The organism is Nocardia tengchongensis (assembly GCF_054781395.1).
In genome coordinates this window covers 627,733-743,075 of sequence record NZ_BAAGUM010000006.1, presented here as the reverse complement: position 1 = coordinate 743,075, position 115,343 = coordinate 627,733, and the positions used below count along the sequence as shown (strand labels likewise).

Sequence of the window (115,343 nt, the reverse complement as noted above, 5' to 3'; positions counted from 1 at the left end):
GTGCACCGCGAACCAACCCGGGTTCTTCGACCCGATGTTGTGCAGCGGGGTGTACTCGTCGCCGGTCTTGCGGTCGATGATGACCGAGTGCCGCTGCGAGAAGGTGCCGCGGCGCGAGTCCTGACCGGTGAGGCGGACCGCCTTGCCCTCGTCGATCAGCGTGCCGAAGGCCAGCAACTCGGCCATGGCCCAGTCGACCTTGCCCTCGTAGGCCATCTCGCGGCGCTTCTCCATCACCGGCTTGACGCGCGGGTGGACGGTGAAGCCCTCGGGCGGGTTCACGAACGCGTCGCCGATGCGCTGCAGCACCGTCTTGTCCACGGCGGTAACGAGGTTCGGCGGCAGCTGCTGCTCTTCCTCGATCGACTCCGACGCCTCCGGCGGGAACTTCTCCAGCTCGCGCACCTCGTTGAAGATCCGCTCCAGCTGACCCTGGTAGTCCCGCAGGGCGTCTTCGGCTTCCTTCATGGAGATGTCGCCACGGCCGATCAGCGACTCGGTGTACGCCTTGCGGACCGAACGCTTGGTGTCGATCACGTCGTACATGCCCGGCTGGGTCATCGACGGGTCGTCGCCCTCGTTGTGGCCGCGGCGGCGGTAGCAGATCAGGTCGATCACGACGTCGCGCTGGAACTTCTGCCGGTAGTCGACGGCCAGCTTGGCCACCCACACACAGGCTTCCGGGTCATCGCCGTTCACGTGGAAGATCGGGGCGCCGATGAACTTCGCGATGTCGGTGGAGTATTCGGTGGAACGCGAGTACTCCGGCGCGGTGGTGAAGCCGATCTGGTTGTTCACCACGATGTGCACGGTGCCACCGGTGCGGTAGCCACGCAGACCCGACAGGTTCAGCGTCTCGGCCACGACACCCTGACCGGCGAAGGCCGCGTCACCGTGCAGCATCAGCGGCACGACCGAGAACGACCGCGCCTCCTCGCCGGTGGCGATGATGTCGGCCTTGGTGAGCAGGTCCTGCTTGGCGCGAACCAGACCCTCCAGCACCGGGTCGACGGCCTCGAGGTGCGAGGGGTTGGCGGTCAGCGAGACCTCGATCTCGTTGTCGCCGAACATCTGCAGGTAGGTGCCGCGCGCACCCAGGTGGTACTTCACGTCGCCGGAGCCGTGGGTGGCGGCCGGGTTCATGTTGCCCTCGAACTCGGTGAAGATCTTCGAGTAGGGCTTGCCCACGATGTTGGCCAGCACGTTCAGGCGGCCACGGTGCGGCATACCGATGACGACCTCGTCGAGGGCGTACTCGGCGCACTGGTCGATGACGGCGTCCATCATCGGGATGACCGACTCGGCGCCTTCCAGCGAGAAGCGCTTCTGGCCCACGTACTTGGTCTGCAGGAAGGTCTCGAACGCCTCGGCCGCATTGAGCCGGGACATGATGTACTTCTGCTCCGCGACCGTCGGCTTCGCGTGCTTCTGTTCGACGCGCTCCTGAATCCACTTGAGCTGCTCGGGATCCAGAATGTGGGTGTACTCCACACCCACGTGGCGGGCGTAGGCGTCGCGCAGGATGGACAGCACGTCGCGCAGCTTCATGCGCTCCTGGCCGTGGAAGCCCGCGACGTTGAACTCGCGGTCCAGGTCCCACAGGGTCAGGCCGTGCTGGGTGACGTCCAGGTCGGGGTGCGAGCGGAACTTGTCCTTCACCAGCCGCAGCGGGTCGGTGTCGGCCATCAGGTGGCCGCGGCTGCGGTAGGCGTTGATCATTTCCTGGACGCGGGTCGACTTGTCGATGCCGCGTTCCTGAATGTCCTTGCGCCAGCGCACCGGCTCGTAGGGGACACCCATGCCGTGGAAGATCTCGTCGTAGAACTCGTCGGAGATCAGCAGGTTGTGCACGGTCCGCAGGAAGTCGCCGGACTCGGCGCCCTGGATGATGCGATGGTCGTAGGTCGAGGTCAGGGTCATCAGCTTGCCGATGCCCATCTCGGCCAGCTGCTGGTCGCCCATGCCCTGGAACTCGGCCGGGTACTCCATGGCGCCCGCGCCGATGATCGCGCCCTGGCCCAGCATCAGGCGCGGCACCGAGTGGTTGGTGCCGATGGTGCCCGGGTTGGTCAGCGAGATGGTGACACCGGCGAAGTCGTCGTTGGTCAGCTTGCCGATGCGCGCCCGGCGGACGACGTCCTCGTACGCGGTGTGGAACTGCGCGAAGGTCATCTCCTCGGTGTTCTTGATGGCCGCGACCGCGAGCGCACGGCTGCCGTCCTTGCCCGGAAGGTCGATGGCCAGACCGAGATTGGTGTGCGCCGGAGTGACCGCGTTCGGCTTCCCGTCGATCTCGGCGTAGTGCCGGTTCATGTTCGGGAAGGCCTTGATGCCCTGCACGATCGCGTAACCCAGCAGGTGGGTGAAGGAAATCTTGCCACCGCGGGTACGGGCCAGGTGGTTGTTGATGACCAGGCGGTTGTCGATCATCAGCTTCGCCGGGATGGCGCGCACCGAGGTAGCGGTGGGGATGGCCAGCGACGCCGACATGTTCTTCACGACCGCCGCGGCGGGTCCGCGCAGCACCTTGGTCTCGTCCTCGGCGGACGGCTTGGGGCCGCCGGAGGTCGGGGCCGCGTTCGACGTCGGGGCCGGGGTGGTCTGCGGGGTGCGCACCTGCGCCGGGGCCGGAGCCGGGGCGGGCGCGGCCGGAGCCGCGATGGGGGCGGCGGCAGGCGCGGCGGCGGGGGCCGGAGCGACGGCGGCGGCCGCCTGGCTGTTGTTACCAATCTCGGCAGTGTTCTCCGGCGTGTAGTCCGCCAGGAACTCGTGCCAGCTCTCATCGACCGACGAGGGGTCTTGCTTGTACTTCTGGTACATCTCGTCGACAAGCCACTGGTTCTGTCCGAACTGGTCTGTTGAGCTGCTCACAGCAGGTGTTCGCCTCATTTCGTTCTTCGCGCTGCGACGTTTGTGACGTGCCCGGCACGGGTAATCGGCGGATGCGCGCCGATGCGCCCCCACTGAGGATATGCCCACCCCTGTTCGTCGTCGGCCATGGCTACCACCGAGCGGACGCATTCTCTCGTGACGACTCGTCTTCGCTCGAGAATATTCCTTCGGTCGCCCGCGCCGCAGCCCACAGACGGGAGTACGGGCCGCGGGCCGCCAGCAGTTCGTCGTGCGCGCCGATTTCGCTGATCCGGCCGTGCTCCACGACCGCGATCCGATCGGCCTGCGCGGCGGTCGCCAACCGGTGCGCCACGATGATCGAGGTTCGTCCCCGCGTCACCGATTCGCTCGCGACCAGCACCGATGCCTCGGCGGCCGGATCCAGTACGGCGGTGGCCTCATCCAGCAGCAGCAGGTCGGGCCGGACCAGTTCGGCGCGGGCCAGCGCGATCAGCTGCCGCTGCCCCGCCGAGAGACCGCGCCCACGCTCGCCGACCGGTTGTGCCATGCCCAGCGGCAGGGCCGCGATGGTGTCGAGCGCGCCCACCGCAGCGGCGGCCGCCTCGATTTCAACGCGACTCGCAAAAGGTTTGCCAAATGCAATGTTGCTGGCAATGTCGCCGGTGAAGAGGTGAGCTTCCTGAGGGACCACACCGAGCCGGGAACGGAACTCGGTGAGCCGATAGTCGCGAATATCCACCCCGTCCACGCGAATTCCGCCGCCCATGTCCGGATCGCGGGCCTTGTCATGTGTTTTCGCTATGGAGATCGCTGTCGCGGGAGCGGGAAGTTCGTGATTCCGATCACCTGACACAGGTTCTCGTGGCATGTCGTAGAGGCGGGCCAGCAACTTCACGATAGTCGACTTGCCCGCGCCGGTCTCGCCGACCAGCGCCAGGCTGCCGCCCGCGGGGATGGTCAGGCTGACGCCGTCCAGTGCCGGCCGTATCGCGCCCGGGTACCGGAAGTGGACGTCGTCGAAGACGACCTCGCCGCGCAGCCGCCCGTCGATGACCGCCGGGTCCGCCGGATCCGGGGCGATCGAGGACGGCGTGCGCAGCAGTTCCCCGATCCGCCGCAACCCGACTCGCGCCTGCTGATAGCCGTCGAACAGCTGCGACAACTGCATGATCGGCCCGAACAGCAGCTGCAGGTACAGCACGAACGCCACCAGAGTGCCCGCCGTGGTGGTGCCGTGCGCCACCGCCCACGCGCCCATGAAGACGACCGCGGCCAGCGCCAGATCCGCCCACATGCCGACGAAGGCGAAGAAGGTGGCGATGGCCCGCTGCGCCCGCATCCGACTGACCCGGTAGTCGTCGGAGTATCCGGCGAACCGGTGCGCGGAGATCGCCTCGTGTCGATTGGCCTGCACCACCCGCAGTCCCGCGACGTTCTCGGCGAAGTCGGCGTTGACGGTCGCCGAATGCTCGCGCGCGGCGCTGTAGGCGGCGTCGGAGACCTTGCGGAACTTCCAGCTGGCCAGCAGCAGCGCCGGCACGGTCACGAACACCACCAACGCCAGGCCCGGGTCGATGACCGTGAGCGCCACCGCGATTCCACCCACCGTCAGCAGCGCGACCAGCGCGTCCGGCAGGCCCGTCTGCATGAACGTGGACAGCGCGTCGATGTCGGTGGTCATCCGGGTCATGATGCGGCCGGACAGCTCCCGCTCGTAGAAGTCCAGTCCGAGCCGTTGCAGATGCGCGTAACTGCGCACCCGCAGCCCGAACAGCACTCGTTCCCCGGCCCGATTGCTCCACAGCAGCGCGATGGCGGCGACCAGCCAGCCGAACACGACCAGCGCCACCCCGATCACGGTGGCCCGCACCAGCGCCCCGCCGTCGTGCTTCCCGACGCCGCTGTCCACGGCATATCGCACCACCGATGGGAACCCCACGCCGACAAGCGCATTCAACGCCAGCAACAGCATGGTGCCGACGACCAGCCACTTCACCAGCCGGAGCGCGTGGCTCAGCCGGAACCCCGGGTCGGGCTCCCGCAACGCCTCCGCGTCGAGCCCGGGCTCCTCCAGCGCGGGCGGCAGTTTGCCCAGCACCCGCCGCACTTCCTCGGGCGTATCCCGATCCGGCTCGGCCATATCGATCCGGCCCGCGGGCCGACGATCGGAAACGGCACTACTCGCGGCCGACTCGGCCGTCCGCATGCCGGGTGTGGAGTTCGCGCCCCGATCGTGGGTGAGCGCAGCGGTTTCCGAGCCGCTGCGCGGTGCGCCGGACGTGGCGGCCGGGCTCGGCGCGTCGGCGAGCTGATCGACGGCCGCGGAATCCGGTGCGGGGAGCCGGATCACGCGGTCGGCGTGCGAGAGGGTCGATTCGCGGTGCGCCAGGATCAGGGTGGTGCGGCCGGAACCGGTCGGGAGGGACGCGAAGATGGCGGCCTCGGTGACGGCGTCCACCGCGGAGGTGGCGTCGTCGAGGATCAGGATGTGGGGGTCGGCGAGCAGGGCGCGGGCCAGGGCGATGCGCTGGCGCTGGCCGCCGGACAGGGTGAGGCCGCGTTCGCCGACCACGGTGTCGTAGCCGTCGGCGAGAGCGTTGATGAAGTCGTCGGCCGCAGCCTGTTTCGCGGCGGCGTGGATCTCCGCCTCGGTGGCCTCGGGCCGGCCGAGCGCGATATTGGCGGCGATGGTGTCCGACAGCAGGAACGCCTCGTCGAACACCACCCCGACCGCCGCGCGCAGATCGACCGCGCGCAGATCCGCGACATCGGCGCGGGAATCGGCGCCGTACAGGCTGATCCGGCCCGCATCGGGGGAGTAGAAGCGGGGCAGCAGCAGGCTCAGCGTGGACTTGCCCGACCCGGCGGGCCCGATGATCGCCACCGTCTCCCCGGGCGCGACGGTCAGGTCGAAGTCGCGCAGCACCGGCCGCCCGGGCTCGAAACCGAAAGTGAGACCGGCGATGTCGATGCCCAGCGGTCCCTCCGGCACGGCCACCGGATGCTCGGGGTCGATCTGTTCGGGCGCGCTGTCGATGACCTGGTGCACGCGTTCGGCCGCGGCGCGCGTCAGCTGCGCCATCACCACCACATACGACACGATCCGGGTGGAGTTGGTCATGGTGGCCACGTAGGCGACGAAGGCCAGGAACGTGCCGAGCCCGATGCTGCCGTGGAAGGCGAGCAGCCCGCCCGCCGCGATCACCGCGACCAGTCCGGCCTGCGGAATCGACGCCAGGGTGGGGCTGAAGCGGGCGTCGATGCGGGCCGCGCGCATGCGCTCGGCGTACAGCTCGCGCCCGTGGCCCTCCAGCAGGTCGACCATGCGGGCCTCCTGCCCGAAGCCCTTCACCACCCGCACTCCGGTGACGGTCTCCTCGACGTGCTGGGCGAGATCGGCGGCGCGCTGCTGCGCGGACCAGGTGGCGGCGTACAGCCGCGGCCGCACCCGATAGACCACCAGCGCCAGCACCGGCACCACCAGCAGTGCGGTCAGCGCCAAAGGCGGTGAGAGCCACAGCATCACGCCCGCGGCGAGCACGAATTGCAGTGCCGCCACCGAGGACCAGGGGGCCATCGACAGCAGCCCCTGGACCAGGGAGAGGTCGCTGATCGAGCGCGAGATGACCTGCCCGGTGCGCAGCTTGTCCTGCCCGGGCCCGTCCAGCCGCTGCAGTGCGCCCAGCAGGTCCACGCGCAGCTCGTGCTGCACGTCCAGGGCCAGCCGCCCGGCCAGCATGCGCCGCCCGAAGGAGGCCAGGAACCGGCCACCGGCGAGCGCGCCCAGCGCGACCGCCATGCCCGCGATGATGCCGGTATCGCCCGCGGTCGCGCCGTCGAGCGCGCGCTTGGCCAGCAGCGGCCCGGTCACCTCGACGACCGCGCCCAGCACGATGGCCACCGCCAATCCGCCCAGCATCCACGGATGCCCGACGCATCGGTCCCACAGTCGCCGCAACCATCCGGGGCCCGTCCCGTCGCCGGCCCCGGTCACCTTCGCTTCGTGCACATCACTCGAACTCATCGCGGAGAACAACGGTTTCCCCACCCCCTGTTTGTTCCCGTCCCGCACTTCACCCGGACCGGTGTGGCCGGGCCCCTCTTCCAGTGTGGATGGGACGCGGCCTTGTGTCCCCCGTCCCGGCGTGATCCGCTGAACTTCGCACCCCCGTGTCCGGTCTCGACGAAACGGAGCTCCCGCCATGCCGATTCAGCGCCTCAACCACGCCGTCCTGTTCGTCTCCGACCTGGAGCGTTCGGTCGCCTTCTACACCGAGGTGCTGGGCTTCCGCCGCCTGCCCGGCGGGTTCCCGGGCGGGGCGTTCCTGCAGGCCGAGGGTTCGGCCAACGACCACGATCTGGGACTGTTCCAGTCCCCGGACCCGTCGGTCCCGCACCGCACCGGCCGGGTCGGCCTCTATCACCTGGCCTGGGAGGTGGACACGCTGACCGAGTTGCAGCGGGTCCGCGACGCCCTGGTCGCGGCGGGCGCGCTCACCGGAGCCTCGGATCACGCCTCGACCAAGGCCCTCTACGCCGCCGACCCCGACGGCATCGAATTCGAGGTCTGCTGGCTGGTTCCGGACTCCGCGGTGGAGGCGGAGTTGTCCGCGATGACCGCGCCGAGCCTGCCGCTGGATCTGCCGGGTCTGATCGCGAAGTACGGTGCGGACACCCCGGGCGGCCCGCGCACCGATCACGAGGTGTGGCGTCGCCTGTTCGCCGATCGGGGCTGAACCCTCGGCCCCGAGACCGTACGGCTCAGATGTCGCGGCGGGTGAGGAACCACCAGCCCGCCGCGCCCGCCGCCGCGCTCCACAGCACCAGCAGCGCCATGGCCGCCGGGGTGGGCGCGATGAGGGTGCTCTTGGCGTAGCGTCCGCCACTGATCGCCCCGACCGTCGAGGACACCGGCAGCACAGCGGCCAGTCCGCCGAATCCGATGGCGCGCGCGGTGATCCAGATCAGTGGTTCCAGTACCGCCCAGCCCAGCACGGCCGCCAGCGCCTGCGTCGGCGAGCGCAGCACCAGACCGACCGCGGTCCCGATCACCGCCCAGCACACCGCCGCCAGCGCCACCCCGATCAGCACGCCGTAGAACCCGCCGTCCATCGGGACCCGGGAGCCGCCCGCCAGCCGCATGGCGGCCCCGCCGAGCACCTCCATCGCCAGCACGGTGCCGAGCGAGAACGCCCCTGCCACCGCGAGTTTCGTGCTCAGCAGCAGCGTCCGATCCGGCGTGAACTGCGATCCGACCGCCAGCGTCCCGTAACCGAACTCCGAGCCCGCCCCGACCGCCCCGAACGCGGCCGCCGCGGCGACGGTCAGCACCAGTACCCAGGTGGTCAGCAGCGCCGTCCACCCGGACCCCGAGCTGAACCCTTGCTCGTGCTCGCCGCCCGGCCGGAACGCGGCGCCCAGCGCCACGAACGCCAGCACCCCCGCCGCCACGACCCCGCCGCCGATCACCCGGTTCAACCGCACCGAAGTCACCTTCCGCACTTCGGAATTCGCGGCCCGAGCCACCGCCGGCGGCACAGTGAACTTCATCGAGCGTCCTTTCGTGAACCGTCGCAGACGCGTACACCGTTGCCGCGCACCGACTTCACCGCGGCGGTCCGTAACCGGCCGCGGCGGGCGGGGCGGGGTAGGCCGGGGCGGTGGGGCCGGTGTGGGTGAGGGCGGCCAGCACCTGGTCGGGGTGGATGTGTTCGGGGGTGACCTCGGTGAGCTGGACGCGGGCGGCGGAGGCGGCCGATTCCAGTTGTGTCAGTGAGGCTTCCGCGATGGCGAGCCGGCCGTCGGGGCGCATGACCGCGTCGGTGAAGCCCTGCGCGGCCAGGGTGGTGGCCAGCGCGATCGGGCTGGAGGCCTTGACCAGCAGGCGGTCCGGGTGGCTGCGGCGCAGCCGGGCCGGGCTGCCCTGGTAGGCGACGCGGCCCCGGTCCATCACGATGAGCTCGTCGGCGATGGGCAGCACGGTGCTCAGGGTGCGCGAGGTGAGCAACACGGTGCCGCCACGGCGGGCGTGGCCGCGCAGATGGTCGTTGAGCCAAGCGGTTTCGCCGATGTCGAGCCCGGTGGCCGGGTCGTCGAGCACCAGCAGCGGAGGCTCGCCGAGCAGGGCGACGGCCAGCGCCAGCCGGGTCCGCATGCCTTCGGTGAGGCCGCCGATCCGTTCGCCCGCGACGTCGGTGAGCCGGACCAGCCCGAGCAGTTCCTCGGCGCGGGCATCGGAGACGCCCGCGGCCGCGGCGTAGACGCGCAGCTGGTCGAAGACCCGGCGGGCCGGGTGCAGCCCGCGCGGGGTGAGCATCGCGCCCACCGCCCGCTGCCGGGCACGGACCCCGGACCCGGGCCCGCCCACGCTCGCGGTGCCGGAGGTGGGGGTGAGCAGTCCGAGCAGCATGCGCAGCACCGTGGTCTTGCCCGCGCCGTGCGGTCCCACCAGTGCGGCCACGCTGCCCGCGGGCACCACGAAGCTGACGTCGTCGACGGCGGTGAGGCTGTCGAAGGTCTTGGTCAGTCCGCCGGCGGCGAAGGCGAGGGGCCGGGCGCTCACGGCCGCTTGTCCCAGGCCGGCGCGTCCAACGCGGTCAGCGGGTCGGCGTCGACGATCATCGGCTGCGGCCAGGTCAGCGGCGGCGCACCGAAGGCCTTGCGGGCGTTGTCGACGGTGCGGCGGCCCAGCGCCCGGTTGCCGAATCCGCCGATGGCGGCGCCGATTCCGGCCGGAATCACCTTGCCGACCATGAGCGCGCCCCGTTTGGCGATGAACTGCACCATGAACCGTTTGAGCAGGGAGTCGTTCATGGAGCTCAGGCCGGGGATCTTGCCGGCCATCAGCCCGCCCCAGTTCTTGGCCGACGCGCCGACGCTCTTCTGCACGATCTCCATGCCGCTCTCGCCGAGCACCACCGCCAGCACCAGCGCGCGCCGGCGTTCCTTGTCCTCGGGCGCGATCCCGTGCACGGCCGCCACCGCCAGTGTGAACACCGCCGACGCCTCCAGGAAGAACGCGGTCTCCGCGCTCATCGCGGCCACGGAGGCGACGGTTCCGACGCCCGGCACCGCCGCGGTCGCGCCGACCGCCGTGCCGGAGGCGGTCACCGTGTTCAGATACAGCGTCTCGAATCGAGAGATGATCTGACCGGGCGTCTCGTCGGGGTGCGAGGCCCGCATCTTGGCGACATATTTCGCCACGGCCGGGGCTTGGACCTGGGACCCGTTGTCGAGCAGCGAAACGACCGCCTTTTCGAACCCGCCTTTGAACATCGGCAACCCTTTCACTTCCGTGCGGTCCTCTCCGACCGAAACTCTATGGCACCCCGACAACGATTCGCGAGATAGACCGGTTCCGGACGGGAGCAGCACGCGCAGCATCGCCTACCGCGCCGGATCGGCCTAGGGTGGACCGGGTGGCAGGCGTGTCCGAAGGCGCGTCGGGTGCGCCCGACCCGCGACTGAGCGCATATGTCCTCGACTACGAGGGCTACCTGCTGCACGGCTTCACCCCGGGCACCCATATCGGCATGCCGGGGTCGGCGCTGACGATCATCATCACCATCGACGAGCCCATCCACGTACCGGTCTCCAGCCATCCCGACCAGCCGGGCGGGCACTGGGACATGCTGGCCAGCGGGCTCACCGTGCGTCCGGCGGTGATCGCGCACAACGGGTTCCAGCACGGCGTGCAGCTGAATCTGACGCCGCTGGGCTGCCGGGCGTTGCTGGGGATGCCCGCCGCGGCGCTCGGCTCCTGGATCGTGGACCTGACCGACCTGCTCGGGCCGCGCGCGGTGGAGCTGCGGGAACGGCTGTCGCAGCCGATCTCGTGGCCGGAACGCTTCGCCGTCATCGACGAGATCCTGCTGCGGCAGGTGACCCCGGTGCGCTGGGAGGACGAGCTGACCCACGCCTGGACGCTGCTGTCGGGCCCGGACCCGGCGGTGCGGGTGGCTGCGGTGGCCGACGAGATCGGCTGGAGCCGAAGGCATCTCGGCAATCGTTTCGGTGCGGAGTTCGGCATCACCCCCAAGGACGCGGTGCGGGTGTCCCGCTTCGAGCGCTCGCACCGGATGCTGCGCGACCCGATCGCGCCCGCGCTGGCGGAGGTGGCCACCACGGCCGGGTACTACGACCAGGCGCACATGGCCCGCGAGTGGCGGGAGCTGGCGGGCATGCCGCCGTCGGTGTGGCGCGAGCAGGAGGAGTTCCCATTCGTCCAAGACCAACTGGTCGCCGAAGTCGGAGGCTGATGGCATGAGTGAAACGACAAATCCGGTGCGGACCTCCATCGTCGTCTGGCCGACCCTGGTCTACCGGGACGCCGCGGCCGCAGTCACCTTCCTGGAGGCGGCCTTCGGCTTCGAGACCACCGCCCGCTACGCCTCCGGCGACACCGTCGATCACGCCGAACTCGCCTGGCCGGGTGGCGGCGCGATCATGCTCGGCGGCGTCCGCGAGGGCATGGCGCTGGAGTGTCAGCCACCCGGCGTCGGCTCGGTGTACATCGTCGTCGACGATCCGGACGCGTTGCACGAGCGGGCGCGGGCCGCAGGCGCGACCGTCACCCGCGACCTGCGCAACGAAACCGACTACGAATCACGGGGTTTCACCTGCCGCGACCCCGAAGGCGTCTACTGGAGCTTCGGCACCTATCGGGGCGCGGCGGGGGAGTAGCCGGTCAGACCGCTCCGTGACCGGCGGGCACCCGCTCGGTCGCGGGCGGTGGGGGCGGCGGGGTGCCGTTCCCGAAGGGCTTGCCGCCCAGGGCTTCCCGGCCGTGCGGGGTCAGCCAGTCGCCGAGTTCGGGGCCCTTGGGGACGACCCGCGTGGGATTGATGTCGGTGTGCACGATGTAGTAGTGCTGCTTGATCTGCACGAAGTCGACGGTGTCGCCGAAGCCCGGGGTCTGGAACAGGTCACGGGCGTACGCCCACAGCACCGGCATCTCGGTGAGCTTCTGCCGATTGGTTTTGAAGTGGCCGTGATACACCGGATCGAACCGGGCCAGCGTGGTGAACAGCCGCACGTCGGCCTCGGTGATGGTGTCGCCCATCAGGTAGCGCTGGGTGGCGAGCCGCTCGGTGAGCCAGTCCAGCGCGGTGAACAGGCGGTCGTAGGCGGCGTCGTAGGCCTCCTGGCCGCCCGCGAAGCCGCACCGGTACACGCCGTTGTTGACCTCGGTGTAGATGCGGCGCATGACCGGATCCATCTCCGCGCGAAGGTCTTCCGGGTACAGGTCGGGCGCGCCGGGCCGGTGGTACGCGGTCCATTCGGTGGAGAAGTCGAGGGTCATCTGCGCGTAGTCGTTGGTGACCACCGCGCCGCTGCGCTCGTCCACGACGGCGGGCACGGTGATGCCGCGCGGGTAGTCGGGGAATCGCTTGAAGTAGGCGTCCTGCAGGAAGTGGATGCCGAGCACCGGATCCACCTCGCCCGGATCCAGGTCGAAGGTCCAGCTGCGCTTGTCGTGGGTCGGCCCGCAGAGGCCCAGGGACAGCACCGATTCCAGCCCGAGCAGCCGTCGCACGATCAGGGTGCGATTGGCCCACGGACATGCGCGCGCCGCGACCAAGCGGTACCGACCCGGCTCGACCGGATACCCGTCCCGCCCGTCCGCGGTGATCCGCGTTTCGATGTAGTTCGTGTCCCGCTTGAATTCGCCGGCTTCGACATAGGTCCCCGGCTCGGATTTCGAGGTGGTCACTGTGCCCATTTTGCCCTCCGCTTCGCTCCGGGCGGGTTCGCGGCCCCGAGGTCTCGATTCTTCCCTCCTCCGCTCCTCCGCTTCGCTCCCCCGCTCCGTCAGTCCAGAATCGAGACGGCCGCGAACTGTCGGTCCTGCTCTCCGCGCCGTCGTACCGATGTTGGGCGCACCCCTTTTGCGAAAGTAAGCGGACGCATACATTCAGCCCCATGACTGACTCGAAGCCCACCCGCCTGGAGCGCATCGTCACCGACGGCGGCGCGGACGCGGCGATCCTCACCATCGACAATCCGCCGCTGAACCTCTTCGACAAGGCGCTGATGGACACCCTCGCGACGGATCTCGAGGAGCTGTCGGCGAATCCGCCCCGCGCGCTGCTGATCCGCGCCGACGGCAAGCTGGTGTCGGGCGGCGTCGACGTGCATGTCTTCGACGGGCTGTCGGAGGAGGAGGGCGCGCAGCTGTGGCAGACCCTGTTCGCGCGGATCATCCATCCGCTCGAGGCGCTGCCCTGCCCGGTCATCTTCGCCGCGCACTCGCTGACCCTGACCGCGGCCTTCGAGATGTCGCTGGCCTGCGACATCATCCTGGCCGCGCCGAAGGCCAAGTTCGGTCTGGTGGAGACCGTGGTCGGCCTGACCCCGTCGATGGGCGGCCCGCAGCGGCTGGCCGAGCGCGCCGGTTCCGGCCGGGCCCGCGAGTTCGTGATGACCGGTGACACCTACAGCGCCGCCACCATGGCCGAGTGGGGTGTGGTCAATGCCGTGCACGAGGACGTGGACGCCGCCGCCCGCGCGCTGCTGGCCCGCCTCGCCGAGGGTCCGACCCGCGCGCACGCGGCCACCAAGGCGATCATCGAGGCCTGGCGTTCCGGTGGTGTGGCGCACGCGGATTCGGTGACCCCGGAGGTGTCCGGGCAACTTTTCGGCACCGCGGACCTGAAGGGCGCGGTGCGCAGCTTCCTGGAGGTCGGGCCCGGCAAGGCCACGTACACGGGCAAGTAGGACTCGCCGATTGCACGCGTCCGGGCGTGTCGACTGACGCCCGGGCGTGTCAAGCCATCTACCTGCATTGGTGCCGAATTGGGGGCGACACGAGACCATCCGGTGGGGAATCCCGAACCCGGTCCGCGAGGGGCATCGCAAATCCGATGTTTCCGCAGGGTCGGTTGAGGGAACGCGGGATTGACGGGGTGCGGATCTGTTTCTTTGGTGTCAAAGCCTGACATCCGTTTGCCGACAATCCGCCCACTGATGTGATCTGCATCATATAGTCACTCATGCCTGGCAGGGCTTCGAGGCACTCGGAGGGACGATGTCGCAGTTACTCGTGGAATACCCGCACACCCGAAACGGCTGGTGCGACAACCCGCTTGCGCGCGCCGCCGACGGCATCCTGCGCTACGGGAACCTGACGCCCGCACTGACCGAGCTACTCGACATCCAAGTGCACAATTTCGCCGGCCGCGAGGCCGTGGTCGAGATCGGCGGCCCCCGGCTCACCTACCGCGAGCTCTGGTACTCGGCCTCCCGCATCGCCGGCGGCCTGCAGGAGCACGGGATCGGCTACGGCGACCGGGTCGCGGTCCGCATGCCGGTCGGGGTGCGCTGGGTCCAGGCGTTCCTGGGCGCGCTGCTCTCCGGCGCGGTGCCGGTCCTGGTCCACGACGGCCTCCCGGATGCGCTCGCCGACCGCGTGATTCGCGACGCCTGCGCCGACTTCGTGCTGGACGGCGGCGGCCGCGCGGCCGGCTTCGGCGAGGCGCTGCCCGACGGCGCCGCCTTCATCGACGACGGCGCGTCCCTGGGCGAGCTCGCGCTGCTCTCCTACACCAGCCCGGGGCCGGACACCGCCCCGCGCGGGGTGGAACTGACCAACGAGAACCTGCTCTCCGCGATCTGGTCCGTGGTCGGCGCGCTGGACCTGCCCACCGACGGCCTGCGCAACCTGGTGCTGCTGCCGCTCGCGCACGCCAGCGGCTGCGTGGATCAACTGCTGCCGACCTTCGCGGTCGGCGGCACCGTGGTGCTCACCCCGGATCGCTCCTTGGTGCCGCAGGCCCTGGTCGCCGAACGCATCGACATGGTCGCCGCGACCCCGAGCATCTTCGCCGGACTGCTGCCCGGGCTGGCCGGACTGCGGGTGGAGCAGGTACGTCAGGTGTGCAGCGCCGGGCACCGCGCCGAATTGGCCGCCGCCACCGCCTGCGGATCCGCCGACACCCTGCGTGAGGTCTTCCCGGCCGCGCGGCAGTGGTCGGTGTGGGGTGCGACCGAGACCTCCGGCATCGGCCTGGCCCGCGACGACACCGCCCTGGGCGACGACCACGCCGCCGCCCTCGGATTCGCTTTCGGCGGAACCGAAGTAGCGCTCTGGGGCCCGCGCGCGGACGCCGGGCTCGGCGAACTGCTGTGCCGCGGGCCGAATGTGAGCCCGCGCTACTGGAACGATCCGCAGACCACCGAGTCGCGGTTCACCGGTCCCTGGTTCCACACCGGAAACCAGGTCAGCATCGACGACGACGGCCTGGTGCGCCGGGTGAGCTGACCGGCCGGCTCAGCCCAGCAGGCGGGCGTGCAGGGCGTCGCGGACCTCGACGGTGATGCCGATCTCGGTGAGGTAGCCGTCGAGGCCGCCGTAGAGGGCGTGCATCGAGGTGGTGGCGGAGTCCAGGTATTCGGTGCGCACGCCCAGCAGGTCGTCGGAGACCTCATCGTTGGACTCGGCGCTCATGAAGGAGCGCAGGGTGGGCACCGCGGCATTGCTGAGCAGGTAGTCGGCGTGCACGTCGTCCTCGGTGACCCCGACCGCACGCAGCAGCGTGGCCACGGCCCAGCCGGTGCGGTCCTTGCCGGCGGCGCAGTGCACCAGCGCGGTGCCGGTCAGTACCGAGTCGGCCAGCGCCTTGATGGCGACATGCGCCTCGGGCAGGGCCGGGAACTGCCGGTACACCTCGAGCATGTGGGCCTGGGCGGTGGCCTGGTCGCGGGCCTCGTGCGGCGGCGTCTGGCCCATGCGGGAGTCGAAGGGGGTGACCTGCAGGCGCACGCCGGCGGGGACCACGTCGTGGCCGATGTACTCGATCTCGGCGTGTCCGCGCAGGTCGTGGATGTCGGTGACGCCCAGCGCGCCCAGGGTGGCGAGTCCGGCGTCGTCGATGCGGCTGAGCTGCGCGGACCGCAGCAGCACGCCTTCGCGGACGGTGGAGCCGCCGACGGTCCGGGCCCCGCCCAGATCGCGGAAGTTGAAGGTGCCGGAGATCAGGAACTGGTCGCGCTGCGCAGAGGTCACCCGCTCAGGCTATCGGTGAGTGGGATTCGACCGGGGGGATCTGTCGGTGAGCGGGACTCGTCCGCGGCGCTCGGGGGCGGCGAAAATGCGGGAGCAGTGTGGGGTCGCGCACACGCGCTATGTAGTGTCGCGCACCACGCCATAAAATACCGTTCGGTCCTAATAACGGCTTTACCTGGCGATCGTTCAATTTGATCATTCCCAATCGATCGCGGACCCGTTTCAATCAGGTAACAAAACAATCTTGCGGTACGGAATCGGCTATCAAAGCTGGTCGCAAGGCAAGTAAACGACGTAACATCGGTACCCGTTGAACGGGTACGCCGGGGTACTGTCCGGTGATCGAAGCTGATCTGCAGCCCGTTGAGCGAACCGCGCAAGCGAGGTGCGCGAGTCTTTTCGCCAAAGGGAGTCGTCGTTGAGCGCAAGTAAAGAAATCACCCAGGTCGGACTTCGTCCGGCCATGACCGAGGCCATCGAGACCGCGGCCGGGTCGCTCGATTTCAGCGGTAATCGCGCCCTTCGTGTCCTGTTGCACGCGGGCGTCAGCACGCTGTGGCCGATGTTGAAGTCCTCGCCGGACCGGCAGTTGCGGGCCTACGAGTCCACGCTGGCGGTGCTGCGCCGGCGCTGGGAGAACCAGTCGAGCTGTGTGCCGGACCCGGTCGCCACGGCCATGTTCCGGGAGCTGGACGCCGACGTCACCGATTTCCTGGACCTGTGCGCCCGCCGCTCGGGCACCCAGTGGCTGGAACCGGTCGACGCCATCGCCGCCTACCTGCTGGCCGTCATCCAGGGCATGGTGCTGCGCTGGCTGGCCGACTGCGATGACGAGATCTCGCTGGTGGTGCTCGACGACCTGGTGTCGTACCTGTCGACCAAGGCCGTCGACCTCTGAACCCGGCCCCCCGAACTTAGTGCTGGACGATTGACCAGGTTCGTGGTCGAATGATCTGGTGACCGATACGTCGCCGATCAGCGGGCTGCATGCGGCCACCGCCGACCTGGAACCCCCGCTGGCCGCGGTCGACCTCACCGCCCTCCGCGCCAATGCCGCCGACCTGGTGCGCCGCGCCCGCGGCGTGCCGATCCGGGTGGCCAGCAAATCCGTACGCTGCCGCGCCGTGCTCGAAGAAGTGCTGGGCGACAAGCTCACCGCCGCCGGCGGCTTCGCCGGCATCATGGGTTACTCACTGCGCGAAGCGATCTGGCTGGTCCGCGAGGGCGCGCGCGACGTCCTGCTCGGCTATCCCACCGCCGACCGGCACGCGCTGGCCGAACTCGCCGCCGATCCGCTGCTGCTCGACTCCATCACCCTCATGGTCGACGACACCGACCAACTCGACTTCATCCGCGCCGCGGTCGGCAGCGAAAAGATCGCTCCCCGTGTGTGTCTGGACGTCGACGCCTCCCTGCGCATCGGCCCGCTGCACCTGGGTGTGCGCCGCTCGCCGATCCGCACACCCGACCAGGCCTCCCGGCTGGCCGCCGAAACCCGTTCCCGCGGTTTCCGGCTCGTCGGCGTGATGACCTACGAGGCCCAGATCGCGGGCCTGCCCGACACCAATCCCGCTGTGCGCCTGGTCAAGTGGGCCTCGGCCGCGGAGATCGGCAAACGGCGCCGCCAGGTGCTGGACGCGGTCCGGGCCACGGCCGGGGAACTGGAACTGGTCAACAGCGGCGGCACCGGATCCATCGAGGTCAGCATCACCGACCCGGACGTCACCGAGGTGACCGCCGGTTCGGGCCTGTACCTGCCGACCCTGTTCGACGGCTACCGCAATCTCGCGCCGCGCCCGTCCATGTACTTCGCCGCGCCGGTGCTGCGCCGGCCCGCGCCCGGCATCGCCACCGTGTACTCCGGCGGCTACATCGCCTCCGGCCCCGCGGGTGCGTCCCGGGTGCCGAAACCGGTGTGGCCCTTGGGTTTGAAGCTGATCGGCACCGAGGGCGCGGGCGAGGTGCAGACCCCGCTGACCGGCGCCGACGGCCTGCGGATCGGGGATCGCGTCTGGTTCCGGCACGCCAAGGCGGGCGAGCTGTGCGAGCGTTTCAACGAGGTCCACCTCGTCGACGCCGACGGCGGCCGCACCACCGTGCCGACATACCGCGGCGAGGGCCACAACTTCGGCTGATCGGGTGCGGCGCTGATCGGGCCGCGCTCGGTCCAGGCTGCCGGGTAGCCCGGCGGCGTGCGGTCAGACCCGGTCGAGCTGGAGCACCGCGGCCAGATCCGACAGCTCGGCCGAGGTGGCCGGCAGGAATTCGGTCAGCAGCGGCGAGCGCACGATGATCGCCGACCACATGGCCCGCGAGATCGCGCTGGTCAGCCAGTGCCGCGACAGCAGCGACCCGATGCCGTGCGGCGCGTCCTCGGGTGCGGAGGTGGTCATCGAGACCAGTACCACCGCGGCCTCCCGCCCCTGGAAGTGATCGGGCGTGCCGACCAGCACGTCCTCGATCTTGGCCCGGGACAACAGGGTTCGGATGCGCGCCACCTGCGCGTGGTACGGGGCCACCACCAGAATGTCGTGCGGGTGCAGGCGGCGGGTGACGGCGCCGGTGTGCCAGGGCAATCCGAGCAGCGTGCGCACCTGCCGCACGATCTCGCGGGCCTCCTCGGCGGATTCGGTGCCGTTGCCGTGGTGCTCCACCGCGACGGTGCGCACGCCGGGCGGGATCCCGTCGAGTTCGCGTGCGAGCGTGACGGTTTCGTTGGAGCGCAGTCGGTTGTCGTAGCGCAGCCGCGACACCGGCCCGCTGACCCGCGGATGCATGCGCCAGGTCCGGTCCAGGAAATAGCCGTAGGCGGCGGGCAGGGTGCGGTGCGGCCCGAGCAGGCGGCCCAGCACGGATTCGGCGATGGGTTCGGGATGGGTGCCGTGCCCGGCGGGCGGCGCGGGGTCGCCGACCAGCAGCAGGTTGCGCGCGCACACCGCTGCCGCGACCGCCTCGGCCAGCGGGAACCGTCCGGCGTCCACGATGACCAGCAGGTCCAGGCTGCCGCGCGCGATGCGTTCGGGATCTGTGAAGTCGCCCGAGAGACCGCCCACCACACAGCCGTTGACGGCATTGTCCAGGAACCGCGGATAGCGCGACGCCTCGATGGGCAGCCATTCCGGCGCGACCGCGCGGCTGTCGGCCTTGGCCACCAGTTCCGGGAGCACGCCCACCTCGACGACAGCGTCGAGCAGATGCTCGACCGCCCGGTGCGAGCGCGCCACCACTCCGACCCGCCACCGGTAGCGGGTCACCAGTCGTTCCACGGCGCGCGCGGCGGTGGCGGTCTTGCCGGTACCGGGCGGGCCCTGCACGGCCGCATAGGAATCGGCGAGGTCGAGCACGGCCGCGGTGACGGCGGCGGCGTGATCGCCGAACACCTCGGGCAGCGCCGCGCCGGTGCGCAGCCGGGGCGGGCGGCGGGACAGGATGTCGAAGACGGCGGTCTCGGGCACCTGCGGCAGCGTCACCAGAAGCTGATGTGCGGTGTCCTCCAAGGCTTCCGCGAGGCGCGCGTCGTGGCCGGGCGGGCAGGGCGCGATGGCGGCCGGCAGTTCGTCGTAGGGCGCGCAGCCTTCCGGCAGGATCTCGACCACCCGCACCACGTCCTCGAACGTGCTGTCCAGCGCGCAGCCGAGCACGGTGGCGTGGGCCGTGGCGCGCAGCCCGGGGGTGACGGCCATCCCGGGCGCCGGACGGTCGTAGAGGGTGAGCACGGGCGTGCCGGGCGGCGGCGCGTTGCCGGTGCCGAGGCGTCCGGTGAGGGTCAGGTAGCGGCGCATGGGCCGTTGCCCGGTGCGGTGCCAGTCGGTGTCCACCGAACCGGAGTCGGCGACGAGAACGCCCGCGGTGTCGGCCCATTCGTCGACCGGATGGTCGAGGCGGTCGTCGTGCGCCCACCGCAGCGGCCGCCGTTCCCGCCGGTGGTAGCCGAGCGCGGCCGCGGTGAGTCCCGCCGCCTCCTGCGCCGCGCCGCGTTCCTCGCCCGCGCTCTCGGCGAATTCCCGCAGCGCGGCCTCGATGTCGTCGGGCCCGGTCTCGGTGTAGTCGTATGTCCATCGCCGGCTCGGCGGGACCGCGTGTTCGGCGGCGAGTTCCAGCAGCCAATCCCGCAGCCGCAGGACGGCTTCGGCGCCGTGCCCGCTCTCCTCCTGATTGGGCGGCAGCTGGTGCAGGTCGTAGGAGCGTTCGCCCACCACCAGCGCGGCCCGCACCACCGGGTACAGGTCGACCAGTGCGGGCAGCAGTTCCGCCACCACGTCCTCGCCCTCGGAGTCGCGCTCGCCGACGGCATTGAGCACCTCGCGCAGATCCCCGCGATAGTGGTGGATCCGCAGGTGCGGGTACTCCCGCTGCCGCTCCATCAGGAACTCCAGCAGTTCGTCGGCGTCGTCGCGTCGCTGGTTGAGCACGCCCCGGCCGTCGCGCTCCGGGGCCCGGATCACGAAGCTGCGCTCCGGTTTCGGCGTCGCGGGCGCGGGCACGAACCCCAGCTCGATGGTGCTGACCCCGGGCATCGGCCCCCGCTCGGCGGTGACCACCGCGCCCCGGCCGCTCGGCTCGGTCAACTGTCCGGTGGCTTCGGGCGTGGGGCCCGATGCGACGCAGTCGTACGACTCCGAGCCGGGGGTCACCGGATGCTCCGGTGCGCCCTCGAACTGCTGCACCGCACGGGATTCCGAGCCGGCCGCGAGTTCGGTGGCCGTCGTGAGATTCGTGGCGCCGAGGTTCCTCGGGCCGAAACTCGGTGACAGCGGCCGGATCTCGTCGCCGGAGCCGTCCCCGGTCGCGGTCGTCGGACGGGCGGGGGATTCGGGTCGTTCGAATGTTCCGGGGAAACCGATGTGCACCACCAGATCGCCGGTAGCGCAGGCGATTCCGGACCTCGGGCGGGGCGGCCCGGCGGTGTCGTGCGGCTGCGGTGTGGTGACGCTGACGAACAGGTCGCCGGGGGCGGGGGCGGCGAGGGCGGCGAGGGCGGCCGGGTCGATGAGGCCGTGCACCGGGCGGCCGGTGCGTTCGCGCAGGATCTGGACCTCGGCCTGGCGGCGCAGCGTGGTGAGGGTGGCGGCCGGGATGCCGGCGACGGCGGCGTCGGCCACGGCGAGCCGGTCCAGGGTGGTGATGCCGGCGTCGCGCAGATGCGCGCGGGTGGCCGGGCGCATGCCCGCCACCAGGAGCAGGTCCCGGCGGGCTTCCAGTTCGGCCGTGCAGGCGGGGCAGTGGCCGCAGGCCAGGAAGCGCCGATCCCCCCACTGCACGGGGAGTAGCTCCCCGAGTTTGGTTTCCACGATGAGGTTCAGTCGCGCCCGCCGCGCCTGGTAGACGACCGCCATGTCGGCGAGCGGGTGGGTGACCGCCACCCCGTCCTCCCACACCACCGCGTGCGTCGCGGCCCGGAAACCGTTGCGCCGCAGCGCCTCCGCGGAGGCGGCCAGCCCGAGCAGCGTCGGCACCCCGCCCCGCCGCCCGGCGACTCCGGTCACGATGTAGTCGTGGCCCTCGGGTGCGTGATCGCGCACCAGGAACTCGCAGCGCGCCACGAAGTCGCCGTCGAACAGCACGGCCCCCGCGACCGCCTCGGCCGCGCCGCGCAAGGCCGACGCGGTCTTTTCGTGCGCCTCGCGCAGTTCGGCCAGCGCCTGTTCCTGGGTGTCCTCTCCGGTGGCCGCCGGGGTGTCGCGGCGTAGCGCGCACGGATGCTCGTCGGGGAGGCCCGCGAGCGGGTCGGCGTCGGTCGGCGTGAGGGTGGCCACGCCGAGGGCGGCCGCGGCGGCCCGGGATAGGCGGATGCGGTTCACGGCGTCGCCGTGGCGGTCGCGCAGATCGGCGAGGCGATGTTCGACGGCCGGGTCGAGGGTGCGCGGCAGCGCGGCGCGCGACGGGAACTCGGCCGGGGTCACCAGACCCAGTTCGGCATCGAGCGCGCGCAGCAGCGCGAACTCACAACGCGCCGCCGCCACCAGGTCTCCGGTGCTGCACACGACACGATCACCGAACAACATCAATCGCGGCCCTCCTGTGCCTCTCCTCCGCCGACACCCGCCCCCGGCCGGGGAGTAGTCACGTGCCGAGTCGGGCCATAGCGTAATGACTGCGGCGGGCGCGTTGTGCCGCCAGGTGGGGCCCGCGCGCCGGTCGGCGCGCGCCGCGAGTCGCCCACGTCAGCGCGCGTTTGCGGGCGATGTTGGGGGACAACGCGACTCGTGCGCGGCAGATCCGCCGGGGTCGGCTGAGCGCCCGGTCGGACGCCAGAAATCGCCGCGCCACCCCGGCGTGTCGGCCGGCGGGCCAGGTCGGGCGGGTCGTCCGGCGGGACCGTCGGGGCCGACCGGTTCGGACTCTTCGGTAATTACTCACCAGTTGCCTGTTCGGAGCACCCCCGTAACCGGTCCCGTTCTGTCACAATCTGCCGATGCTTTACCTCGCGGGCGCTCGCGGCCGCCTTCACTACCGACGATGGCAACTCGACCATGCGCAGGCCGTCCTGGCTCTGCTGCCCGGGATCGGCCAGCACAGCGCGCACTACCATCGGTTTGCCCGGGCGCTGGCCGCCCACGGAATCGAACTCTGGGCCCTGGACACCTCCGGGCACGGTCTCAGCGAAGGAGACCCGGAGCGTCCCGGCAACATTCACGAACTGGCCGCCGACGCGCGCATGTTCCTGGATCAGGTGCACGAACGCTCCGACTCCACGCCGTTCCTGATGGGGCACTCGCTCGGCGCGGCCACCGCGCTGGCGGTGCTGCGGGACGCGGAACCGGGGGATTTCTCCGGTCTCGTCCTGTCGGGGACGCCCAAGGCCGTGCTGGAGGGCAGGTCACCCAAGTCCGCCCGCGGCGCCGCGGGCCCCGGTCGCGGCCGGGCCCAACCCGTTTCGCGCGCGAGTGCCGCCGTGGCCCGTTCGCGCGCGGCGGCGGCGACCGAGAGCGAATCGGACTGGCCGGGCCCCCGGCTGCCCGAGGGCCTGCCGGTGCTGATCATGCACGGCGCCGACGATCGGCGCGCGCCGATCGAACCGGTCCGGGCCTGGTCCGATCAGGTCGGTGCGCGGTTCCTCACCTACCCCGACACCGGCCACGATCTGCTGCACGAGCCCGCGCACGCGGCGGTCACCGCCGAGGTGGTCGATTTCGTGCAGGTTCGCTCGCTGGTCTGAGGGTCGGTCACCCGTCCGGGTCGCGGACAGTGGTGGGCCGCAGTAGCGCCACCACTTCCGCGTCGGTGAGTTGGTGGAAGTCGCGGTAGGCGCCGCCCACCCCGCCCAGGTTGCGCGGCACCAGCGGGCACACCACCTCGTCGGCGACGGCCTGGATCCGGTGCAGCGCTTCGATCGAGGACACCGGCACCGCCACCACCACCCGCCGGGGCGCGTGCAATCGCGCGATCGCGCACCCGGCGGCCACGGTCGCGCCGGTGGCCATACCGTCGTCGACGATCACCACGGTCCGGTCCTCGATGGCGATCGGCTGTCCCGCCCGCAGCACCTGCCGCCGGCGTTCCAGCTCGGCCCGCTCGAGCACCTCGATGTCGGCGATCTGCTCGGGCGTCACCCCGGTGTGCCGCATGATGTCGTGATTGAGGACTCGGACGTCGTCCTCCCCGATGGCCCCCATGGCCAGCTCCGGCTGCCACGGCACGCCCAGCTTGCGCACCAGCAGCACATCGAGGTCCCCGCCGATCTCGGCCCGCACCGCCGCCGCGACCGGCACCCCGCCCCGGGGCAGTCCCAGCACCAGCGGATCCGCCGCGCGCAAGTGCCCGAGCACCCCACCCAGCGCCCGCCCGGCAGCCCACCGATCCGGATAGATCATCGATTTCAGTCTAGTTCCGTGAGCCGGCGCTCACGGGCGGCTCATTCGCCGCGGATGGTGTATCGGCGCAGCGCCAGGCTGGGATTGGTGGCCCGGACCTCGTGGAGCTGGTCCAGGTCGACGCGGGCGGTGGCGATGCCCGGCTGGTCGCCGAGCTCGGCCAGCACCGCGCCGGTGGGGGAGATGATCATCGAGGTGCCCGAGCCGCGGGGCGCGGCCTGATCGGCGGCGGCCACGTACATGGTGTTCTCGATGGCCCGGGCGCGCAGCAGCGTGGTCCACTGATCCACCTTGCCGGGGCCGGGAATCCACTGGGCGGGCAGCAGCAGGGCGTGCGCGCCGGCGGCGGCCAGGCGGCGAATCCCCTCGGGGAATCGCAGATCGAAACAGGTCTGCAGGCCGAAAACGACGCCGTCGACGGAGAAGGTCTGGGACTGGTCGAGCGGGCCGGGAATCAAAAGGTCGGATTCGCGTGAACCGAAAGCGTCGTAGAGATGAACTTTTCGGTACACCGCGGCGAATTCCGCGTCGGGAGAGGCCGCCACGAGGGTGTTGTAGATGTGCCCGGCGGGCTGGTCCGGACCCCCTGATTCGACCACCCCGGCGACCACGTGCACGCCGAATTCGGCTGCCAGGCCACGCAATCCGGTGACGAACGGTCCGGTGAGCGGTTCCGCGGCGGCCAGGACCCGCTCGTCCAGACGCTTGGTGGCGAACATCGAGTACTCGGGTGCGACCACCACCTTCGCTCCGAGTTCGCTGGCAGCTTTGACCTCGGCACGCAAGGCGGTGAGATTGGCCACGGTGTCGGTGTAGGGATCGAACTGCACGACGGCCACGTCCACCGACCGCGCGGCCGCGGTCTCCGCGGGCTGCCCGGCCGCCGGGGCGGGTTCGTGCAATGCCGTCGCCACGGCTCCCGAGCTGGACGCATCTGCCGTGGCCAGGGTCCCGGCGACATAGTTCCGGACGGGAGCGGCTTCGGTATTTTCGAGTCCGGAGGCCGAACTCGAGGGGGTCGGAAGGGCGGGCGCGGGCGGGTTGTCCGGTTGCACGACCCCCAGGGTATTCACCCGATGGTCAACCCCGCAGCTAGCAGGCAGTAAAATCCATGGCAATGAGCACCTCACCGGCCGACAGCGTTCCCACTGACGACGAGAGGGACGTTTCCGGCCCGTCCTTCGCCGATCTCGGCCTCGATGACCGCATTCTGCGGGCCATCACCGATGTCGGCTACGAATCGCCGTCGCCCATCCAGGCGGCGACGATTCCGCCGCTGTTGGCGGGGCACGACGTGGTGGGTCTCGCCCAGACCGGTACCGGTAAGACGGCGGCCTTCGCCATCCCGGTGCTGCAGGGCATGCACGGGGCGGGCAAGGCGCCGAAGGCGTTGGTGCTGGCCCCCACTCGTGAGCTGGCGATCCAGGTAGCGGAGGCGTTCGGCCGGTACGCCACCCATATGCCCGGAACGCATGTGCTCCCGATCTACGGCGGTCAGAACTACGCGGTGCAGCTGTCGGGGCTGCGACGCGGCGCCCAGGTGGTGGTCGGCACCCCGGGTCGCGTCATCGATCACCTCGAGCGCGGCACGCTCGACCTGTCGGAGCTGCAGTACCTGGTGCTCGACGAGGCCGACGAGATGCTCAAGATGGGCTTCCAGGAGGACGTCGAGCGCATCCTGCGCGACACGCCCGAGGAGAAGCAGGTCGCGTTGTTCTCGGCGACCATGCCGACGGTGATCCGCAAGATCTCCAAGCAGTACCTGAAGGATCCGGTCGAGATCACGGTCAAGACCAAGACCTCCACCAACACCAACATCACCCAGCGCTGGGTGCAGGTGTCGCATCAGCGCAAGCTGGACGCGCTGACCCGCATCCTCGAGGTGGAGCCTTTCGAGGCCATCATCATGTTCGTGCGCACCAAGCAGGCCACCGAGGAGCTGGCCGAGAAGTTGCGCGCGCGTGGGTATTCCGCGGCTGCCATCAACGGTGACATCGCGCAGGCGCAGCGTGAGCGCACCATCGGCCAGCTCAAGTCGGGCGTGCTCGACATCCTGGTCGCCACCGACGTCGCCGCCCGCGGCCTGGACGTGGAACGCATCTCGCACGTCGTCAACTACGACATCCCGCACGACACCGAGTCCTACGTGCACCGCATCGGCCGCACCGGCCGCGCGGGCCGCACCGGTACCGCCCTGCTGTTCGTGGCTCCGCGCGAGCGTCGCCTGCTCGATGCCATCGAGCGCGCCACCCGCCAGCAGGTCACCGAGATGCAGCTGCCCAGCGTCGAGGACGTGAACGCCCAGCGCGTCAGCAAGTTCCACGACGCCATCACCGATAGCCTGTCCTCGGACAAGCTGCCGCTGTTCCGCAAGCTCATCGAGGACTACGAGCGCGAGCACAACATTCCGCTGGTGGACATCGCGGCGGCGCTGGCGGTCGGCGGCCACGACGGCGACAACTTCTTCATGGAGCCCGACCCGGAGCCCGCGCCGCGCGAGCGTCGCGAACGCGCACCGCGGTCCTTCGATGACCACGACCGCGGCCCGCGGGAGCGCCGCGAGCCCAGCGGCCCGTCGCGGCACCGCCAGACCGGTGCGGAACTGGTCACCTACCGCATCTCGGTGGGCAAGCGGCACAAGGTCGCGCCCGGCGCGATCGTCGGCGCCATCGCCAACGAGGGCGGCCTGCGCCGCAGCGACTTCGGGCACATCAGCATCCGCCCGGACCACTCGCTGGTGGAACTGCCCGCCGACCTGTCCAACGAGACGCTGAACGCCTTGAGCCGCACCAGGATCAGCGGTCAGCTCATCGAATTGCAGCTGGACGCCGGCGCGCCCGGCTCCCGCTCGATGAGCCGCGCCCCGCGCCGCGAGGGCAAGCGCCCGGATCAGCACCGGCGCAAGCCGCGCTTCTGACCGAGGCCTGAACGACCGACGCCCGCATCCGGAATGGATGCGGGCGTTGTGTTTTCGCGGGGGTGACGCCGAGCGTCAGTTGCCGGGGGTCTGCGCCGGGGCGGTGGTGGCGGGAGCGCCGGAGCCGGAGTTGTCGGCGTTCGGAGCCTGCGCGGGAGTGGTCGGGGCGGCGGGAGTCGCCTGGGTGCTCGAGGGGGTCGCGCCGGACGCGTCCGGGGTCGCCGGGGTGGCCTGGGGAGCGGGGGCGTCGGGGACCGTGGACAGGCCGACGGTCGGGAGGACGACGCAGCGGGCCGACGGGTAGTCGATGGTGCCCCAGAGCGAGGCGATGACGGTGCCCGCGCCGGCGTCGACGGTCTTGGACAGCGTCGGCAGGTTGTATTCGGTGTGATCGTCGAGGGCGGTGATGCCGCTGCGGCCGTTGTTCACGTTCAGCCAGGCGACGGTCAGGCCGGAGCTGAGCGGGAAGCCGTTCTGCTGGGCCATGACTTGGAAGCTGATATTGCCTGCGGGCAGCGAGACCGAGGCGTTGGGTGCGGCGAAGCCGGTGACGGCGGTGGCCGAGGTGAGGCTGAACGGCATGTTGAAGCCGCAGCCGAGGGTGGGGGCCAGGTAGGAGAACGGCGTGAACTGGACGTTCTCGAGCTTGGCGGCGGCGACCAGCTGGGCGGCCTTGGCGATGTCGGCGACGGCGGTCTTGGCCGCGGTCCGGTCGAAATCGGTCGCGGTGTTGTCCGCGACGGCCTGGGTGAGCTGCTCGATCCCGGTCTCGGCCGGCGACTTGGGCTGATCGGCGGTGGCCGTGGAAGCGCCCAAGGTCGCGGCGGTGGTCAGCGCGGCGATCGCCGCGGTGCGCCGGAAAAGCGTGCTGCCGTTCACTCTGGCTGCTCCTGCATGGTCGTGATTCTCGCCGAGCTGGGACAGCCCGACGGCGCGAAAATCGCGGTATCGGATTCTCCGGCAACGTACCAGCTGGACGTGCGGGCCGCGCCGCCGAGCCGTCGAGTGGGTGTGATCCGGGTGACAAACCGATCATTACCGGGGGGTAGGTTTGATGGCGACATCACAGCGACGCTCGGGAGAAGCAATGAAGCTGGCCCTTTCACCCGATGAGGTGACATTCCGGGACGAACTGCGCGAGTTCTACCGGACCAAGATCCCGGCGGAGATCCGTGACCGCGTGAAATACGGTCTCGAGCTCTCTCGCGATGACATCGTCACCACCCACCGCATCCTCAACGAGAACCACCTCGCCGTGCCCAAATGGCCGGTGCAGTGGGGTGGCCGCGACTTCACGCCCATGCAGCTGCACATCTGGGAAGACGAGATGCAGCTCGCCTCGGTGCCGGAGCCGCTCACCTTCAACGCCCAGATGATCGGCCCGGTGATCGCCCAGTTCGGTTCCGAGGAGCTCAAGGCGCGCTTCCTGCCGCCCACCGCCAACCTCGACATCTGGTGGTGCCAGGGCTTCTCCGAGCCCGACGCCGGCTCCGACCTGGCCTCGCTGCGCACCACCGCGGTCCGCGACGGCGACTCCTACATCGTCAACGGCCAGAAGATCTGGACCACCCTGGCCCAGTACGCCGACTGGATCTTCTGCCTGGTGCGCACCGATCCGAGCGCCAAGAAGCAGGCCGGCATCTCGATGCTGCTCTTCGACGTGAAGACCCCCGGCGTCACCATCCGCCCGATCAAGCTCATCGACGGCCACCACGAGGTCAACGAGGTCTTCTTCGAGAACGTCCGGGTCCCGGCCGACCAGCTGGTCGGCGAGGAGAACATGGGCTGGACCTACGCCAAGTTCCTGCTCGGCAACGAGCGCACCGGCATCACCGGCGTCGGCCGCACCAAGGTCAAGCTGGGTGTCGCGAAAGAGCATGCGGCGCAGATCCGTTCGGGCCGGGGCACGCTGCTGGAGGACCCGGTGTTCGCGGCGCGGGTGGCCGAGATCGAGAACGAGCTGCTGGCGCTGGAGCTCACCCTGATGCGGGTGATCTCCAATTCCACCGACGGCAAGCCGAATCCGGCCTCCTCGGTGCTGAAGCTGCGCGGTTCCGAGCTGCAGCAGGCCGCCACCGAACTGCTGCTGGACATCGCGGGCCCGGACGCGCTGCCGGTGAACACCGGCGACATCGCCTCGCCCGGCTGGGCGCAGCGCAGCGGCCCGGCGTACCTCAACTACCGCAAGACCACCATCTACGGAGGCTCCAGCGAGGTGCAGCGCACCATCATCGCCTCCACCATCCTCGGATTGTGAGCTGCCGCCATGGATTTCGAACTCACCGATGAACAGGTCATGCTGCGCGATACGGTCCGGGACCTGCTGGGCCGCGCCTACGACCCGGAAACGCGACTGAAGGTCATCGACACCGACCTCGGCTGGAACCGCGACGTCTGGCGGCAGCTCGCCGAATTGGGCGTCCTCGGACTGGCTTTCGACGAGGAGGACGGCGGCGTCGGCGCGGGACCGGTCGAGACCATGGTCGTGATGGAGGAGATCGGCCGCCGCAACGCGCCCGAACCCTATCTCGACGCCGTGCTGGTGCCCGGCGGGCTGGTCGCCCGCGTCGGCACCGCCGAGCAGCGGCAGCGCGTGCTCCCGGCGCTGGCCGGCGGGGAGACGCTGCTGGCCTTCGCGCACGACGAGCCCGGCACCCGGTGGCCCGCAACCGAATTGGCCACCACCGCGGTCCTCGACGGTGACACCTACCGGATCACCGGCGTCAAGAACCCCGTCCCGCACGGCGACTGCGCCGATCAGCTGGTGGTCAGCGCCGCCCTGCCCGGCGGCGGTGTCGGACTGTTCCTGATCGCCGCCGATGCCGACGGGCTCACCCGCACCCCGTTCCGCACCTTCGACGGGCGGCGCGGCGCGCAGCTCGACTTCGCCTCCGCCGCAGCCGAACTCCTCGGCGACGGCGGCGACGCCCGGGCCGCGGTGACCGCGGTCGAGGTGGCCGCGCAGGCGAGCCTGTGCGCGGAGTCGCTGGGCGCGATGGAGGAGGCCATGCGACTCACCACCGACTACCTGAAGACGCGCAAGCAGTTCGGGGTGACGCTGTCGAAGTTCCAGACCCTCACCCAGCGGGCCGCGAACATGTACGTGTCGCTGGAACTGGCCCGCTCCATGAGCCTGTACGCGACCGCGGCGGTCGCCGACGGCTCCGCCGATCAGGTCGCGGCCTCGCGGGCGCGCCTGCAGGTCGGACGCTCGGCCCGGCACATCGGGCAGGAGTCGATCCAGATGCACGGCGGTATCGGCATCACCACCGAATACCCGGTGAGCCACTACGTGGCCCGCCTGACCGCCATCGCCCGCACCCTGGGCAGCGACCTGGAGCACCTGCGGGTCCTCACCGACCGGGTCGGCGAGTACAACCTCGTGGAGTTCTGAGACGCCCTCGGCGGATTCCGATCCGTACGCTGACGCGCCCCGCTCGCACTTCGAGCGGGGCGCGTTTCGCGTCCGCCACGGGATGCAACGACCACGACGGGCCGGACTGTCGTCTTGTCGGCCGCGTTCGGATCGAGGGGCCGCGGGCAGCGCCGAGAGGCGTGCGGGCGTGCTCTTGGATGACGGGATCGTCGCGCCGCGACGTTCCCGGGCAGGGGCGCAACGGATCTCGTCTCGCACGTGTTCGGTCACGTTCGGGGCGGCCGGGCGCGGGGGTGCGAAGCTGGAATTTCGGTGTCGGGGAAGGGATTGGCGGGCGTAGGGTCGGGGCATGGGAGGAGACTCGGTACGGCTGGACGGGAACACCCTGGTGTTGCCCGGTGAGGTGGGGGTGCGGTTCATCCGCACGCTGCGGCTGCCCGAGCAGGGGACCCATCCGCTGCCGCCCGGGCTGGGCGAGTTCCCGGTGCGCCGGGTTGCGGACTACGCGGACTCGGTGCCGCCGGAGTGGGCGGCGCGCGGGGGCGTCATGCTGCCCATGTACCTGCGCGAGGCCATGTGGCTGTCGTTCTCGTCGAAGGAGCCCGCGGCGCTGCAGATCGGGGTGGGCAAGGTGTGCGCGGTCTCGGGCAAGCCGTGGAGTGACCGGCTCGCCCGCGATCCACAGAACTACGTGGTGCTGCCCCGGCAGCCCTGGCTCGACGGCATCAACTCCGGCAAGGGCACCATCCGGCAATTCGTCGCGGTGCCACTGGGATTGGGCGCGACCGTGGAGGGGCAGGTCACCGGGGAGGAGACCTGGGGCGGCATTCAACTCCAGAACTTCGCGCTCAACGATCTCGAACTGGCCCGTTGGCGCAAGGCGGAGGAGGAGCGCCGCGAGCAGGCGGCCCGGGCCCGCTACGGGAGTTCGGACAATGTCTGGCTCGCCGGCGCGTCCGGCGCCCTGCCGCCTCCGGCCGCTCCCGCCTTCGGTGCGGCGCCGCCCGCGCCGGGCGGTCATCCCTCCGCTTCCCTGCCCCGCAAGCGGCAGGCCGGCGCCCTGGGCTTGGGCGTCGGCGGCACCATGCGGCAGGAGATCTACAAAGACGAACGCCCCTTGGCGGAGTGGTCCGCCGAGCGCGCCGGCCGCGTTTTCGTCCACCTGGTCACCCCGCCCGACTGGCGGCGCATCACCGGCGAAGCCGCGCCCCCGTCCCCGGTGGATCGCGCGGCCTACACCGCCGCAAACCTACCCTGGTTCGACTATTTCGATTCGGACGCAACCGATCTCGCCGCCGCCGACCCGCTCGCGAACGTGGTCCCGGTCGGCGACTGGCTGGGCGACGACCACGAACCCTGGGAGCCTCCCACCCCCGGTCAGGTGCATCACCTCGGTGACAAGCAGGGCAAGCCGGTCGAGGACGGTGACTGGTAGCGGCCCTCGGCCGACCGCCGCACGGTCATGTCGCCCGCCGGCGCGCGGAGTGGAACACGAATTCGTGCCCGCCGCGCAGCATCACGGCATCGGCGTGATCGCAGCCGCGCGGCCGGCCGGGGCGGAGGAGCGGCGCACGTCGCCCTCCGGTGGGCAAGGTCGGCAACGCAATTCGGGTCGGAGCATCTCGCGGGGCCCGATTCGGACGCCGTGACTCTCCGGGTACTCGGGAGTCAGTTGTCGGACGTGTCCGCGGCAGCGTGATCGGTGGGCGCGACGGTGGTCGGGTCCAGGCGGGTGGTGACCGGGGCGTCGGTGGTTGTGCGCGGGGATTCCGTTGTGGGCCGGGTGGTTTCGGTGGTGGCCGGGCGAGTGGTGGTGGTGGTTGGGCGGGCCGAGGAGGGACGCGAGCCGCTCGGGTCGGCGGCCGGGTCCTCCGAGGTGGCGGTGACGGTCGAGATGGGGGCGCGCCGCGACGGCTGGTCGGCGGCCACCCGCCAGGTGGGCGAGGGCGGGATGACGATCGCGGGGGTGGCGCTGACGCCGGCCTTGGTCGAACTCGCCGGGGCCGCTTGCAGATCGGCGTTCAGCGGCGGGGGAGCGACGTAGGTGTCGCTGTGGCCGAGGCCGCACGCGCCGAGCAGGATGAGCCCGGCCGACACCACGCCCACCGCGCCCGCGGCACCCACCACGGGCTTGGGCAGGTGACGCAGCGGGGTGACCGCGCGATCGTCCGCGCCGGCGTTGCTGCCGTCCATGGGTGTCGCTCCTGATTCGTATCGAGTGGGCTCACCCTAACGGAGCCGATGGGCATCGGCCAGGCGGGTGGTCGGTTCTAAAAGGCGGCCGCGCACGGCCATTCGGAAAGCCTCGAAAATATCTCAAACAGCGGTGATTCATATTTCGAATTAGTAAAGTCAGCGCGTTTCGCTCACGTGTCGTATGGACTTTCCGTTGCCGCGTCGTAATGTGTGTCCAAAGTTACACACGAGACGCTCGAAATTAGCCGAGGGGCGCGCCGAAGATTCGCGAACCCGGTGGGCGTCACCGAGGAGTGGATGATGGGTGCATTCTCGACATCTCCGCTGCGCGCGTCGGCGCGCGCCGGAGAGCCTGCGGCCCCTCCGACGATGCGGATACCGGCGCTGCCGGCCCGCATCGCCGCCTGGCTGTTCTTCCTCGGCGGTCTGACCGGCGCCATTCTCGGTATTGCCGGACTACGGGTCGAGATCACCGTCGCGGGCCTGATCCTGGCCTGTACCGCGGGTTTGATTCTGCTCAAGATCCGCGCCGACGCACACGGTAGCTAATTTCCCGCGAATCATTTCCGGCTGGCAATTGTCCATTCAAATGCCGTGGTTTCAGACTTTGCACCTTCGATCGTCCGCGAGCGATTGGGTTCGCCGAGTTCTTTCAGCAAATCATCGGACATCTGCACCAGATCCGACAATACGGACGGCGTGAACCATTCCGGCCGGGTCGCGAACAACAGGTCCTCACTCGAGGTGTTCCCCGACGCCCCCGGCGCGAACGGGCAGCCGCCCAGCCCGCCCAGGGAGCCGTCCACCACATCCGCCCCGGCGGCCAGCGCCGCCAGCGAATTCGCCACCCCCATGCCCCAGGTGTCGTGTCCGTGGAAGACGATGCGGTGCTCCTGATTACCCCAGCGCGCGGTCGCGGCCACCGCGGCCACCAGCGCGCCGACCTGACCCGGATGCGCCTGCCCGAGGGTATCGGCGATCACGATGTCCGACGATCCCGCCGTCCGGGCGTCAGCCGCGATGGCCAGCACCCGCGCGGGATCCATCGGCCCGTCGAACGGGCAGGTGAAAGCCGTTGCCAGGCAGAGCTGGATGCGCCCGCCCGCCTCCGCCGCGAGCCGCACCGCCTCCGGCATGGCCGCCACGCTGTCCTCGGTGGTGCGGCCGATATTGGCCTTGTTGTGCGCGTCCGACACCGAGAAGCAGTATTGGAAATTGCGCACCCCGGCCTCGGCGGCCTTGGCCACGTGCCGCGGCGTGGCCACCCACACCCAGCAGCGTTCCAGCTCCTCGGGGGTCAGCTGCGCGACCAGCTCGAGGGTATTGGCCATGGGCGGCACCAGATCCGGGCGGGCCATGGAGCCGATCTCCAGTTCCGGCACCCCCGCGGCCAGCAGCTGCCGGGCGATCTGGACCTTGCGTTCGGTGGGCAGCACCTTGCCGGTGAGCTGCAATCCGTCGCGCAGCGTGACGTCCCGCAGGGTCATGAGTTCGCCTCCAGCGCATCGATGTCGGCCGCGGACATGCCGAGCAGTCCGGACAGCACCTCCCGGGTGTGCTCGCCCAGGTCCGGTCCGACATTGCGGATGGGCAGCGACTGCCCGCCGATGACGGGGACGATGCCGGGGAACCCGACCTCCTTGGGCTCCGCTTCGCCCACGTCCACCCGGAAGGGCTGGATCATGTTGCGCGCCTTGTACTGCTCATCGGTGACGATGTCGGCAGCGGTGTAGATGGGCCCGCACGGAATCGCGGCCGCCTCCAGCACTTTCAGGGCCTCGTCGCGGGTGCGCAGGCGCGTCCATTCGGCGATCGAGGCGTCGAGCCGATCGCGATGCCGCCAGCGTCCCGCGTTGTCCTGCAGCTCCGGGTCGGCGGCGAGGTCGGGCCGATCGATCACCTGCATGTAGCGCTGGAAGATGGCGTCGCCGTTGCCGCCGATGATGATGCTGTAGCCGTCGCTGGTCGGGTAGGCGTTGCTGGGCGCGATGCCCTCCATCCGCCCGCCGACCCGTTCGCGGTTGATGCCGTAGGCGAGGTAGTCGGGCACCAGCGACTCCATCACCGACAGAATCGATTCGTTCAACGCGACGTCGATGATGCGCTGCTCCAACGGCACCGGCCGCACCCGTTCGCGCTGGAACAAGGCCATCACGGTGCCGAAGGCGGCGTAGATCCCCGCGATGGAATCGCCGATGGACACGCCGACCCGCACCGGCGGCCGATCCGGATCGCCCACGAGTTCCCGCAATCCGCCGACCGCTTCGGCCACCGCCGCGAAGCCGGGCCGCTGCGAGAGCGGACCGGTCTGCCCGTACGCGGAGATCCGCGTGATCACCAGATCCGGGTTGGCGGCGTTCAACACCTCGGGCCCGAGCCCCCACTTCTCGAGCATCCCGGGCCGGAAGTTCTCCAGCAGCACATCGCACTTGCCGATCAGCTCCAGCACGATCCGCCGCCCGGCCTCGGTGCGCAGATCCAGCGTGATCGACTTCTTGTTCCGATTGACGGTCCGGTAGAGCATCGAGGTGTCCCCGCCGTACAACCGCCAATTCCGCAGCTCGTCCCCGGTTTCCGGCCGCTCGACCTTGATCACCTCGGCCCCGAAGTCCCCGAGTATCCGCCCGGCCGTCGGCGCGGCCACGTAGTTACCCAACTCCAGAACCCGAACCCCGTCCAGCGGCCGAATCTCCATGCCAACAGTCTGCACGATGGGTTCGGCACGAAACCGGCGAAGCCGCTGTGAACGACACCGGCTGATACGAACGACAAAGGCCGGTGCGACGTCGAGAGAGATTGGTGTCGTCGCACCGGCCGGGCCGTCGGTCGCGGGGTGTACGAGTGGCACGCGATCGACGGCATCGAGTTGTGTCGGTCCGCGAGACGGGTGGTGGGTGAGTGGCGGCACCCACCGCTGCCCGAATCGCGGTGCTCCGCGCCGGGATTCAGGCGGCGCGGGGCGTGACCTCCTCGACGATCGAGTAGTGCTCGGCGTTGCCCGTGATGATGGTGCTGGGGTTGCCGTGGATGTCGACGGGGACGTCGCCGGCCAGGGTGATGCGGGTCAGGCGGCGGGGCTGGCCGTCGTAGTCGTCGATGGCGTAGTGCTGGGTGGCGCGGTTGTCCCAGATCGCGACATCGCCGAGCTGCCAGTTCCAGCGGGTGGTGTTTTCCAGACGGGTGACGCGGTTCTGCAGGAGCTGGAACAGGGCCTGGGATTCGGCGGCGGAGAAGCCGACGAAGTTCTTCACGAAGTGGCCGAGCAGCAGGGCGCGTTCACCGGTGACCGGGTGCACGCGCACCACGGGGTGCTCGGTCTCGTAGTAGCTGGACTCGAATTCCTCGCGGTAGGCCTTGATGTTCGCGGTCACTTCCGCGTTCTCGCCGCGCGCCACCTCGGTCCGGTCGGCGGCGTAGTCGTAGGCGTTGGTGTGGCGGGCGCGCAGGTTCTCCACCAGCGCCCGCAGCGGTGCGGGCAGTGATTCGTAGGCGGCCACGGTGGAGGCCCAGGTGGTGGAGCCGCCGTAGGGCGGCAGGTGCACCGCGCGCAGGATGGACGCCTTCGGAACCCGGTCCACGAAGGTGACATCGGTGTGCCAGCTGTTGGCGCGGCCGTACTCCGAGTCGATGGGCAGCGTCTTGACGCCCTTGGAGGTGACGGTCGGGTGCGGGGTGGTGGGTGTGCCCAGCAGCTGCGCGAACTCGTACTGGCCGTCCTCGGTGAGGTGTTCCTGGCCGCGGAAGAAGATCACCTTGTGCTTGTGCAGCGCGTCCTGGATCGCCTGCACGGTCACCGAGTCCAGGTCGCCGCCGAGGCGGACGCCGTCGATGCGCGCGCCGATCTTGCTGCCCAGCTGCACGACAGTAGGGGTGGAAGTTGCGTAATCGACGGACATGCAATGCCTTTCGCCCGATGTGTCCCGGCCCGGATTCGAGCCATGACCAGGACACCATCGGGGCGGCCGCCGAAACAGGTTCAGGATCAGCCGGATCGAAAGGTCTCAGCCGAGGTGTTCGCGCAGATACTTCAGATCGTCGGCGACCCCGTCGGCGGGGGTTTCCAGAATCACCGGTGCGTCGGCGGTGCGGCACACCTCCGCCAGCAGCTGCGGGTCGATGGTGCCGTCGGCGAAATTGGCGTGCCGGTCGGCCCCGGAGTCGAAGGCGTCGCGCGAGGAGTTCAGGTGCACCAGGTCGATGCGCCCGGTGATCGCCTTGATCCGCTCTACGATGCCGACCAGTTCCTCACCGCCCGCCCAGGCGTGGCAGGTGTCCAGGCAGAATCCGGCCCCGAACTCGCCGACCGCGTCCCACAGCCGCCCGATATCGTCGAAATACCGTGCCATGGCGTGGTTCCCGCCGGCGGTGTTCTCGATCAGGATGGGCACCGCGAAGCCGCCCTTGTCCTCCTGGCGCTGGAACAATTTGCGCCAGTTGACGAATCCCTCCGTCATCTCCTCGTCGGAGCGGACGTGCCCGCCGTGTACGACCAGCCCGAACGCCCCCAGCTCGGCGGCCGCCTTGGCCTGCTGCGCCACCGCGTTGCGCGAGGGCATGCGCAGCCGGTTGTTCAGGCTGGCCACATTGATCTGATAGGACGAGTGCACCACGACGTCGATGTCGCTGGCCTTGATCTGCTCGGTCAGCGGGTGGGGTTTGGGCTTGTCCCAGCTCTGTGGATCGACCACGAACATCTGGATGACCTCGGCCCCCAGCGTCTCACCGAAGCCGATCGGGTCGCTGTCCATTCGGACGTGAGCTCCAATGCGCATACGCCCAGCGTATCCCCGACCTCCGACACCCCAGGGCGGGTCGGTGGCCGCCATAAGCAAACGTTGAGTGTTGCGTTAGCGGGCCGTGCGTAGATAGTCCGGTAGGAATTCCGATGCCGGACGATCACTGGAGGTGAATACCGTTGCAGGCGAACGCTGCAGGTTCGCGCGGCGCGCCCGGCCCGGCGCGGGGCGCGGGTCGCATCGGCTACAGTTTCGGTGTTTTCCGGATCGGCCCGTACACGATCACGCCGATCGTCTGTGGTACCTCGCGCGCTGGTGGGTCCCGGCTCGCGGAGTGGGAAGTGGGAGATCGTCATGCTGTCCAACGGTGACGTTTTTGCTGAATATGTCATCGAGCGGCAGCTCGGCCGGGGCGGCATGGGGTCGGTGTATCTGGCCAAGCACCCGCGGCTGCCCCGTTTGACGGCGCTGAAGCTGCTGAATCGGGAGATGGTCTTCGACAAGGAGGTCCGGGCCCGCTTCGAACGCGAGGCCGACCTGGTCGCCCAGTTGGACCACCACAACATCGTCACCGTCTACGACCGCGGGCTCGAGGACGGCCAGCTGTGGATCTCCATGCAGTACATCGACGGCATCGACGCCGCCAGCGTGAATCCGCAGACCCTGCCGCCCGAGCGGGCCGTGCAGATCGTCGCCGAGATGGCCGACGCGCTCGACTACGCGCACCGCAACGAGGTGCTGCACCGGGACGTGAAGCCGGCCAATATTCTGCTGGCCCGCTCCACCGGCGGTAAGGGCGAGCGGGTGTATCTGACCGACTTCGGCATCGCGCGGCTGCGCGACGACAGCGGTCACCTCACCCAGACCGGAACGTTCACCGCCACCCTGGCCTACGCCTCGCCGGAACAGCTGACCGGCTCGGCGCTGGACGGCCGTTCGGACCAGTATTCGCTGGCGTGCACGCTGTTCTGGCTGTTCACCGGCTCGGGCCCGTTCTCGGCCACCAACCCTGCCGCGGTGATCCAGGGGCATCTGCAGAATCCGCCGCCGCCGTTGAGCAGCGCGCGCCAGGGCCTGCCGCCGAGCCTGGACCTGGTGATCGGCAAGGCGATGGCCAAGCGGCCGGAGGACCGGTTCGCCAGTTGCAGCGACTTCGCGGCCGCCGCCCGCAGTGCCCTCGCCAACCCGAGCGCGCCCGCGCTGCCGCTGGTGCAGCGGACCGCGCCGCCGATGCCGGTCATGCCCTACACCGGGGGACCGGCTCCGGTCGCTCCGATGACCGGTGGCGGCATGCAGACCGGCATGCCGATGTACACCGGTGGGGCGATGCCGACCGGCGGGCCGATGCACACGGGTGCGCCCATGCACACCGGCGGTCAGATGCAGACCGGTATGCCGGTCACCGGCGCGCCCATGCCGACCGCCCGCCCGCAGACCACGCCGCCGACCCCGGCCGTGCCGTATCCGGCTCCGACACAGGTCAATCCGGTGCCGCCCAAGCCGGTGACCGGCAATTACACCGGGCGCGGGACCAATCAGTACCCGCAGCCGCCGTCCTATCCGTATCCGGCGCAGGGGCAGCAACAGCCGCGTCCGCCGGTCGGCGCGCATCGGCCGGCGCCGCCGAAGAAGTCCAATACCGGGCTGATCATCGGCATCGCGGTGGCGGCGGTGGTGTTGCTCGTCGTGGTGATCGCGGTGATCGCGGCGGCGGGGAGCAAGTCGAGCGGTAACAAGATGGGGTCGCCGAGCGTCGTGCCCACCGTGCCGGACGGCGCGCCCGCGAGCAACAAGACCATCGACTGGTCGGTCGCGGCGAAGGAGTTCCCGAAGTTGTTGCCCGCCACCAAGACCGGCGGCAAGGGCCTCAACGGCGCGACCTGCTGGGTCGCCGACTCCCCGGTGTCCGCCGACGCGACCGACGGCACCCCGGAGTTCGGGGACTGGAAGGTGCAGTGGCGCTGCTACGGCGGCGCCGACAACAACGACCCCTTCTACCGCATCTTCGCTTACTCCTCGTCGGCCACGGTGCAGTCCGTGCTGAGCGGTCTGAGCCCCGACACCACCTCGCACGACGTCAACGGCGGCAAGACATACACCAACTACCAGCTCACCGGTGACAGCCATCCACGCCTGGTCACCGCCTTCACCGACGCCGGCCGCACCCAGTACCTGATGTACACCGACGGCATCACCGGCGACATGGACGCGGTCCTGAAATGGTGGAAGAGCGCCCCCATCGCCTGAGCTGACCTCGACAATTCGAAACCCTTGCCGCCGCCCGCTAGGGTCGCGCACGCCAGGTTCGCGGCCCGTCTCGTTCTGGACCGAGTGGAGCGGGGGAGCGAAGCGGAGGCAGACAATACGGAAAGGGTCTTTGTGCTGCGTAGCGGGGAGTTGTTCGCCGGGTACGAGATCGAACGGGAACTCGGCCGCGGCGGCATGGGGTCGGTGTATCTGGCCCGGCACCCGCGCCTGCCCCGGCTGATCGCGCTCAAGCTGCTGGGCCGGGACCTCTTCGGCGACGCCGAGGTCCGCGGGCGGTTCGAGCGTGAGGGTGATCTGATCGCGCGGCTCGACCACCCGAACATCGTGCCCATCTACGACCGGGGCATCGACGACGCGCAGCCGTGGATCGCCATGCGGTATGTCGACGGTCCCGACGCCTCGCGGCTGGAACCGGCGAGTCTGCCACCGCGTGAGGCGCTCCGGATCATCACCGAGACCGCGCGGGCACTGGATTTCGCGCATCGCCGCGGGGTGCTGCACCGGGATGTGAAGCCCGCCAACATCCTCCTCGAACGGGTGGACGGTGAGGAACGGGTCTTCCTGGCGGACTTCGGTATCGCCCGCCTGCGCGATGACGCCTCCAAGCTCACCCAGACCGGCTCGTTCACCGCGACGCTGACCTACGCCTCGCCCGAACAGCTCTCGGGGCAGCCGCTGGATTCGCGTTCGGACCAGTATTCGCTGGCCTGCACCCTGTTCCGGCTGCTGACCGGGAATGTGCCGTTCGACGCCGAGCATCCGGTCGGCATCATTCACGGTCACCTCAATCAGGCGCCGCCGCCGGTCAGCGCGCTGCGGGCCGGGCTGCCCACGGCATTGGACGCGGTGCTGGCCCGGGCGCTCGCGAAACACCCGGAGGGCCGGTTCGATTCGTGCGGCGATTTCGCCGCCGCCGCGCAGCAGGCGCTGGAGAATCCGGCGGGCGCCACCCAGATCGTGACGCCGTATGCCGGTGGATCGCCTTCGGGTCCACGGCAATCCGGTCCCGCCGCGACGGCCGTCCTGAACGCCGCCGGCGGCGTCGACCCGAATTCCGTTCCCGGAGCCCGGCTGTCGCCGACCATGCAGTACACCGCGCAGGCGCCGGTGCCTCCGCCGCGGCAGCCGGTGCCGCCGCCCCCGCCCCGGCCGCGCAAGAAGCGTTCCCGGCTGCGAGGTTGCCTGCTGGGCGCTGCCGCGGTCGTGGTGTTGCCGCTGGTGGGGATCGCGGGCTGCCTGGCCGTGCTGGATCGGACGTCCACCTCGAACGGCCCCGCGACCACCACCGCGGCGCCCGCTCCCAGCACCGAGCCAGAGCCCGCCCCGACCGAGGCGACCGAGCCCGCCGGTGTCCCCGAGCACGCGGGCGCGGCCGCCCAGCAGCTCAGCGAGCGGTTCCCGCAGATGCTGCCGCAGGCCGACACGAACTCCGACACCAGCTCCGGCGTCGGCTACCAGGGCGCGGCCTGCACCACCTATGCGCGGTCCACGCCGCCGCCCGACACCGGATCCGGCGATCCCGACCTGGGGGAGTGGGAGGTGGCGTGGAACTGCGCGGGCGGTGTCGGCCACCCGGCCTACCGGTTCGTCATGTACCGCTCGGCCGCCGACGCCGAGGCGGCGATCGCCGCGCTCCCGGGCTACAGCCGCTCCGACGTCAAGGTCCACGGAAACGTGTACACGAACTATCGGATCAACGACAGCGCGCTGCTGCGCCCCCGGTTGGTGACCGAATTCCACGCCCAGGACGGCCGGAAGCCGGCGGGCAAGAAGCAGGACGGCAAGCGCGCCGACGCCGAGCAGCCGGCCTTCCTGATGTACAGCACCGGCTTCCTGGCCACCGACGACCAGTTGCTCGAGTGGTGGCGGTCCGCGCCAGTCAACTGAGACCCGGCCTGACCCGGGTGTTTGTGTGGAATGTGTGAGGACCACGTCATCAGGGACATCCCGGATGGCATCCGTCCGCGAATCTCTACACACTGGACAGCATGACTTCGAACGTCTCGGAATCCGTCACTCTCGACACAGGCACCGACACGGTCGCGGCTCGTGCGACCGATCTTGTGAAGATCTACGGCTCCGGCGATACACAGGTCCGCGCGCTCGCCGGGGTTTCGGCCGAGTTCGCGAGGGGGGAATTCACCGCGATCATGGGGCCCTCGGGCTCCGGCAAGTCGACGCTCATGCACTGCCTGGCCGGTCTCGACGCCGCCACCGCGGGCACGGTCCACATCGGTGACACCGATCTGACCCGGCTGTCGGACAAGCAGATGACCAACCTGCGCCGCGATCGCATCGGCTTCGTATTCCAGGCGTTCAACCTGGTCCCCACCCTGACCGCGCTGGAGAACATCACGCTGCCGCTGGACATCGCGGGCCGCAAGGCCGACGAGGAATGGCTCTCGACCGTGGTCAAGCGCCTCGGCCTGGGCGACCGCCTCACCCACCGGCCCGCCGAACTGTCCGGCGGCCAGCAGCAGCGAGTGGCGTGCGCCCGCGCGCTGGCCGGCAAGCCCGACATCATCTTCGGTGACGAGCCCACCGGCAACCTGGACTCGCACTCCTCCGGTGAGGTGCTCAGCATCCTGCGCGCCGCGGTCGACGAGTTCGGGCAGACGGTGGTGATCGTGACCCACGATCCGCGCGCCGCCTCGCATGCCGACCGGGTGGTGTTCCTCGCCGACGGCCGGATCGTCGACGAATTGCGGGAGCCCACCGCGGATTCCATTCTCGACAAGATGAAGTCGCTGGAGACGGTGCTCGGGGAGGACGAGCACTGATGGCCGCCTCTCCGATGCGCAAGGTCGCCTTGCGCAATCTCGCCGCGCACAAGGTGCGGCTGGTGTTGACGGTGCTGTCGGTGGTGCTCGGAACCGCTTTCATCTCCGGGTCTTTCATCTTCACCGACACCCTGCAGAGCACCTTCGACGGCATCTTCGCCGGCCAGGCCAAGGGCGTGGACGTGCGGGTGCAGCCCAAGGGGCAGCAGTCGCTCGGCGTGCCCGACGACGTGGTGACCAAGATTTCCCATATGGACGGCGTGAAGACCGTCGCGCCCAGCGTCAACGGTCCGGTGGTGTTGCTGAAGGACGGGCACGCCGTACAGACCGGTGGCGCACCGACTTTCGGGCAGTCGTATCTGCCGCCGGAGAAGTCGGTGGCCGAGCCGGAGAAGTACGTCGACGGCACGCCGCCCGCCAAGCCCGGTGAGATCGCCATCAACAATGGCGGCGCGGATCGGGCCGGTTTGAAGGTCGGCGACCACACCCAGGTGCTGGTGCCGTCCAAGGGCAATATCGACGTGACCGTGTCGGGCATCTACCAGATCAGCGGCTCGAATACCGGTGGTTTCGTGCAGATCCTGTTCGAGGACACGCAGGCGCGGCAGCTGTTCACCGACGGGTTGCACGTGGCGTGGGTGGACATCGCCGCGCAGCCCGGGGTGCAGGCCGATGATCTGCGTGATCGGATCAAGGACGCCCTGCCCGAATACAAGGTGCAGGACGCCGACCAGGTGCGCGCGGATTTCAAGGCGCAGTTGGGCAACGCGCTCAAGTTCATCAACTACTTCCTGCTGGCGTTCGGGTCGATCGCGCTGCTGGTGGGCACATTCATCATCTACAACACCTTCTCCATGCTGGTGGCGCAGCGGCTGCGGGAGCTGGCGCTGCTGCGGGCGGTCGGCGCGAGCCGGCGGCAGATCTCGCGGTCGGTGGTGGGGGAGTCGCTGATCGTCGGATTGATCGGCAGCGCACTGGGTCTCGCCGCGGGCGTCGGGCTGGCGTTCGGATTGTCCGGGCTGCTCAACGCTTTCAAGCTGGGCCTGCCCACCGGGACCATGTCGCTCGAGCCGCGCACCGTGGTGGTGGCGATCGGCGTCGGCACCGTGGTGACCGTGCTCAGCGCGTACGCGCCCGCGCGGCGGGCGGCCAAGGTGCCGCCGGTGGAGGCCATGCGCTCGGAGTCCAATTCGGCCGGTGAGTCGCTGCGGCTGCGGACCATCGTGGGTGCGCTGCTCGCGGTGGCCGGTGTGGTGCTGGTGGTGCTGGGCGCGCGCGGTACCGGCGGGAGCGCGGCCTCGGTGGTCGGGATCGGCGCCGCCGCTTTGATTCTTTCGGTGTTGTTCGCGTCGCCGGCGTTGTCGCGGCCGGTGGTGTCGGGGCTCGGGGTGCTGACCCGGCCGTTCGGTCCGGTCGGACGGATGGCGCGCAACAACGCGATTCGCAATCCGCGCCGGACCGCGGCGACCGCGTTCGCGTTGACGCTGGGCTTGATGCTGGTGTCGGCCATAGGCATGCTCGGTTCCTCGGCCAAGGCCAGCATCAGTGAACTGGTCGACCACGGCGTGAAGGCCGACTACATGCTGGCCGGCCCGCCCGGCGGCCTGATCGGGGTGCCGCTGGCCGCCACCGACACCGTCAAGCAGGTGCCGCAGGTCAAGGATGTGGTGTCTTTCCACGGCGTCGCGCTGAAGGTCGACGGCAAGCAGGTGATCGGCACCGCGCCCGAGGGTCCGATGACCAAGGTGCTCGACTACACCATGCGGGAGGGCACCGACCAGCTCGGCGACGACGACATCATGGTGTCGGAAACCTTTGCCGCCGACCATGGTTGGAAGCTCGGCGACAGCGTCGACATCACCAGCCTGGACTACCGCAAGTTCCCGGTCACCGTGGCGGGCATCTACAAGGACACCCAGCTGCTGCAGAACCTGGTCACCTCCATGTCCCTGTACGGGAGGACGGTGCCGGTCAGCTACCAGAGCAGTTTCCTGGTCCTGGTCGCCGCCCAGCCCGGCGCCGACCTGCCCGCCATGCGCACCAACCTGGAGAAGGCCACCGAGCAGTACGTCATCGTCCAGGTCCAGGACCGTGAGGATTTCAAGGGCGCGCAGGGCAAGCAGATCGACACCCTGCTCGCCATCCTCTACGGCCTGCTCGCGCTGGCGGTGGTGATCGCCATCCTCGGCATCGTCAATACCCTGGCCTTGTCGGTGGTGGAACGCCGCCGCGAGATCGGCATGCTGCGGGCGGTCGGCATGCAACGCCCGCAAGTTCGCCGCAGCATCTACCTGGAGTCCATGCTGATCGCCATCTTCGGTGCGGTGGTCGGCGTCATCCTCGGCATCGGTCTTGGCATCGGATTCCTCAGCACCCTGAAGGATCTCGGCATCGCGACCATCGCCGTCCCCTGGACCCAGATCGTCCTGATGCTGCTGGCGTCCGGCTTCGTCGGCGTGCTGGCCGCACTCTGGCCCGCCATCCGGGCAGCCCGCACACCCCCGCTGGCCGCCATCGCCGACCTGTAACCGATCGTCGAACATCCAGGGCCCCTCGGGAATCCATCCCGAGGGGCCCTGTTCATCTCGTATCGAGACGTGTGTCACTGGTCGGGGGCGCCTTCTTGACCTCAACTAATGTTGAGGGTCGAAGCTGATCTTCATGAGTACACGTGATGTGGAAGCGCCCGTTATCGCGGACGACAGTGTTGATCACGCCGCGGACCGGGCGGCGATCGAAGCGGTGATCGCGACCGTGGAAACCGCCATGAATACCAACGACGCTGAATTGCTGGTCAAGGATGTCGCCCGGAACGCGGTGGTGGGGAACGCGGTCGGGGCGCTGATGCGGGGGCGGGATGCGGTGCTCGAGGCGACCAGGATTGGGTTGGCCGGGTTCTTGAAGGACGAGTATGTGCGGTACGAGGTGACCGACATCGCGTTCCTGCGGCCGGATGTCGCCATTGCCCACAAGGCCGCGCGGGCGGTCACCGCTGCCGGGGAACCGATCGATGCGGAGGCGGCGATGGTCGCGTTGTATGTGCTCACCAAGGAGGACGGGCGGTGGTGGATCGCGGCTCGGCAGAACACGCCGGTCCCGCGCGGGTGATCGGGCCCCTGAAAGCGGGGGCCACCGGAATCGGGCGCGGTTCATTAGCGTGGCGGTACCGCGCAGTGAAGCCCGGGGTAGGGAGGAGGGCCGGCACGGAAAACGTGCCGGCCCTTTGCTTTCGGGTCAGGTGATCGGGAGGCCGAACGCGGCGGCGGCGACGCCGATGGCGGCGGCGCTCAGGAGGGTGCCGACAACGCCTCGGCGGGCGGCGATGAGCCAGAGTGCGGCGGCGGCGAGTACGGCGAATTGCCAGGTGTGCTGGAGCGCGAGGGTCAAGGGGATCGCGGAGCCGAGGATGGCGCCGATGACGGCCGGGCCCGCGCCGGACAGGAAGGCCAGGACTCGGGGGTTGGTGCGGAGGCGATCGAAATATCGGCCGCCGCAGAGGATGAACAGGAAGGACGGGGCGAAGGCGACGAGCGCGGCGAGCAGTCCACCGGGGAGACCCGCGGCGGCGTACCCGACGGCCGCGACCGTCTGCACCACGGGGCCGGGCGTGATCTGGCCCAGGGCAACGGCATTGAGGAATTGGGCGTCGGTCATCCAGTGGTAGTGGGTGACGGCGTCGGACTGCATCAGGGGGATGATGACGAAACCGCCGCCGTAGGACAGGGCTCCGACCTTGAACGCCACCCAGCTCACAGCGGCCAGGCCGCCGAGCGCGGGCAGGGTGATCGCGAGGGGGAGCGGGGCGCACACCGAGGTCGATCGGCCCGGGATGCCGGTTCGCACAACGACTTCCAGTACACCCGTCGCGACCAGTACGAGCACCAGCCACGGCCCGGTCAGTGCCGCCGCGAGCCCGCCCGCCAGCAGATAGCCGATCCAGCGCAGCCGCGCCGCGCGGGCCGTCCCGGCTCGCTGCCAGCTGGCCGGCGCCAGCCCGACCCCCGCGTGCACGGCGACCGCCGCGACCGCCGCACCCGCACCGGCCGCCGCACCCAGCGCCCACCGCGGCACGCCACCGGACAGGAAGAATGCCGCCAACCCCAGAATGACGACGAGGCCGGGCACGATGAAACACACCCCGCCCACCAACGCGCCCGCCGTCCCCCGCAGCCGCCACGCCGAATAGATCGCCAGCTGCGTCGACGCGGGCCCGGGCAGCAGGTTGGTGGCGGCGATCGCGTCCTCGAACTCGTTCGGCGCGAGCCACTTCCGTTCCTCGACACACAGCCGCCGCAACAGCGCGATATGCGTCGGCGGCCCGCCGAATCCGATACACCCGATCCGGCCCCACTCGCGTGCGATGGTGGTGAGCCGAACCCCGGCCTGCCCAGCGCTGCCACTCACGCCCGCAACCCTCATTCCATCGACCTGACCAGCTGCGAACCCGCGCTGCAGCCAGACGATAACAGCGAATGCCGTCGCGAGATCAGTGCGCCGGATCGGGGTGGTCGGCGCAGAGGGCGTGGTCGATGAGGGTGGCCGCGGCGGATTCCTGGGACCGGATGTGGTCGGGGGTATCACCGAGCGCCTCGGACATGGAGACCACGGCGCTGCGGGCGCCGTCGACGGTGACGCCGTTGAGGGTGATGTAGCCCGCGTCGCCGCCCTCGTGGGACCAATAGGTTCCGCCGCAGCTCAACGGGCGCTCGGCCAGGCCGAGCCCGTATCGGCCACCGGGCCACAGGGTTCGGAGTTCGTCGCTCACGGCGACGGTTCGCCGCATCTCCGCGAGCTGGCCGGGCGGCAGCAGGCGGCCGCCGAGCAGGGCACGGAAGAAGACGTTCTCGTCCTGCGTGGTGGTGACCCACGAGAGGTTCTCGGGTTCCAGGGGGATCTGCTCGGTGACGTCCACCTCGGAGCCGGGGCCGAAGAACTGGTAGGCCCGCGCGTGCGGCTCGGGGAGCCCGGGCGAAGGGCCGAGCCAGTGGGTCCCGTGCAGGCCGAGCGGGGTGAGGATGCGGGATTCGATCTGCTGGTGGGCGACTCGGCCGGTGGCCCGCTCGATGATCATCGAGAGCAGGATGTAGCCGGTGTTGGAGTACTGCCAGCCCGCACCGGGCGCGAAGTCGGGGGCGTGGGACATCGCCCGCGCGATGAGCTGATCGGGTGGATAAATGTCGAAGCGCTGCCGGTAGTACTCGTCCGGCGTGGTGTACCCCGGCAGGTCGTCGTGGATTCCGCTGGTGTGCTGCAGCAGGTTGCGCAGGGTGATCAGGCTGCCGTCGTTGCCGTTGCCCCGCACCACATCCGGTAGCCACCGCTCGACCGTGTCGTCCAGGGTGAGTGTGCCCTCGGCCACGAGTTGCAGCACCACGGTGGCGACCAGCGTCTTGGCGGTGCTGGCCATGCGGAAATAGCCGTCGGGCGACACCGGGCGGCCGGTGGTGCGGTCCGCGGTGCCGCTGGTGGCGATCAGTTGCTCGCCCTCTGGTGTGATCACCCGGGCTTGCACACCGCTGATCCCGAGGGCGTGGATGGCCTCGGTATCGCTGCGCAACCGGTCGATGGCGGACTCGGTGGGCAGGCCGTCGGCGCACGCCACCGCGGCGACGAGCAGCACGATGGCACCGAGGGCGAGCGCCAGGCGGCCGCGCAGAGTCGAGGGCATGATCGAACGCTAGATTCGATCGCGCCGCTACGTAATCGGGCACATCCCTGGAATCCGGGTGGGGGAGATCCCCCAGTGCTCAGGCGGCCTTGACGATGATCGCGATCACGATGATGACGATCACCAGCACCGTGACGATCGCGGCGATCAGCCAGGCCGTCGTGTTCGAATTGCGTTGGGGCGGAGCATAAGTCGGCGGCGGGGTGGGGCGCGGCTGGTAGGCCTGCGGTGCGTAGAACGACTGCGGCGGCGTCGACTGGTTCGTGAAGTGCTGCGGCGCCGGCTGATTGGGGTAGCCGGGGCTGGACACCTGCTGGTTGGGGTAACCGGGGCTCGACACCTGCTGATTCGGGTACGACGGGCCGGAGGTCGGCGGGGCTGGGTACGCCGGGTTCTGGTTGGTGTAGGCCGGGCCCGGGCCCACCAGCGGGCGCGGTGTGGACGGGGTGGGCGTCGGCGGGCGCTGGATCACCGGCTGCGGGTGGGCCGGGGTCGGCGGGCGCGGGGCGACGACGGGCTGCGGGTGCGCGGGGGTCGGCGGGCGCGGCGGGGCGGGAGTGGCCGGGGCCGCGAGGGCTCGTTCGGCGGCCGTGGCGAATTCGACGCAGGAGCGGTAGCGGTCGGCGGGACGCTTGGCCAGCGCCTTGGCCAGCACGGCGTCGATGGCGCGGGGCAGGGCCTGACGCAGCGGGCTGGCCGGCGGCGGGGGCTGCTGCAGGTGGCCGCGGATGACGGCGGCGGGGCTGGTGCCCTCGAACGGGACCGCGCCGGTGAGCAGCTGGAACAGCGTGCAGGCCAGCGAGTACTGGTCGGAACGGCCGTCGAGGGACGCGCCGGTCAGCTGCTCGGGCGAGGCGTAGGCGAGAGTGGCTGTGACGGTGCCGGTTTGGGTGAGGTGGCCGGTGTCGTCGCGGAGCCGGGCGATGCCGAAGTCGGTGAGGTAGACGCGTTCACTCGAACCGGTCTTGGAGGAGGAGCGGGCCAGCAGGATATTGGCCGGCTTCACGTCCCGGTGCAGGACATTGAGGCCGTGCGCGTAGTCGAGGGCCTTGGCGGTCTCGGTGATGATCTGGACCGCGCGCAGCGGGGGCAGGGTGCCGGGGCTGATCGAGGAGGCGTTCACGCCGTCGATGAACTGCATCGAGATCCACAGCTGTTCGCCCTCGTCACCGCGGTCGTAGACGGTGACGATATTCGGGTGGTCGAGCCGGGCGACGAGATCGGCTTCGCGGATGAAGCGGGCGCGAATCTCGTCGTCGGAGAACATTTCCTGATTGAGCAGCTTCAGCGCCGTCATCCGGGGCAGCCGCGGATGCTTGGCCAGATACACCGAGCCCATGCCGCCACGGCCGAGCTCGCGTTCGATGACGTAACCGGCGAACACATCACCAGAGCGCAAACCAAGCACCCGCTTCCGTAATATCTGCCCTCCGCTTCGCTGCGGGCGGGTTCGCGGCCCTGGAGGTCTCGTTCTTCCCTCCCTCCGCTCCTCCGCTTCGCTCCCCCGCTCCACTCAGTCCAGAACGAGACGGGCCGCGAACCATCGGGCACATCCAATCTCAAGCGCACCCATTATGGCTGCCCGCGGAGGGCGGTGTGTGCCCACGCCCCAATATCGCCGCGGTCCAGCGCCACCGCGAGCAGGTCCGGGAACTTGTCCGGGGTGCACGCGAAAGCGGGCACACCCAGGGCGGTCAGCGCGGCCGCGTTGTCGCGGTCGTAGGCCGGCGCGCCCTCGTCGGACAGCGCCAGCAGCACCACCACCTGCACCCCCGACTCCTTCATGGCGCGAATGCGCCGCAGCATCTCCGCCCGCACCCCGCCCTCGTACAGGTCGGAGATCAGCACGAACAGCGAATCCGCCGGCCGGGTGATGAGCGACTGCGAATACGCGATGGCCCGGTTGATGTCGGTGCCGCCGCCCAGTTGCGTCCCGAACAGCACCTCCACCGGATCCGACAGCTTCTCGGTGAGATCCACGACGGCGGTATCGAAGACCACCAGCGAGGTGCGCAGCGACCGCATGGACGCCAGCACCGCCCCGAACACCGACGCGTAGACCACGCTCGACGCCATCGACCCCGACTGGTCGATGGCCAGCACCACATCGCGTTTCACCGCCTGCGCCTTGCGTCCGTACCCGACCAGCCGCTCGGGCACCACGGTCCGGTGCTCGGGCAGATAGTTCGCCAGATTCTTGCGAATCGTCCGGTCCCAGTCGATGTCCCGCAGTTTCGGCCGCGACACCCGCGCCGCCCGGTTCAACGCCCCGCCCACCGCGGCCACGGTCTGCGCCGCGATCCGCCGCTCGATCTCCTTGACCACCTTCTCCACCACCATGCGCGCGGTGGCCTTGGTGGTCTCGGGCATCACCCGGTTCAGGCTCAGCAGCGTGCCCACCAGATGCACATCCGGCTCGACCGCCTCCAAAAGCTCGGGCTCCAGCAGCAATTCGGTGAGATTGAGCCGCTCCACCGCGTCGCGCTGCATCACTTCCACCACCGTCGAGGGAAAGTAGCGGCGAATATCGCCCAGCCACCGCGACACCTGCGGCGCGGAACCGCCGAGGCCGCCGGAGCGCCGCCCCTGCCCGCCCGGCCCGCCGGAATCGTAGAGCGCCCCCAGCGCCCGATCCATCGCCTGATCGTCGGCGTTGCCCAGCCCGCCGCCCCCGAGCCCGGCCTCCCCGGCGCTACCCAGCACCAGCCGCCACCGCCGCCCCTGCGCTTCGTCGATCTCGTTCATGACAATCCCCTCGAATGATTCCAGTCGTATCCCGGAGTGAGCAGCGCGAATCCGCTCATTGCGCGCGGCTCGAGCTCGTCCCCCACCTGGATGGACGCCGGGTTCGCGCCGCCGATGCCCGTGCCGGCGGTCGACACAATTGCGGATGGGCGCGCGCGGATTTCGGCGGCCGCCCCCGGAGCGTGTGCGCCGAAGTCCGGGCGGGGCCGACCGCCACCGAGGCGCGGATGCGCGGTCACCGTGCGACGCCCAGGATCTCGGCGGCCGCCGCCATGGCGAGCGCACCTCGTGTGGTGTCGTAGCCCGCGCCGCCGGTGGTCGAAACCGTTGGCGCGCCGTGCCGTACGGCCTGGCCGATGGCCTGGCGTTCGCCGGATTCGAACGCGCCGAAGGTGCGGCGGAGCAGCGGCAGGGTGGGCAGGAACTGGTCTTCGTCGAGGCCGCGCAGCCAGTTGTCGATGAGCGACAGCAGGTTTCGGTCGTGGACCAGCAGCAGGCCGCGGCCGCCGAGGAAGCCGTCGATCCAGGCCGCCTTGTCGGGGGCGGTGCGGCCCACCGACAGGGCCGCGGATAGTCGGCGGCCCGATTCCTCGCCGCCGATCCGCTCCGCGTCGCAGAGCAGCCGCACGGCGCGGCCGACGATGCCGCCGTTGACGTCGTCGCGATCGGCGAGCGTCTCGAGGGTGTGCAGCCAAGTCCCCGTGGCCCATTCGTCGTCGCGCGCCGACAGCGCCAGGTGCACGGCGTCGATGTGGGCGCGCAGCGCGGCGGCCGCGTCGGCGTCGAGTCCGGTGACGGCGCCCGGCAGGCCGGCGCAACTGCGGAGCAGCAGGCTGTCCGCCACCCGGGTCAGCGCCGCGCTGTCGGTGCCGCGCACGTCACCGTAGCGGGCGATGCGCAGCAGACCGGGGAGCGCCGACATCAGATGGGTGACGTCGTGATCCAGTGCCGCAACCGATTCCAGGCGCCGGATCAGCCGGTCGGTGGCGCCGCCGAGCTCGGCGAGCAGCGCCTCCTCCAGCGCGGACGCCACCTTCCCGACGGTCGCGTCCGGATCCTGTGCGATATCGAGGATCTTCGCCTCGGCCGCCGATTGCAGCGTGGTGCCCCAGCGCGACGCCTCGACGATCGCGATCGCCAATTCCGGACGCCACCGCAGCGTCCACGTCTCCCGGAAGGTGCCCGTATTGCGGACCTGGCTGTCGGTCAGCCGCCCCCACCCGATGCCCAGCAGCCGGAGCCGGTGCAGCAGACGCGATCTCGCCAGCCCGCCGTCGGTGCGCAGATCCAGGTCCACGGTGCGTTCGAGGGCCTGCTGCTTGAGCCGCAGCGTCTTGATCTGGGCCCGCAGATCCGCTTCCAGCGGCACCGTCGGCGTGCCGTCCGGCACCGTCCCCAGCGCCTCGCCCACCACCAGTTCGGTGCTGACCAGCCGCAACAGGGTCTCGTCGCCGTCGCACAGCACCGACCGGGTGGCCTCGGTAACCTCCGACAGCCCGGCCAGCGGCCGCTCCCGCAGGGTCGCGAGAGTTTCGGCCAGCCGGACCGATTCGATGATGTGCGCGCTGGACACCGGCAGATCGTGGGCGCGCAGCGTGCCCGCGACCCGGGTCAGCCAGCGCGCGATCGGCTGCTCGGTCTCGGTGAACAGGTGGTGGTACCAGCCCGGCGAGGTGATGCCCGCGCCGTAGCCGGACGAGCTCGCCAGCCGCGAATGCGTCCACGGCACCCAGGTCAGCGTCGCCTTGCCCTTCGGCAGGCCCTTGAGCAGCCGGGCGTCGGCCACGGCCGGGCCCAGCTTGCCCTCGAGGGCGGGCGCGTGCCACGCGCCGCACACCACGGCCAGCCGTCGGGCCCCGTCCTTCAAGGCCTTTCGCATGACCTGCCGCATGTGCGCCTCACGCCGCAGCGTGTGCGCGTCCACCGTGATGCGCGCGGTGGCGGCGGAGAAGAGCTCGTCCTCCGCTGTCCCGGACCCCTCGACCGGGACAGCGGAATCGGATTCCTCCGGGACTGCCGCGAGCGCCGCGGCCGCGTCGTCGTCGAGGTGTTCGGCGTGCTCGCGCAGGGCGCCCATGGCCTCGTTGACGGCGGCGAAAATGTCGGCGTCCGAAGCGGATTCGACGATCGCGTCCCACCAGCGTTCGGCGTCGTCGTAGCCGGCGGCGTCGGCCAGGATGCCCAGCGGGTCGGTCCGATCGCCCGGCTCCTCCTCCACGGCCAGGCAGATCGAGGCGGGCAGATCGCAGAAGCCCACTGTCACACCGTGTTCGGCGGCGTACCGCAGCGCCACCCATTCCGGGGAGAACGTCGCGAACGGCCAGAACGCGGCCTTGGCGGGGCTGTCGGGCTGATAGGCGAGCAGCGCCACCGGCGGTGACATGCCCTCGGCCGCAATGTAACCGACCAGCGGATCGGCGTCCGACGGGCCTTCGATGAGGATGGCGTCGGGCCGGAACCGCTCCAGCGCCAGCGCCAGCGACCGCGCCGATCCGGGCCCGTGATGGCGGATGCCGAACACCCGCGTCTCCGCCGGTCCGGCGGCCGCGCCGGTCGCCGCGGCCTCGGTGGGCACTGTGTTCACGTTCGACGTGGTGGATTCGGTCGTCACAGTGGTTCCGGTCGACATGACAGTCTCCGTGGTCATGGTGGTGGCGGCCGTCATTCGTGCACCTCGCGGCAGGCGCGGTAGAAGTCGGCCCAGTCCGGGCGCTGCCGCACCACGGCCTCCAGGTACTCGGTCCACACCACCTGGTCGGCGACCGGATCCTTGACGACCGCGCCCAGTACCGCGCCCGCGATGTCGGCGGGCCGCAGCACGCCGTCGCCGAAGTGCGCCGCCAGCGCGATGCCGTTGGTGATCACCGAGATCGCCTCGGCCGTCGACAGTGTGCCGGTCGGCGACTTGAGCTTGGTGCGACCGTCCTCGGTGACGCCCGAACGCAGTTCCCGGAACACCCGCACCACGCGCCGGATCTCCTCGGCGGCCGCGGGCACGGCGGGCAATTCCAGTGCGACACCGAGCTGTTCGACCCGGCGGGTGACGATCGAGACCTCCTCGTCCTCCCCGGCCGGCAGCGGCAGCACCACGGTGTTGAAGCGGCGGCGCAGCGCCGAGGACAGCTCGTTCACGCCGCGGTCGCGGTCGTTGGCGGTGGCGATCACGTTGAAGCCCTTGGCCGCCTGCACCTCCGTCCCGAGTTCCGGCACCGGCAGCGTCTTCTCCGACAGCACCGTGATCAGCGCGTCCTGCACGTCGGAGGGAATGCGGGTGAGTTCCTCGAGCCGCGCGATGGACCCGGCGCGCATGGCCGTCATGATCGGCGAGGGCACCAGCGCCGCCTCGCTCGGACCCTCGGCCAGCAGCCGGGCGTAGTTCCAGCCGTAGCGGATGGCCTCCTCCGCGGTGCCGGAGGTGCCCTGCACCAGCAGCGTCGAATGTCCGGCGATGGCCGCTGAAAGATGTTCCGACACCCAGGTTTTGGCGGTGCCGGGCACGCCGATCAGCAGCAGTGCGCGATCGGTGGCCAGGGTGGCGACCGCGACCTCCATCAGGCGGCGCGGGCCCACGTACTTGGGGGTGATCACGGTGCCGTCGGACAGGGTGCCGCCGAGCAGGTAGGTGACCACCGCCCACGGCGACAGCTGCCAGGAGGGCGGGCGCGGGCGGTCGTCGGCCGCGGCCAGGGCTTTCAGCTCGTCGGCGAAGGCCTGTTCGGCGTGCGGGCGCAGCAGGGCGTCCTGAGTCATGGTCACTGCAACTCCTCGAGCATCGTCTTGCGTTCAATGAGGTCATGGGCGAGCTGGTCGAAAGCCTGCTCCCAGTAGGGATCCGCGCATCGGCGGGCGAGCCCCGACACGATGGCGACCACGCCCGTCGGGAAATGCGCGGACGCCGCACGGAACAGCGTCCGGTAGGAGCCGGGCACCAGGCTGGGCGCACCCGGCCGGTCGGCGCACAGCTGGGCGCGTTCGGTGAGCAGCCGCAGCACGTGCTCGGCCATCGGGCCGGGCCAGGGCTGCGGCATGGCGCGCAGCATGGATTCGATCTCGGCCAGCCAGCTGGAATCGAGGCCGCGCAGGTAACTCACCTGATCGGCTTCCGGCTGCAGGGCGAACAGGGCGCGCTGCTTGTCGGAATCGGCATTGCGGATATTGGGGCCGGAGATCGCGGCGAACAGCGCCCGCGCCCACTCCGGATCACCCTGCGCCAGTGCGGCGTCGGTCCAGCCCGCGAACATGGGGCCGCACACCGCTTCGGACATGGACACCCGCACCGCGGCCTCGGCGGACCCGAGCAGCCGCTCCCAGTGCCGCAGCGGTGTGCCCGCGACCACTCGTTGCAGCCATTCGGCGGCCATGTCGGGCGCCCCGCCGGCGTGGTAGGCGGTGTAGCCGAAGGAATCCCCGACACCGTCGCGGCGGGCGGCGTCGTCGAGCACGCCGGGACCGGTGGTGACCAGGGACGGCGTCACCGGCCCCGTGCCGAAGCTCAGCCAGGCCGCGGCCCGCTGCGACATCCGCTGTGCGAAGGCCGAATCCGGCAGCCGCCCCAGCAGATCCGCGGCCAGCCGCCGCACCTCGGCGCGCCGATCGTCGAGCGCGGTCTCGAGCAGCGGCTCGTCGGCGAGCGACAGCCCGTCGGCGAGCACCGCCAGCAGATCGGCCTTGCCCGGTCCGGACTCGGTCCGCCACGAACCGGCCAGCGCCGCGCTCGCGGCCGCCGGGTCCCGCTGCCGCAGCTGGGCCAGCCAGCTGCGCCGCTCGGTGGCCCGGCCATGCGACCACACGCTGTCATCCTCCGCGGCCGCCCGCACCAGGGACTTCCATCCCGGGTGCTGCGCGGCCAGCCAGCGCCCCCGCGCCCCGGCCAGCCGCAACAGCGGTTCCCGATGCGGCGCGAGCGCTTTGGCGCGATCGAGCAGCACGCTGACCAATCCGTCCGGCGCCCGGAAGTCGCGCGGCCCGGCCAGCGCGAACCACTCCTCGAGGAACGGCGAATTGTCGGCCAGCATGTCGATCAACCGCGCACCCGCCGCGGCGGGCAGCAGCGGCCGCTCGTCATCGGCCGCGGCGCCCCCGTGCTCGGCCGACCCGGCGGTGATGCCGCCGCGTGCGAAACAGTCCTGCAGTGCAATGGATTCCAGCAGTACGGCGGCAGGATCACCGGTCAGCGTGGTCGCCGCGGAGGCGACCGGCGCGGCCAGCCCGGACCGGTCGGCCTGTCGCCGCGCCGTCCCGACCAGCGCCGCCGACACCAGCTCGGCACTCCCGGCGTCCTCGAATCCACCCCGCACCGGATTCGGGGTCCCCTGCGCCACACCGACATCCACCATTACCGCGTCGGCGAGCGCCGCGACCGGAACCAGCCCGTCCACGGTCCACTCCCCGAGCACGGTGACCGGATGCCCGCCCGACAGCCCGAGCAGCCGCCACGGCTCGCCCTCGGTCGTCGAGACCGGCAGTGCGTCGCCACCGGGTTCCACTACATCCCAACCCTTTTCGTTCCGAACCGGAACGACGTCGGCGAGCAACACCGGCCACGATCGCAGAAACGGATCGGCCCCCAACGCCCGCGCCTGGTCCTCCAGCGCGGCGGCGATACCACCCGGCCGCATGCCGTGGGCCGTGTTGTCCACCCGGTCCGGCGTAGCCGGGCCCATCGGGATCGTGGTGAAGGGCTCCGGGATGTCGGTGTGGCGGTCGCCCCAGATGGCACGCAGCGGTGCGGCGGCCGGGTAGAAGTGCAGGTTGGCGTCGACCTGGAAGCCGGGCGCGGGGGTGTCGTTGGGGAAGGCGGGGCTGCCGTAGTGGTGGTCGAGGATCAGGGCCCAGCGGCCGGAGGCGCGGCCGCGTAGCCAGACCCGGCGGGTATACAGGCCGTCCTCGGTGGTGGTGCGCACGCCGAGCACCAGCCACACGTCGCGAACCGGGGTCTCGGTGCGCACGGAATCGGCCGGGGTCTGGTACCCGATGTGAGTGCGGACGCTGGCGCGCAGGCCGGGGGACAGGTCGTCGAGGCGGGTGTGCGCGGTCGTCAGCAGGTGCAGGCGGGCGTATTCGCGCAACAGTAGCCGGGGCCAGTCGGAATGGGTTGTGGCGAGCGGCAATTGGCGCAGCGTAGCGGCGACGCCGGGCGCCTGCGCGTCGACCATGCGGGCGGCCACGGTTTCGAAGGCGCGCAGCGAACGGTCGGACTGGGCCAGACCGGTGCGGACCTGGTCGGTGAGCCAGGTGTCCAGGTCGGCCAGGCCGGCGGTGACGCGGGCGCGGCGCTGGTCCGCGGTGGCTCCCGAGCTCGCGGCGGGCTTGGCCTCGGGCGCGGATTTCTTGGCGGCGCGGGTGGCGCGGCCGTTCAGCCAGTCGGCCGCGAAATCGGCCACGTTCTCGGCGGCGGGCACCTCGCCCGCACTCCACGACAGCAGCAGCGACAGGGCGTGCTTACACGGGAACTTGCGGCTCGGGCAGGTGCACTTGTAGGCGGGTCCGCCCAGGTCGACGATGGTTTGGTACGGCCGGCTGCCGCTGCCCTTGCACAGTCCCCACAGTGCGGTGTCCTGTGTTCCCACGCCGCTCCACTTGCCGCGCAATTTGCGGGCGGCGGTCAGCGACGCGGCGTCCGGTGCGAGCGAGCCGATGTGGTCGGCGGTCCAAGCGGTGGTCATCCATCCCCCTTCCTCGGTTGAGCACAGTTGTATCCGAGGGCACCGACAGCATCCGGCCGTGCGGGCGGGCCGTGTCGACGGCGGAAGTCGTTCCGCCAACACCGATTAGGACGATGCGGACGATGCACACCGGGGGTTGTCGGTCGGTCACGATAGGGTCGGGGACATGCCCCGCGTAGCGATCGAATACTGCACCCAGTGCCGCTGGCTGCTCCGCGCGAGCTGGATGGCTCAAGAATTGCTGAGCACCTTCGCCACCGATCTGTCCGAGGTCGCTCTCATCCCCGGCGAGGGCGGCGTCTTCCGCATCACCGTCGACGGCGAACAGATCTGGGAACGCAAGGCCGACGGCGGTTTTCCCGATATCGCCCTGCTCAAACAACGGGTCCGGGACCGGGTGGCCCCGGATCGCTCACTGGGCCACTCCGACAAGCCGGCAGGCGGACAGCCCGCCGAACCGGCGAGCTAGCAGCAGCCGCCGCCACCGCAGCACCCGCCGCCGGCCGGCGGGGCGGGCATGGAAACGGGGGCGGATCCGCCACGGGACACGGTCCCGAAGGTGGTCAGCAGTTTGACGGTGTCGTCATGGCCTTCGGGGCAGGTCGCGGGGTCCGAGGCCGCGGCCATCGGACGGGTCAGCTCGAAGGTGTCGCCGCAGCTGCGGCATCGATACGCGTAGCTCGGCACCCGGTCAGCGTAACCGACACCGCCCCGGCCACGCGGCGCGCTGGCGGCGATCGCCCGGAGCGCCGCGAACCACCAGTACCCTCGATTTACGGAGTACGAGGAGGTGTCGTATGAGCACTCGGATCTTCGACGCGCGGTCCGAACGCGATGACGTGCCGGTGGCGCGCACTGCGAACGGCGAGGTGTCCGGTTCTTTCGTCGGTGGGGCCGCGGTCTGGCGCGGCGTTCCCTACGCGGACAGCACCGCGGGCCCCCACCGTTTCCGATTGCCCCAACCCGTGCAGCCCTGGACCGGTGTCCGCGAATGTGTGCGCTTCGGCGACGTCGCACCCCAGACCCCCGGATTCGTGCCCGTCGACGCCAACCTGCGGCTCGGCGAGAACTGCCTGTGGCTCAATGTCTGGGCCCCCGCCGCCGCGGCCGCCACCGATGAACCCCGCCCGGTCATGGTGTGGCTGCACGGCGGCGCGTACTGCCTGGGCACCGCCGCCCAGGCCATCTACGACGGCCGCCGGCTGGCCGAGGCCGGCCAGGTGATCGTGGTCGGCGTCAACTACCGGGTGGGTGCGCTGGGGTTCCTGGACCTGTCCTCGCTGGGGGAGGAGTTCATCCCGAACCTGGGCCTGCACGATCAGATCGCCGCCTTGGCCTGGGTGCGCGACAATATCGCGGCCTTCGGCGGCGATACGGGCAATGTCACCGTCTTCGGTGAATCCTCCGGCGCGGGGTGCGTGACCGCACTGCTCACCTCTCCGCTGTCGGCCGGCCTGTTCCATCGCGCCATCGCGCAATCACCCCCGGCCACAGCGGTTTTCGGGCCCGAGCGGGCCGCCGTGGTGGCCAAGCGGTACCTGGAACTGCTGGAGCTGCCGCCGGACCGGGCGACCGAGCTGCTCACCATGCCCCTCGAACGCATCGTGACCGCGGCGGGCACCCTGTTCGACGAGGTGCCGACGCGGGAACCGGGGCGGCTGGCCGCGGCGCCGGTGGTGGACGGCAACCTGCTGCCCGCCTATCCGAGCGAACGCTTCCGGCAGGGCCGTTCGCACCGGGTGCCGCTGCTCATCGGCACCAACAAGGACGAGGCGTCGCTGTTCCGGCTGCTGCGCTCGCCGATCATGCCGGTGACGCCGGACGCGGTGAACGTGATGCTGCGCTCCGTCGCGGCCGAACATCCGGGGCTGTCACACGAACGGGTGGCCGAGTTCGCCGCCGCCTACGCCGCCGACACCCCGCGCGGAGCGCTGCTGATGTCGACCGACGCCGCCTTCCGGATGCCCGCGCAATGGGTGGCCGACGCCCACTCCACGCATTCGCCGACCTGGATGTACCGCTTCGACCACGCCACCCCGATGCTCAAGGCGGCCCGTGTCGGCGCGGGGCACGCGACCGAATTGCCTTATGTCTTCGGCAATTTCGGGTCCTTCGACTACGACCCCACGTTCTGGCTGGGTGGACGCAAAGCGGCGCAGGAGGTTTCGGGCCGGCTGATGCGGCGCTGGCTGGCCTTCGCCGAGTACGGCGTGCCCGCAGCCATCGACGGGTCCAAGCATTGGCCGCCCTACAGCGCCGCCACCCGCACCACGCTGGTCATCGACAGCGTGGACCGGGTGGTCGACGATCCCGACCGCGACCGCAACACCGTGTGGGGTGACGACGTGGTCGGCTTCTATTGAGCCGCAACCGATCACGTCGTCGCCGTGGATCACACGGTGGCGGTGGCCGTGGCCGTGGCGGTGGCGCGGCGGCCCAGGCGCACGGGCATGCGGGAGTAGCCGTGCAGGGTGTAGAGCGGCCGTCGCTCGGGCGCGCCGGCCAGCGTCAGATCCGGGAACGCGTCGAACAGTGACCGCAGCGCGTACACGCCCTCCATCCGGGCCAGGCTCGCGCCCAGGCAGGTGTGGATGCCGCTGGAGAAGGTCAGGTGCTCACGGGCATCGGCGCGGGTGATGTCGAAGCGATTGGGGTCGGTGAACTTGTTCGGATCCCGGTTCGCGCCCGCCAGCGACATCACGATCACCGTGCCCGCCGCCAGCGTCCGGTCGCCGATCTCGGCGTCGCACAGGGCGATTCGCGCGGTCATGGTGACCGGCGGGTCGAAGCGCAGGATCTCGTCGATCGCCTGCGGCCACAGGTCCGGATCGGCGCGCAGCATGGCCAATTGCTCGGGATGCGACAGCAATTGGACGACGCCGTTGCCGATCAGGTTGACGGTGGTCTCGAAACCCGCGCCCATCAGCAGGCTCGCGGTCGCCTTCAGTTCCCGCTCGTTCAGTTCACCAGCGGTCACCAGGCTGGACAGGATGTCCTCGCCCGGCGTGGCGCGCAGCGTCGCCAGGTGCCCGTCCAGATACCGGTCCATGACGCCCATCGCGGTGTACGCGTCGCGCCAGGTCCGCCACGCGATGCCGATGTCCAGCAGCGGGCTGGCGGCGTCACCCCAGCTCAGGAACTCGTTGCGGGAGTCCTGCGGGAAACCCAGCATCTCGGTGATGATGGCGATCGGCACCTGCTGGGCGAAGGCCGCGATCAGGTCCGCGGAGCCCTCCGGCGGCAGTGCGTCGAGCAGTTCGGTGGTCACCGACTCCACCCGATCGCGCAGCCGGCCGATGGCGCGCGGGGTGAACGCGGCCGACACCGACTTGCGGATGCGGGTGTGATCGGGCGGATCGATCATCAGCATGGACGGCGGCTCCACCGGATTCGGCGGCGTCTGCGCCCGCTTCAGGTGATTGCGCATCCAGGGCGGCACGTTCATGCTGTCCGGGCCGAACGCGCCGAAGCGGTTGTCGCGCAGAATCGCGCGGATGTACTCGTAGTCGGCGGTCGCCCAGGTGTACGGGTTGGCTACCAGGCGGCCCTGCGAGCGGATGGCCTCGATCTGGGGATAGGGATCGTGCAGCGCGTCCGAGGTGGTGATCAGCTTGGCGAACGGACTGTCGCGGCGGGCCTGCAGGCGCAGACCCCAGCGCGCGGCGCCTTGCTCGACCGCCCATCGGGCCCAGTATCGAGGACTCATCATCACGGGACTCCCTCGTCGTCGGATGATTCCACGGTACGTAAATCCTTGCGGTGGATAAACATCCTGAGGAGGGAAAGCAGCCTCCTACCGGGGTAGGAGGGACAGCTCTCGTAGCTCTGACGGGCAAGCCCCCGAAACACCGGAAATCGCTGCCCGCGTGGTGTCAGCGGCGCTGGGCGGTGACGCGTTCCGTGGCGATGCGATGGTCCAGCGCGGCGAGATCCAGATTGGTGACCTGGACCAGGGACGCGCCCGCGGCGAGGACGGCGACGAAGCCGTCGATCAGTTCGGCGGGGGTGTCCCAGGAGGTGGTCGACAGCACCCGATCCTCGGCGGTGAAACCCTGGCGCGCAGCCGATTTGCGAGCCTCGTCGAGCACGGCGGAGACCGAGGTGCCGTCGAGGGCGCAGCCGATGCCGTGCGGGCGGAACTGGTCGCCGTGCACCCGGACCGAGGTGGCGTAGTCGGTGATGCCGATCGGCAGGTCGCGGACCGGCATGCCCATCGGGTCCAGCGACAGCGCGGCCACCTCGGCGATGCCCTCGGCCTCGTCGATGCGGTCGGCGGTCACCAGCGCCAGTTCGGCGTCGGGGTCGGCGTGCAGCACCACCTCCACGCCCGCCCACCAGCAGCCGAGCAGGACGGCCGCTGTCTGCCAGTGCGCGGGCAGCAGCACCGCCACCCGCGCGCCGGAGGAGAGCCCGAATTCGTCGCGGATCATATTGGCGGTCTTGGCCGCCCAGTTGGCCAGCGTCAGCGCGGAGAGTTCGATGCGCGCGCCGGTGGCGTCGTCGTAATAGGTGATGCGCGGGCCCGCGGGGTCGCGGGCGAGGATGGGGTCGAGCACCGCTTCGGTGAGGGTCTCGTTCAGTTCACGCATTTCGGTCCGTTCGTGCCGGCGTCGATAGGTGGGGCTGGGGGCACGGGCGTCGCGGTCGCGGTTCCCGAGAAATCGAACGTGGCGCTGCCCTTCGCCGAACCCGGACCAGAGTAGTCACTCGCCAGCACCACGCGGATCGCCCCCTCGGGCAGTCCCGCCTGAGCCATCACCGGCAGCCCGCCCAGCGCCTGCGCCACCGCGCGCGCCTTGGCGTCGCCGCCCGAGGCCGCCAGCACCCGGCTGCTCTGCACCGGGCCGCCGATCCAGTTGTCCACCGTGCCGGTGCGGAAACCCTTGGCCGCCAGCGCCTGTGCCACCTGCGCGGCCAGGCCGCCGGTGCCGGAGGCGTTGTAGACGTCCGCGGACACCGTCGACGGCTCGATCCCGCCGTCGCCCTTGGTCTCCTCGTCGTCGCCGACCGCGGCGGCCACGAACTTGTGCACCGCGGCCGGATCCACCCGGACCACCGATTCGCCGTTGTCGGTCCAGCCGTTGAGGTCCTTGACCGGAATGGTCTCGAACTTCACCGCGCCACCGGAGAGGTCCTGCAGCTGGTGCAGGAAGCTGACGACGTCCCAGTCCTCGTCGAGCACCACCGTGCGGCCGACCGCGGAACTGAGTTCGTTCAACCGGCTCGGGCTGGTCAGCACCTTGGCGCTGAGCACCTGATGCACCAGCTGCGCCATGTACACCTGCTGGCGCACGATCCGGTCGATGTCGCCGCGCGGCAGGTCGTGGCGCTGGCGCACGAAGCTCAAAGCCTGTGCGCCGTCGAGCTTCTGCTTGCCCGCGGGGAAGTCCGCGCCCGAGAGCGGTTCGTCCACCGCATTGTTCAGGCACACGTCGACCCCGCCGACCGCGTCGGTGAGCAGCACGAAGCCCAGCAGCCCGACCTCGGCGTAGTGGTCGACGGTGATGCCGGTGAGGGCGGCGACGGACTTGACCAGCGCCTGCCGCCCGGCTTGGGTGGACTGGCGCTCGGCCTCGGCGGGGGCGACGCCCTTGTCGAGCAGCTTCTGCTGCGCGGTGATCTTGGTGGCGCCGTACGCGGAGTTGATCTTTCCCATGCCGAGGCCGGGGATGTCCACGTAGGAGTCGCGGGGAATCGAGACGGCGGTGGCCGAACTGCCGTTGTTGGGCACCCGGATCAGGATGATGGTGTCGGTGTTGAGCCCGCCCTCGCCGTCGTCGCCGGCGTGCAGCATCGCCAATTCGTCCTGGGTGAGCGAATTTCCGTGCGCGTCGGTGCGGGAGTCGATGCCGACCATCAGGATGTCGGTCGCGCCGTCGGCGTTGTCACCGCCCAGGCCCAGATTGCCGATCCGCTCGATGCTCGACACCAGCTGGTCCACGCTGTGCCAGCCCAGCCCGGTCACCGCCAGCGCCAGCACCGAGATCGCCGCCGTCAGCATCCGGCCCGGGCTGCCCGACCACCAGCGTCGTCGCGGTCCGTTGATGGACGGGCGCGACCGTGGCGGCACGGATGCCCAGGCACTCTCCGGCAACCGACTGTCCTTTCCGAACTCGGCTCAATGGACCTGGCATGCGAGGTCGCATCGAACGACAGACCCCCATGAAACAGGCTAGTGGCGGTAGCCGTTCTGTTGCCGTAGCCCGGGCTCCGTGAGTCGTGTGGCGGCCGTCGCGTGCCACACTGACTGCCGTGATTGGCGATGACGTGAGCCCGACCACCGGCCGGTCGGGTCCGGGCGCCGGGCGGCTGCTGGTGACCGGGGCGCGCGGGCAACTCGGGCGCGCGCTCACCGCGCTCGCGCCCGCCGCGCGCGGCCTGACCCACGCCGACCTCGACATCACCGCCGCCGACGCCGTGCGTGAGCTGGTGAAACCCGGGGATGTACTGATCAACTGCGCGGCCTACACCGCGGTGGATCCGGCCGAGTCCGAGCCGGACGCCGCCTTCGCGGTGAACGCGACCGGGCCGGCCGTGCTGGCGCGGGTGTGCGCCGAACGCGGCGCCCGGCTGGTGCACGTCTCCACCGACTATGTGTTTCCGGGCACCGGCTCCCGGCCGTACGAATCGGACGATCCGACCGGACCGGCCACGGTCTACGGACGGACGAAACTCGCTGGCGAGCAAGCGGTTCTGGAGTTCGCCCCGGACGCGCGGATCGTGCGCACGGCGTGGGTCTACACCGGCGCGGGCAATGATTTCGTGGCGACCATGCGCCGGTTGGAACGGGAGCGCGACACCATCACCGTGGTGAACGACCAGATCGGCTCACCGACCTACGCGCTCGATCTCGCGGCGGGTCTGCTGGAACTCGCCGGCGCGCTCGGGCCCGGTGACGTGGATCCCCGGATTCCCCGAATCCTGCACGCCACCAATGCCGGACAGGCCAGTTGGTTCGATCTGGCGCGGGCGGTCTTCACCGGCCTCGGCGCGGATCCCGAGCGCGTACAGCCCTGCGGCACCGAGGATTTCCCGAGACCCGCTCCGCGCCCGGCGTATTCGGTCCTTTCGGGCAATTCGTGGGCCGCGGCGGGCCTGTCGCCCCTGCGAGACTGGAAGCAGGCACTGAACGACGCACTGGCCGCCATCTCCGACTATCCTGGGCCCCCGTGAGCCCCTCGGATTCTGTCGGACAGCCCCCCGCCGCGGCGAAAAAACCGCAGCTGGCAGTCGTCACGGTGACCTACTCGCCCGGCGAGCACCTGGAACACTTCATCAGCACCTTGGCCCTCGCGACCAGCGAGAAGCCACAGGTCATCCTGGCCGACAACGGCTCGGTCGACGGCTCGCCGGAATTGGCCGCCGAGGCCAACGCGCACGTGCGCCTACTACGCACCGGCGGCAATATCGGTTACGGCGGCGCGATCAACCGCGCGGTGGCCGAGATCGACCCGGACATCGAATTCATCGTCATCGCCAACCCGGACGTGCGCTGGGGCACCGATGCCATCGACGAACTGCTGGCCGCGGCCCGCCGCTGGCCGCGCGCGGGCGCGCTCGGCCCGAAGGTGCTCGAGCCGGACGGCAGCACCTACCCGTCGGCGCGCTCGGTGCCGGGCATCGCCGACGGCGCCGGTCACGCCATCCTGGGCAGCGTCTGGCCCAAGAACCCGTGGACCCTGCGCTACCGCCAGGACAACGAGGCCATCTCCGAGCGTTCGGTCGGCTGGCTGTCGGGTTCCTGCCTGCTGGTGCGCCGCGCGGCCTTCGATTCAATCGACGGTTTCGACTCCCGCTACTTCATGTACATGGAGGATGTCGACTTCGGCGATCGCATGGGACGGGCCGGCTGGCACAATGTGTTCGTGCCGTCCGCCGAGGTCACGCATGCCAAGGGTCATGCCGCCGGTCGCCACCCGGAGACCATGCTGCCGGCCCATCACGCCAGCGCGTACCGTTTTCAGGCCGACCGGCATCCGCACTGGTGGCAAGCCCCACTTCGGGTGGCACTGAAAGCCGGACTTGCGGTGCGCTGCAAACTTGCGGTTCGATCCGCACTGCGCGAACGTGATCGAAACGCCTCTGTTTAACAATGGGGCGGAGGGTCGCGGTCGCGTATTCCTGACAACCTGACACAGGGGAGAAGATGGCGAACAGCGGTAACACCGCCGGGTCCACGGACGCGGTGATCCTGGTCGGAGGCCAGGGCACCCGCCTGCGTCCGCTGACCTTGTCCGCCCCCAAGCCGATGCTGCCCACGGCCGGACTGCCGTTCCTGCAGCACCTGCTCGCGCGCATCGCCGACGCCGGCATCACCCACGTGGTGCTCGGCACCTCCTACAAGGCGGAGGTGTTCGAAGAGCACTTCGGCGATGGCTCCGACCTCGGGCTCGAGCTCGAATACGTGACCGAGAGCGAGGCCCTCGGTACCGGCGGCGGCATCCGCAACGTGCTGCCCAAGCTGCGCGCCGACACCGTGCTGGTCTTCAACGGCGACGTACTGGGCGGCACCGACCTGGGCGGGGTGCTCGAGACCCACCACACCTCCGGCGCGGACGTGACCCTGCACCTGGTGCGGGTCAGCGACCCCCGCGCCTTCGGCTGCGTCCCCACCGACGAGAACGGCCGCGTCACCGCGTTCCTGGAGAAGACCCAGGATCCGCCGACCGACCAGATCAACGCGGGCTGCTACGTCTTCCGCCGCGAGTACATCGAGAAGATCCCCGCGGGCCGGCCCGTCTCGGTCGAGCGTGAGACCTTCCCGTCGCTGCTCGCCGAGGGCGCGCACATCCAGGGCCACGTGGACGTCTCCTACTGGCGTGACATGGGCACCCCCGAGGACTTCGTGCGCGGCTCGGCCGACCTGGTCCGCGGCATCGCCCCGTCCCCGGCGCTGCCGGGCCAGCGCGGCGAATCCCTCGTGCACCCCGGTGCGGGCGTGGCCCCGGGCGCGCTGCTCATCGGCGGCACGGTCGTCGGCCGCGGCGCCGAGGTCGGCGCGGGCGCGCGACTCGACGGCGCGATCCTGTTCGACGGGGCACGCGTGGAAGCCGGTGCCACCGTGGAGCGTTCGATCATCGGTTTCGGCGCGCGGATCGGCCCGCGGGCCCTGGTGCGCGACGCCGTGATCGGTGACGGCGCCAATGTCGGCGCGCGGTGTGAACTGCTGCGCGGCGCGCGCATCTGGCCGGGTGTCGACATCCCGGACGGCGGCATCCGCTTCTCCACCGACGTCTGATCTGCCACAACGGAATCGGCCGCTCCCGGAATGGGGGCGGCCGATTTCGACTGTGCGGCGGAGGTTCTCCGAAGCTGCGCTCAGCGCTCCCACTTGCCGGGGTTGAGGTGGAACTGGGCCAGCGCGGTGGCGTGGCCGTGGCCCATCTCGTGTTCGGCCTTCAGCCAGTTCACCAGATCCTTCTGCCCGGTGATGCCGGTGCCGTCCATCAGCGCGAACCAGTCGTCCACGGCGCGGCCGTATTTGACCTCGATGGACGGGAAGTACGAAGCGGGGCCGTGGGGCTTGGTGGTCGCCATGTCAGTCTCCTCTGCGCTGCTGATCCCGGGTGGGGCTGCGGTGTCGTAGGTGGGGACGGTGCGGCCCACCGGAATTCATCGTGCCGTGGCGGGGGTCACAGTGGTGGAAAGGCTTGCGGGAGCGATGGCGGTGGTGCGGCCCTCGCGGATCAACAAGAATCCGGTGGCGGCGACCAGGACGGCGGTCAGGCCGTGGACGCCGAGGGCGGTCGCGGTATCGCCGCCGTGGCGCAGGATGGTGAGCATGTCGCCGGTCGGGATGAGGGCCTCCACCAGCATGGCGATGCCGAGGGCGTAGCGCTGGCGGGCGGCCAGCAGGGCCACGATGAGCAGGCCGCAGGCTACGTCGCGCACGCCCTTCACATTCAGGAAGTCGGCGGCCTCGCCGGTGGGGGCGACGCGCATGCCGAAGGCGGCGGCCGCGGCCTGCGGGTCGGTCAGGAAGCGGACGCCGACATAGCTGATGAACGCGGCGCCGACGAGGGACAAGACGGTGGCGATGCGGGAAGTCTTCATTGCTGCTCCAGAATCTAGCGCTGCTAACTGATAGAGCAACGCTAACTCATGCGTCGGTAGATTGTCTAGCGATGCTAGAGTTTTCGTCATGAGCGCTATTCAGACCCGCAGAGAACGCGAACGCGCCGAACGGCGGCAGCGCATCGTCGACACCGCCCGCACCATCGCCGAGACCGAGGGCTGGGACGCGGTCACCGTGCGCAAACTCGCCGACCGCATCGAATACAGCCAGCCCGTGCTGTACAGCCACTTCGCCGGGAAGGACGCCATCGTCTCCGCGGTCGCCGAGGCGGGGATGGCCGAATTCGCCGGGGTGGTCCGGCAGCTCCGGGAAACGGCCGCCACCCCGGAACAGGCGCTGCGCGCGGTGGTCCAGGGCTACCTCGACTTCGCCCGCGACAGCGCGGCCCTCTACGACGCCATCTTCCTGCTGCGCACCGACCTGAAATTCGGGCCCGACGCGCCCCAGGCGCTCAAGGACGCCTTCACGGAACTGCTGCTCACCTTCGCGCCCTTCGCGCCGCCGCACGACCCCGAGACCTTCACCGAGGTCGCCTGGAGCACCATGCACGGCCTGGCCACCCTGGATCGAGGCGGCCGGCTCCGGCCCGACTTTCGGGAACAGCGCCTGGAAATCCTGATCGCCCAATGGGTTCGCCGTGACCGACCCCACTGTTGACGCACCGAACTCCCACCCGGGCATACGCTGAATCCATGGCTGACGCGGTGGTGGTCGGATCCGGTCCCAACGGACTCGCGGCGGCGGTGATCCTGGCCCGCGCCGGGCTCCAGGTCGAGGTGTACGAGGCCTCCGACGGCATCGGCGGCGGCTGCCGCACCGGCGAGGTCACGCTGCCGGGCTTCCACCACGACCTGTGCGCGGGCGCCCATCCGATGGCGGTGGCGTCCCCGTTCTTCCGGGCCTTCGACCTGAAGGCGCACGGCGTCGAACTGCTCACCCCGCAGGTGTCCTACGCGCATCCGCTCGACGGCGGGCACGCCGGCCTGGCCTGGCTGGACCTGGATCGCACCGCCGACGGCCTGGGCCGTGACGGCGGCTCCTGGCGGCGGCTGTTCGGTCCGCTGGTGCGCAAGTGGGAGGACCTGGTCGGGCTGGCGATGTCGGATCTGCGGCATCCGCCGATCGACCCGGCCGGGCTGCTGCGCCTGGACCCGGGCATCGAACTGCGCTTCGTGCGCCGGGTGCTCGAGCAGTCGACGCCCTTGTGGAACCTGCGTTTTCGGGAGGAGACGGCCCCGGCGCTGCTGACCGGTGTCGCCACGCACGCCATCCGGCCGCCGCGCGGCATTCCGGGCGCGGGCGTCGCCATGCTGCTCGGCACACTCGCCCATGTGCGGGGCTGGCCGGTGCCCCGCGGCGGCAGCCAGGCCATCATGGACGCGCTCGCCGACGATCTGCGCACCCACGGCGGCCGCATCGTCACCGGCCACCGCGTCGACTCGCTCGACGAATTCGACGAGGTCCGTGCGGTTCTCCTCGATGTCGCCCCGGCCGAACTCCAGCGCATCGCGACCTTGCCAGCGCGATACAACTTCGCGCTCAACAGGTTCCGCTACGGCGGCGCGGCCTGCAAGGTCGATTTCGCGCTCTCCGGTCCCGTGCCCTGGCAGGCGCAGGGCTGCGACCGGGCCGGAACCCTGCACCTGGTCGGCACCCGCGCCGAGGCCGTGGCCGCGGAAAAGGCCGTCGCCGCGGGGCGGCACGCGGACCGGCCCTATGTGCTGGCCATCCAGCCCGGCGTCGTCGACTCCACCCGCGCGCCCGCCGGCAAACACACGCTGTACACCTACGCGCACGTCCCCAACGGCTCGGCCGAGGACCTCACCGAGACCGTCACCGCCCAGGTGGAACGCTTCGCCCCCGGCTTCCGCGATCTGATCCTCGCCACCCACGTGCGCACCGCGGTCACCATGCCCGCCCACAATCCGAACTACATCGGCGGCGACATCTCCGCGGGCGCGATGACGCTGCGCCAGACCGTCTTCCGCCCCGCACCCCGCTGGAACCCGTACGCCACCCCGCTGCCCGGGGTCTACCTGTGCTCCTCGGCCACCCCGCCCGGCCCCGGCGTGCACGGCATGAACGGCTATTTCGCCGCCCGCCATGCCCTGCGCAAGGAATTCGGCATTCTGACCGATCCGCTCGAATTGCTTACCGGCCGCTGGCGCATCTGATTGTTAGGCTCCCGCCATGGCCGGTTATTCGGGCACGCCGCTCCCGCGCAAGCTCGGCATCAAAGCCGAGAGCCGGGTGCTGCTGGCCCACGCGCCCGCGGGATTCGAGCTGGGGGAGTTGCCTTCCGGCGTGCAGCTGCATCGCCGCGCCGGGGTCGGCCCCTATGACGTGATCCTCGGCTTCTGCCCGGACCGCGCCGCCCTGACCCGCCGGTTCAGCGGCTGGCGGGAACGACTCGCGATCGACGGCGGCCTGTGGCTGGCCTGGCCCAAGAAGGCGAGCGGCGTCCCCACCGATCTCGGTGAGAACGCCGCTCGCGCTTACGGTCTGGCCCAGGGCCTGGTGGACAACAAGGTCGCCGCCATCGACGAGACCTGGTCCGGCCTGCGGTTCGTGGTCCGCCTGGCCGATCGCTGACTACTGCTGAACGGCCGGGGTCCGGTACAGGTCCGGCTCCAGGTAGATGACCCGGGCGGCCGGGACCTGGGCGCGCACGCGCGCCTCGGCCTGGTCGATGGCGGTGGCGATATCGCTGATCTCCAGGCCGGGGACGATGGAAACCTTTGCGGCGACCAGCATCTCCTCCGGGCCCAGGTACTGGGTGCGCAGGTGGATGACCTTGTCGATGCACCGGTCGTCGACCAGGGCATCGCGGATGGCCGCGTCCTCCTCGGGGGTCGCGCCCTCGCCGATGAGCAGGCTCTGCATCTCGATGATGAGGATGACGGCGATGACGCCGAGCAGGATGCCGATGGACAGGGTGCCGACGCCGTCCCAGATCGGCTCGCCGGTGATCATGGTGAGGCTGATCGCGGCGAAGGCGAGGACCAGGCCGATCAGTGCGCCCGAGTCCTCGAGCAGCACCACCGGCAGTTCCGGGTTGCGCGAGTTGCGGATGAACCGCCACCAGCTGGCATCGCCCTTGAGCGGCTTGGATTCCCGCATGGCGGTGATGAAGCTGAAGCCCTCCAGCGCGATGGCCAGCCCGAGGATGACGATGGCGACGATCGGGTTGGACAGTTCCTCGGGGTGCTGGATCTTGTGGATGCCCTCGTAGATGGCGTACACCGAGCCGAGCGCGAAGATGACCAGCGCGACCACGAACGAGTAGAAGTAGCGGTTGCGGCCGTAGCCGAACGGGTGCAGTTCGTCGGCCTCCTGCTCGGCGCGGCGCTGGCCGAGCAGCAGCAGCCCCTGGTTGGAGGTGTCGGCCACCGAGTGCACGGCCTCGGCCAGCATGGACGCCGATCCGGTGATGGCCGCGCCGACGAACTTGGCCACCGCGATACCGGCGTTCGCGCTCAGCGCCGCCAGGATGGCCTTCTTACCGCCGCCCGCAGACATTGACTGCCCCTTCCCAACCTGTGTCCGTTTTGTCCCAAAACGCGTATGACCGGGAGAGCCTACCGTCCGAGCGTCAATCCTCGCCCACCGCGGCGCAGAACAACTGCGCCGCGCCGTCCACCGCCTGGGCCCGGATCCCGCCGTCCGCGGCCGAGATCCACGCCGCGCGCCCGCACTCCACGATCAGGTCGTGCCCGCCCTGGAACAGACGCACCCGGCCGTGCGTGACCAGCGCGATCACCGGTCCGGACCCGACCACCGGCACCGGCTCGGCATCCGCCGCGAGCTCGAAACGGCTGAGCCCGAACTCCGGCGCGGGCGTGTGATAGCGGAACACGCTGTCCGACACCCGCTCCGCCTCGATGACGGGCAGGTCCAGCGGCTCGAAGTCCAGCACCCGCAGCAGCTCCGGCACGTCCACGTGCTTGGGGGTGAGCCCGCCGCGCAGCACGTTGTCGGAATTGGCCATGATCTCCACGCCCACCCCGCGCAGATACGCGTGCAGGTTCCCGGCGTCGAGGAACAGGCCCTCGCCCGGCTCCAGGGTGATCCGGTTGAGCAGCAGCGCCGCCAGCACCCCGGCGTCGCCGGGATAGGCCTCGGCCAGTTCGAGCGCGGTGCGCACCTCGGGGACGAATTCCTTGCTGCCGCTGCCGGCCCCGGACAGGTAGCGCACGCAGCCGTCGAGCACCTTGGGCAGCAGTGTGCTGAGGCTGGCCTGCGGCAGCGCGATCCAGGTGGTGAACAGCGTGCGCAGGCCCGCCGAGTCGGGCTGGGCGGCAAGCAGTTCGGCGTACTGGTTCAGCTCCGGCACGTCGAGGGCCTGCAACAACCGCACGGTCTGGCGCGGTTCGCGGAATCCGGCCAGCGCCTCGAAACGGTCCAGCGCCACCACGAGTTCGGGTTTGTGGTTCTCGTCGCGGTAGTTGCGCATGGCCGAGTCGATGGCCACCCCGTTGTGGTTCTCCCGCGCGAACCCGGCCCGCGCCTGTTCGATGCTGGGATGGGCCTGCAGCGAGAGCGGTTCCTCGGCGGCCAGGATCTTCAGCAGGAACGGCAGCCGGCCCCCGAATTCGCCTGCCACCGGTCCGAGTTCGTGTTGCGGGTCGGCGCTGACCAGCTCCAGCAGGGATTCGCTGTGACCGTTGATCTGCACGCGGGCCGGATCGGCGGGATGGGCCCCGAACCAGAGTTCGGCTTCCGGATGCGCGGAGGGAACCGGTCGTCCGCACAGCTGTGCGAGCGCGGTGCGCGAACCCCAAGCGTAGGAACGCAGCGCACCAACGAGTTCGTGCACTAGTAATTGCCCCCGTCGTAACGTCCCGGTCCGGTGGCCGGGCGGGAACCGAGTAGTCGGAGGTAGGCGGCCGCCATCTCCAGCCGAAGTGCGAGTACCGCAAGCTTTTCGACGTCGCCGCTCGCGGCGGCGGGCATCGGCTGCCCGGGCGCGCCGGCCTCCGCGGGCGGGGCGGCGGCCGCCTCCGCGTCCACGGTGATCAGGTCGGTGTCGACGAGCCCGGCGTCGGAGCCGAACACGGCCAGCCGGCGGCGCACCGCGACCTCGTCCGGGTCCGTGCTCACCACGAAGATCCGCACCTGATCCACCGGTGCGGGCCCGTCGAGCTCCTCGTCGTGGAACAGCGGATCGAAACCGGGCGCGGCCACCCCGGCCGACTGCACCAGGCGGCCGTGCGCGGCAATGGCTTCCGACAGCGAGACGGCCGTGGTGACCTGACCGGCGGCGGCCAGCAGCACCTCCGACCCGTGCCCGGCCAGCTCGGCGGCGGCGCCGGAATCACCGGCCAGCACGATGCGCTTGCGCTGCTGCATGCGGGTGGCCAGGGTCTTGGCCGGATTGTGGAAGGCCTCGTGCTGCGGGCCGTCGCGCAGCGCCTCTTCGTCGAGCAGGTCTGCGAGAGCGTTCAATTCGGGCACCAGCGGCCCGACCCGATGCCGGTCGACGGTGTTCAGTACAGCCAGGCCCGCGGCCAGATAGCGCAGCATCAGATTGTGGTCGAGCACCCGCACCCGCGGCGCGAGAATGGTGGCGCGCCCGGCGGCCGCGGCCCGGATCGGGCCCTCGTCCGGTGCGGCGACGACCACTTCGGCGCCCCGGCGAAGCGCTCGGTCCACCGCCTCGGCCAGCCGCGGATCACCCGCGTCGTCGCCGGCCACCAGCACCACGTCCAGCGGCCCGACCCACGGCGGGATCGAGGTGGCCGGAACCAGCGGCATACTCGTGCGGTCACCCAGGGCCGCGATCAGCAGCGCGGCCGCGCGCGCGGCGCGTCCGCTCCCGGAAACCAGCACCAGACTGCGCGGGCGCAGATCGGTCAGCCGGGCGAGCGCGTCCTCGGAAAGTGCCGCGGCGGTTGCCCTTACCTGGGCGCCACCCGATGCGGCGGAACGCAAGACACCCCCGGCGTCGGCCGCCTCCAGCGAGGCGACGTCATCGAGGTCGATTACCGGTGTCCCAGCGATCATCGGGCGTTGCCACCTCCCCTCATCGGGTCACCAGGCGCTGGTGAATCCAAGCTCTGTGATTCCACTATTCCAGTCAGGCGCGCACGATGCTCAGGATCTCGGTTACGAGTGCGTCTACATCGTCCTGCGATCGCGCCTCGACGTTGAGCCGCAGCAGCGGTTCGGTATTGGAGGCGCGCAGGTTGAACCACGCCCCGTCGGCCAGCTGCACGGTCACCCCGTCCAGCCGGTCGACCGACTTGGCCCGGTTGCCGAACGCCTCGACCACCGCGGTGGTCCGCTCGTGCGCGTCGGCGACCGTGGAGTTGATCTCGCCGGAGGCCGCGTAGGTCGAATAGGCCGACGCCAGTTCCGACATCGTGCGCTCCTTCTCGCCCAGCGCGGCCAGCACGTGCAGCGCCGCGAGCATGCCGGAGTCGGCGCCCCAGAAGTCGCGGAAGTAGTAGTGCGCCGAGTGCTCGCCGCCGAAGATCGCTCCGGTGGCGGCCATCTGCTGCTTGATGAACGAGTGGCCGACGCGGGTGCGCACCGGGGTGCCGCCCAGTTCGGTCACCAGCTCCGGCACCGCCTGCGAGGTGATCAGGTTGTGGATCACCGTCGCGCCCGGCTCCTTGGTCAGCTCGCGCTCGGCGACCAGGCCGGTGACGGCGGACGGCGAGACCGGGTCGCCCTTCTCGTCCACCACGAAGCAGCGGTCGGCGTCGCCGTCGAAGGCCAGGCCGAGATCGGCGCCGGTGCTGCGGACGAAGTCCTGCAGATCCACCAGGTTCTTCGGATCCAGGGGATTGGCTTCGTGATTGGGGAAGGAGCCGTCGAGTTCGAAGAACAGCGGCTCGATGGTGAACTGCGGCAGCGTGCCCAGCACGGCGGGCACGGTGTAGCCGCCCATGCCGTTGCCCGCGTCCACCGCGATGCGCAGCGGGCGCGAGCCGCTCAGGTCGACCAGCTTGTGCAGGAAAGCGGCGTAGGCCGAGAGCAGGTCCTCGCGGGTCTCGCTGCCGCGCGGGCCGTCGAAGGCCGGGACGCCGGCGATGACCTCGTCGGAGATGACGGCCAGGCCGGTGTCCTGACCGACCGGCAGCGCCTTGGCGCGGCACAGCTTGATGCCGTTGTACTTGGCCGGGTTGTGGCTGGCGGTGAACATGGCGCCGGGGCAGTCCAGGTGACCGGAGGCGAAGTACAGCTGGTCGGTGGAGGCGAGGCCGATGTGCACCACGTCGAGGCCCTGCGCGAGCACGCCGTCGGCGAAGGCCGCGGCCAGTTCGGGGGAGGAGTCGCGCATGTCGTGACCGATCACGATGCGCGTCGCGCCTTCGGTCCGCATCAGCCGGGCGAAGGAGCCGGCGACATCCCGGACGAAGTCCACGTCGATCTGCTCGCCGACCACTCCGCGAACGTCGTATGCCTTGATGACTGCTTGTACGGACTCGGCGGACCGGGCGACTGTCATGGGGAACACCCTAGTAGCAGACCCTCGCACGGGCAGACTTCGCCTGCCCCTACTTGTCGGGTCAAGTGATTCGGTGAGATGAGAGCGACTTGTCGGGTATGTCCGCGCGTCGCGGACCTCCGAGTCAGCTCGGCGGGTCGGGTAGGACGCGTAGGTGGCCGCGGCGGCCGGTGCGACCCGTGCGGGTCGGGCGCTGCTGGGCGGGGGCGTAGTCGGTGTAGCCGCGCGGATCCGGATCGGTTGGGCGGCGGCGCAATCCGGCTTCGCGGACGGCCTCGGCCAGGGCGGTCAGATCGTCGTCGTCGGGGGTGGAGGAGGAAAATCCGCCCTCGTGGCGGACCAGCTCCCAGCCCTTGGGCGCGGTGATCCGGGAGGCGTGCGTTTCACACAGGTCCCAGGAATGCGGCTCGGCGACCGTGACCAGTGGACCCACGACCGCCATCGAGTCGGAGTACACATAGGTCAGCGTCGCGACGGCCGGGTTCTTGCAGCCTGGACGGCAGCAACGACGCATGGGGATCACGCCAAGCAGGGTAACCCCCCTCACGCCCTCGTGGACACAGACACGCTCAATGAGCCGGGTCTCACTCGAGCCACAAGGGCCTCGGGTACCTGTGCGAAGACCGGCCGGACGGCGGCCGCGCGAGCGGGTCGGGCGGGTGCGCACACCCGCCTGGGGTAAGGGTTAGATTCAAGGTATGACCCGTTCACGTAAGAGGCGGCCGCCCACCGCGCGGTCGGTCATCCGCCGCGGGCGGGGTGTGCGCGGGCCGATGCTGCCGCCGACGGTGCCCGCCCGGCGCACCCGCGGTCAGGAGTTCGACCGGCTGGTGCTGGAGGCGTTCGCGCCGCTGGAGAGCCGCTGGCACGAGCAGCTGACCAAGCTCGACATCGCGGTCGACGATGTGCCGAAAATCCGTCCGCTGCACCCCGATTCGGTCACCTGGCCGGACGAGGTGGTGGCCGACGGGCCGGTGCCGCTGTCCCGTCTGATCCCGGCCGGGGTGGACCGCTACGGCATGACCACCCGCGCCCGCATCGTGCTGTTCCGTAAGCCGCTGGAACTGCGTGCCGGGGACCCCGACGACCTGGTCGACCTGCTGCGCGAGGTCCTCGTACAGCAGCTCGCGACCTATCTGGGGGTCGAGCCCGACATCATCGACCCGGACCCGGACGCGGACAACGGGTAGCACCCGAACCCCGCGCCTTACCCCGAACTATGTTTCACGACAATTGATTTCGTCAGTTCGGGGTATCTCGTCGGCGGGTAGGTCTTCAGATAATGCCGCGCTTGAGGCGGCGGCGCTCACGCTCGGAGAGGCCGCCCCAGATGCCGAAGCGCTCGTCATTGGCGAGGGCGTACTCGAGGCACTCGTCGCGTACCTCGCAGCCCAGGCAGATGCGCTTGGCTTCGCGGGTGGAGCCGCCCTTCTCGGGGAAGAACGCCTCCGGGTCGGTTTGGGCGCACAGCGCCCGTTCCTGCCATTGTTCGGCTTCGGTCATCATGCGACCGCCGCGCGAGAAAGTGTCGTACATATCCTCGGCACCGCTGACGATCAGGCTCAGCCGCGGTGGTTCGGGCTGGTAGGCAGCTCGCGCCCACTGTCCGCCCCCCGGCCGCGTCGTCATCGGTTCACCCCCCTCATATCCGTTCCGGTCCTCGGCGCAGAAATCAGGTGCTGCGCCAGTCGTGGAATCGGTTTGCGATACACCGCCCGGAATGCCCGACGGGGCCAGCTCATCGGCCATCGCTCCGCCTCCTCACTGTGTGTTAGCGCAGAATGATTAATCCGTCGGAGCCGATCCCACCGACGGCCAACACCGCGGCGTAGTCCCGCGGCCATCCCCGAGCTCGACGCCACTCCGGTGCGAACGCTTGTTCGAAAACCCGTCCGCGCCTTGCACTCTCACGCGGACCCGGAATGACATGCCTGTGATTAGACACGCCGGGAGCGGCGATGGTCAAGCTGCCGAAGCAATTCCGTTACCATCTGCTACTCCTTTTGGCGACGTTCCCGCAGATCAAACAGCAAATTCACAGCAAATAAGTCGCGGGCCATCTTCCCGCCGTCACCGCATAGGCTGTGCGGATGTGACTCGAGAACAAGCGGACACCGCGCCCGGCACCGGCCTGCGGATCGCGGTCCTGGTCGGCGGGGTCGGCGGCGCGCGGTTCCTGATGGGCGTGCGCGAGCTGCTGCCCGGAGCCGACACCACGGCCATCGTCAATGTCGGCGACGACGTCTGGATGCACGGGCTGCGCATCTGCCCTGACCTGGACACCTGCATGTACACCCTGGGTGGCGGCATCGATCCCGAACGCGGCTGGGGACACGCGAACGAGACCTGGAACGCCAAGGAAGAGCTGGCGAAATACAACGCCCAGCCCGATTGGTTCGGGCTCGGCGACCGCGATATCGCCACCCACCTGATCCGCACCGAAATGCTGCGTCAGGGCTATCCGCTCTCGGCGGTGACCGAGGCCCTCTGCAACCGGTGGCAACCGGGTGTGAAGCTGCTTCCGGCAACCGACGACCGCTGCGAAACGCATGTCGTTATCGGGGACCCGGAGAACCCTGGCGAACGCCGCGCGATCCATTTCCAGGAGTGGTGGGTCCGGTACCGGGCGAACGTAGAGACCCATGGATTCGTGACTATTGGGGCAGATGCTGCGAAACCAGCCCCGGGTGTGACGGAAATCATAGAATCTGCGGACGTGATCCTGCTCGCTCCCTCGAACCCCGTCGTGAGTGTCGGAGCGGTCCTCTCGGTGCCCGGCATTCGGGGCGCACTGCGCACGACGGGTGCGAAGGTGATCGGCCTGTCCCCGGTGATCGGTGGAAAAGCCTTGCGCGGCATGGCCGATGAATGCCTGTCCGTGATCGGCGTGGAGACCTCCGCCGAGGCGGTCGGCAACTACTACGGTGCGCGCTCGGGCACCGGCATCCTCGACGGCTGGCTGGTCCACACCGGCGACACCGCCGACATCCCGGGCGTCGAAGTACGCAGCATCCCGCTGCTCATGACCGACCCGGCCACCACCGCCGAGATGGTTCGCCAGGCCCTCGACATCGCGGGAGTGAAACCGTGACAACCGATTCCGGCCAGAGCCTCGGCGACCACGGGTCCCGCGGCGAACTGCGCATCCTGCCCATCGCCGGCCTGCCCGAATTCCGGCCCGGCGACGACGTCGCCGAAGCCATTGCGGCACAGGCCCCGTGGCTGCAGGACGGCGACGTGCTGGTGGTCACCAGCAAGATTGTTGCCAAGGCCGAGGGCCGTGTGGTGAGCGTGCCCACCGATCCGGAGGAGCGCGACGCCGTCCGCCGGAAACTCGTGCTCGAGGAGTCGGTGCGGGTGCTCGCCCGCAAGAACCGCACCCTCATCACCGAGAACAAGCTCGGCATCGTGCAGGCCGCCGCCGGCATCGACGGCTCCAATGTGGAGCAGGACGAACTCGTGCTGCTTCCCGAGGACCCCGACGCCAGCGCCAAGGCGCTGCGCGCGGAGCTCGCCGAACGCCTCGGCGTCCAGGTGGCCGTGGTCATCACCGACACCATGGGCCGGGCCTGGCGCAACGGCCAGATCGACGCCGCGATCGGCTCGTCCGGACTGCGGGTGCTGCACGACTACAACGGCGCGGTCGACGGGCAGGGCAACGAACTGCACGTCACCCTGGTCGCGGTGGCCGACGAACTGGCCGCCGCCGCGGACCTGGTGAAGGGCAAACTCGGCGGGGTCCCGGTCGCGGTGGTGCGCGGCTTGGACTACACCGACGACGGCTCCACCGCCGCGGGTCTGCTGCGCCGCGGCGAGGAGGACCTGTTCTGGCTCGGCACCGAGGAATCGGTCGACCTGGGTCGCAAACAGGCGATGCTGCTGCGCCGCTCGGTGCGTCAATTCGCCGACACCCCGGTGGAACCCGAGGTCATCCGCGCCGCCGTCGCCGCGGCCCTGACCGCCCCGGCGCCGCACCACACCCGCCCGGTGCGGTTCGTGTGGGTGCGCAAGCGCGGCCTGCGCGAGCAGCTGCTCGAGGCCATGGCCGAGAAGTGGCGCACCGACCTGACCGGTGACGGCCGCACCCCGGAGAGTGTGGAGAAGCGAATCCAGCGCGGCCGCATCCTCTTCGACGCGCCCGAGGTGATCATCCCGTTCTGCGTGCCCGACGGCGCGCACGACTACCCGGACGAGACCCGCCGGGCCGCCGAGAAGACCATGTTCACCGTCGCGGTGGGCGCGGCCGTGCAGGGCCTGCTGGTGTCGCTGGCCGTGCGTGGGGTGGGCAGCTGCTGGATCGGATCCACCATCTTCGCCCCCGACGTCACCCGGGAGGTGCTGGGCCTGGAGGCGGATTGGAGCCCGCTGGGCGCCATCGCCGTCGGCTATCCGCTCGAGGAGCTCGCGCCGCGCGAGGCCCGCGAGCCGGGTATCGGGCTGGTCGAGCTGTGAGCGATCGAACCGAAGGCGCAGCCGCCCTCGCGGTCATGCCGGAGCCGAGCGCCGGCGAGGTGGAGGCGCTGTGAACGAGCGCAGCGAGCGAACCGAAGGCGCAGCCGCCCTCGCGGTCATGCCGGAGCCGAGCGCCGGCGAGGTGGAGGCATGAGCGCGGAGTCGCTGCACAAGTCCGCGACCGAGCTGTTGGAGACCTGGTCTCCGGCAACGGGTCCGGAACAGTCGATCCGTGAGGCCATGCTGGCCTTCCTGGGGTCGGCCCCGCGCGGCTGCCTGCGCGAGCACGCGGCCGGGCACATCACCGCCTCGGCCATCGTGTTCTCCCACGACGAGCGGCAGGTCCTGCTCACCCTGCATCCGCGGGTGGGCCGGTGGATCCAATTGGGCGGGCACTGCGAGGAATCCGACGATTCGGTCGCCGCGGCCGCGTTCCGCGAGGCGACCGAGGAATCCGGTATCGACGGCCTGACCCTCGAGCCCGGTCTCTACGGCGCCCAGGCCCACCCCATCACCTGCTCGCTCGGCCTGCCTACCCGCCACCTCGATCTGCTGTTCAAGATCAAGGCCCCGGAAGGCGCTGTCCCGGTACGCAGTTCGGAATCCACCGACCTGCGCTGGTGGCCGGTCGACGGCCTGCCCGCTGACTCGGACGTGCTGTTGCGCTGACCAGGACACGGGGGTTCCGGATCGCGGAACCCCCGTGTTACTGTCCGGTACGTACACGTTCTCAGGGCGGGGTGGAATTCCCCACCGGCGGTAATGGCGATCCGGGCCGATCCGGAACGCACGAGCCCGCGAGCGCCACACCGATCCCGGTGTGGGTCGAGCAGATTCCGGTGTGACCCCGGAGCCGACGGTCAGAGTCCGGATGAAAGAGAACGCGGCCCCGGCACGTCCGCCAGCGCGGGCGGGCCCTGTTCGCGTCTTGCCCTGGGTGACAGCGAACAGGAGGAATCCCCATGTCACCCATGCCGAATCGCATCGCCCTCGTCGCCGCCCGCTGGCACAGCGACATCGTCGACAAGGCTGTCGAATCCTGCCGGTCGGAGCTGCTCGAGCGCGGGTACACCGAGATCGACGTGATCGAGGTGCCCGGTGCGTTCGAAATCCCGTTGCAGGCCAAGCGTTTGGCTACCAGCGGCGCGTATGCCGCGGTCGCCGGGGTCGCGCTGGTGGTGGACGGCGGCATCTACCGCCACGACTTCGTCGCGCCGACCGTGGTCGACGCGCTCATGCGGGTGCAGCTCGACACCGACGTGCCGGTGTTCTCGGCGGTGCTCACCCCGCACCACTTCCATGAGCACGCCGAACATCTGGAGTACTTCGCCCGGCACTTCGTGAAGAAGGGCGCCGAGCTGGCCAACGCCATCGCCGCCACGCTGGCGCTGGGCGCGGTCAGCGCCTGAGAAACGAGCGCGCACCCTGTCCGCGCGAGCCGGAGGCGGCTCGTCGCGCGGACAGGGTGCGCGGGTTCCGACGACGCGTAATAGGGGGAACGCGCCGGCGGTCCGGTTTCGGCCCAGGGGTTGGGGTCAGGCCGGAACCAGGTCCTTGTCGTGCGGGACAGCAGGGTGGTCGTCGACCATGGCCCGCTCGTCGAACGGGATCTCGCGATCCAGCACCGCGCGCACGCGGGCCGGGTCGAGGGTGTGGGTCCAGGTGCCGACGAGCAGCGTGGCGACGGCATTGCCCGAGAAGTTGGTCAGCGCCCGCGCTTCCGACATGAACCGGTCGATGCCGACGATCAGGCCGACGCCGTCCAGCAACTCCGGGCGATGGCTCTGCAGGCCACCGGCCAGCGTGGCCAGGCCCGCACCGGTCACGCCCGCCGCGCCCTTGGACGCCACGATCATGAACAGCAGCAGCCCGATCTGCTCGTGCCAGGCCAGTGGCTTGCCCATGGCGTCGGCCACGAACAGGGTCGCCATGGTCAGGTAGATGGCGGTGCCGTCCAGGTTGAACGAATACCCGGTCGGGACAACCACACCCACGGTGGTGCGGTCCACGCCGGCGTGCTCCATCTTGGCGATGAGCCGCGGCAGCGCCGACTCCGAGGACGAGGTGGCGAAGATCAGCAGGTACTCCCGCGCCAGGTAGCGGACCAGCTTGAAGATCGAGGTTCCGGCGACCACCCGCAGCAGTAGGCCGAGCACGCCGAAGATGAACACGATGCAGGTGAGATAGAAGGCCACCATCAGCAGCGCCAGCTGCTTGACCGCGTCGAGTCCGGTACGCGCCACCACATTCGCCATCGCGCCGAACGCGCCGATCGGGGCCAGCCACAGGATCATGGTCAGCACCCGGAAGACCAGCTTCTGCACCGAGGCCACCCCGCGCAGGATCGGTTCACCCGCCGCGCCCATGGCCTGGATGCCGAAGCCGACCAGCAACGCCACGAACAGCGCCTGCAGCACCTTGCCCGAGGTCAGTGACGACAGCAGCGTGGTCGGCACGATGTCCTCGAAGAACTGCCAGGTGCCGCCCGCCGCCTTGGCGTCGGTGGCGTACTTGGTGATCTCCTTGGCGTGCGCGGCCACGTTCAGCCCCGAACCCGGGTGCAGCAGATTGCCGACCGCCAGGCCGATGCCCAGCGCCACCGTCGACATGACCAGGAAGTAGCCGATCGCCAGCCCGCCCACCCGGCCGACCCGGGCGGCCGCGCGCACCGAGCCGATGCCGAGCACGATCGTGCAGAAGATGACCGGGGTGATCATCATCTTGATCAGGTTCACGAAGATCGTGCCCAGCTCGCCGACGCTCTTGCCGAAGCCCGGAGCCAGCCAGCCGACCAGGACGCCGGCCACGACGGCCACGATGACCGCCAGATACAGCCAGTGGGTACGGTCTCGGCGCGGTGGTGTGGTGGTGTCGCTCGTCACGCTGGAAATCATGTTCCACCGAGTGACGCCGGTCACTGTTGCGTAAATTATGTTCATGAAGCATCCGGAGGAATCGTGAAAGGTCGAAGACCCCGCCGCACCCTGGCCGGGCAGGTGTTCGTCGTGCAGGTGCTGGTGCTGGCCGCGGTGATCGCCGCCGCGACGATGCTGACCTTCCTGCAGACCCGCCGGGTGCAGGACGACGCCACCCGCGCGGAGGTCGTCGACACCGCGGTGGCCGTGGCGCAGTCGCCCTCGACGCTGGCCGGCGTGCGCGGCCCCGACCCGACCGCCGCGCTGCAACCGGTGACCGAGGCCATCCGCAAGGCCACCGGCATGGACTTCATCGTGGTGATGGCCCCGGACCGGATCCGCTACACCCACACCGAGACCGACCGGATCGGAAAACCCTTCAGCGGCAATATCGATCGCGCGCTGGCGGGGGAGACCTTCACCGAGACCTTCACCGGCACCCTCGGGCCCTCGATCCGCGCGGTCACCCCCGTGCGCGACGGCGACGGCCGCATCGTCGCGCTGGTGTCGGCGGGCGTCACCCGCACCCACATCGGCGAGCAGGTGCGCGCCCAGCTGCCGCTCATCCTGGCCGTCGCGGCGGGCGGGCTGGCGCTGGCCATGGCGAGCTCACTGTTGTTGCGGCGCAGACTGTTACGGCAGACCCACGGTCTGGGTACGGCCGAACTGCGGATGATGTACGAGCATCACGACGCGGTGCTGCACTCCATCCACGAGGGGCTGCTGGTGTTCGGCAAGGGCGACGCCGCCGCCGAGGTGGTCAACGATCAGGCGCGGCTGCTGCTCGGGCTGCCGGACGGTCCGGTGACCCGATCGGATCTGCCGGTGTCGTTGCAGCGCTTGGGGGCCGGTGTGGTGCGCGACGAGATGCACGTGACGCCGGAGCGGGTGCTGGTGGTGAATCAGGACGTGGTCGAACACGCCGGACGCCGCATCGGCACCGTGGTCACCCTGCGTGATCACACCGAATTGCGGGACGTGCTGGGCGAACTGGATTCGGTGCGCGGGTTCGCCGAATCACTGCGCGCCCAGGCGCACGAGGCCGCCAACCGGCTGCACACCGTGGTCACCATGGTGGAGCTGGGCCGTCCCCGGGAGGCGGTGAGCTTCGCGACCGCGGAACTCGAGCTGTCCCAGGCCCTCATCGACCGGCTCACCGGGGCGGTGGCCGAACCCGCGGTGGTGGCGCTGCTGCTGGGCAAGGTGGAGCAGGCGGCCGAGTACGGCGTGGAACTGACCGTCACCGGCGACACCCTGCTCGACTCCACTGATCCGCTCACCCCGCACGAGATGGTCACGCTGTTGGGCAATCTCATCGACAACGCCCTCGACGAGGTCGGGCACGACGAGGATGCCTGGCTGGAGGTGACCGTGCGACGCGACGACGCCGAGCTGTACGTGCGGGTCGCCGACAGTGGCCCGGGCATGTCCGAGGAACTGTTCACCCGGGCCACCGAGCGCGGATACTCCACCAAGACCGACCACCACGGTCTGGGACTGGCGCTGGTACGGCGGCTGGTGGCCCGGCACGCCGGTGAGTTGCGGGCCCGGCGCGAGCCGGAATCCGCTGTGATCGTGAGGTTTCCACGATGAAAACCCCGGGAACGCTGCATTCGACGACTCCCGCGACGGTCCGCGTCCTGATCGTCGAGGACGAGCCGAAAATCGCTGCGGCACACCGCTCTTACCTGGAGCGGCTGGACGGTTTCGATGTGGTGGCGGTGGCGCACACCGGACGCGAGGCGCTGACGATCGCGAAAAGGTCACAATCTTCCGGCGTCCCCGTTGATTTGGTGCTGATGGATATCGGTTTGCCAGATATGAGCGGGCTCGCGGTCGCCGCGGCGCTGGCGGTGCTGCGGCCGCGTCCGGACGTCATCGCGGTCACCTCCGCGCGGGATCTGGCGCTGGTGCGTGCCGCCGTCGCGCACGGCGTGGTGCTGTATCTGCTGAAGCCCTTCACCTTTGCCGCCTTCCGCGAGAAGCTGGAGCGCTACGTCGAGTACCGGGCGGCGCTGCCGGCGGGGGAGACGGCGGTGTCGCAGCACGACATCGACCGCGCCTTCGGTGTGCTGCGCACCCCGGATCAGCGGCCTACCTCACCGAAAGGCATTGCGCCGCAGACGATGGACGAGGTCTCGCGCGCGGTGCGGGGCGCACCGGACGGTCTGTCCGCGGGGGAAACGGGTCGCGCGGTAGGGGTTTCGCGGGTGACCGCGTGGCGATATCTGGAGCGGATGGCCGAAGACGGCGTGGTGGAACGGCGCACCGACTACGGTCGGACGGGACGGCCGCAGGTTCGGTACGTGTGGTTGCGCTGAGTCGCGACCGGTTGCGCTGAGCGCGGTTCGCCGCTCGTTTGCGCGCACTGGACAGTGACGGGAACCACATGGTCGGTTGCACCCGAACCGACTGCTCATGATGTAACGGTGACCACCTTTCGGGCCGCGCGCGTGCTGTAACAGCAACTAGGTTCCAAGATATGTAGCTGCGAAGTTGGACACGGTTGAGTAGCGGAGTAAACGTGCAAATGTTCGGCAAACGGTTGGGTTCGCCGGATCCCAAACGCCACCTGTGGGTGCTGGGGCTCATCGCCCCCATGTCGGCCTTGCTGCCTTCACAATTGGTGCTGCACACCAAGCTGACGGTGTTCTGGTGGCTCGGACCGATCATCATTCTGATCGCCATCCCGGTGCTGGACTGGGTCGTCGGGGAGGACGGCACCAATCCGCGCGACGAGGACTACGAACTACTGAGCAACGACCGGTTCTACCGGTGGTGCACCTATCTGTTCCTGCCGATCCAGGTGATCGGCCTGATCATCGCGTCGTGCATGTGGGCCGGCACCGACCTGTCCACGGTCGACAAGATCGGGCTGGCGACCACCCTCGGACTCGTCAGCGGCATCGGCATCAACGCCGCGCACGAACTCGGGCACCGGGTCGAGAACCTGGAACGCTGGCTGTCGAAAATGGCGCTGGCGCAGTCGGCGTACGGGCATTTCTTCGTCGAGCACAACCGGGGCCACCACGCCCGCGTCGCCACCCCGGACGACCCGGCCAGCGCGCGCATGGGCGAGTCGCTGTGGGAGTTCCTGCCCCGCAGCGTGATCGGCGGCTTCCGTTCGGCAATCCGGCTCGAAGGCGAGCGGCTGACGCGCAAGGGTCACCGCTGGTTCAGTGTCCACAACCACATCCTGCAGGCGTGGAGCATGACCGTCGTGCTGTTCGGCGCGCTCATGGCGATCTACAGCCCGTCGATCCTGCCGTACCTGCTGTTGCAGGCCGTGATCGGCGCGGGGCTGCTCGAAACGGTCAACTATGTCGAGCACTACGGCCTGCTGCGCGGCAAACGGCCGAACGGCAACTGGGCCCGCTGCGCACCCAGCGACAGCTGGAACAGCGACCGCCTGGTCACCAACATCTTCATGTTCCACCTGCAGCGGCACAGCGACCACCACGCCAATCCCGGCCGCCGGTACCAGACCCTGCGCTCCTCCGAGGAGGCCCCGCAGCTTCCGGCGGGTTACGCCACCATGATTCTGCTGGCCCTGTTCCCGCCGATCTGGCGTGTCGTGATGGACCCGCGGTTGCTGGCCCATTACGCGGGCGACGTCAGCCGGGCCAATATCCAACCTCGCAAACGAGAGCGCATCCTCGCCGCGTACGACGTTCCGGCGGCCGCGTAGGGTTTGGGGGAAGCAGCCGACCAGGAGAGGCAGATGACGACCTCAGTGTCCAGCACGATGACCCCTGATGTTCGCAACGGGATCGACTACAAGGTGGCGGATCTGTCACTGGCCGAGTTCGGCCGCAAGGAGATTCGCCTTGCCGAGCACGAGATGCCGGGCCTGATGGCGCTGCGTCGCGAGTACCACGACGTGCAGCCGCTGAAGGGCGCGCGCATCTCCGGCTCCCTGCACATGACCGTGCAGACCGCGGTGCTGATCGAGACCCTGGTCGCGCTGGGCGCGCAGGTGCGGTGGGCGTCGTGCAACATCTTCTCCACCCAGGACCACGCGGCCGCCGCGGTTGTGGTCGGTCCGCACGGCACCGTCGACGAGCCCAAGGGCACCCCCGTCTTCGCCTGGAAGGGCGAGACGCTGGAGGAGTACTGGTGGGCCGCCGAGCAGATGCTGACCTGGCCGGGCGAGCCGGCCAACATGATCCTCGACGACGGCGGTGACGCCACCATGCTGGTGCTGCGCGGCGCGCAGTTCGAGAAGGCCGGCGTGGTGCCGCCCGAGGACGAGACCCACTCCGACGAGTACAAGGTCTTCCTCAACCTGCTGCGCGAGAGCCTCGCGGCCGACGCCGGCAAGTGGGGCGCGATCGCCGACTCGGTCAAGGGTGTCACCGAGGAGACCACCACCGGTGTGCTGCGGCTGTACCAGTTCGCGGCCGCGGGTGAGCTGGTGTTCCCGGCCATCAACGTCAACGACTCGGTCACCAAGTCGAAGTTCGACAACAAGTACGGCACCCGCCACTCGCTGATCGACGGCATCAACCGCGGCACCGATGTGCTCATCGGCGGCAAGAAGGTGCTGATCTGCGGTTACGGCGACGTCGGCAAGGGCTGTGCGGAGTCGATGGCCGGCCAGGGCGCGCGCGTGCAGGTCACCGAGATCGACCCGATCAACGCGCTGCAGGCGCTGATGGACGGCTTCGACGTGGTCACCGTCGAGCAGGCCATCGCCGACGCCGACATCGTGATCACCTCGACCGGCAACAAGGACATCATCACCCTCGATCACATGAAGGCGATGAAGGGCCAGGCCATCCTGGGCAATATCGGCCACTTCGACAACGAGATCGACATGGCCGCCCTGGAGCGCTCGGGCGCGCAGCGGTTGAACATCAAGCCGCAGGTCGACCTGTGGACGTTCCCCGAGACCGGCCGCGCGATCATCGTGCTGTCCGAGGGCCGCCTGCTCAACCTGGGTAACGCCACCGGCCACCCCTCGTTCGTCATGTCGAACTCCTTCTCGAACCAGGTCATCGCGCAGATCGAACTGTGGACCAAGCCGGAGGAGTACGACAACGAGGTCTACCGCCTCCCCAAGCACCTCGACGAGAAGGTCGCCAAGATCCACGTCGAGGCCCTGGGCGGCACCCTGACCAAGCTCACCAAGGACCAGGCCGAGTACATCGGCGTGGACGTCGAGGGCCCGTACAAGCCGGACCACTACCGCTACTGAGCGGAAACCATCCGTAGTACCTGAAGATTCGGCCGGTCACCCTCGGGTGACCGGCCGAATCTGTCGGTGTGTGTCAGCCGACGGCCGAGTCACCGGTCCGGCAGGCATAAACGAGCCCGGACCCGGTCATCGCACAGATGAACTGATCCACCACCGGCGGAACGAGGGCGGCGGAACCCGAGCCCGAGCCGGTGGCGCTCCCACCAGGGGCGGTCGTCGCCACCGGTTGCACGGCGACCGGAGAGGCGGCCGCCGTGCCCGCGGCGACGGCCACTGCGGCCATTCCGCCGATCAGCAGAGCCGAGACGCGTTGCGCCGGGCCGAATTTCGTTGGCGGTCGCACCAGCTCACGAACCGGGGATGCTGTCGACGGCGAGTGCGGACGGTTGGAATCCTCCCTTGACCGTGCAGCCGGAGATGGTGGTATCCCAGGTGCCGCCCTCCAGTTTGCAGAGGAACTGACCGAGCATGTTCGCCCCCGCGGAACCCGAGGTGAACGCGGTAGAGGCGGCGCTGCTGCCGGTCATGAAGATGCTCTCTGCGGCGTCGAGTGCTGCGGAGCCCGTTTGGAACAGGGGCGGCGGGACGGCGATCGGGGCGGCGATCGGGGCGGCGGAGCCGCCGGTCAGGCAGTTGAGGCCGTTCTCCAGCGGCCAGAGGAAGGCGGCCAGGTTGCCGCCGCTGCCGTTCTGCAACGCGGCGAGCGGGGCGCTGGAGCCGGTATTACAAGTGCCGGCGATCGAGGTCGCGGCCGGTTCCGCGGTCGGCGCCGCCGGTTCGAGGGTGGCCGGGGCGGCGGTGGCGGCACCGGTGGCGAGGGCGGCGGAGGCCACGGCGGTGGCCAGGACTGTCGAGACGCGGTGAGTCAGGGCTGATTTCATGATTTCCTCCGGTATCGGAACTTGGTGGCCGGCCGAATCGCATTGCCGTGTGGGCTAGTCCAGCCACGGGGGGACGTCGGTGCATCCGTACTGGGAACTCCAGTACCGGCCCTTACCCGTGAGTTGGCACACGAGCGCTTTGGGAAGCAGGTCCGCGGAACCGCTCGAGCTCGAGCCCGTGGGCGTCGCCACCGGCGCCACGGTGGGCGGCGCGGGGTCGATCGTGAGGGCACTCGGGTTGAATACGGGGTATTCGCAGTAGGAGTAGTGGGTGCTGTCGCCCTGGATCCAGGTGCCGCCCTGCCCCTTGCAGGCCCACTGGCCGCTCCCGCTCGCGAGTCCCGATCCTGTGCCCAACTGGTTGATGACGGTGCTGAGGACCGCATTTCCCAGGTCGAGCCCTGCCGAGCCGGTCGGGGACCGGTCGGCGATCGGGGCCGGATCCGTGGGCGCCGCCACCGGGTCGAGGGTGAGCGGGGCCGCGGTGGCGGCGCCGGTGGCTAGGGCGGCGGTGGTCAGGGCGGTGGCCAGGATTGTCGAGACGCGGTGCGTAAGGCGGGATTTCATCGGCCGGGCTCCTTGATGGTTCAACGTTGGCAAATTCTAAAAGGAACGTGTTTCAGAACTGTGCCGTGAATTCTGGGGGCATGGACCGCGGTGCGGGGGTGGAAATGGCTGTGCCGCCGACCTGTTCGGGGCGGCGGCACAGGTGATCGGGTCGGGCCTAGTGGATGCAGACGTCGAAGACGGGCACCCAGGTGCCGCCGGTGATGGTGCAGAGGCCGGCGCTGAGCAGCTGACTGACGCTGGAGCCGGTGCCGAGGACGTTGCTCGAGCCGCCGGAGGAGGAGAGGGAAGAGGCCGAGCCGGAATCGGCGACCTGGGTGGCTGTGTCCGGGGTGGCGGGATCGAGGGTGAGGGGTGCGGCGGTGGCGGTGCCGGCCGTGGAAAGGGCGGCGGCGGAGATGGCGACGGCGGCTACGGTGAGGCGGGTCTTCATCAGGGTGGCGCTCCTTGCAGGGGGAGTGGTGGCTAGAACCTACAAGGGTTGAATGATGAGTGTTTCGGATTCGCTCATATTGTTCCGGCGCTCGCGGATCGGGCTCGCCGGACAAACGGGATCCTGCGGGTATGCGGTGCGGGAGGTTGGGTAGTCTCGCCGCATGGGTGCACTGGTTCCGGTGGAAGGGCTCGACGGCGCGGGTAAACGCACGCTCACCGAGGCCGTCGTCGCCGCGCTGCGCGCCCGCGGACTGCGCGTCGCGACCATGGCGTTCCCGCGCTACGGCGTCTCCGTGCACGCCGACCTCGCCGCCGAGGCGCTGCGCGGCGGCCATGGAGATACCGCCCAGTCTGTGAACGCCATGGCGCTGCTGTTCGCCCTCGACCGCGCCGACGCGCGCGACGAGCTCTCGAAACTGCTGGCGGACAATGACATCGTGCTACTGGACCGCTACGTCGCCTCCAACGCCGCCTACTCCGCCGCCCGGCTGGAGCAGGACGCGCGCGGCGAAATCGTGGACTGGATCGCCACATTGGAGTTCGAGCGGTTCGGCTTGCCCGCCCCGGATATCCAGATTCTGCTGGACGTTCCGGTCGATGTGGCCGAGGAGCGCGCCCGCCTGCGCGGCGAGGCCGACACCGCCCGCGCGCTGGACGCATACGAAAAAGACGGAGGACTGCAGCGCCGCACCGGTAGGGTCTACCGTGAGCTGGCCGAAATCAGCTGGCGTGGATCGTGGTGGGTGCATCGAACCGGAGACGATCCGGCAACACTCGCCGCGCGCCTCGCGGAAATTGTTGCTGGATAGGGTTGGATGTGCGCCGACAGGTCACGAGTGTTGGCGTGGCGGCCGAATCAGAGCCGGAGAGGTGACAAACTAGACGTTATGAAGCCGAAGATTCTGGTCGTCGACGACGATATGGCTCTCGCGGAGATGCTCACGATCGTCTTGCGCGGTGAGGGTTTCGACCCCCACGTCGTCGGAGACGGCACGCAGGCGCTGACCGCGGTCCGGGAGTTACGCCCGGACCTCGTGTTGCTCGACCTCATGCTGCCCGGCATGAACGGCATCGATGTATGCCGGGTGTTGCGAGCCGACTCGGGAGTACCCATCGTGATGCTGACGGCGAAGACCGATACGGTCGACGTCGTCCTGGGCTTGGAAAGCGGCGCCGACGATTACATCGTCAAGCCGTTCAAGCCGAAAGAACTGGTCGCCCGGGTGCGGGCGCGCTTGCGTCGCACCGAAGAGGAGCCGCAGGAACTGCTCTCCATCGCCGATATCGTCATCGATGTGCCCGCGCACAAGGTGACTCGCGGCGGTGCGCAGATCTCGCTGACCCCTCTGGAATTCGATCTGCTGGTGGCGCTGGCCCGCAAGCCTCGTCAGGTGTTCACCCGTGAGGTGCTGTTGGAACAGGTCTGGGGATACCGGCACGCCGCCGATACCCGCCTGGTCAACGTGCACGTGCAGCGGTTGCGCGCCAAGGTGGAGAAGGATCCGGAGAACCCTGAGATCGTCTTGACCGTCCGAGGTGTGGGCTACAAGGCCGGACCGCCGTGATCGCTGGCTCCAGAAACCGCGTGCAGCGGTGGCTGGCAGTAATGATGGCCTGGTTCCGCAATCTCGGCGAGCAACTGGGCCATGTATGGCGGCGTTCGCTGCAGCTGCGTGTCGTCGTGTCCACCCTCACTCTGTCGCTGATCGTCATCACGATTCTGGGCGTCGTGCTCACGAGTCAGATCACCGACCGGCTGTTGGACGCGAAGATCAACGCGGCCGTGGAGGAAATGGGCCGCGCCCGCAACACCGTTCAGAACCAACTGACCGGTGTGCACGACTCGGGCACCCAGCAGAGTCGCCTGGACGATGCCCGCCGCGCGCTGTTCTCCAGCGCCGGCGGGACCCAGACCGGAGGCGCCGCAGGCAGTTACGAGGCTGCCCTGGCCATGACCGGGGACACCGGACAGGAGATCAACTCCGGCGCCATCCAGGAGATCCCCGCCGAGCTGCGGCAATTCGTGAAGCAGCGGCAGGTTTCCTACCAATTCGCGACTGTCGCGAGCCCGGATGGGTACAAGGGCAAGGCGCTGATCATCGGCAGCCCGTCGGCGGACATCGACTCGCTCGAGATCTACCTGATCTTCCCGCTGACCAATGAAGAACGCAGCCTGTCGCTCATGCGCGGCACCATGCTCATCGGCGGCATCGTGCTGCTCGTGTTGCTGGCCGCCATCACGGCGCTGGTGACCAGACAGGTGGTGCTGCCCATCAGATCCGCGGCGCGCATCGCGAGTCGGTTCGCCGATGGACGCCTCAAAGAGCGCATGCTGGTGCGCGGTGAGGACGACATGGCCAGGCTGGCCATGTCGTTCAACGAGATGGCCGAAAGTCTGTCCAACCAGATCACCCAACTCGAGGAGTTCGGAAATCTGCAGCGCCGCTTCACCTCCGACGTCAGCCACGAATTGCGCACCCCGTTGACCACGGTGCGCATGGCGGCCGACCTCATCCACGGATCCAGCGACGACCTGGACCCGGCGCTGGCGCGTTCGGCCGAACTGCTCGTCAACGAACTCGACCGGTTCGAGGGCCTGCTCAACGACCTGCTCGAGATCAGCCGCCACGACGCGGGTGTGGCCGAGCTGCAAGTGGAATCGCTCGACGTGCGCATGTGCGCGCGGGCCGCGGTCTCCACCGTGCGGCACCTGGCCCGCGAATCCGGCGTGGAACTCGTGGTCGACATGCCCGAGGAACCCCTTGTCGCCGAGGTGGATCCGCGCCGCGTCGAGCGGGTGCTGCGCAACCTGCTCGCCAACGCCATCGACCACAGCGAGGGCAAACCGGTGCTCATGCGCATGCGCGGCGACGGCGACGCCAACGCGGTCGCCATCGTGGTACGCGACCAGGGCGTGGGCCTGCGGCCCGGCGAGGAGAAGCTGGTGTTCAACCGCTTCTGGCGCTCGGACCCCTCCCGTATGCGCCGCTCCGGCGGCACCGGCCTGGGCCTGTCCATCAGTGTCGAGGACGCCAACCTGCACGAGGGCAAGCTCGAGGCGTGGGGCGAGATCGGCGTGGGCGCGAGCTTCCGGCTCACCCTGCCGCTGGTCCGCGGCCGCAAACTCGGCCCCAGCCCACTCTCGCTGGAACCGCCCAAGTTTCGCGGCGCGGTCTCGCCCGAACAGCTGGCCCTCGACATCGCGGGCTCCGATGCCGCACCGGCCGCCGAACCCGCTGCGCCGGCGCTCGAATCCGAGCCCACCGCAACCGAACCGGGAACAACCGAATCCGGGAACGACCCCGCGGTCCCGGAGCTCCTCGGGGAAACCGATGGCGGGGAGGCGGGTTTCGAGGCGATCGCCCCGGAATTCCCCGCCGCCACGGTGATCGACGGGCCTACCGCGACGGCCGAGGATGTCGAGGCGGCCGCCGCCGACCTCGTCGACGCCGCCGATCTGGCCGCGGCCGACGCCCTGGCCGTCCACGAAGGCTTCGCCCCCGGCGACGACTCCCGCCCGGACGAGGACGCCGAGACCCCGGACCCGGCGCAGCGCAACGGAACCGCTTCCGGCCGTGAAACTTCCGGGGGCTCCGCGCCGGCCGAGCAGGGCGACGGCCAATCATGAGGACACCAGCGCAGGGCCTGTGCCGGGCCCTGCTGGTACTCGGCTGCCTGATCGGCGTGAGCGCCTGTGCGAGCCTGCCGGATTCGTCGGCTCCGCAGGCGCTGGGCAGCCTGGACCATCAGCCCACCAGCACCGCGCTCAACCCGCCGGTCGCCGGACGGGAACCCGAGCAGCTGCTGCTGGACTTCCTGCAGGCCACCGCCGACCCCGCCAACCGGCACCAGCTGGCCCGCCAATTCCTCTCGCCCGCCGCCAATGTGCAGTGGGACGACGGGGCCGGCACCACCGTCGTCGACTCGCAGCCCAACACCCTGCGGGAATCGCGCACCGGTGACTCGGCGACCTATGTGATCCGGGCGCGCAGGATCGGTGAGCTGGCCTCCGACGGCTCCTATCGGGCCTCCGACGGCACCCTGGAAACCAAGATCGACCTGGAGAAGATCGGCGGCGAGTGGCGGATCAAGGATCTGCCGTCCGGCGTCATCGTCGAACAGGCCGCGTTCGCCAAGTTCTACCACCGGTATTCGCTGTTCTTCCCGAATCTGGCGGGCGTCGGCATGGTGCCCGACCTGCGCTGGATCGCGGCCCGCAAGGACCAGTTGGCGCAGCGGCTGCTCAGCCTGCTCAGCGAGGGCCCGCAGGCCGCTCTCGCCCCGGCCGTGCACAACCCGATGGGCGCGCCCGTGGCGCTGCGCGGACCGGTCACCAAGGCCAATGGCGATCCGGACAATGTCGGCGTGGGCGGCGGCGGCATGGCGGTCGACTTCTCCGGTGCGGCCGGGCTCGATCCGGCCGCGCGCGACCTGCTGGCCACCCAGGTGGTGCTCACCCTCGGCGGCGCCGACGTGCTGGGCCCGTACCTGATCAACGCCGACGGCAAACCGCTCAACGAGAAGTTCGCCGGCGGCTGGCAGCGCGCCGACGTGGAGGCCCGCAGCCCGGATGTCATCGCCCGCAACCGAACCGGACTGCACGCCGTCCGTGACGGTTCGCTGGTGGCGGTCAACGGCAGCGGCATCACGCCCGCGCCCGGCTTCTTCGGCAGCACCCACGCCCTGCAATCGGTGGGACTGTCTCCGGACGGCACCCTGGTCGCCGCCGTCGCCCGCTCCGGCCGCCCGGACCCCGAACCCGAACGCACCCTGATCATCGGCACCTATGACGGGCAGGGCTTCCCGGTCGCCACCGGCGGCACCTTCACCCGGCCCACCTGGCCCGCCGACGGCGGTTCGGCCTGGTCGGTGGTGGACGGGGACCGGGTGATCCGGGCCGTGCACGACCGCGCCAGCGGCAATGTCTCGGTCCAGGACGTAGACATCTCGGATCTGATCGCGGCCGCGATCAACGCGAACTCGCCGCGCACGCCCATCACCGAACTGCGCATCTCGCCGACCGGGGCGCGGGCGGCGATCATCGCCAACGGCAAGGTGTACGTCGCCGTGGTGGTGCCGCAGCCGAACGGGAAGTTCGCGCTGTCCTCGCCGCTGCCGCTGGCCATCGGACTGAGCACGCCCGCGGTGTCGCTGGACTGGCTCACCGACGAGCGGGTCATCGTGGCCCGCGACGGCACGGTCGACCCGGTGGCCGGGGTGCTGGTGGACGGCTCGGAATTCCGGCCACAGTCCTCGCAGAACCTGACCCCGCCGGTGCGGGTGGTGAGCGCCTCGCCCGACCAGGAGTACGTGGCCGACTCGCGCGCGGTGCTCGAGCTGACCCGCAATCCCGAAGGGCGCGAGGACTACTGGCGCGAAGTTCCGGGACTCGGGGCCAACGCGGTGCCGGTGCTGCCGGGCTAGGCGCACACTGAGGGGCATGGGGGAACTGCTGGATCTGATCCTGCCGCGTTGCTGCGGCGGGTGCGGCCGGACCGGGACGGGGTGGTGTGCGGACTGCGCGGCCGCGCTGTCGGGCCCGCCCATCCGGATCCGCCCGCGCGCCGATCCCGGGGTGCCGTGCTGGGCGCTGGCCGCCTACACGGGCGCGCCGCGGCGGGCCGTGCTGGCGGTCAAGGAACAGTGCCGCCGGGACCTGACGCGACCGCTCGGGGCCGGATTGGCCAGGGGGCTGGATCATTTGCGGGACGCGTCCCGGCCCCTGGTGCTGATCCCCGCGCCCAGTCGCGGGGCCGCGGCCCGGCGGCGCGGCGGCGACCCGGTGGTGCGTGCCGCGGGCATCGCGGCAGGGTGGCTACCGGGTTGCCGACTGGTATGCGTGTTACGCATGAGTCCCGGTGTGCGGGATTCGGTCGGCCTCGGGCATCGCGATCGCCGGCACAATCTGCACGGTCGGATCCGGGTGGCCACCACCCGGCCGCCGAGTGCCCTGTTTCCGGCAAATGCCGAGGTAGTGGTCATCGATGATGTGCTGACCACCGGCGCCACGGTGTCCGAATCGGTGCGGGCGCTGAGTGCCGCGCGGATCGCCGTGCGTGCCGTGCTGGTTACCTGCGCTGCTTGATTCTCCGAAATTTGCGTGAACACTGGCGGACAGGTCGCTGGCGCACTAGGTTGGCGATCAGACACCCGAACCGCAAGTTTGGAGGTGGCGCCTCGGACATATGTGCCGATGCGAGATTCATCGGTCGGCACACGTTTCAATCCCGCCGCACGAGCGGCTTGTGCGGCCAGATCCGGGAGGTACGCGTGACGACTTCTTCACGACTCTCAGCGAAGAACGCAGGCACCTCGGTGCTGCTCGATGACGAGGTCATCGACGACTCATCCAGTCGGGCCACCACGGCAGACATCGTGGTGAAGGGCAGGACCCTGGGGGAGGGCGGAGTGCCCGACCATTTTCGAATTCACGTGGCGGACAAGCTCTCTCGCTTGGAGCGCTTCGACCCCACCATCTACCTCTTCGACGTGGAGCTCACCCACGAACGCAACCGTCGTCAACGCAAGAACTGCCAGCGAATAGAGATCACCGCCCGCGGTAAGGGTCCGGTCGTCCGGGCCGAGGCCTGCGCCGACAGCTTCTACGCCGCCCTCGAAGGCGCGGTCGAGAAGCTCGAGAGCCGGCTGCGTCGGCTCAAGGATCGCCGCCGCGTGCATCACGGGGACAAGACGCCGATCTCGGTCGCGGAGGCGACCGCCAGTCTCGTCGACGAAACGCTGTTCTCCGCCAACGGAGCCGAGAGCGCCCATGACCATTCGGCCGCCGCGATGGACGAATCCGCCGGTCCCGGGCATGTCGTGCGCACCAAGCAGCACCCCGCGATACCGATGACGGTCGATGACGCCCTCTATCAGATGGAGCTCGTCGGTCACGATTTCTTCCTGTTCCAGGACAAGGAGACCGACCGACCGTCGGTCGTCTACCGCCGTCACGCCTTCGACTACGGGCTCATCAGGCTCGCTTAGTCGGCAGCTTCAGGGACATCAACCTTCGACCGGGGTCACGGGACGGGCCCCGGTCGCCTGTTGTCCAGGGCACTCTTGCTGTTACGGCGTGTATCAGTTAAAACTGTGCCATGGCTACCAAAGGCGCTCGCCGTGCTGTCATCGTCGCCGGGGCGCGGACCCCGTTCGTGCGGGCCTTCACCGATTTCACGCGGATGGACTCCATCGACCTCGCCGACACCGCGGTGCGCGGGCTGCTGGAACGCACCGGACTGCCCAAGCAGGACGTCCAGGGCATCGTGTGGGGAGGGGTGATCCTGCCCGGCGCGGCGCCCAACATCGCGCGTGAGATCGCGCTCGACCTCGAACTGGACCCGGGGTGCGAGGGCTACACCGTGACCCGCGCCTGCGCGTCCGGACTGCAGGCCGTGGTGTCCGCGGCCGCCGCCATCGAACGCGGCGAGCACGACATCATGATCGCCGGCGGCAGCGACTCCACCAGCAATGCCGAGGTCAAGCTGCCGCAGAAGCTGGTGCACGCGGCCGCGCCGCTGGCGCTGGGCAAGCCCAAGGCCAAGGACTACCTCACGGCCGCAACCCAATTGGCCCCGTTCTACGACCTGATGCCGCGCCGCCCGCAGATCGCCGAACGCACCACCGGCGAGGTGATGGGCGAATCCGCCGAGAAGATGGCGCGCATCCACGGTGTCTCGCGCGGCGCGCAGGACCACTTCGCCGCCACCTCCCATCACCGGGCCGCCGCCGCCATCGAATCCGGCCGCTTCGACCGCGAGGTGCTGTCCGTCCGCACCCCCGACGGCAGCGCGGTCTCCCGCGACGGACTCGTGCGCCGCGACACCAGCCTGGCCAAACTCGCCAAGCTGGCACCGGTTTTCGCCGAGAACGGCACCGTCACCGCCGGCAACTCCAGTCCGCTCACCGACGGCGCGTCCGCGGTGCTGCTGATGAGCGAGGAGAAGGCCCGCGCCCTCGGTTTCCAGCCGTTGGCGGCTTTCCGCTCCTGGAGCTTCGTCAGCGTCGACCCCCGCGACCAGGTCCTCATCGGCCCCGCCATCTCCATGCCGCGCGCTCTCGACCGGGCCGGAATGTCCTTGGCGGACATCGATTTCGTCGACATCCACGAGGCCTTCGCCGCCCAGACCCTCTCCGTCGTCGCCGCCCTGGCCAGCGACGAATGGGCAAAGACCCGCCTCGGCCGCGACACCGCCGTCGGCGAGATCGACCCGGCGAAGCTCAACGTCCACGGCGGCTCGGTCTCCCTCGGCCACCCCTTCGGGGCCACCGGCGCGCGCATGGTCACCACCATGGCCAACGAACTCGCACTCACCGGCAAGTCCACCGCCCTGCTCGGCATCTGCGCGGCGGGCGGCATCGGGGCCTCGGCGGTGCTCGAAGCCGTCTGACCCGCCGAGCGACGCGGAAGGATTGCGGCCCGCAACTTCCCAGGCACACAATTTCGGTGTGGGTTTCCGGGAATGGAAGCAGGCGGTTTCGCATGGCGACAGTGATCGCGCCATCGCCGCGCGCATGGGCACCAACCAGATGCGGGTGTCCCGGCATCTGGGCGGTGACTCGCCGGTCGCGGAAACCGTCATCGCGTTCAGCCGCACCTATCGGGTGAGTCCGATCGAAGGTCTCATCGCGGCCGGGTTCCTCACTCGTGACGACGTCGTGCGCGCCTCGCTGCAGGAGGCGCTGCGCGAGGCCACCGGCGCGGAACTGGCCGCCGAGGTGGCTCGCCGGCTGGCCGGTCCCGAGTACTTCCAGTGAACGGCGAGAACGTGGTCGCGGCTACTGGCCTGTAGCTGTGCACCGTCGGTCACATGTGATGCACAGAGCAATTGCGCATATTCACATCGCGCTTACCCGGGGAAATGGTTTCGCGCGCAGCCGAATTGGCGGCCTGGGTCACGCTGTTTTCCGATTTCGCCCATCTTGGGCGAACGTCCAGTTACGCCTACCGTCGGTGGTGGATCCGGTGTGACCGCGATGCCCGCGACTTCCACCGGATGCGTATCCGAAACACAAATGATCCACGCATGTGAAAGCCGGTACTACCGATGTCTGTTCGCAAGATCGTTCTCTCCGCCGTGGTCGCCGTTCCCGTCGCCGCCGCCGCGCCGCAGCACTGATTCGCCACGCGCGAAACCCCTTTCGACAGCGAAAACCCCGATCCGCGTGGATCGGGGTTTTCGTGTGTTCGTTCGGTCAGTCGTCCGAGCGAGGGGTGAACTGCTCCCAGTGGATGGCCGACTCGAGCGGGCGGCGATTGCGCCAGCCGAAGCGCTCCAGATCCGGGATCTGCTGGAATTCGTGCACCGGGCCGACGCACAGCCAGGCCACCGGCTTCACGCCCGGCGGCAGGCCGAGCAGGTCGGTCAGGAAAGGCTCGTCGTAGAAGCTCACCCAGCCGACGCCCACGCCCTCGGCGGTGGCGGCCAGCCACAGGTTCTGGATGGCCAGGATGGTGGAGTAGATGCCGGTCTCGGGCACCGTCGCGCGGCCCAGCACGTGGGTGCCGCCGCGGGCCTGATTGTGGGTCACCACGATGCCGGTGCCGCTCTCCACAATGCCTTCGATCTTGATCGGATTGAAGGTCTCGGCGCGGTCGGCGGGCAGCGAATCGTTGAACTGCTGCCGTTTCTCGGCCACGTGGTCGGCGAATTTGCCGAGCGTGGCCGGGGCCCGCAGCACCACGAAGTCCCACGGCATGGAGTTGCCGACGCTCGGGGCGCGATGGGCGGCCTCCAGAATCCGGAGCAGGGTGGTGTCGTCGACCACCGCACCGGTGAATTCGGCGCGGACGTCACGGCGCAGTTTGATGGCGTCGTAGACGCTCAGACATTCGAGGGAGCTGATCGGGCCTTCGGAACACACGTGGTCCAGTGAACCAGGCGGGTCGATCGCCGAACCTGGCAACCCTCCACAGCACGAACGCCTCCCGCCGGGACTCGGCGGGAGGCGTTCGCGAATATCGGTGACTAACCGGCCATGGCCGGTTCGCGCCGGGCCAGCTTGCGCCGGCCCTCACGCAGCGCGGTGCGCAGGCCGCGGCGGCGGCCGGTCATCGGATCCACCGTGGCCTCGCCGCCGAACATCTTCTCCGACTTGGTTTCCGGAGCGTCGTCGGTGGAGCGGCGCAGGTACTTGTTGGGCAGCGACAGCTTCATGATGGTGCGCCACGACTTGGCGTACTGCACCGGCAGCGAACCGGTGGTGTAGGGCAGGTCGTACTTCTCGCACAGCGCCCGCACCCGCACCGCGATGTCGCGCAGGTGGTTGGACGGGATGTCCGGGTACAGGTGGTGCTCGATCTGGTGCGAGAGGTTGCCGGACATGAAGTGCATGACCGGGCCGCCGGAGATGTTGGCCGAACCCAGCATCTGACGCAGGTACCACTCGCCCTGGGTCTCGTTGTCGCAGTCGAACTTGGTGAACTTCTCGGCGCCGTCGGGGAAGTGGCCGCAGAAGATGACCGCGTTGGTCCACACATTGCGGACCACGTTGGCGGCCAGGTTGGCGGTCAGCGTGCCCAGGAAGGCGGGGCCGGTGAGCAGCGGGAAGATCAGGTAGTCCTTGGCGGCCTGCTTGCCGATCTTCTTCAGAACCGTCTTGCGGTCCTCCTCGAACTGAATGCGCTCGGGAGAATCGGGGGCCCACTTCTTCTTGGCGACCTTGCCCAGTTCCAAATGCTGAATGGCGACGCCGTATTCGAAGAACATCTGCAGCAGCAGGTTGTAGACCGGCTGTCCGAGATAGAACGGCGACCACCGCTGGTCGCGGGTGACGCGCAGCAGGCCGTAGCCGATGTCGTCATCCATGCCCAGCACGTTGGTGTACTTGTGGTGCAGGAAGTTGTGGGTGATCTTCCAGTGCTCGGACGGGCCGGCGTTGTCCCATTCCCACTTGGTCGAGTGGATTTCCGGATCGTTCATCCAGTCCCACTGCCCGTGCATCACATTGTGGCCGATCTCCATGTTCTCGATGATCTTGGCGGTGCCCAGCAGGGCGACGCCGGCCAGCCACGCGGGCGGGAAGAGACTCGCGAAAAGCACTGTGCGGCCACTGATTTCGAGGCCGCGCTGGAGACGGATCACATTGCGGATGTAACGGGCATCCTTCGCGCCGAGGGATGATTCGACTTCGCGGCGGATGGCGTCCAGCTCCGCTCCGATCGCTTCGACATCCTCCGGGGTGAGGTGCGCGTATTCCTTGACATCCGAGATCGCCATGCTGGTTACAGTACCGTAGGTTACGGTCCCGTAGGTTGGCTTGGATTGAATCGCTAACGTGTCGAATACCGCATTGTTATCGCGACTGTACTCTGCTAGCGATTGCGCCGCAGCGCACGCGAGAACCAGCCTTTCCGATTGGCTTTCTCGGTCAGCAGCGCCTTTTCCGCCAGCGCCTTTTCGCGCAGCGCGGCCTTGGCCTCCCGCAGCACCTGCTTCTCGTGCTCCGCCTTCTCCTTCAGCGCCACCTTCGCCTCCTGCAACGCCGACCGCAGCCCGCGCCGCTCACCCGTCACCGGATCCAGGCCCCAGGTCGGCTGGTGCTCGGCCAGCCACTCCGACGCGTTGTGCTCGGCGAGCCATTCGGAGGCGTTGTGCTCGGCCAGCCACTCGCCGCCGTTCCAGGCCGGCAGCGAGATGCCCGCGAACTTGCGCTCCGAGGAGGTCTCGGGCGCGTCGTCGGAGGTCCGCTTGAGCCACTGATCCGGCAGTGCCAGCTTGTGAATCGTGCGGAACGCCAGCAGATACTGCTTGCCCAGCGAGCCCGTGGTGTACGGCAGGTCGTACTTGTCGCACAGCTCGCGCACCTTCACCGACACCTCGGCATACCGATTGCTCGGCAGGTCCGGGAACAGGTGATGCTCGATCTGGTAGCTCAGATTGCCGCTCATGAACGCCATCGCCGGGCCCGCGTCGAAGTTCGCGCTGCCCAGCATCTGGCGCAGGTACCACTCGCCCTGCGTCTCGTTCTCGAACTGCTCCTCGGTGAACTTCTCGGCGCCGTCGGGGAAATGGCCGCAGAAGATGACCGCGTACGCCCACAGGTTCCGGACCAGGTTCGCGGTGGCGTTCGCCTTCAGCGTCGACTTCCAGGCCGGACCGGTCAGCGCCGGGTAGATCACGAAATCCTTCGCGACCTGCTTACCGGCCTTGCTCCAGAACGCCTTGTTCGGCTCGGTGAGGATGTGGCGCGGCGGGAAGAGCTGGGACTGGGGCACACCCATCTGCACCTTGGTGGCCGCCAGATCGTGCAGCGCGATGCCCCACTCGAAAAACGCGGCCAGCACCAGGTTCGCGGCCGGCTGCACCAGGTTGATCGGCTTCCACTCCTCGTCGCGCGTCATGCGCAGGATGCCGAAACCCAGATCGTCATCCATGTCGAGGATGTTGGTGTACATGTGGTGCGAGTAGTTGTGCGCGGCCTTCCACTGCGCCGACGTCCCCGTCATGTCCCACTCCCACGTGGTGGAGTGGATCTCCGGGTCGTTCATCCAGTCCCACTGCCCGTGGCTGACGTTGTGCCCGAGCTCCATGTTCTCGATGATCTTCGCGACCGAGAGCAGGGCGGTGCCGGTCAGCCAAGCCCAGCGCTTCTTCGACGCGAACAGGGTGGCCCGGCCGGCCGCCTCCAGGATCCGCTGCGCCGCGATGGTGCGCCGGATGTAGCGCGCGTCGCGCTCTCCCAGCGAGTGCTCCACATCGCGTCGAATCGTGTCGAGTTCCTGGCCCAGGGCTTCGATATCGGACGCCGAGAGGTGGGCGAACGTCTTGATGTCGGTGATGGCCACCGGCAGTCCTTCCGTGGTTGATCTGCCTTCGCACCGCTGTGCGGGTGGGCGGCCCCGAAGGGCCGGTCAGGCTCGATTGCTATCGAGGGTAGCCGTTCTCGGGCGGGGCCGTCTCACACGGTGCGGTGTGGGTCGGACCTCGTGCACTGTGCGTCAGACCTCGAGCGTGCAGTCGCCCGCGGCCGCGGAGATGCAGGTCTGGATCTTGTCGCCGGCGCGGTGTTCCTTGCCGTTGCGCAGATCCCGCACGTGGCCGTCGGTGACGGTCACCACGCAGGTCTGGCAGATGCCCATGCGGCAGCCGAACGGCATCTGCACGCCAGCGCTCTCACCGGCCTGCAGCAGGGTGGTCGCGCCGTCCACTTCGGCGGTGCGGCCGGTCTTGGCGAAGGTGACGGTGCCGCCCTCGGCGGTGGCGTTGCGCTCGATCTCGAACCGCTCCACGTGCAGGCGGTCGCCGATACCGGCCGCGGCCCAATGCTTTTCGATCTCGTCGAGCATGGGCAGCGGGCCGCAGGCCCAGGTCTCGCGTTCCCGCCAGTCCGGGCACACAGTATCCAGATCGGCCAGCGCGAACTTGCCGTTCTCGCCGGTCAGGTGCAGGTGGGCGGTGAAACCCGGACGGCGATCGTGCAATTCGCGCAACTCGTCGCCGAACATGACGTCATCGGGGGTGCGGGCCGAATGCACGTGCAGCACATCGGGGACCGCGTCGCGGCGATCCATGGTGCGCAGCATGGCCATCACCGGGGTGATGCCCGAGCCCGCGGTCAGGAACAGCACCTTGCTCGGCGCCGGATCCGGCAGCACGAAACCGCCCTTCGGCGCGGCCAGGCGCACGATCGTGCCCTCGGGGACGCCGGAGACGATGTGGCTGGACAGGAAGCCCTCCGGCATCGCCTTCACCGCGATGGAGATGAGCCGGCGGCCCTTGTTGGTGGCGTCGCCGGTCCAATCCGGCGGGCAGGTCAGCGAATACGAGCGCCAGTGCCAGCGGCCCTCCACCAGCACGCCGATGCCGATGTACTGGCCCGGGGCGAACTTGAAGTCGAATCCCCAGCCCGGCTTGATCACCAGGGTGGCCGAATCCGCGGTCTCCTTGCGGACTTCCACGATGCGGCCGCGTAGCTCGCGCGCCGACCACAGCGGATTCACCAGGTGCAGGTAGTCGTCGGGCAGCAGGGGAGTGGTGATCCGGGCCGCGGCTCCGCGCAGGGCGTCGAGCGGAGTCCGCCCGGCGTTCCCGCCTTCGGCCACGGGGGCCTCCAGCCATTCGCGCAGTCCCCGCACGGAGAATCCGCCACTCTTCGATGCCATATCCCAGAAGCTTTCTGTCGTCGTGCACGCTGGTCAGCGCTTCGTCGCGCACAAGTTGCCCATGTGATGAGCAACCATCACAGCCAGGTTACGGCATCGTAGGTTACGGGGCCGGATGTACCTGTCTCTCGAAACTCGCGGGCCCCCGTTTCGCTGAAACGGGGGCCCGGAACGAGAATTCTATGACTGCTGCCGGCCGGTCAGAGCAGGTCCAGGAGGAAGGGGAGTTCCTGGGCCGCGTACCAAGCCAATTGGTGGTCTTCGGCGTCGCCGAGCACGAATTCGGCGTCGGCGTCGCCCATGTCCGCGGCGTCGATGACCTCGACGGCCTTGGATACCTCGGACTCGGCCTCGGCCAGGTCCACGTGGATCGAGGCGATCCGGTCGTAGGGGATGGCTGCCGAGAGCCGGACCACCGCGTCGTCCAGGTCCGGGCGCAGGGTCGCGCCGTCCACGTCGGCGGCGATGACCGCGCGGCGGAAGATCGGGCCGACCGGTGCGGACCTGCCGGTGCCGTCGGGCTCGCCCGCGTCCTCGCCGCCCAGATCCGCGACGGCCTGTTCCTCGGCGAGTAGTCGCAGCGAGGCACGGGCGGCCTCGGCCATGGCGACCTCGGCCAGTTCCTCGTCGTCACCGGAGGCGTAGGCCTCGCGCAGCGCGGGGGTGACCGCGAAGGCGGTGTCGTTGAGGGCGCGAATCTCCCGGTCCTTCACGAGTTCCCGCAGCATCGGCACCGTGGCCGGGACGTAGACCCGTAGCTTCTTCGATACGGCGGACGACTCACTGGACGCAGGCACCGAGCATCTCCTCCATCGACTCGTGCACCGAAGCGGTCAGCACCGCGATATCCGCCATGGCGTCGCGATCGGCCGTGAGTCCGTAGAACACCCGCCCGTCGTAGGACGTGAGCCCGATACTCAGAGCCTGGAAACGCAGTAGCGGCGATACCGGGTACATCTCCAGCATCCGCGCGCCGCCGATGTACATGGGCTGCTGCGGACCCGGCGCGTTGGTGATCACCAGATTGAACGTGTGTTCTGCAAAAGTACTCGCCGAGCGCACGCTCATGGCATGCAGGCTCGCCGGAGCGAATCCGGCCATGTGCACCAGCGTGCGGGCCCGCACCCCGCGCTGATGCCGGGAGTGCGCCTCGGTGGCGTGCTTGATGTGCGAGATCCGGATCACCGGATTCGGCTCGCCCACCGGCAGATCCAGCACCAGCGAGGTGACCTCGCCCGCGGGTTTGAGCTCCCCGTTGGGTCCATCGGCGTACACGGACATGGGGACCACGGCGCGCAGCGCGTCCGCCTCGGTCAGCACCTGCCCGCGCGAGAGCAGCCAGTTGCGCAGCGCACCGGTCACCACCGCGAGGATCACGTCGTTGATGGAGCAGTCGAAGCGTTTGCGGATCTTGCGGTAGTCCTCGAGATCGGTGCGCACCACCTCGAAGCGGCGATTGCGCGAGGTGCGCGTGTTCAGGGGACTGTCGGGCGCGCCGATGGCCGCGGTGCGAACCATGGACACCAGTTTCTGCACGGCCTTGCCGGTGGCGTCGACCATGGCGAAGGCCTCGGCCACGTGGTGGCGTGCCACCTCCAAGCCCTCGCGCGGCTGGGTGGCCAGGTGCAGGACCGCGCCGAACAGCAGTTCCAGTTCGGCGGGTTCGCGGTGGGCGACCCAGGCGTCGTCGGCGACATCGCGGGGCGCGGTCGAGGTGTCGAGGATCACATGCCCGATCTCGAGCGCGCTGTCGCCGTCCACCAGGCCCGAATGGGTTTTGGTGAAGATGGCGCAGCGGCCTTCGGACAGGCCTTCGACCAGGTACATCTCCCATAGCGGCCGGCTGGGGTCGAGCGGGCGCGAGGCCAGTCGCGCCACCAGGTCCAGCAGTTGTTCGTCGGTCCCCGGTTCGGGTAGCGCCGAGCGCCGCACGTGATAGGTGATGTCGAAGTGGCTGTCGTCCACCCAGATCGGGCGGCCCAGCGCGAACGGGATCTCCCGCACCTTGCGCCGGTAGAGCGGCACCAGCGGCAACCGCGATTCGACCAGGCTGACCAATCGCTCGTAATCCAGCGGTCCGTGCCCGGAGTTCCCGGTCGGCGCGGGATTGCGCAGGATGGCCAGGGAGCCGATGTGCATCGGGTTGCTGCTGGATTCCAGTCGGTAGAACGACGCGTCCTGGGGCGTCAGTCTGGTGATCACGCTGCCCGGTACTCCCTTATCCCTGCCTGCGCCTCGCAGTTGTCCCCCTGCCGAGGCGCCGGCTTTCACGCGGCACGAGCCGCCTGGAGGCAAGCTATCGCAATACGATCACCTGGGGGAATGGATGGGCCGCACTGCCCGAGATCGCACACCGTCGTCGGCGTGGCGGCTCCGGGTGCGCGGGCGCAGACCACCGCACGCCGGACCCCCTACATGGTACGTCAGGGGTTTCGAATCAGCTTCGGCCGCAATCGCATTCGCTGGGTGGTCGCCAGCGCTCCCGGGAGGATCCGACCAGGCGCGTTTTCACAGCTTCTCCTCAGCGCCCCGACCGTCCCCCGCGCACTTCAGCACCTACGATGGGCTCCGGATTACCATGGCTTGTGAATGCGCGCCCGCGCGCAGGCCTCCCGCCATGGTGGGGGCTACCGACAACACCGACCAGAGGACTACAAGACCCGTGCCTGCGCTGAGTTTTTCAAGGTTGCTACGGATTGGTGAAGGTCGCACGGTCAAGCGGCTGGCAAGCCTGGCGGACGAGGTCATCGCCCTCGACGAGGAGTACACGGCCCTGTCCGACGCCGAGCTCCAGGCCAAGACCGCGGAGTTCCAGCAGCGTTACGCCGAGGGCGAGACCCTCGACGAACTGCTGCTGGAGGCCTTCGCGACCGCGCGGGAAGCCTCCTGGCGAGTGCTCAACCAGAAGCACTACAAGGTGCAGATCATGGGTGGCGCCGCCCTGCACATCGGCAATGTGTCGGAGATGAAGACCGGTGAGGGCAAGACCCTGACCTGTGTGTTGCCCGCCTACCTCAACGCCATCTCCGGCGAGGGCGTGCACGTCGTCACCGTCAACGACTACCTGGCCAAGCGCGACTCCGAGTGGATGGGCCGCGTGCACCGGTTCCTCGGTTTCGACGTCGGCGTGATCCTCGGCGGCATGAACCCGGCCGAGCGCCGCGAGGCCTACAACGCCGCCATCACCTACGGCACGAACAACGAGTTCGGCTTCGACTACCTGCGCGACAACATGACCCACTCGCTGGACGATCTGGTCCAGCGCGGGCACAACTTCGCCATCGTCGACGAGGTCGACTCGATCCTCATCGACGAGGCCCGCACCCCGCTGATCATCTCGGGCCCGGCCGACGCCTCCTCGAAGTGGTACGCGGAGTTCGCGCGCATCGCCCCGCTGCTGAAGAAGGACCTGCACTACGAGGTCGACATCAAGAAGCGCACCATCGGTGTGCACGAGGCGGGCGTCGAATTCGTCGAGGACCAGCTGGGCATCGACAACCTGTACGAGGCCGCGAACTCGCCGTTGGTGAGCTACCTGAACAACGCCATCAAGGCCAAGGAGCTCTACACCAAGGACAAGGACTACATCGTCCGCGACGGCGAGGTCATCATCGTCGACGAGTTCACGGGTCGAATCCTGGTGGGCCGCCGCTACAACGAGGGCATGCACCAGGCCATCGAGGCCAAGGAAGGCGTGGAGATCCAGCCGGAGAACCAGACGCTGGCCACCATCACGCTGCAGAACTACTTCCGTCTGTACGACAAGCTGTCGGGCATGACCGGTACCGCCGAGACCGAGGCGGCCGAGCTGCACCAGACCTACGGCCTGGGCGTGGTGCCGATCCCGACCAACAAGCCGATGGTCCGTCAGGATCAGTCCGACCTGATCTACAAGACCGAAGAGGCCAAGTTCGCCGCGGTCGCCGACGACATCCAGGAGAAGCACGAGCTGGGCCAGCCGGTCCTGGTCGGCACCACCTCGGTCGAGCGCTCGGAGTACCTGTCCAAGCTGCTGACCAAGCGCGGCATCGCGCACTCCGTGCTGAACGCCAAGTTCCACGAGCAGGAAGCGCAGATCGTCGCCGAGGCCGGTCGGCCGGGCGCGGTCACCGTCGCCACCAATATGGCCGGTCGTGGTACCGACATCGTGCTGGGCGGCAACCCGGACATCATCGCCGACATCCTGCTGCGCCGGCAGGGCCTGGACCCGGTCGAGACGCCGGACGAGTACGAGGCCCAGTGGCACGCCACGCTGGACCGGGTCAAGCAGCAGGTCGACGCCGACGCCGAGGCCGTGCGCGACGCGGGTGGCCTGTACGTGCTGGGCACCGAGCGCCACGAGTCGCGGCGTATCGACAACCAGCTGCGCGGTCGTTCCGGCCGTCAGGGCGACCCGGGCGAGTCCCGTTTCTACCTGTCGCTGGGTGACGAGCTGATGCGGCGCTTCAACGGCGCGGCGCTGGAGTCGATCATGACCCGGCTGAACCTGCCCGACGATGTGCCGATCGAGGCCAAGATGGTCTCGCGAGCCATCAAGTCCGCGCAGACCCAGGTCGAGCAGCAGAACTTCGAGATCCGCAAGAACGTCCTCAAGTACGACGAGGTCATGAACCAGCAGCGCAAGGTGATCTACGCCGAGCGCGCCCGCATCCTCGAGGGTGAGGACATGGAGGGCCAGGTGCAGGAGATGATCACCGACGTGATCACCGCCTACGTCAATGGCGCCACCGCCGACGGCTACGTCGAGGACTGGGATCTGGAGAAGCTGTGGGGCGCGTTGAAGACGCTGTACCCCAGCGGCATCGACTACCGCGAGCTGACCGGTGAGTCCGAGACCGGCGAGACCGGCGAGCTGTCCCGCGAGGAACTGCTCGACGCGCTGCTCGACGACGCGCACACCGCCTACGACAACCGTGAGGCCGAGATCGACGGGCTCGCGGGCGAGGGCAGCATGCGCAATCTGGAGCGCCAGATCCTGCTGAGCGTCCTGGACCGCAAGTGGCGTGAGCACCTCTACGAGATGGACTATCTCAAGGAGGGCATCGGCCTGCGCGCGATGGCGCAGCGCGACCCGCTGGTCGAGTACCAGCGTGAGGGTTTCGACATGTTCGCGGCCATGCTCGAGGGCCTCAAGGAGGAGTCGGTCGGCTTCCTGTTCAACCTCCAGGTCGAGGTGCAGCAGCCGCAGCCGGTGGGCGTGAACGTGGCCGCCGGGCTGCAGTCGCCGGTCGGCAACCGCCCGCTGCCCACCCAGGAGGACGCGGCCGCGGCGGGTAACGGCGCTCCGGCGGCGTTGCGCGCCAAGGGCATCGACGAGTCGGGCCCGCGCGGACTGTCCTACAGCGGTCCGGACGAGGGTGGTCACGCCGCCGTGCGCAGTGACAGCGACGAGTACGGCGCCGAGGACGCGGCCGGCGGCACCCGCCGGGAGCGTCGTGAGGCCGCTCGCGCGCAGACCAAGGCGGATCGGTCCAAGCGCCGCCACTGAGTATTCGAAATCGACTGCGCCCCGGGTGTTCCCACACCCGGGGCGCAGTCATGAATCCGTCATGATCGGTTCGATGAAATGGTTTCGGTTCGATCGCCTCGGGGTGATCGCAAGGAAAGGAATCAGATCATGCGCAAGACTCTCGCTCTCACCGCCATGTCCCTGGGTATCGCCGGCTTGGGCGCCGCGACCGCGCACGCGGAGACGCTGACCGTGGACGGCAGTTACGCCACGGTCGACGGCTGCGCCGCGGACGGCAACAACGGTCAGTTCCAGTCGGGCGGTGTGCAACTGCGCGGTGAGGACGGCTGGCAGTGGCGTTGCGATCAGGGCGCCGACGGTCTCTGGTACATGACCATCTTCCGCTGATCGGCGGCCGGTCTCCGGCTTCTGCGAAACACTGCGCTCCCGGCGAATTCGCCGGGAGCGCAGTTGTTTTCGTGGCGTGACCAGGCCGGTCGCGGCTATCCTATTCGTATCCATTTCAGTTCTTTGCCCGGAAATCGAGGGGCATTGATATCGCGCGAACTCGGTTGCGCGTTAATCGAATTGCTCCTATTGACCTTGTGATCTGCGTCATCGGGACAATTTGTGCCAGTTACTTGCCAGGGGCTTGGTTGCACGCTATTAGCTAGACTAAATTCCTCGAATGTGTGGGAGGACTTGAAGCTGTACGGGCGGGAACGAGAACGCATCCAGGTGGATCGCGTGCTCGCGGCGGCGCGCTCGGGCCGGGGCTCGGCGCTGGTCCTGTCGGGGGATCCCGCGATCGGCAAGACCGCGCTGTTGCGCGCCGCCCTCGATCAGGCCACCGGCTTCCGGGTGCTGCGCTGCGAGGGCATCCGCGCCGAATCCGGACTCGACTACGCGGCCCTGCACGAACTCTTGCTGCCCGTCGCCGACCGGCTGCCGCTGCTGCCGCCCGCCCAGGCCCGCGCCCTGGGCGTGGTGCTGGGCCTGGACTCCGGGCCCGCCGAAGCCTTCCTGGTCGGCGCGGCGCTGGTGCGGCTGCTGACCGAACTGGCGGCCGAGCAACCGCTGCTGCTGATCGTGGACGAGGCCCGGCTGGTCGACCCGGAATCGGCGCGCGCCATCGTCTTCGCCATCCGCCGCCTCACCGCCGCGCCCGTCGCGCTGCTGGTGGCGCTGCGCGACGACCCCGCCGACACGCTGTGGCGGGACCTGTCCGCGCTGCGCGTCACCGGCCTGTCCGACGCCGAGTCGCGCCGCCTGCTCGCCGAGCGCTACGGCCCGCTGGGCGCGCTGCGACTGTCCCGGATCCTCACCCTGGCCGCCGGAAACCCGCTGGCCCTGCTCGAATTGCCGGGTGTGGTCGGTGATCTCGCGGGCACCGCGCCCGAACCCATGACCCTGGGTCCCGGTGTCCGCGCCGCCTTCCAGGAACGGGTGGCCGAGCTGCCCGCGGCGGTGCGGGTGCTGCTGACCGTGGCCGCCACCGAGACCCGCGGGGTGCTCGGCATCGTGACCACCGCCGCCGCGGCCCTGGGCGTCGACTCCGAGGCCTGGGAGTACGCCACGGCCGCCGGACTTCTCACGGTCAGCGACGGCCGCGTGGAACGCACCCACGCCCTGCTGTGCGCCGCCGTCCACGAGGCCGCGACCGTGGCCGAATGCCGCGCCGCCCAGCTGGCCGTCGCGGCCGCGCTCACCGAGACCGGCGACGTGGACCTCGGCGCCTGGCATCGAGCCCTCGCCGCCGCCCGCCCCGACGAGACCCTCGCCGCGGCCCTGACCGCCCGCGCCGCGGACACCCGGCAGGGACCCATGGCCGCCGCCGCCATGCTGCGCCAGGCCGCCGCCATCTCCCCCGATCCGGAGCGGGCGGGGGAGCGGCTGGCCGCCGCGGGCCGATTCGCCTGGGCCGGAGGCGATATCGCCTCCGCGCACGGCCTGCTCGACCGCGCCACCGCCCGGCTGGGACCGGAGCGCGCCGCCGTCGCCGCCCGCGGCCTGGCCGGGCTCCTGGAATTCGTTGCGGGAGAACCGGAACGGGCGAGCCGGCTACTGCTGCGCGACGCCGAACTGGTGGACCCGGCGACCGCCGCGAACCTGCGGATCGACGCCGAACGCGCCCGCTGGGTCGCCGGGCACGCCGTCCTCGACCTGGATCCCGCGGAAATGACCGGGCGGGAAGGTATTTCACGCTTCCACACCATGATCCGGCCGCTGCCGCCCGCCCCCCTGGTGCTGCTGTGGGGGCTGGCCGAGGTCGCCCTGGAGCCCTACACCCAGGCCGCCGCCTCGCTGCGCGGCAGTGCCGCCCCGGCCGCGGTGTCGCTGCTGCCGCAGCTGGCGATCCTGCAGTTCGCCAACGGCCGCTTCCCGGCCGCCGAACGGACCCTGGCGGAGGCCTTCGAACTGGCCGAGGCCGGGGGCGTGGACAACGTGCTCGCCCAGTGCTGGTCGTTGCGCGCGAAAATCGCGGCGTTGCACGGTGATTCGGACGAGGTGCTGGAGAGCGCGGACCAGGTGCTGGCGCTGGCCCGGCCGCGGCGCGCGCACGCGGTCATGGCGTCGGCGCACTGGCATCTGGGCTTCCACGCCCTGAGCCTCGGCGACCCCGAGACCGCCTATCTGCGGCTGCGCACCCTGGCCCAGCCCGGCCACGACGCCCGGCATCCGACCTACGCGCGCCTGGCCGCGGTGGACCTGGTGGAGGCCGCGGTCCGGGTCGGCCGCCACGACGAGGCGGCCGGGTACTACGACGAGGTCCGGGACTGGGCGCTGCGCTCCCGCGCCGACTGGGCGGTCTCGGCCGCCTACACCTGCCGGGCCCTGCTGAGCCCCGACGATCGCGCCGACCGGTACTTCCAGCGCGCGCTGGCGATCCGGCGCACCCGCCACGACCTGAACCAGGTGCGGATCCGCCTGCTCTACGGCAAGTGGCTACGCCGGGCCCGCCGCCGCGCCGACGCCGCCGAGCAATTGCGCACGGCCGCCGAGTCCTTCGAGGGCATGGGCGCGGCCCAGTGGGCGCTGCTGGCACGGCAGGAGCTGGAGCTCACCGGCCGGCGCGCCGCACCGGTCACCGCGCACGGCGAGACCTCGGTGCTGACGGCGCAGGAGCTGCGGGTGGCGCGCCTGGCGGCGCACGGACTGACCAATCGGGAGATCGGGACCGAGCTGTTCCTCAGTCCGCGCACCGTGGGGCATCACCTGTCGCGGGTGTTCGGCAAGCTGGGGCTCAGCGGCCGGGCCGATCTGGTCGACGTCGACTTCGACAACGGCATGCGAATCGTGCGGCCGCGCTGAATTTTTCGGTGCGACCGCGGGGCGGGTCAGTCCAGATGTACCGACTCGCCCCAGTAGCGGGGGTCCCAGTTGATGAGGATCATGCCGGCCACGCTGCCCGCGCAGCCGCCGCAGGCGTGCACCAGGATCAGGCTGTCCACGTCGGTGTCCCCGGCCAGCACGGCGCGGGTGGACAGCCACACTGCGCGCAGGTGCAGGGCGGCGGGTCTGTTGCAGCGCACGCACTCGGGCAGCGTGTCCTCCGGGTCGTTGCGCCCGATCCGGACCTCCGGGGTGACGGGTGCTCCCGGGCCCAGGGCTGCGTCGAGGAGCGGCGAAAATTCCTTGCGCTCACGGTCTTCCACCTCGGCAGGCTAACTATTTCCGGCGAGGTCCGCACCCTGTACGCCCGGAGCCGGTCCGGCCGGTTGCCGGGCGGTGCCCTCGCGTGGTGTGGATGTTTATCATCCGTTCCGCTGGGAATGTCAGGGGAGACGCATTGGCGCGGTGCCCGAAATAAGGGTCTCTTCGGCGCGCCCGCATTTTACCGACTCGGGGTGCGGAGAGAATCGGTCACCGTATCGGTCGGTCGATCGGTCATTACCGGAATGTCCGTATCCGATTGTCTCCGCGATGATCTCAGCCGCTGGGAAGGCGGTGTTTACGAGTTTGTCGGTTGCTCGCAATGCGAGGTACCTTGCGACGTGCGCGAGATTCGGGTGCTCCCGGGGAGGGAACGAGAACAGAACGAACTGTCTCGTGTATTGAACGAGGTGCGCGCCGGTCACGGCGGGGGATTATTGCTGTGGGGTGAGCCGGGGATCGGTAAATCCGCGCTACTCCGGGATGCGGAACAACGCGCCACCGAATTTCGTGTGCTGGCCTCTCGCGGGAATTCCGCCGAATCCGATGTGGATTTCGCGGCGCTGCGGGAACTGCTCGGTCCGCTGGCCGATCGCGTCCCCGCGCTGCCCGGCCCGCAGGCGCGGGCGCTGGCCGCCGCGCTCGGCCGCGGCCCCGGCCCGGCCGACCGATTCCTGGTCGGCGCGGCCCTGGTGACGCTGCTGGCGGCGGTGGCCGCCGAACAGCCGGTGCTGCTCATCGTGGACGACGCCCAGTGGGCCGACCTCGCGACGGCACGCGCGCTGACCTTCGCGCTGCGCCGCCTGGGCGCGGACCGGGTGGCACTGCTGGCGGCGGTGCGCGACTGCCCGGCCGGCGCGGTCTGGCAGTCGCTGCGGGTGCTGCCCGTCGCGCCGCTGACCGACGCGCAGGCCCGCCACCTGCTGTCGCGGCGCTCCGGCGGCGTCGGCGCGCCCCGCGCCGCCCGCATGCTGCGGCTGGCCGACGGAAATCCGCTGGCGCTGCGGGAATTCCCCGTCGACACCGAGGACGGTGCCGGAATCGCCTGGGGCCCGGCGCCTTTCGGGCCGCGGCTGCGCGCCGCGTTCGCCGACCGGCTGGCCGCGCTGGACCCGGCGGTCCGCACCCTGCTGAGCGTGGTCGCCGCCGAGGACCGGGGCACGCTGGGCGCGGTCACCACCGCCGCGGCCGAACTCGGTGTCACCCCGGCGCATTGGGAGGCGGCGCTCGAGGCGGGCCTGCTGACCGTCACCGACGGCCGCGTCGACATGCGGCACCGCCTGCTCTGCGGCGCGGCCTACGACGCGGCCGCGCCCGCCGAACGCCGCGCCGTCCACCTGGCCCTGGCCGCCGCCCTGCGCGGCGCCGAGACCAGCGAACTGTGCGCCTGGCACCTCGCCGCCGGTCTGGACACGCCGAATCCGGAACTGGCGCAGGCCCTCGCCGACGGCGCCGACCGCGTCCACCACCGCAACGGCCCGCTGGCCGCGGCCGCGGTCCTGCGCCGGGCCGCCGCCATCACCGCCGACCCCGGCACCGCGGGCGTCCGCCTCGCCACCGCGGCCCGATTCGCCTGGGAAGGTGGCGATATCGAATCCGCCCGCCGCCTGCTCACCCTGGCGGAAACCCGGACACTCCCGCCCGCTATCGCCCTCGCCGCCCCCGGCCTCCCCGGCCTGCTCGAGCTCGTCGCCGGCGATCCGGCCCGCGCCCACACCCTGCTCCTGCGCGACGCCGCCGTGATCGCCGCCCAACCTCCGGTGTCGGCCGCCGACGCGAGCATGGATTCGCCGCCACACCAACGTATTTCGGAATTTGCCACTACCTCGTCGGAAGTCGCTGGTGCGCGCGCGAATGCGCTGCGCCGGGGACGCGGTGACGACATCGCGGCCGGACTGCGGCTGTTGGCCGGGCGGGCCGTGTGGGCGTTGGGGCAGGCGCCGGATCTGCCGATGGACGGGCAGCTGGAAGCCGTGACGGCCGAGCCGTCGCCGATTCTGTCGGCGCAATTGCTCCCGGGCGCCGAGCAATTGCTCGAGTGGGGGCTGGCGGACCAGGCGGTGGAGCCGTATCTGGCGGTCGCGGCGGGACTGCGGGCGACCGGGGATCGGGCGGCGGCGATCGGGGTGCTGCCGCAGCTGGCGACCCTGCAACTCGCGACCGGGCGGTGGGAGGCGGGGGAGGTCACCCTGGCGGAGGCGTTCGAGCTGGCGTCCGGAGCGGGCGCGGACAATATCCTCGCCCAGTGCTGGAACCTGCGGGCCCGGCTGTCCGCCCAGCGCGGCGACGCGGACCTGGTGGCCGACAGCGTGGATCGCGCACTGGCCCTGTCCCGCCCGCACTCGGTGCCCCTGCTGGTCGGGAGTGCCTACTGGCATCACGGTTTTCACGCACTGACCGCCGGCGACGCCGAAGCCGCCTATCGCCGGCTGCGCGCGCTGTCGCAGCCGGGCCACGAAGCCGCGCATCCGACGCTGGCCCGGCTGGCCACCCTCGATCTCGTCGAAGCGGCTTGCCGCGTGGGGCGTTTCGATGAGGCCACCGCGCACGCGGAGCGCATCGTGGCCTGGGCGCGGCGGTCCCGGGCCCGCTGGGCACTGGCCGCCGCCTACTCCTGCCGCGCGCTGCTGTCGGAGGAGGATCGCGCCGAGCACTACTACCGTCGCGCCGTGGCGGCCGGCGACGCCCGCCACACCAGCTTCGGTCGCGCCCGCAGCCAGCTGCTCTACGGCAAGTGGCTGCGCCGGGTCCGCCGCCGCCGCGACGCCGCCGAGCAATTGCGGCCGGCCGCAGACGCTTTCGAGCTGATCGGCGCGACGGCGTGGGCCGCGCGCACCCGCACCGAACTCGATCTCACCGGCACCGGGGCCAAGCCCGCGGGCACCGGGTCCACGCCGCTCACGGTGCAGGAGTCGCAGGTGGCCCGGCTCGCCGCGCAGGGCCTCACCAATCGGGAGATCGGCGCGGAACTGTTCCTCAGTCCGCGCACCGTGGGCCACCACATGTCCCGGATTCTCGAGAAGCTCGGTCTCACGGGCCGTTCCGAGCTGCGGGGCATCGACTTCGACAATGGGATGCGGCTGACCCTGCCGTCCGGCTGACGGGCCGCGTGCTCAGGCGCGCGTGAGTTCGAACAGCCG

General features: G+C 69.7%; 95 protein-coding genes and 1 riboswitch (2 of these 96 only partly in view). Of the genes, 47 read left to right on the top strand and 48 right to left on the bottom strand.

The window, feature by feature from the left end:
* Positions 1-2,889: the 5' portion of a multifunctional oxoglutarate decarboxylase/oxoglutarate dehydrogenase thiamine pyrophosphate-binding subunit/dihydrolipoyllysine-residue succinyltransferase subunit gene (locus ACYVKL_RS14445; RefSeq protein ID WP_357191427.1), read on the bottom strand. It extends 855 nt beyond the left edge of the window; 2,889 of the gene's 3,744 nt are visible here — the first part of the coding sequence; the start codon lies at positions 2,887-2,889; the stop codon falls past the left edge of the window.
* Positions 2,890-3,001: 112 nt separating this feature from the next.
* Complete coding sequence (locus tag ACYVKL_RS14440) at positions 3,002-6,877, bottom strand: ABC transporter ATP-binding protein (protein WP_379163313.1); 3,876 nt, start codon at positions 6,875-6,877, stop codon at positions 3,002-3,004.
* A gap of 178 nt (positions 6,878-7,055) precedes the next feature.
* Between ACYVKL_RS14440 and ACYVKL_RS14435 the strand changes: the two genes are divergently transcribed.
* Entirely contained in the window at positions 7,056-7,589 is a 534-nt protein-coding gene (locus ACYVKL_RS14435) for a VOC family protein (protein WP_379163310.1), read from the top strand.
* Positions 7,590-7,614: 25 nt separating this feature from the next.
* On the opposite strand, the gene ACYVKL_RS14430 is transcribed toward ACYVKL_RS14435, so the two are convergent.
* The 3 genes from ACYVKL_RS14430 to ACYVKL_RS14420 are packed head-to-tail and all read right to left on the bottom strand — an operon-like array spanning position 7,615 to position 10,128.
* Positions 7,615-8,403, bottom strand: a complete 789-nt coding sequence (locus ACYVKL_RS14430; RefSeq protein ID WP_379163307.1) for a hypothetical protein — start codon at positions 8,401-8,403, stop codon at positions 7,615-7,617.
* 55 nt (positions 8,404-8,458) lie between these two features.
* The gene (locus ACYVKL_RS14425; RefSeq protein ID WP_379163304.1) at positions 8,459-9,415 is read right to left on the bottom strand and encodes an ABC transporter ATP-binding protein; all 957 of its coding nucleotides are present in this window, start codon (positions 9,413-9,415) and stop codon (positions 8,459-8,461) included.
* Complete coding sequence (locus tag ACYVKL_RS14420) at positions 9,412-10,128, bottom strand: hypothetical protein (RefSeq protein WP_379163301.1); 717 nt, start codon at positions 10,126-10,128, stop codon at positions 9,412-9,414. The genes ACYVKL_RS14425 and ACYVKL_RS14420 overlap by 4 nt, the downstream gene beginning before the upstream one ends.
* 143 nt (positions 10,129-10,271) lie before the next feature.
* Here ACYVKL_RS14420 and ACYVKL_RS14415 point away from each other — a divergent pair, with 143 nt between their 5' ends.
* Together ACYVKL_RS14415 and ACYVKL_RS14410 are read left to right on the top strand one after the other, a co-directional pair.
* The gene (locus ACYVKL_RS14415) at positions 10,272-11,111 is read left to right on the top strand and encodes a helix-turn-helix domain-containing protein (protein ID WP_379163298.1); all 840 of its coding nucleotides are present in this window, start codon (positions 10,272-10,274) and stop codon (positions 11,109-11,111) included.
* A gap of 4 nt (positions 11,112-11,115) precedes the next feature.
* Complete coding sequence (locus tag ACYVKL_RS14410) at positions 11,116-11,535, top strand: VOC family protein (protein ID WP_379163295.1); 420 nt, start codon at positions 11,116-11,118, stop codon at positions 11,533-11,535.
* A gap of 4 nt (positions 11,536-11,539) precedes the next feature.
* Here the strand turns inward: ACYVKL_RS14410 and ACYVKL_RS14405 are convergent, their stop codons facing one another.
* On the bottom strand, positions 11,540-12,574 hold the full coding sequence (locus ACYVKL_RS14405) for a glutathione S-transferase family protein (RefSeq protein ID WP_379163292.1): 1,035 nt from the start codon (positions 12,572-12,574) through the stop codon (positions 11,540-11,542).
* A gap of 200 nt (positions 12,575-12,774) precedes the next feature.
* Between ACYVKL_RS14405 and ACYVKL_RS14400 the strand changes: the two genes are divergently transcribed.
* Both ACYVKL_RS14400 and ACYVKL_RS14395 read left to right on the top strand, forming a co-directional pair.
* Positions 12,775-13,569, top strand: coding sequence for an enoyl-CoA hydratase/isomerase family protein (locus tag ACYVKL_RS14400; RefSeq protein WP_379163289.1), 795 nt, complete (start codon positions 12,775-12,777; stop codon positions 13,567-13,569).
* 310 nt (positions 13,570-13,879) lie between these two features.
* Complete coding sequence (locus ACYVKL_RS14395; protein WP_379163286.1) at positions 13,880-15,112, top strand: class I adenylate-forming enzyme family protein; 1,233 nt, start codon at positions 13,880-13,882, stop codon at positions 15,110-15,112.
* A gap of 9 nt (positions 15,113-15,121) precedes the next feature.
* Here the strand turns inward: ACYVKL_RS14395 and ACYVKL_RS14390 are convergent, their stop codons facing one another.
* Complete coding sequence (locus ACYVKL_RS14390) at positions 15,122-15,856, bottom strand: tyrosine-protein phosphatase (RefSeq protein WP_379163283.1); 735 nt, start codon at positions 15,854-15,856, stop codon at positions 15,122-15,124.
* Between the two features lie 418 nt (positions 15,857-16,274).
* On the opposite strand from ACYVKL_RS14390, the gene ACYVKL_RS14385 reads away from it, so the two are divergent.
* Together ACYVKL_RS14385 and ACYVKL_RS14380 are read left to right on the top strand one after the other, a co-directional pair.
* On the top strand, positions 16,275-16,754 hold the full coding sequence (locus ACYVKL_RS14385) for a TetR family transcriptional regulator (RefSeq protein ID WP_246598397.1): 480 nt from the start codon (positions 16,275-16,277) through the stop codon (positions 16,752-16,754).
* 58 nt (positions 16,755-16,812) lie between these two features.
* Positions 16,813-17,991, top strand: a complete 1,179-nt coding sequence (locus tag ACYVKL_RS14380) for an amino acid deaminase/aldolase (protein WP_379163279.1) — start codon at positions 16,813-16,815, stop codon at positions 17,989-17,991.
* Positions 17,992-18,054: 63 nt separating this feature from the next.
* On the opposite strand, the gene ACYVKL_RS14375 is transcribed toward ACYVKL_RS14380, so the two are convergent.
* Positions 18,055-21,861, bottom strand: a complete 3,807-nt coding sequence (locus ACYVKL_RS14375; RefSeq protein WP_379163276.1) for a bifunctional RecB family nuclease/DEAD/DEAH box helicase — start codon at positions 21,859-21,861, stop codon at positions 18,055-18,057.
* 410 nt (positions 21,862-22,271) lie between these two features.
* On the opposite strand from ACYVKL_RS14375, the gene ACYVKL_RS14370 reads away from it, so the two are divergent.
* Positions 22,272-23,015 carry an alpha/beta hydrolase gene (locus ACYVKL_RS14370; protein ID WP_379163273.1) on the top strand — a complete coding sequence of 248 codons (744 nt, stop codon included), beginning with the start codon at positions 22,272-22,274 and terminating at the stop codon, positions 23,013-23,015.
* A 7-nt stretch (positions 23,016-23,022) separates the two neighbouring features.
* Here ACYVKL_RS14370 and ACYVKL_RS14365 read toward each other — a convergent pair whose 3' ends face one another.
* On the bottom strand, positions 23,023-23,670 hold the full coding sequence (locus ACYVKL_RS14365; RefSeq protein WP_379163270.1) for a phosphoribosyltransferase: 648 nt from the start codon (positions 23,668-23,670) through the stop codon (positions 23,023-23,025).
* Between the two features lie 41 nt (positions 23,671-23,711).
* Positions 23,712-24,515 carry a carbon-nitrogen hydrolase family protein gene (locus tag ACYVKL_RS14360; RefSeq protein WP_379165734.1) on the bottom strand — a complete coding sequence of 268 codons (804 nt, stop codon included), beginning with the start codon at positions 24,513-24,515 and terminating at the stop codon, positions 23,712-23,714.
* Positions 24,516-24,787: 272 nt separating this feature from the next.
* Between ACYVKL_RS14360 and ACYVKL_RS14355 the strand changes: the two genes are divergently transcribed.
* A complete protein-coding gene (locus tag ACYVKL_RS14355; RefSeq protein ID WP_379163267.1) occupies positions 24,788-26,587 on the top strand; it encodes a DEAD/DEAH box helicase in 1,800 nt (599 codons plus the stop codon).
* Between the two features lie 75 nt (positions 26,588-26,662).
* Here ACYVKL_RS14355 and ACYVKL_RS14350 read toward each other — a convergent pair whose 3' ends face one another.
* On the bottom strand, positions 26,663-27,466 hold the full coding sequence (locus ACYVKL_RS14350) for a hypothetical protein (RefSeq protein ID WP_379163264.1): 804 nt from the start codon (positions 27,464-27,466) through the stop codon (positions 26,663-26,665).
* Between the two features lie 208 nt (positions 27,467-27,674).
* On the opposite strand from ACYVKL_RS14350, the gene ACYVKL_RS14345 reads away from it, so the two are divergent.
* The 3 genes from ACYVKL_RS14345 (at position 27,675) to ACYVKL_RS14335 (ending at position 31,398) form a co-directional block, all read left to right on the top strand.
* On the top strand, positions 27,675-28,844 hold the full coding sequence (locus ACYVKL_RS14345; RefSeq protein WP_379163261.1) for an acyl-CoA dehydrogenase family protein: 1,170 nt from the start codon (positions 27,675-27,677) through the stop codon (positions 28,842-28,844).
* A 9-nt stretch (positions 28,845-28,853) separates the two neighbouring features.
* Positions 28,854-29,981 (top strand): acyl-CoA dehydrogenase family protein, encoded by a 1,128-nt coding sequence (locus ACYVKL_RS14340; protein ID WP_379163258.1) that lies wholly within the window; start codon positions 28,854-28,856, stop codon positions 29,979-29,981.
* 331 nt (positions 29,982-30,312) lie between these two features.
* Complete coding sequence (locus tag ACYVKL_RS14335) at positions 30,313-31,398, top strand: hypothetical protein (RefSeq protein ID WP_379163255.1); 1,086 nt, start codon at positions 30,313-30,315, stop codon at positions 31,396-31,398.
* A gap of 233 nt (positions 31,399-31,631) precedes the next feature.
* On the opposite strand, the gene ACYVKL_RS14330 is transcribed toward ACYVKL_RS14335, so the two are convergent.
* Positions 31,632-32,156, bottom strand: coding sequence for a hypothetical protein (locus ACYVKL_RS14330; RefSeq protein ID WP_379163252.1), 525 nt, complete (start codon positions 32,154-32,156; stop codon positions 31,632-31,634).
* Positions 32,157-32,435: 279 nt separating this feature from the next.
* Here ACYVKL_RS14330 and ACYVKL_RS14325 point away from each other — a divergent pair, with 279 nt between their 5' ends.
* Entirely contained in the window at positions 32,436-32,708 is a 273-nt protein-coding gene (locus ACYVKL_RS14325) for a hypothetical protein (RefSeq protein ID WP_379163249.1), read from the top strand.
* A gap of 11 nt (positions 32,709-32,719) precedes the next feature.
* Here the strand turns inward: ACYVKL_RS14325 and ACYVKL_RS14320 are convergent, their stop codons facing one another.
* The 4 genes from ACYVKL_RS14320 to ACYVKL_RS14305 form a co-directional block, all read right to left on the bottom strand.
* Positions 32,720-33,646 (bottom strand): beta/alpha barrel domain-containing protein, encoded by a 927-nt coding sequence (locus ACYVKL_RS14320; protein WP_379163246.1) that lies wholly within the window; start codon positions 33,644-33,646, stop codon positions 32,720-32,722.
* Positions 33,643-34,854 (bottom strand): CaiB/BaiF CoA transferase family protein, encoded by a 1,212-nt coding sequence (locus ACYVKL_RS14315; protein WP_379163243.1) that lies wholly within the window; start codon positions 34,852-34,854, stop codon positions 33,643-33,645. The genes ACYVKL_RS14320 and ACYVKL_RS14315 overlap by 4 nt, the downstream gene beginning before the upstream one ends.
* A 250-nt stretch (positions 34,855-35,104) precedes the next feature.
* Entirely contained in the window at positions 35,105-36,055 is a 951-nt protein-coding gene (locus tag ACYVKL_RS14310) for a TauD/TfdA dioxygenase family protein (protein WP_357191469.1), read from the bottom strand.
* A gap of 105 nt (positions 36,056-36,160) precedes the next feature.
* Positions 36,161-36,931: a deoxyribonuclease IV gene (locus ACYVKL_RS14305; RefSeq protein ID WP_379163240.1), complete on the bottom strand. Its 771-nt coding sequence runs from the start codon at positions 36,929-36,931 to the stop codon at positions 36,161-36,163.
* A gap of 318 nt (positions 36,932-37,249) precedes the next feature.
* Between ACYVKL_RS14305 and ACYVKL_RS14300 the strand changes: the two genes are divergently transcribed.
* The 5 genes from ACYVKL_RS14300 (at position 37,250) to ACYVKL_RS14280 (ending at position 45,051) form a co-directional block, all read left to right on the top strand.
* The gene (locus tag ACYVKL_RS14300; RefSeq protein ID WP_379163237.1) at positions 37,250-39,142 is read left to right on the top strand and encodes a protein kinase domain-containing protein; all 1,893 of its coding nucleotides are present in this window, start codon (positions 37,250-37,252) and stop codon (positions 39,140-39,142) included.
* Between the two features lie 132 nt (positions 39,143-39,274).
* Positions 39,275-41,050, top strand: coding sequence for a serine/threonine-protein kinase (locus ACYVKL_RS14295; RefSeq protein WP_379163234.1), 1,776 nt, complete (start codon positions 39,275-39,277; stop codon positions 41,048-41,050).
* Between the two features lie 101 nt (positions 41,051-41,151).
* On the top strand, positions 41,152-41,943 hold the full coding sequence (locus ACYVKL_RS14290) for an ABC transporter ATP-binding protein (RefSeq protein WP_213559697.1): 792 nt from the start codon (positions 41,152-41,154) through the stop codon (positions 41,941-41,943).
* Entirely contained in the window at positions 41,943-44,471 is a 2,529-nt protein-coding gene (locus tag ACYVKL_RS14285; RefSeq protein ID WP_379163230.1) for an ABC transporter permease, read from the top strand. The genes ACYVKL_RS14290 and ACYVKL_RS14285 overlap by 1 nt, the downstream gene beginning before the upstream one ends.
* Positions 44,472-44,604: 133 nt before the next feature.
* Positions 44,605-45,051, top strand: a complete 447-nt coding sequence (locus tag ACYVKL_RS14280; protein ID WP_379163227.1) for an SgcJ/EcaC family oxidoreductase — start codon at positions 44,605-44,607, stop codon at positions 45,049-45,051.
* Between the two features lie 126 nt (positions 45,052-45,177).
* Here the strand turns inward: ACYVKL_RS14280 and chrA are convergent, their stop codons facing one another.
* The 7 genes from chrA to ACYVKL_RS14245 form a co-directional block, all read right to left on the bottom strand.
* Positions 45,178-46,347, bottom strand: coding sequence for a chromate efflux transporter (gene chrA / locus ACYVKL_RS14275; RefSeq protein ID WP_379163224.1), 1,170 nt, complete (start codon positions 46,345-46,347; stop codon positions 45,178-45,180).
* Positions 46,348-46,429: 82 nt separating this feature from the next.
* A complete protein-coding gene (locus tag ACYVKL_RS14270) occupies positions 46,430-47,611 on the bottom strand; it encodes a serine hydrolase domain-containing protein (protein WP_379163221.1) in 1,182 nt (393 codons plus the stop codon).
* A gap of 79 nt (positions 47,612-47,690) precedes the next feature.
* Entirely contained in the window at positions 47,691-49,010 is a 1,320-nt protein-coding gene (locus tag ACYVKL_RS14265; protein ID WP_379163218.1) for a serine/threonine-protein kinase, read from the bottom strand.
* A gap of 173 nt (positions 49,011-49,183) precedes the next feature.
* Positions 49,184-50,356 carry a VWA domain-containing protein gene (locus tag ACYVKL_RS14260; protein WP_379163215.1) on the bottom strand — a complete coding sequence of 391 codons (1,173 nt, stop codon included), beginning with the start codon at positions 50,354-50,356 and terminating at the stop codon, positions 49,184-49,186.
* Between the two features lie 235 nt (positions 50,357-50,591).
* On the bottom strand, positions 50,592-53,021 hold the full coding sequence (locus tag ACYVKL_RS14255; protein ID WP_379163213.1) for a DUF5682 family protein: 2,430 nt from the start codon (positions 53,019-53,021) through the stop codon (positions 50,592-50,594).
* Positions 53,018-54,106, bottom strand: a complete 1,089-nt coding sequence (locus ACYVKL_RS14250; RefSeq protein WP_357192405.1) for an ATP-binding protein — start codon at positions 54,104-54,106, stop codon at positions 53,018-53,020. Before ACYVKL_RS14250 ends, ACYVKL_RS14255 begins: the two co-directional genes overlap by 4 nt.
* A 2-nt stretch (positions 54,107-54,108) precedes the next feature.
* A complete protein-coding gene (locus ACYVKL_RS14245; RefSeq protein ID WP_379163210.1) occupies positions 54,109-57,021 on the bottom strand; it encodes a DUF5691 domain-containing protein in 2,913 nt (970 codons plus the stop codon).
* A gap of 166 nt (positions 57,022-57,187) precedes the next feature.
* Between ACYVKL_RS14245 and ACYVKL_RS14240 the strand changes: the two genes are divergently transcribed.
* A complete protein-coding gene (locus ACYVKL_RS14240; RefSeq protein WP_379163207.1) occupies positions 57,188-57,490 on the top strand; it encodes an Rdx family protein in 303 nt (100 codons plus the stop codon).
* Here ACYVKL_RS14240 and ACYVKL_RS14235 read toward each other — a convergent pair.
* Positions 57,487-57,708: an FmdB family zinc ribbon protein gene (locus ACYVKL_RS14235; RefSeq protein WP_213559704.1), complete on the bottom strand. Its 222-nt coding sequence runs from the start codon at positions 57,706-57,708 to the stop codon at positions 57,487-57,489. The two genes, ACYVKL_RS14240 and ACYVKL_RS14235, sit on opposite strands and share 4 nt — an antisense overlap.
* A 110-nt stretch (positions 57,709-57,818) precedes the next feature.
* On the opposite strand from ACYVKL_RS14235, the gene ACYVKL_RS14230 reads away from it, so the two are divergent.
* On the top strand, positions 57,819-59,384 hold the full coding sequence (locus tag ACYVKL_RS14230) for a carboxylesterase/lipase family protein (protein WP_379163203.1): 1,566 nt from the start codon (positions 57,819-57,821) through the stop codon (positions 59,382-59,384).
* Positions 59,385-59,413: 29 nt separating this feature from the next.
* Here ACYVKL_RS14230 and ACYVKL_RS14225 read toward each other — a convergent pair whose 3' ends face one another.
* From ACYVKL_RS14225 to ACYVKL_RS14215, 3 genes are all read right to left on the bottom strand, one after another.
* Positions 59,414-60,727, bottom strand: coding sequence for a cytochrome P450 (locus tag ACYVKL_RS14225; RefSeq protein ID WP_379165733.1), 1,314 nt, complete (start codon positions 60,725-60,727; stop codon positions 59,414-59,416).
* Positions 60,728-60,893: 166 nt separating this feature from the next.
* The gene (locus ACYVKL_RS14220; RefSeq protein WP_379163200.1) at positions 60,894-61,610 is read right to left on the bottom strand and encodes a TIGR03089 family protein; all 717 of its coding nucleotides are present in this window, start codon (positions 61,608-61,610) and stop codon (positions 60,894-60,896) included.
* Positions 61,598-63,022 carry an LCP family protein gene (locus tag ACYVKL_RS14215; RefSeq protein WP_379165732.1) on the bottom strand — a complete coding sequence of 475 codons (1,425 nt, stop codon included), beginning with the start codon at positions 63,020-63,022 and terminating at the stop codon, positions 61,598-61,600. The genes ACYVKL_RS14220 and ACYVKL_RS14215 overlap by 13 nt, the downstream gene beginning before the upstream one ends.
* 254 nt (positions 63,023-63,276) lie before the next feature.
* Between ACYVKL_RS14215 and rfbD the strand changes: the two genes are divergently transcribed.
* From rfbD to manB, 3 genes are read left to right on the top strand one after another with little or no spacing between them, the layout of a single operon-like run.
* On the top strand, positions 63,277-64,194 hold the full coding sequence (gene rfbD / locus ACYVKL_RS14210; RefSeq protein WP_379165731.1) for a dTDP-4-dehydrorhamnose reductase: 918 nt from the start codon (positions 63,277-63,279) through the stop codon (positions 64,192-64,194).
* A complete protein-coding gene (locus ACYVKL_RS14205; protein ID WP_246598403.1) occupies positions 64,191-65,111 on the top strand; it encodes a glycosyltransferase family 2 protein in 921 nt (306 codons plus the stop codon). Before rfbD ends, ACYVKL_RS14205 begins: the two co-directional genes overlap by 4 nt.
* A gap of 56 nt (positions 65,112-65,167) precedes the next feature.
* Positions 65,168-66,259, top strand: coding sequence for a mannose-1-phosphate guanylyltransferase (manB, locus tag ACYVKL_RS14200; RefSeq protein WP_213559707.1), 1,092 nt, complete (start codon positions 65,168-65,170; stop codon positions 66,257-66,259).
* 80 nt (positions 66,260-66,339) lie between these two features.
* On the opposite strand, the gene ACYVKL_RS14195 is transcribed toward manB, so the two are convergent.
* Together ACYVKL_RS14195 and ACYVKL_RS14190 are read right to left on the bottom strand one after the other, a co-directional pair.
* A complete protein-coding gene (locus ACYVKL_RS14195; RefSeq protein ID WP_379163196.1) occupies positions 66,340-66,558 on the bottom strand; it encodes a DUF4287 domain-containing protein in 219 nt (72 codons plus the stop codon).
* A 75-nt stretch (positions 66,559-66,633) separates the two neighbouring features.
* Positions 66,634-67,074, bottom strand: a complete 441-nt coding sequence (locus ACYVKL_RS14190; protein WP_379163193.1) for a DUF4267 domain-containing protein — start codon at positions 67,072-67,074, stop codon at positions 66,634-66,636.
* 88 nt (positions 67,075-67,162) lie between these two features.
* On the opposite strand from ACYVKL_RS14190, the gene ACYVKL_RS14185 reads away from it, so the two are divergent.
* The 3 genes from ACYVKL_RS14185 to ACYVKL_RS14175 are packed head-to-tail and all read left to right on the top strand — an operon-like array spanning position 67,163 to position 69,688.
* On the top strand, positions 67,163-67,753 hold the full coding sequence (locus ACYVKL_RS14185; RefSeq protein ID WP_379163190.1) for a TetR/AcrR family transcriptional regulator: 591 nt from the start codon (positions 67,163-67,165) through the stop codon (positions 67,751-67,753).
* 35 nt (positions 67,754-67,788) lie between these two features.
* Complete coding sequence (locus ACYVKL_RS14180; RefSeq protein ID WP_379163187.1) at positions 67,789-69,270, top strand: phytoene desaturase family protein; 1,482 nt, start codon at positions 67,789-67,791, stop codon at positions 69,268-69,270.
* A 16-nt stretch (positions 69,271-69,286) separates the two neighbouring features.
* Positions 69,287-69,688, top strand: coding sequence for a DUF3052 domain-containing protein (locus ACYVKL_RS14175; RefSeq protein ID WP_213559711.1), 402 nt, complete (start codon positions 69,287-69,289; stop codon positions 69,686-69,688).
* Here the strand turns inward: ACYVKL_RS14175 and ACYVKL_RS14170 are convergent, their stop codons facing one another.
* The 5 genes from ACYVKL_RS14170 to ACYVKL_RS14150 form a co-directional block, all read right to left on the bottom strand.
* On the bottom strand, positions 69,689-70,615 hold the full coding sequence (locus tag ACYVKL_RS14170) for a cation diffusion facilitator family transporter (RefSeq protein WP_379163184.1): 927 nt from the start codon (positions 70,613-70,615) through the stop codon (positions 69,689-69,691).
* Positions 70,616-70,688: 73 nt separating this feature from the next.
* Positions 70,689-71,912 (bottom strand): mannose-6-phosphate isomerase, class I, encoded by a 1,224-nt coding sequence (gene manA / locus ACYVKL_RS14165; RefSeq protein WP_379163181.1) that lies wholly within the window; start codon positions 71,910-71,912, stop codon positions 70,689-70,691.
* Complete coding sequence (locus ACYVKL_RS14160) at positions 71,912-73,099, bottom strand: tobH protein (protein WP_379163178.1); 1,188 nt, start codon at positions 73,097-73,099, stop codon at positions 71,912-71,914. Before ACYVKL_RS14160 ends, manA begins: the two co-directional genes overlap by 1 nt.
* Before the next feature lie 73 nt (positions 73,100-73,172).
* Complete coding sequence (locus ACYVKL_RS14155; RefSeq protein WP_379163175.1) at positions 73,173-74,549, bottom strand: phosphomannomutase/phosphoglucomutase; 1,377 nt, start codon at positions 74,547-74,549, stop codon at positions 73,173-73,175.
* Between the two features lie 124 nt (positions 74,550-74,673).
* Positions 74,674-75,063: a DUF3499 domain-containing protein gene (locus tag ACYVKL_RS14150; protein ID WP_379165730.1), complete on the bottom strand. Its 390-nt coding sequence runs from the start codon at positions 75,061-75,063 to the stop codon at positions 74,674-74,676.
* Positions 75,064-75,247: 184 nt separating this feature from the next.
* Between ACYVKL_RS14150 and ACYVKL_RS14145 the strand changes: the two genes are divergently transcribed.
* Positions 75,248-75,739, top strand: coding sequence for a metallopeptidase family protein (locus tag ACYVKL_RS14145; protein ID WP_213559716.1), 492 nt, complete (start codon positions 75,248-75,250; stop codon positions 75,737-75,739).
* 85 nt (positions 75,740-75,824) lie between these two features.
* On the opposite strand, the gene ACYVKL_RS14140 is transcribed toward ACYVKL_RS14145, so the two are convergent.
* Entirely contained in the window at positions 75,825-76,085 is a 261-nt protein-coding gene (locus ACYVKL_RS14140) for a WhiB family transcriptional regulator (RefSeq protein ID WP_379165729.1), read from the bottom strand.
* A gap of 595 nt (positions 76,086-76,680) precedes the next feature.
* Here ACYVKL_RS14140 and cofD point away from each other — a divergent pair.
* The 4 genes from cofD to ACYVKL_RS14120 all read left to right on the top strand — a co-directional run bounded on the left by cofD (position 76,681) and on the right by ACYVKL_RS14120 (position 80,410).
* Positions 76,681-77,640 (top strand): 2-phospho-L-lactate transferase, encoded by a 960-nt coding sequence (gene cofD / locus ACYVKL_RS14135; RefSeq protein ID WP_379165728.1) that lies wholly within the window; start codon positions 76,681-76,683, stop codon positions 77,638-77,640.
* Positions 77,637-79,001: a coenzyme F420-0:L-glutamate ligase gene (locus tag ACYVKL_RS14130; RefSeq protein WP_379163170.1), complete on the top strand. Its 1,365-nt coding sequence runs from the start codon at positions 77,637-77,639 to the stop codon at positions 78,999-79,001. The genes cofD and ACYVKL_RS14130 overlap by 4 nt, the downstream gene beginning before the upstream one ends.
* A 150-nt stretch (positions 79,002-79,151) precedes the next feature.
* Positions 79,152-79,670, top strand: a complete 519-nt coding sequence (locus ACYVKL_RS14125) for an NUDIX hydrolase (RefSeq protein ID WP_379163167.1) — start codon at positions 79,152-79,154, stop codon at positions 79,668-79,670.
* A 53-nt stretch (positions 79,671-79,723) separates the two neighbouring features.
* A riboswitch (FMN riboswitch) is annotated at positions 79,724-79,888 on the top strand.
* A gap of 75 nt (positions 79,889-79,963) precedes the next feature.
* Positions 79,964-80,410 carry a 6,7-dimethyl-8-ribityllumazine synthase gene (locus ACYVKL_RS14120; protein ID WP_379163164.1) on the top strand — a complete coding sequence of 149 codons (447 nt, stop codon included), beginning with the start codon at positions 79,964-79,966 and terminating at the stop codon, positions 80,408-80,410.
* A 126-nt stretch (positions 80,411-80,536) separates the two neighbouring features.
* On the opposite strand, the gene ACYVKL_RS14115 is transcribed toward ACYVKL_RS14120, so the two are convergent.
* Positions 80,537-81,895, bottom strand: coding sequence for a cation:dicarboxylate symporter family transporter (locus ACYVKL_RS14115; protein WP_379165727.1), 1,359 nt, complete (start codon positions 81,893-81,895; stop codon positions 80,537-80,539).
* Positions 81,896-82,048: 153 nt separating this feature from the next.
* Between ACYVKL_RS14115 and ACYVKL_RS14110 the strand changes: the two genes are divergently transcribed.
* The 4 genes from ACYVKL_RS14110 to ahcY all read left to right on the top strand — a co-directional run bounded on the left by ACYVKL_RS14110 (position 82,049) and on the right by ahcY (position 87,113).
* Complete coding sequence (locus tag ACYVKL_RS14110) at positions 82,049-83,509, top strand: sensor histidine kinase (protein ID WP_379165725.1); 1,461 nt, start codon at positions 82,049-82,051, stop codon at positions 83,507-83,509.
* Positions 83,506-84,237 (top strand): response regulator, encoded by a 732-nt coding sequence (locus ACYVKL_RS14105; protein WP_379163161.1) that lies wholly within the window; start codon positions 83,506-83,508, stop codon positions 84,235-84,237. Before ACYVKL_RS14110 ends, ACYVKL_RS14105 begins: the two co-directional genes overlap by 4 nt.
* Positions 84,238-84,446: 209 nt before the next feature.
* Complete coding sequence (locus tag ACYVKL_RS14100) at positions 84,447-85,604, top strand: alkane 1-monooxygenase (RefSeq protein WP_379163158.1); 1,158 nt, start codon at positions 84,447-84,449, stop codon at positions 85,602-85,604.
* A gap of 33 nt (positions 85,605-85,637) precedes the next feature.
* Positions 85,638-87,113 carry an adenosylhomocysteinase gene (ahcY, locus tag ACYVKL_RS14095; RefSeq protein WP_379163155.1) on the top strand — a complete coding sequence of 492 codons (1,476 nt, stop codon included), beginning with the start codon at positions 85,638-85,640 and terminating at the stop codon, positions 87,111-87,113.
* Positions 87,114-87,186: 73 nt separating this feature from the next.
* Here the strand turns inward: ahcY and ACYVKL_RS14090 are convergent, their stop codons facing one another.
* The 4 genes from ACYVKL_RS14090 to ACYVKL_RS14075 form a co-directional block, all read right to left on the bottom strand.
* Positions 87,187-87,396 (bottom strand): hypothetical protein, encoded by a 210-nt coding sequence (locus ACYVKL_RS14090; RefSeq protein WP_460771949.1) that lies wholly within the window; start codon positions 87,394-87,396, stop codon positions 87,187-87,189.
* Between the two features lie 64 nt (positions 87,397-87,460).
* Complete coding sequence (locus tag ACYVKL_RS14085; RefSeq protein WP_379163149.1) at positions 87,461-87,994, bottom strand: hypothetical protein; 534 nt, start codon at positions 87,992-87,994, stop codon at positions 87,461-87,463.
* Between the two features lie 54 nt (positions 87,995-88,048).
* Positions 88,049-88,561 carry a hypothetical protein gene (locus ACYVKL_RS14080; RefSeq protein WP_379163146.1) on the bottom strand — a complete coding sequence of 171 codons (513 nt, stop codon included), beginning with the start codon at positions 88,559-88,561 and terminating at the stop codon, positions 88,049-88,051.
* A gap of 157 nt (positions 88,562-88,718) precedes the next feature.
* Positions 88,719-88,994, bottom strand: coding sequence for a hypothetical protein (locus ACYVKL_RS14075; RefSeq protein ID WP_213559726.1), 276 nt, complete (start codon positions 88,992-88,994; stop codon positions 88,719-88,721).
* Between the two features lie 163 nt (positions 88,995-89,157).
* Between ACYVKL_RS14075 and ACYVKL_RS14070 the strand changes: the two genes are divergently transcribed.
* The 8 genes from ACYVKL_RS14070 (at position 89,158) to ACYVKL_RS14035 (ending at position 97,753) form a co-directional block, all read left to right on the top strand.
* Positions 89,158-89,805 carry a dTMP kinase gene (locus ACYVKL_RS14070; RefSeq protein WP_379163143.1) on the top strand — a complete coding sequence of 216 codons (648 nt, stop codon included), beginning with the start codon at positions 89,158-89,160 and terminating at the stop codon, positions 89,803-89,805.
* Positions 89,806-89,883: 78 nt separating this feature from the next.
* Positions 89,884-90,561: an MtrAB system response regulator MtrA gene (gene mtrA, locus ACYVKL_RS14065; RefSeq protein ID WP_033090495.1), complete on the top strand. Its 678-nt coding sequence runs from the start codon at positions 89,884-89,886 to the stop codon at positions 90,559-90,561.
* 44 nt (positions 90,562-90,605) lie between these two features.
* The gene (gene mtrB, locus ACYVKL_RS14060; protein ID WP_379165724.1) at positions 90,606-92,624 is read left to right on the top strand and encodes an MtrAB system histidine kinase MtrB; all 2,019 of its coding nucleotides are present in this window, start codon (positions 90,606-90,608) and stop codon (positions 92,622-92,624) included.
* Positions 92,621-94,420 carry an MtrAB system accessory lipoprotein LpqB gene (gene lpqB, locus ACYVKL_RS14055; protein WP_379163139.1) on the top strand — a complete coding sequence of 600 codons (1,800 nt, stop codon included), beginning with the start codon at positions 92,621-92,623 and terminating at the stop codon, positions 94,418-94,420. Before mtrB ends, lpqB begins: the two co-directional genes overlap by 4 nt.
* Positions 94,421-94,436: 16 nt before the next feature.
* Positions 94,437-95,081: a ComF family protein gene (locus tag ACYVKL_RS14050; protein ID WP_379163136.1), complete on the top strand. Its 645-nt coding sequence runs from the start codon at positions 94,437-94,439 to the stop codon at positions 95,079-95,081.
* A 233-nt stretch (positions 95,082-95,314) separates the two neighbouring features.
* A complete protein-coding gene (hpf, locus tag ACYVKL_RS14045) occupies positions 95,315-95,983 on the top strand; it encodes a ribosome hibernation-promoting factor, HPF/YfiA family (RefSeq protein ID WP_379165723.1) in 669 nt (222 codons plus the stop codon).
* Between the two features lie 110 nt (positions 95,984-96,093).
* Complete coding sequence (locus ACYVKL_RS14040) at positions 96,094-97,386, top strand: acetyl-CoA C-acyltransferase (protein WP_379163133.1); 1,293 nt, start codon at positions 96,094-96,096, stop codon at positions 97,384-97,386.
* A gap of 58 nt (positions 97,387-97,444) precedes the next feature.
* The gene (locus ACYVKL_RS14035; protein ID WP_379163129.1) at positions 97,445-97,753 is read left to right on the top strand and encodes a hypothetical protein; all 309 of its coding nucleotides are present in this window, start codon (positions 97,445-97,447) and stop codon (positions 97,751-97,753) included.
* Positions 97,754-98,191: 438 nt separating this feature from the next.
* Here the strand turns inward: ACYVKL_RS14035 and bluB are convergent, their stop codons facing one another.
* The 6 genes from bluB to ACYVKL_RS14005 all read right to left on the bottom strand — a co-directional run bounded on the left by bluB (position 98,192) and on the right by ACYVKL_RS14005 (position 105,302).
* Entirely contained in the window at positions 98,192-98,824 is a 633-nt protein-coding gene (bluB, locus tag ACYVKL_RS14030; protein ID WP_379165722.1) for a 5,6-dimethylbenzimidazole synthase, read from the bottom strand.
* Positions 98,825-98,964: 140 nt separating this feature from the next.
* Entirely contained in the window at positions 98,965-100,215 is a 1,251-nt protein-coding gene (locus ACYVKL_RS14025; protein ID WP_379163126.1) for a fatty acid desaturase family protein, read from the bottom strand.
* Positions 100,216-100,310: 95 nt separating this feature from the next.
* Positions 100,311-101,783, bottom strand: coding sequence for a fatty acid desaturase family protein (locus ACYVKL_RS14020; RefSeq protein WP_379163123.1), 1,473 nt, complete (start codon positions 101,781-101,783; stop codon positions 100,311-100,313).
* Between the two features lie 153 nt (positions 101,784-101,936).
* Positions 101,937-103,100 carry a ferredoxin reductase gene (locus ACYVKL_RS14015; RefSeq protein WP_379163120.1) on the bottom strand — a complete coding sequence of 388 codons (1,164 nt, stop codon included), beginning with the start codon at positions 103,098-103,100 and terminating at the stop codon, positions 101,937-101,939.
* 200 nt (positions 103,101-103,300) lie between these two features.
* A complete protein-coding gene (locus ACYVKL_RS14010) occupies positions 103,301-103,897 on the bottom strand; it encodes a DUF6912 family protein (RefSeq protein WP_379163117.1) in 597 nt (198 codons plus the stop codon).
* Positions 103,881-105,302 (bottom strand): WS/DGAT/MGAT family O-acyltransferase, encoded by a 1,422-nt coding sequence (locus ACYVKL_RS14005; protein ID WP_379163115.1) that lies wholly within the window; start codon positions 105,300-105,302, stop codon positions 103,881-103,883. Before ACYVKL_RS14005 ends, ACYVKL_RS14010 begins: the two co-directional genes overlap by 17 nt.
* 460 nt (positions 105,303-105,762) lie before the next feature.
* Here ACYVKL_RS14005 and secA point away from each other — a divergent pair, with 460 nt between their 5' ends.
* From secA to ACYVKL_RS13990, 3 genes are all read left to right on the top strand, one after another.
* Positions 105,763-108,588 (top strand): preprotein translocase subunit SecA, encoded by a 2,826-nt coding sequence (gene secA, locus ACYVKL_RS14000; RefSeq protein WP_379163112.1) that lies wholly within the window; start codon positions 105,763-105,765, stop codon positions 108,586-108,588.
* A 129-nt stretch (positions 108,589-108,717) separates the two neighbouring features.
* Positions 108,718-108,957, top strand: coding sequence for a hypothetical protein (locus ACYVKL_RS13995; protein ID WP_379163109.1), 240 nt, complete (start codon positions 108,718-108,720; stop codon positions 108,955-108,957).
* 282 nt (positions 108,958-109,239) lie between these two features.
* Positions 109,240-111,861, top strand: coding sequence for a helix-turn-helix transcriptional regulator (locus ACYVKL_RS13990; protein ID WP_379163106.1), 2,622 nt, complete (start codon positions 109,240-109,242; stop codon positions 111,859-111,861).
* A gap of 26 nt (positions 111,862-111,887) precedes the next feature.
* On the opposite strand, the gene ACYVKL_RS13985 is transcribed toward ACYVKL_RS13990, so the two are convergent.
* Positions 111,888-112,205, bottom strand: a complete 318-nt coding sequence (locus tag ACYVKL_RS13985; protein ID WP_213559741.1) for a hypothetical protein — start codon at positions 112,203-112,205, stop codon at positions 111,888-111,890.
* A gap of 117 nt (positions 112,206-112,322) precedes the next feature.
* On the opposite strand from ACYVKL_RS13985, the gene ACYVKL_RS13980 reads away from it, so the two are divergent.
* A complete protein-coding gene (locus ACYVKL_RS13980; RefSeq protein ID WP_379163102.1) occupies positions 112,323-115,304 on the top strand; it encodes a helix-turn-helix transcriptional regulator in 2,982 nt (993 codons plus the stop codon).
* A 12-nt stretch (positions 115,305-115,316) separates the two neighbouring features.
* Here ACYVKL_RS13980 and ACYVKL_RS13975 read toward each other — a convergent pair whose 3' ends face one another.
* Positions 115,317-115,343 carry the 3' end of a nitroreductase family deazaflavin-dependent oxidoreductase gene (locus tag ACYVKL_RS13975; RefSeq protein ID WP_379163099.1) on the bottom strand. It continues 498 nt past the right edge of the window, so the window shows 27 of its 525 coding nt (coding positions 499-525); its start codon lies off the right edge, out of view — the gene reads right to left on this strand; the stop codon is at positions 115,317-115,319.

What these genes read in the sequence shown, in the direction of transcription:
- ACYVKL_RS14230 (WP_379163203.1), top strand. Translation starts at nt 57,819, where the DNA reads ATGAGCACTCGGATCTTCGACGCGCGGTCCGAACGCGATGACGTGCCG.
- ACYVKL_RS14375 (WP_379163276.1), bottom strand. Translation starts at nt 21,861, where the DNA reads ATGTTGTTCGGTGATCGTGTCGTGTGCAGCACCGGAGACCTGGTGGCG.
- ACYVKL_RS14355 (WP_379163267.1), top strand. Translation starts at nt 24,788, where the DNA reads ATGAGCACCTCACCGGCCGACAGCGTTCCCACTGACGACGAGAGGGAC.
- ACYVKL_RS14310 (WP_357191469.1), bottom strand. Translation starts at nt 36,055, where the DNA reads ATGTCCGTCGATTACGCAACTTCCACCCCTACTGTCGTGCAGCTGGGC.
- ACYVKL_RS14405 (WP_379163292.1), bottom strand. Translation starts at nt 12,574, where the DNA reads ATGGGCACAGTGACCACCTCGAAATCCGAGCCGGGGACCTATGTCGAA.
- ACYVKL_RS14260 (WP_379163215.1), bottom strand. Translation starts at nt 50,356, where the DNA reads ATGAACGAGATCGACGAAGCGCAGGGGCGGCGGTGGCGGCTGGTGCTG.
- ACYVKL_RS14225 (WP_379165733.1), bottom strand. Translation starts at nt 60,727, where the DNA reads ATGAGTCCTCGATACTGGGCCCGATGGGCGGTCGAGCAAGGCGCCGCG.
- ACYVKL_RS14270 (WP_379163221.1), bottom strand. Translation starts at nt 47,611, where the DNA reads ATGCCCTCGACTCTGCGCGGCCGCCTGGCGCTCGCCCTCGGTGCCATC.
- ACYVKL_RS14160 (WP_379163178.1), bottom strand. Translation starts at nt 73,099, where the DNA reads ATGATCGCTGGGACACCGGTAATCGACCTCGATGACGTCGCCTCGCTG.
- ACYVKL_RS14250 (WP_357192405.1), bottom strand. Translation starts at nt 54,106, where the DNA reads ATGACTCAGGACGCCCTGCTGCGCCCGCACGCCGAACAGGCCTTCGCC.
- ACYVKL_RS14430 (WP_379163307.1), bottom strand. Translation starts at nt 8,403, where the DNA reads ATGAAGTTCACTGTGCCGCCGGCGGTGGCTCGGGCCGCGAATTCCGAA.
- ACYVKL_RS14110 (WP_379165725.1), top strand. Translation starts at nt 82,049, where the DNA reads ATGCTGACCTTCCTGCAGACCCGCCGGGTGCAGGACGACGCCACCCGC.
- ACYVKL_RS13980 (WP_379163102.1), top strand. Translation starts at nt 112,323, where the DNA reads ATGTCAGGGGAGACGCATTGGCGCGGTGCCCGAAATAAGGGTCTCTTC.
- ACYVKL_RS14365 (WP_379163270.1), bottom strand. Translation starts at nt 23,670, where the DNA reads ATGATCTATCCGGATCGGTGGGCTGCCGGGCGGGCGCTGGGTGGGGTG.
- ACYVKL_RS14305 (WP_379163240.1), bottom strand. Translation starts at nt 36,931, where the DNA reads ATGCGCATTGGAGCTCACGTCCGAATGGACAGCGACCCGATCGGCTTC.
- ACYVKL_RS14280 (WP_379163227.1), top strand. Translation starts at nt 44,605, where the DNA reads ATGAGTACACGTGATGTGGAAGCGCCCGTTATCGCGGACGACAGTGTT.
- ACYVKL_RS13995 (WP_379163109.1), top strand. Translation starts at nt 108,718, where the DNA reads ATGCGCAAGACTCTCGCTCTCACCGCCATGTCCCTGGGTATCGCCGGC.
- ACYVKL_RS14190 (WP_379163193.1), bottom strand. Translation starts at nt 67,074, where the DNA reads ATGAAGACTTCCCGCATCGCCACCGTCTTGTCCCTCGTCGGCGCCGCG.
- ACYVKL_RS14015 (WP_379163120.1), bottom strand. Translation starts at nt 103,100, where the DNA reads ATGGCATCGAAGAGTGGCGGATTCTCCGTGCGGGGACTGCGCGAATGG.
- ACYVKL_RS14285 (WP_379163230.1), top strand. Translation starts at nt 41,943, where the DNA reads ATGGCCGCCTCTCCGATGCGCAAGGTCGCCTTGCGCAATCTCGCCGCG.
- ACYVKL_RS14100 (WP_379163158.1), top strand. Translation starts at nt 84,447, where the DNA reads ATGTTCGGCAAACGGTTGGGTTCGCCGGATCCCAAACGCCACCTGTGG.
- ACYVKL_RS14335 (WP_379163255.1), top strand. Translation starts at nt 30,313, where the DNA reads ATGGGAGGAGACTCGGTACGGCTGGACGGGAACACCCTGGTGTTGCCC.
- ACYVKL_RS14330 (WP_379163252.1), bottom strand. Translation starts at nt 32,156, where the DNA reads ATGGACGGCAGCAACGCCGGCGCGGACGATCGCGCGGTCACCCCGCTG.
- manB (WP_213559707.1), top strand. Translation starts at nt 65,168, where the DNA reads ATGGCGAACAGCGGTAACACCGCCGGGTCCACGGACGCGGTGATCCTG.
- ACYVKL_RS14180 (WP_379163187.1), top strand. Translation starts at nt 67,789, where the DNA reads ATGGCTGACGCGGTGGTGGTCGGATCCGGTCCCAACGGACTCGCGGCG.
- ACYVKL_RS14215 (WP_379165732.1), bottom strand. Translation starts at nt 63,022, where the DNA reads ATGCTGACGGCGGCGATCTCGGTGCTGGCGCTGGCGGTGACCGGGCTG.
- ACYVKL_RS14050 (WP_379163136.1), top strand. Translation starts at nt 94,437, where the DNA reads ATGGGGGAACTGCTGGATCTGATCCTGCCGCGTTGCTGCGGCGGGTGC.
- ACYVKL_RS14345 (WP_379163261.1), top strand. Translation starts at nt 27,675, where the DNA reads ATGAAGCTGGCCCTTTCACCCGATGAGGTGACATTCCGGGACGAACTG.
- ACYVKL_RS14255 (WP_379163213.1), bottom strand. Translation starts at nt 53,021, where the DNA reads ATGACGGCCGCCACCACCATGACCACGGAGACTGTCATGTCGACCGGA.
- ACYVKL_RS14170 (WP_379163184.1), bottom strand. Translation starts at nt 70,615, where the DNA reads ATGTCTGCGGGCGGCGGTAAGAAGGCCATCCTGGCGGCGCTGAGCGCG.
- ACYVKL_RS14220 (WP_379163200.1), bottom strand. Translation starts at nt 61,610, where the DNA reads ATGCGTGAACTGAACGAGACCCTCACCGAAGCGGTGCTCGACCCCATC.
- ACYVKL_RS14025 (WP_379163126.1), bottom strand. Translation starts at nt 100,215, where the DNA reads ATGGCGATCTCGGATGTCAAGGAATACGCGCACCTCACCCCGGAGGAT.
- ACYVKL_RS14300 (WP_379163237.1), top strand. Translation starts at nt 37,250, where the DNA reads ATGCTGTCCAACGGTGACGTTTTTGCTGAATATGTCATCGAGCGGCAG.
- ACYVKL_RS14105 (WP_379163161.1), top strand. Translation starts at nt 83,506, where the DNA reads ATGAAAACCCCGGGAACGCTGCATTCGACGACTCCCGCGACGGTCCGC.
- ACYVKL_RS14115 (WP_379165727.1), bottom strand. Translation starts at nt 81,895, where the DNA reads ATGATTTCCAGCGTGACGAGCGACACCACCACACCACCGCGCCGAGAC.
- ACYVKL_RS14175 (WP_213559711.1), top strand. Translation starts at nt 69,287, where the DNA reads ATGGCCGGTTATTCGGGCACGCCGCTCCCGCGCAAGCTCGGCATCAAA.
- ACYVKL_RS14185 (WP_379163190.1), top strand. Translation starts at nt 67,163, where the DNA reads ATGAGCGCTATTCAGACCCGCAGAGAACGCGAACGCGCCGAACGGCGG.
- ACYVKL_RS14240 (WP_379163207.1), top strand. Translation starts at nt 57,188, where the DNA reads ATGCCCCGCGTAGCGATCGAATACTGCACCCAGTGCCGCTGGCTGCTC.
- ACYVKL_RS14440 (WP_379163313.1), bottom strand. Translation starts at nt 6,877, where the DNA reads ATGAGTTCGAGTGATGTGCACGAAGCGAAGGTGACCGGGGCCGGCGAC.
- ACYVKL_RS14145 (WP_213559716.1), top strand. Translation starts at nt 75,248, where the DNA reads ATGACCCGTTCACGTAAGAGGCGGCCGCCCACCGCGCGGTCGGTCATC.
- ACYVKL_RS14315 (WP_379163243.1), bottom strand. Translation starts at nt 34,854, where the DNA reads ATGGAGATTCGGCCGCTGGACGGGGTTCGGGTTCTGGAGTTGGGTAAC.
- ACYVKL_RS14085 (WP_379163149.1), bottom strand. Translation starts at nt 87,994, where the DNA reads ATGAAATCAGCCCTGACTCACCGCGTCTCGACAGTCCTGGCCACCGCC.
- ACYVKL_RS14075 (WP_213559726.1), bottom strand. Translation starts at nt 88,994, where the DNA reads ATGAAGACCCGCCTCACCGTAGCCGCCGTCGCCATCTCCGCCGCCGCC.
- ahcY (WP_379163155.1), top strand. Translation starts at nt 85,638, where the DNA reads ATGACGACCTCAGTGTCCAGCACGATGACCCCTGATGTTCGCAACGGG.
- ACYVKL_RS14320 (WP_379163246.1), bottom strand. Translation starts at nt 33,646, where the DNA reads ATGACCCTGCGGGACGTCACGCTGCGCGACGGATTGCAGCTCACCGGC.
- mtrA (WP_033090495.1), top strand. Translation starts at nt 89,884, where the DNA reads ATGAAGCCGAAGATTCTGGTCGTCGACGACGATATGGCTCTCGCGGAG.
- ACYVKL_RS14080 (WP_379163146.1), bottom strand. Translation starts at nt 88,561, where the DNA reads ATGAAATCCCGCCTTACGCACCGCGTCTCGACAATCCTGGCCACCGCC.
- ACYVKL_RS14400 (WP_379163289.1), top strand. Translation starts at nt 12,775, where the DNA reads ATGACTGACTCGAAGCCCACCCGCCTGGAGCGCATCGTCACCGACGGC.
- mtrB (WP_379165724.1), top strand. Translation starts at nt 90,606, where the DNA reads ATGGCCTGGTTCCGCAATCTCGGCGAGCAACTGGGCCATGTATGGCGG.
- ACYVKL_RS14245 (WP_379163210.1), bottom strand. Translation starts at nt 57,021, where the DNA reads ATGACCACCGCTTGGACCGCCGACCACATCGGCTCGCTCGCACCGGAC.
- lpqB (WP_379163139.1), top strand. Translation starts at nt 92,621, where the DNA reads ATGAGGACACCAGCGCAGGGCCTGTGCCGGGCCCTGCTGGTACTCGGC.
- ACYVKL_RS14120 (WP_379163164.1), top strand. Translation starts at nt 79,964, where the DNA reads ATGTCACCCATGCCGAATCGCATCGCCCTCGTCGCCGCCCGCTGGCAC.
- ACYVKL_RS14070 (WP_379163143.1), top strand. Translation starts at nt 89,158, where the DNA reads ATGGGTGCACTGGTTCCGGTGGAAGGGCTCGACGGCGCGGGTAAACGC.
- ACYVKL_RS14125 (WP_379163167.1), top strand. Translation starts at nt 79,152, where the DNA reads ATGAGCGCGGAGTCGCTGCACAAGTCCGCGACCGAGCTGTTGGAGACC.
- ACYVKL_RS14040 (WP_379163133.1), top strand. Translation starts at nt 96,094, where the DNA reads ATGGCTACCAAAGGCGCTCGCCGTGCTGTCATCGTCGCCGGGGCGCGG.
- ACYVKL_RS14090 (WP_460771949.1), bottom strand. Translation starts at nt 87,396, where the DNA reads ATGGCCGCAGTGGCCGTCGCCGCGGGCACGGCGGCCGCCTCTCCGGTC.
- ACYVKL_RS14140 (WP_379165729.1), bottom strand. Translation starts at nt 76,085, where the DNA reads ATGTACGACACTTTCTCGCGCGGCGGTCGCATGATGACCGAAGCCGAA.
- ACYVKL_RS14290 (WP_213559697.1), top strand. Translation starts at nt 41,152, where the DNA reads ATGACTTCGAACGTCTCGGAATCCGTCACTCTCGACACAGGCACCGAC.
- ACYVKL_RS14340 (WP_379163258.1), top strand. Translation starts at nt 28,854, where the DNA reads ATGGATTTCGAACTCACCGATGAACAGGTCATGCTGCGCGATACGGTC.
- ACYVKL_RS14195 (WP_379163196.1), bottom strand. Translation starts at nt 66,558, where the DNA reads ATGGCGACCACCAAGCCCCACGGCCCCGCTTCGTACTTCCCGTCCATC.
- ACYVKL_RS14155 (WP_379163175.1), bottom strand. Translation starts at nt 74,549, where the DNA reads ATGACAGTCGCCCGGTCCGCCGAGTCCGTACAAGCAGTCATCAAGGCA.
- ACYVKL_RS14150 (WP_379165730.1), bottom strand. Translation starts at nt 75,063, where the DNA reads ATGCGTCGTTGCTGCCGTCCAGGCTGCAAGAACCCGGCCGTCGCGACG.
- ACYVKL_RS14420 (WP_379163301.1), bottom strand. Translation starts at nt 10,128, where the DNA reads ATGTTCAAAGGCGGGTTCGAAAAGGCGGTCGTTTCGCTGCTCGACAAC.
- ACYVKL_RS14410 (WP_379163295.1), top strand. Translation starts at nt 11,116, where the DNA reads ATGAGTGAAACGACAAATCCGGTGCGGACCTCCATCGTCGTCTGGCCG.
- ACYVKL_RS14395 (WP_379163286.1), top strand. Translation starts at nt 13,880, where the DNA reads ATGTCGCAGTTACTCGTGGAATACCCGCACACCCGAAACGGCTGGTGC.
- ACYVKL_RS14370 (WP_379163273.1), top strand. Translation starts at nt 22,272, where the DNA reads ATGCTTTACCTCGCGGGCGCTCGCGGCCGCCTTCACTACCGACGATGG.
- ACYVKL_RS14435 (WP_379163310.1), top strand. Translation starts at nt 7,056, where the DNA reads ATGCCGATTCAGCGCCTCAACCACGCCGTCCTGTTCGTCTCCGACCTG.